General features: G+C 66.0%; 109 protein-coding genes (2 of these 109 only partly in view). 61 read left to right on the top strand and 48 right to left on the bottom strand.

Annotated features, from left to right (window positions below; translation table 11 throughout):
* The 18 genes from leuC to I8J34_RS06260 all read left to right on the top strand — a co-directional run.
* Positions 1-279, top strand: partial view of a 3-isopropylmalate dehydratase large subunit gene (leuC, locus tag I8J34_RS06345; RefSeq protein WP_214360545.1) — the 3' end only. The gene continues 1,134 nt to the left of window position 1, outside the view; 279 of the gene's 1,413 nt are visible here — the last part of the coding sequence; its start codon lies beyond the left edge, outside the window; it ends in the stop codon at positions 277-279.
* 10 nt (positions 280-289) lie between these two features.
* A complete protein-coding gene (locus I8J34_RS06340) occupies positions 290-421 on the top strand; it encodes an entericidin A/B family lipoprotein (RefSeq protein WP_214360544.1) in 132 nt (43 codons plus the stop codon).
* Positions 421-1,059 carry a 3-isopropylmalate dehydratase small subunit gene (gene leuD, locus I8J34_RS06335; protein ID WP_214360543.1) on the top strand — a complete coding sequence of 213 codons (639 nt, stop codon included), beginning with the start codon at positions 421-423 and terminating at the stop codon, positions 1,057-1,059. Before I8J34_RS06340 ends, leuD begins: the two co-directional genes overlap by 1 nt.
* 51 nt (positions 1,060-1,110) lie before the next feature.
* Positions 1,111-2,172 (top strand): 3-isopropylmalate dehydrogenase, encoded by a 1,062-nt coding sequence (gene leuB / locus I8J34_RS06330; RefSeq protein WP_214360542.1) that lies wholly within the window; start codon positions 1,111-1,113, stop codon positions 2,170-2,172.
* A 35-nt stretch (positions 2,173-2,207) separates the two neighbouring features.
* Complete coding sequence (gene asd, locus I8J34_RS06325) at positions 2,208-3,320, top strand: aspartate-semialdehyde dehydrogenase (RefSeq protein WP_214360645.1); 1,113 nt, start codon at positions 2,208-2,210, stop codon at positions 3,318-3,320.
* A gap of 224 nt (positions 3,321-3,544) precedes the next feature.
* A complete protein-coding gene (locus I8J34_RS06320) occupies positions 3,545-6,814 on the top strand; it encodes a FimV/HubP family polar landmark protein (protein WP_214360541.1) in 3,270 nt (1,089 codons plus the stop codon).
* A 23-nt stretch (positions 6,815-6,837) separates the two neighbouring features.
* Complete coding sequence (locus I8J34_RS06315; protein WP_214360540.1) at positions 6,838-7,440, top strand: CbiQ family ECF transporter T component; 603 nt, start codon at positions 6,838-6,840, stop codon at positions 7,438-7,440.
* Positions 7,440-8,270, top strand: a complete 831-nt coding sequence (truA, locus tag I8J34_RS06310; RefSeq protein WP_214360539.1) for a tRNA pseudouridine(38-40) synthase TruA — start codon at positions 7,440-7,442, stop codon at positions 8,268-8,270. Before I8J34_RS06315 ends, truA begins: the two co-directional genes overlap by 1 nt.
* Positions 8,237-8,860: a phosphoribosylanthranilate isomerase gene (locus tag I8J34_RS06305; protein WP_230411733.1), complete on the top strand. Its 624-nt coding sequence runs from the start codon at positions 8,237-8,239 to the stop codon at positions 8,858-8,860. The genes truA and I8J34_RS06305 overlap by 34 nt, the downstream gene beginning before the upstream one ends.
* Positions 8,847-10,058: a tryptophan synthase subunit beta gene (gene trpB / locus I8J34_RS06300; protein WP_214360537.1), complete on the top strand. Its 1,212-nt coding sequence runs from the start codon at positions 8,847-8,849 to the stop codon at positions 10,056-10,058. Before I8J34_RS06305 ends, trpB begins: the two co-directional genes overlap by 14 nt.
* A 39-nt stretch (positions 10,059-10,097) precedes the next feature.
* Positions 10,098-10,913: a tryptophan synthase subunit alpha gene (gene trpA, locus I8J34_RS06295; protein WP_214360536.1), complete on the top strand. Its 816-nt coding sequence runs from the start codon at positions 10,098-10,100 to the stop codon at positions 10,911-10,913.
* Positions 10,910-11,779, top strand: coding sequence for an acetyl-CoA carboxylase, carboxyltransferase subunit beta (gene accD / locus I8J34_RS06290; protein ID WP_214360535.1), 870 nt, complete (start codon positions 10,910-10,912; stop codon positions 11,777-11,779). The genes trpA and accD overlap by 4 nt, the downstream gene beginning before the upstream one ends.
* On the top strand, positions 11,772-13,052 hold the full coding sequence (gene folC / locus I8J34_RS06285) for a bifunctional tetrahydrofolate synthase/dihydrofolate synthase (RefSeq protein ID WP_214360534.1): 1,281 nt from the start codon (positions 11,772-11,774) through the stop codon (positions 13,050-13,052). The genes accD and folC overlap by 8 nt, the downstream gene beginning before the upstream one ends.
* Before the next feature lie 7 nt (positions 13,053-13,059).
* Positions 13,060-13,764, top strand: a complete 705-nt coding sequence (locus I8J34_RS06280) for an SPOR domain-containing protein (protein ID WP_214360533.1) — start codon at positions 13,060-13,062, stop codon at positions 13,762-13,764.
* Between the two features lie 18 nt (positions 13,765-13,782).
* The gene (locus I8J34_RS06275; RefSeq protein WP_214360532.1) at positions 13,783-14,274 is read left to right on the top strand and encodes a CvpA family protein; all 492 of its coding nucleotides are present in this window, start codon (positions 13,783-13,785) and stop codon (positions 14,272-14,274) included.
* 8 nt (positions 14,275-14,282) lie between these two features.
* Complete coding sequence (purF, locus tag I8J34_RS06270) at positions 14,283-15,821, top strand: amidophosphoribosyltransferase (protein ID WP_214360531.1); 1,539 nt, start codon at positions 14,283-14,285, stop codon at positions 15,819-15,821.
* 13 nt (positions 15,822-15,834) lie between these two features.
* Positions 15,835-17,016: an O-succinylhomoserine sulfhydrylase gene (locus tag I8J34_RS06265; protein ID WP_214360530.1), complete on the top strand. Its 1,182-nt coding sequence runs from the start codon at positions 15,835-15,837 to the stop codon at positions 17,014-17,016.
* Positions 17,017-17,270: 254 nt separating this feature from the next.
* Positions 17,271-21,104 carry an HzsA-related protein gene (locus tag I8J34_RS06260; protein WP_214360529.1) on the top strand — a complete coding sequence of 1,278 codons (3,834 nt, stop codon included), beginning with the start codon at positions 17,271-17,273 and terminating at the stop codon, positions 21,102-21,104.
* A gap of 125 nt (positions 21,105-21,229) precedes the next feature.
* Here I8J34_RS06260 and I8J34_RS06255 read toward each other — a convergent pair whose 3' ends face one another.
* The 5 genes from I8J34_RS06255 to I8J34_RS06235 are packed head-to-tail and all read right to left on the bottom strand — an operon-like array spanning position 21,230 to position 25,425.
* Positions 21,230-21,985 carry a UDP-2,3-diacylglucosamine diphosphatase gene (locus tag I8J34_RS06255; RefSeq protein WP_230411732.1) on the bottom strand — a complete coding sequence of 252 codons (756 nt, stop codon included), beginning with the start codon at positions 21,983-21,985 and terminating at the stop codon, positions 21,230-21,232.
* On the bottom strand, positions 21,982-22,476 hold the full coding sequence (locus tag I8J34_RS06250) for a peptidylprolyl isomerase (protein WP_214360528.1): 495 nt from the start codon (positions 22,474-22,476) through the stop codon (positions 21,982-21,984). The genes I8J34_RS06255 and I8J34_RS06250 overlap by 4 nt, the downstream gene beginning before the upstream one ends.
* A gap of 26 nt (positions 22,477-22,502) precedes the next feature.
* Entirely contained in the window at positions 22,503-23,066 is a 564-nt protein-coding gene (locus tag I8J34_RS06245; RefSeq protein ID WP_214360643.1) for a peptidylprolyl isomerase, read from the bottom strand.
* 56 nt (positions 23,067-23,122) lie between these two features.
* Positions 23,123-24,304 (bottom strand): L,D-transpeptidase family protein, encoded by a 1,182-nt coding sequence (locus I8J34_RS06240; protein ID WP_214360527.1) that lies wholly within the window; start codon positions 24,302-24,304, stop codon positions 23,123-23,125.
* Positions 24,301-25,425, bottom strand: a complete 1,125-nt coding sequence (locus I8J34_RS06235; RefSeq protein ID WP_214360526.1) for a nuclear transport factor 2 family protein — start codon at positions 25,423-25,425, stop codon at positions 24,301-24,303. Before I8J34_RS06235 ends, I8J34_RS06240 begins: the two co-directional genes overlap by 4 nt.
* A gap of 202 nt (positions 25,426-25,627) precedes the next feature.
* Between I8J34_RS06235 and cysS the strand changes: the two genes are divergently transcribed.
* Positions 25,628-27,007 (top strand): cysteine--tRNA ligase, encoded by a 1,380-nt coding sequence (cysS, locus tag I8J34_RS06230; protein ID WP_214360525.1) that lies wholly within the window; start codon positions 25,628-25,630, stop codon positions 27,005-27,007.
* 56 nt (positions 27,008-27,063) lie between these two features.
* On the top strand, positions 27,064-27,789 hold the full coding sequence (locus I8J34_RS06225) for a Crp/Fnr family transcriptional regulator (protein ID WP_214360524.1): 726 nt from the start codon (positions 27,064-27,066) through the stop codon (positions 27,787-27,789).
* A 296-nt stretch (positions 27,790-28,085) separates the two neighbouring features.
* Here the strand turns inward: I8J34_RS06225 and dnaJ are convergent, their stop codons facing one another.
* From dnaJ to grpE, 3 genes are all read right to left on the bottom strand, one after another.
* A complete protein-coding gene (dnaJ, locus tag I8J34_RS06220) occupies positions 28,086-29,201 on the bottom strand; it encodes a molecular chaperone DnaJ (protein WP_214360523.1) in 1,116 nt (371 codons plus the stop codon).
* 86 nt (positions 29,202-29,287) lie between these two features.
* Positions 29,288-31,216 (bottom strand): molecular chaperone DnaK, encoded by a 1,929-nt coding sequence (gene dnaK / locus I8J34_RS06215; protein WP_214360522.1) that lies wholly within the window; start codon positions 31,214-31,216, stop codon positions 29,288-29,290.
* Positions 31,217-31,303: 87 nt separating this feature from the next.
* Entirely contained in the window at positions 31,304-31,891 is a 588-nt protein-coding gene (gene grpE, locus I8J34_RS06210; RefSeq protein ID WP_214360521.1) for a nucleotide exchange factor GrpE, read from the bottom strand.
* 197 nt (positions 31,892-32,088) lie between these two features.
* Here grpE and I8J34_RS06205 point away from each other — a divergent pair, with 197 nt between their 5' ends.
* Entirely contained in the window at positions 32,089-33,450 is a 1,362-nt protein-coding gene (locus tag I8J34_RS06205; protein WP_214360520.1) for a protein kinase domain-containing protein, read from the top strand.
* Between the two features lie 12 nt (positions 33,451-33,462).
* On the opposite strand, the gene trxC is transcribed toward I8J34_RS06205, so the two are convergent.
* From trxC to I8J34_RS06185, 4 genes are all read right to left on the bottom strand, one after another.
* Positions 33,463-33,900: a thioredoxin TrxC gene (gene trxC / locus I8J34_RS06200; RefSeq protein ID WP_214360519.1), complete on the bottom strand. Its 438-nt coding sequence runs from the start codon at positions 33,898-33,900 to the stop codon at positions 33,463-33,465.
* Between the two features lie 240 nt (positions 33,901-34,140).
* The gene (locus I8J34_RS06195; RefSeq protein WP_214360518.1) at positions 34,141-37,404 is read right to left on the bottom strand and encodes an EAL domain-containing protein; all 3,264 of its coding nucleotides are present in this window, start codon (positions 37,402-37,404) and stop codon (positions 34,141-34,143) included.
* A gap of 3 nt (positions 37,405-37,407) precedes the next feature.
* Complete coding sequence (locus I8J34_RS06190) at positions 37,408-38,088, bottom strand: TOL_0243 family YfiR-like periplasmic protein (protein ID WP_214360517.1); 681 nt, start codon at positions 38,086-38,088, stop codon at positions 37,408-37,410.
* A gap of 7 nt (positions 38,089-38,095) precedes the next feature.
* Complete coding sequence (locus I8J34_RS06185; RefSeq protein WP_214360516.1) at positions 38,096-40,330, bottom strand: TonB-dependent siderophore receptor; 2,235 nt, start codon at positions 40,328-40,330, stop codon at positions 38,096-38,098.
* Positions 40,331-41,173: 843 nt separating this feature from the next.
* On the opposite strand from I8J34_RS06185, the gene I8J34_RS06180 reads away from it, so the two are divergent.
* Positions 41,174-41,704, top strand: a complete 531-nt coding sequence (locus tag I8J34_RS06180) for an AP2 domain-containing protein (protein WP_214360515.1) — start codon at positions 41,174-41,176, stop codon at positions 41,702-41,704.
* A gap of 21 nt (positions 41,705-41,725) precedes the next feature.
* Here I8J34_RS06180 and I8J34_RS06175 read toward each other — a convergent pair whose 3' ends face one another.
* From I8J34_RS06175 to hrcA, 3 genes are read right to left on the bottom strand one after another with little or no spacing between them, the layout of a single operon-like run.
* Positions 41,726-42,121: a phage holin family protein gene (locus tag I8J34_RS06175; RefSeq protein WP_214360514.1), complete on the bottom strand. Its 396-nt coding sequence runs from the start codon at positions 42,119-42,121 to the stop codon at positions 41,726-41,728.
* On the bottom strand, positions 42,118-43,233 hold the full coding sequence (gene hemH / locus I8J34_RS06170; protein WP_214360513.1) for a ferrochelatase: 1,116 nt from the start codon (positions 43,231-43,233) through the stop codon (positions 42,118-42,120). The genes I8J34_RS06175 and hemH overlap by 4 nt, the downstream gene beginning before the upstream one ends.
* Positions 43,234-43,255: 22 nt before the next feature.
* Positions 43,256-44,281 (bottom strand): heat-inducible transcriptional repressor HrcA, encoded by a 1,026-nt coding sequence (hrcA, locus tag I8J34_RS06165; protein ID WP_214360512.1) that lies wholly within the window; start codon positions 44,279-44,281, stop codon positions 43,256-43,258.
* Positions 44,282-44,408: 127 nt separating this feature from the next.
* Here hrcA and I8J34_RS06160 point away from each other — a divergent pair, with 127 nt between their 5' ends.
* Both I8J34_RS06160 and recN read left to right on the top strand, forming a co-directional pair.
* Complete coding sequence (locus tag I8J34_RS06160; protein WP_214360511.1) at positions 44,409-45,293, top strand: NAD kinase; 885 nt, start codon at positions 44,409-44,411, stop codon at positions 45,291-45,293.
* Positions 45,294-45,306: 13 nt separating this feature from the next.
* Positions 45,307-46,974, top strand: coding sequence for a DNA repair protein RecN (gene recN / locus I8J34_RS06155; protein ID WP_214360510.1), 1,668 nt, complete (start codon positions 45,307-45,309; stop codon positions 46,972-46,974).
* A 13-nt stretch (positions 46,975-46,987) separates the two neighbouring features.
* Here recN and I8J34_RS06150 read toward each other — a convergent pair whose 3' ends face one another.
* On the bottom strand, positions 46,988-47,551 hold the full coding sequence (locus I8J34_RS06150; protein ID WP_214360509.1) for a TMEM165/GDT1 family protein: 564 nt from the start codon (positions 47,549-47,551) through the stop codon (positions 46,988-46,990).
* Between the two features lie 9 nt (positions 47,552-47,560).
* A complete protein-coding gene (fur, locus tag I8J34_RS06145; protein ID WP_214360508.1) occupies positions 47,561-48,001 on the bottom strand; it encodes a ferric iron uptake transcriptional regulator in 441 nt (146 codons plus the stop codon).
* 118 nt (positions 48,002-48,119) lie between these two features.
* Here fur and I8J34_RS06140 point away from each other — a divergent pair, with 118 nt between their 5' ends.
* From I8J34_RS06140 to I8J34_RS06110, 7 genes are all read left to right on the top strand, one after another.
* Positions 48,120-48,572 (top strand): outer membrane protein assembly factor BamE, encoded by a 453-nt coding sequence (locus I8J34_RS06140; protein ID WP_214360507.1) that lies wholly within the window; start codon positions 48,120-48,122, stop codon positions 48,570-48,572.
* Positions 48,569-49,384 carry a 4-hydroxy-tetrahydrodipicolinate reductase gene (dapB, locus tag I8J34_RS06135; protein WP_255553120.1) on the top strand — a complete coding sequence of 272 codons (816 nt, stop codon included), beginning with the start codon at positions 48,569-48,571 and terminating at the stop codon, positions 49,382-49,384. The genes I8J34_RS06140 and dapB overlap by 4 nt, the downstream gene beginning before the upstream one ends.
* Positions 49,385-49,494: 110 nt before the next feature.
* Entirely contained in the window at positions 49,495-52,083 is a 2,589-nt protein-coding gene (locus I8J34_RS06130) for a response regulator (protein ID WP_214360506.1), read from the top strand.
* A gap of 218 nt (positions 52,084-52,301) precedes the next feature.
* The gene (gene carA / locus I8J34_RS06125; protein ID WP_214360505.1) at positions 52,302-53,444 is read left to right on the top strand and encodes a glutamine-hydrolyzing carbamoyl-phosphate synthase small subunit; all 1,143 of its coding nucleotides are present in this window, start codon (positions 52,302-52,304) and stop codon (positions 53,442-53,444) included.
* 76 nt (positions 53,445-53,520) lie between these two features.
* A complete protein-coding gene (gene carB / locus I8J34_RS06120) occupies positions 53,521-56,739 on the top strand; it encodes a carbamoyl-phosphate synthase large subunit (RefSeq protein ID WP_214360504.1) in 3,219 nt (1,072 codons plus the stop codon).
* Between the two features lie 4 nt (positions 56,740-56,743).
* A complete protein-coding gene (gene greA / locus I8J34_RS06115) occupies positions 56,744-57,220 on the top strand; it encodes a transcription elongation factor GreA (protein ID WP_214360503.1) in 477 nt (158 codons plus the stop codon).
* An 11-nt stretch (positions 57,221-57,231) separates the two neighbouring features.
* Positions 57,232-57,717: a DUF4149 domain-containing protein gene (locus I8J34_RS06110; RefSeq protein ID WP_214360502.1), complete on the top strand. Its 486-nt coding sequence runs from the start codon at positions 57,232-57,234 to the stop codon at positions 57,715-57,717.
* Here I8J34_RS06110 and yhbY read toward each other — a convergent pair.
* Positions 57,706-58,128 (bottom strand): ribosome assembly RNA-binding protein YhbY, encoded by a 423-nt coding sequence (gene yhbY / locus I8J34_RS06105; RefSeq protein ID WP_214360501.1) that lies wholly within the window; start codon positions 58,126-58,128, stop codon positions 57,706-57,708. The two genes, I8J34_RS06110 and yhbY, sit on opposite strands and share 12 nt — an antisense overlap.
* Before the next feature lie 41 nt (positions 58,129-58,169).
* Here yhbY and I8J34_RS06100 point away from each other — a divergent pair, with 41 nt between their 5' ends.
* The 3 genes from I8J34_RS06100 to I8J34_RS06090 all read left to right on the top strand — a co-directional run bounded on the left by I8J34_RS06100 (position 58,170) and on the right by I8J34_RS06090 (position 62,668).
* The gene (locus I8J34_RS06100; RefSeq protein WP_214360500.1) at positions 58,170-58,796 is read left to right on the top strand and encodes an RlmE family RNA methyltransferase; all 627 of its coding nucleotides are present in this window, start codon (positions 58,170-58,172) and stop codon (positions 58,794-58,796) included.
* A 109-nt stretch (positions 58,797-58,905) separates the two neighbouring features.
* Positions 58,906-60,798 (top strand): ATP-dependent zinc metalloprotease FtsH, encoded by a 1,893-nt coding sequence (gene ftsH / locus I8J34_RS06095; RefSeq protein ID WP_214360499.1) that lies wholly within the window; start codon positions 58,906-58,908, stop codon positions 60,796-60,798.
* A gap of 88 nt (positions 60,799-60,886) precedes the next feature.
* Positions 60,887-62,668: a M61 family metallopeptidase gene (locus I8J34_RS06090; RefSeq protein WP_214360498.1), complete on the top strand. Its 1,782-nt coding sequence runs from the start codon at positions 60,887-60,889 to the stop codon at positions 62,666-62,668.
* A 26-nt stretch (positions 62,669-62,694) separates the two neighbouring features.
* Here I8J34_RS06090 and I8J34_RS06085 read toward each other — a convergent pair whose 3' ends face one another.
* The 4 genes from I8J34_RS06085 to I8J34_RS06070 form a co-directional block, all read right to left on the bottom strand.
* Positions 62,695-63,876, bottom strand: a complete 1,182-nt coding sequence (locus I8J34_RS06085; RefSeq protein ID WP_214360497.1) for a vWA domain-containing protein — start codon at positions 63,874-63,876, stop codon at positions 62,695-62,697.
* A gap of 206 nt (positions 63,877-64,082) precedes the next feature.
* On the bottom strand, positions 64,083-66,044 hold the full coding sequence (locus tag I8J34_RS06080; protein ID WP_214360496.1) for a TIR domain-containing protein: 1,962 nt from the start codon (positions 66,042-66,044) through the stop codon (positions 64,083-64,085).
* 51 nt (positions 66,045-66,095) lie between these two features.
* On the bottom strand, positions 66,096-66,329 hold the full coding sequence (locus I8J34_RS06075; RefSeq protein WP_214360495.1) for a hypothetical protein: 234 nt from the start codon (positions 66,327-66,329) through the stop codon (positions 66,096-66,098).
* 30 nt (positions 66,330-66,359) lie between these two features.
* Complete coding sequence (locus I8J34_RS06070; RefSeq protein WP_214360494.1) at positions 66,360-67,202, bottom strand: AAA family ATPase; 843 nt, start codon at positions 67,200-67,202, stop codon at positions 66,360-66,362.
* Between the two features lie 177 nt (positions 67,203-67,379).
* Between I8J34_RS06070 and I8J34_RS06065 the strand changes: the two genes are divergently transcribed.
* From I8J34_RS06065 to I8J34_RS06055, 3 genes are all read left to right on the top strand, one after another.
* The gene (locus I8J34_RS06065) at positions 67,380-68,312 is read left to right on the top strand and encodes an SGNH/GDSL hydrolase family protein (RefSeq protein WP_214360493.1); all 933 of its coding nucleotides are present in this window, start codon (positions 67,380-67,382) and stop codon (positions 68,310-68,312) included.
* A gap of 186 nt (positions 68,313-68,498) precedes the next feature.
* A complete protein-coding gene (locus I8J34_RS06060; protein ID WP_230411730.1) occupies positions 68,499-68,798 on the top strand; it encodes a c-type cytochrome in 300 nt (99 codons plus the stop codon).
* Entirely contained in the window at positions 68,795-69,124 is a 330-nt protein-coding gene (locus I8J34_RS06055; protein WP_214360491.1) for a c-type cytochrome, read from the top strand. Before I8J34_RS06060 ends, I8J34_RS06055 begins: the two co-directional genes overlap by 4 nt.
* Before the next feature lie 24 nt (positions 69,125-69,148).
* Here the strand turns inward: I8J34_RS06055 and I8J34_RS06050 are convergent, their stop codons facing one another.
* The 12 genes from I8J34_RS06050 to I8J34_RS05995 all read right to left on the bottom strand — a co-directional run bounded on the left by I8J34_RS06050 (position 69,149) and on the right by I8J34_RS05995 (position 79,162).
* Complete coding sequence (locus I8J34_RS06050) at positions 69,149-69,580, bottom strand: DUF1841 family protein (protein WP_214360490.1); 432 nt, start codon at positions 69,578-69,580, stop codon at positions 69,149-69,151.
* Positions 69,573-70,235 carry an endonuclease III gene (nth, locus tag I8J34_RS06045; protein WP_214360641.1) on the bottom strand — a complete coding sequence of 221 codons (663 nt, stop codon included), beginning with the start codon at positions 70,233-70,235 and terminating at the stop codon, positions 69,573-69,575. Before nth ends, I8J34_RS06050 begins: the two co-directional genes overlap by 8 nt.
* Before the next feature lie 19 nt (positions 70,236-70,254).
* The gene (rsxE, locus tag I8J34_RS06040) at positions 70,255-70,944 is read right to left on the bottom strand and encodes an electron transport complex subunit RsxE (RefSeq protein ID WP_214360489.1); all 690 of its coding nucleotides are present in this window, start codon (positions 70,942-70,944) and stop codon (positions 70,255-70,257) included.
* Positions 70,941-71,627 (bottom strand): electron transport complex subunit RsxG, encoded by a 687-nt coding sequence (gene rsxG, locus I8J34_RS06035; RefSeq protein WP_214360488.1) that lies wholly within the window; start codon positions 71,625-71,627, stop codon positions 70,941-70,943. Before rsxG ends, rsxE begins: the two co-directional genes overlap by 4 nt.
* Before the next feature lie 4 nt (positions 71,628-71,631).
* Entirely contained in the window at positions 71,632-72,621 is a 990-nt protein-coding gene (locus I8J34_RS06030) for an RnfABCDGE type electron transport complex subunit D (RefSeq protein WP_214360487.1), read from the bottom strand.
* The gene (rsxC, locus tag I8J34_RS06025; protein WP_214360486.1) at positions 72,621-74,303 is read right to left on the bottom strand and encodes an electron transport complex subunit RsxC; all 1,683 of its coding nucleotides are present in this window, start codon (positions 74,301-74,303) and stop codon (positions 72,621-72,623) included. Before rsxC ends, I8J34_RS06030 begins: the two co-directional genes overlap by 1 nt.
* Positions 74,300-74,851, bottom strand: a complete 552-nt coding sequence (rsxB, locus tag I8J34_RS06020; protein WP_214360485.1) for an electron transport complex subunit RsxB — start codon at positions 74,849-74,851, stop codon at positions 74,300-74,302. Before rsxB ends, rsxC begins: the two co-directional genes overlap by 4 nt.
* Positions 74,852-74,891: 40 nt before the next feature.
* Positions 74,892-75,476, bottom strand: a complete 585-nt coding sequence (gene rsxA, locus I8J34_RS06015) for an electron transport complex subunit RsxA (RefSeq protein ID WP_214360484.1) — start codon at positions 75,474-75,476, stop codon at positions 74,892-74,894.
* Positions 75,477-75,569: 93 nt separating this feature from the next.
* Positions 75,570-76,583, bottom strand: coding sequence for a quinone-dependent dihydroorotate dehydrogenase (locus tag I8J34_RS06010; RefSeq protein WP_214360483.1), 1,014 nt, complete (start codon positions 76,581-76,583; stop codon positions 75,570-75,572).
* A gap of 42 nt (positions 76,584-76,625) precedes the next feature.
* Entirely contained in the window at positions 76,626-77,357 is a 732-nt protein-coding gene (locus I8J34_RS06005; RefSeq protein ID WP_214360482.1) for an arginyltransferase, read from the bottom strand.
* Positions 77,358-77,360: 3 nt separating this feature from the next.
* A complete protein-coding gene (gene aat / locus I8J34_RS06000) occupies positions 77,361-78,077 on the bottom strand; it encodes a leucyl/phenylalanyl-tRNA--protein transferase (RefSeq protein WP_214360481.1) in 717 nt (238 codons plus the stop codon).
* On the bottom strand, positions 78,074-79,162 hold the full coding sequence (locus I8J34_RS05995; RefSeq protein ID WP_214360640.1) for an ABC transporter ATP-binding protein: 1,089 nt from the start codon (positions 79,160-79,162) through the stop codon (positions 78,074-78,076). Before I8J34_RS05995 ends, aat begins: the two co-directional genes overlap by 4 nt.
* 100 nt (positions 79,163-79,262) lie before the next feature.
* On the opposite strand from I8J34_RS05995, the gene I8J34_RS05990 reads away from it, so the two are divergent.
* Positions 79,263-80,921, top strand: a complete 1,659-nt coding sequence (locus I8J34_RS05990; RefSeq protein ID WP_214360480.1) for an ABC transporter permease — start codon at positions 79,263-79,265, stop codon at positions 80,919-80,921.
* A gap of 67 nt (positions 80,922-80,988) precedes the next feature.
* On the opposite strand, the gene I8J34_RS05985 is transcribed toward I8J34_RS05990, so the two are convergent.
* The 7 genes from I8J34_RS05985 to ompR all read right to left on the bottom strand — a co-directional run bounded on the left by I8J34_RS05985 (position 80,989) and on the right by ompR (position 85,885).
* Positions 80,989-81,771: a peptidylprolyl isomerase gene (locus tag I8J34_RS05985; protein WP_214360479.1), complete on the bottom strand. Its 783-nt coding sequence runs from the start codon at positions 81,769-81,771 to the stop codon at positions 80,989-80,991.
* A gap of 24 nt (positions 81,772-81,795) precedes the next feature.
* Positions 81,796-82,065: a BolA family protein gene (locus I8J34_RS05980; protein ID WP_214360478.1), complete on the bottom strand. Its 270-nt coding sequence runs from the start codon at positions 82,063-82,065 to the stop codon at positions 81,796-81,798.
* Positions 82,062-82,361, bottom strand: a complete 300-nt coding sequence (locus I8J34_RS05975) for a YciI family protein (protein WP_214360639.1) — start codon at positions 82,359-82,361, stop codon at positions 82,062-82,064. Before I8J34_RS05975 ends, I8J34_RS05980 begins: the two co-directional genes overlap by 4 nt.
* Positions 82,361-82,969 (bottom strand): septation protein A, encoded by a 609-nt coding sequence (locus I8J34_RS05970; protein ID WP_214360477.1) that lies wholly within the window; start codon positions 82,967-82,969, stop codon positions 82,361-82,363. The genes I8J34_RS05975 and I8J34_RS05970 overlap by 1 nt, the downstream gene beginning before the upstream one ends.
* Positions 82,970-83,031: 62 nt before the next feature.
* Positions 83,032-83,748: an MBL fold metallo-hydrolase gene (locus tag I8J34_RS05965; protein ID WP_304513152.1), complete on the bottom strand. Its 717-nt coding sequence runs from the start codon at positions 83,746-83,748 to the stop codon at positions 83,032-83,034.
* A gap of 30 nt (positions 83,749-83,778) precedes the next feature.
* The gene (locus I8J34_RS05960; protein ID WP_214360476.1) at positions 83,779-85,137 is read right to left on the bottom strand and encodes an ATP-binding protein; all 1,359 of its coding nucleotides are present in this window, start codon (positions 85,135-85,137) and stop codon (positions 83,779-83,781) included.
* A 4-nt stretch (positions 85,138-85,141) separates the two neighbouring features.
* Complete coding sequence (gene ompR / locus I8J34_RS05955; protein ID WP_214360475.1) at positions 85,142-85,885, bottom strand: osmolarity response regulator transcription factor OmpR; 744 nt, start codon at positions 85,883-85,885, stop codon at positions 85,142-85,144.
* A 182-nt stretch (positions 85,886-86,067) separates the two neighbouring features.
* On the opposite strand from ompR, the gene I8J34_RS05950 reads away from it, so the two are divergent.
* The 7 genes from I8J34_RS05950 to I8J34_RS05920 all read left to right on the top strand — a co-directional run bounded on the left by I8J34_RS05950 (position 86,068) and on the right by I8J34_RS05920 (position 90,423).
* Positions 86,068-86,376, top strand: coding sequence for a hypothetical protein (locus tag I8J34_RS05950; RefSeq protein WP_214360474.1), 309 nt, complete (start codon positions 86,068-86,070; stop codon positions 86,374-86,376).
* A 92-nt stretch (positions 86,377-86,468) separates the two neighbouring features.
* Entirely contained in the window at positions 86,469-87,158 is a 690-nt protein-coding gene (gene tsaB / locus I8J34_RS05945; protein ID WP_214360473.1) for a tRNA (adenosine(37)-N6)-threonylcarbamoyltransferase complex dimerization subunit type 1 TsaB, read from the top strand.
* Positions 87,159-87,169: 11 nt separating this feature from the next.
* Positions 87,170-87,607: a ribosomal protein S18-alanine N-acetyltransferase gene (gene rimI / locus I8J34_RS05940; protein ID WP_313798501.1), complete on the top strand. Its 438-nt coding sequence runs from the start codon at positions 87,170-87,172 to the stop codon at positions 87,605-87,607.
* The gene (locus I8J34_RS05935; protein WP_230411729.1) at positions 87,604-88,443 is read left to right on the top strand and encodes a uracil-DNA glycosylase; all 840 of its coding nucleotides are present in this window, start codon (positions 87,604-87,606) and stop codon (positions 88,441-88,443) included. Before rimI ends, I8J34_RS05935 begins: the two co-directional genes overlap by 4 nt.
* On the top strand, positions 88,443-89,039 hold the full coding sequence (locus tag I8J34_RS05930) for a LemA family protein (RefSeq protein ID WP_214360472.1): 597 nt from the start codon (positions 88,443-88,445) through the stop codon (positions 89,037-89,039). The genes I8J34_RS05935 and I8J34_RS05930 overlap by 1 nt, the downstream gene beginning before the upstream one ends.
* The gene (locus I8J34_RS05925; protein WP_214360471.1) at positions 89,039-89,926 is read left to right on the top strand and encodes a TPM domain-containing protein; all 888 of its coding nucleotides are present in this window, start codon (positions 89,039-89,041) and stop codon (positions 89,924-89,926) included. The genes I8J34_RS05930 and I8J34_RS05925 overlap by 1 nt, the downstream gene beginning before the upstream one ends.
* The gene (locus I8J34_RS05920; RefSeq protein WP_214360470.1) at positions 89,926-90,423 is read left to right on the top strand and encodes a TPM domain-containing protein; all 498 of its coding nucleotides are present in this window, start codon (positions 89,926-89,928) and stop codon (positions 90,421-90,423) included. The genes I8J34_RS05925 and I8J34_RS05920 overlap by 1 nt, the downstream gene beginning before the upstream one ends.
* Before the next feature lie 38 nt (positions 90,424-90,461).
* Here the strand turns inward: I8J34_RS05920 and lplT are convergent, their stop codons facing one another.
* Entirely contained in the window at positions 90,462-91,775 is a 1,314-nt protein-coding gene (lplT, locus tag I8J34_RS05915) for a lysophospholipid transporter LplT (RefSeq protein WP_214360469.1), read from the bottom strand.
* A gap of 165 nt (positions 91,776-91,940) precedes the next feature.
* On the opposite strand from lplT, the gene I8J34_RS05910 reads away from it, so the two are divergent.
* The 3 genes from I8J34_RS05910 (at position 91,941) to I8J34_RS05900 (ending at position 95,184) form a co-directional block, all read left to right on the top strand.
* Positions 91,941-92,846 carry a LysR family transcriptional regulator gene (locus I8J34_RS05910; RefSeq protein WP_214360468.1) on the top strand — a complete coding sequence of 302 codons (906 nt, stop codon included), beginning with the start codon at positions 91,941-91,943 and terminating at the stop codon, positions 92,844-92,846.
* Between the two features lie 2 nt (positions 92,847-92,848).
* Positions 92,849-94,225, top strand: coding sequence for a DNA repair protein RadA (radA, locus tag I8J34_RS05905; protein ID WP_214360467.1), 1,377 nt, complete (start codon positions 92,849-92,851; stop codon positions 94,223-94,225).
* A gap of 677 nt (positions 94,226-94,902) precedes the next feature.
* Positions 94,903-95,184: a hypothetical protein gene (locus I8J34_RS05900; protein WP_214360466.1), complete on the top strand. Its 282-nt coding sequence runs from the start codon at positions 94,903-94,905 to the stop codon at positions 95,182-95,184.
* 55 nt (positions 95,185-95,239) lie between these two features.
* Here the strand turns inward: I8J34_RS05900 and I8J34_RS05895 are convergent, their stop codons facing one another.
* Positions 95,240-96,979: an autotransporter family protein gene (locus tag I8J34_RS05895; protein ID WP_214360465.1), complete on the bottom strand. Its 1,740-nt coding sequence runs from the start codon at positions 96,977-96,979 to the stop codon at positions 95,240-95,242.
* Between the two features lie 467 nt (positions 96,980-97,446).
* A complete protein-coding gene (locus I8J34_RS05890) occupies positions 97,447-98,223 on the bottom strand; it encodes a ferredoxin--NADP reductase (RefSeq protein ID WP_214360464.1) in 777 nt (258 codons plus the stop codon).
* Between the two features lie 101 nt (positions 98,224-98,324).
* On the opposite strand from I8J34_RS05890, the gene I8J34_RS05885 reads away from it, so the two are divergent.
* The 3 genes from I8J34_RS05885 (at position 98,325) to I8J34_RS05875 (ending at position 103,519) form a co-directional block, all read left to right on the top strand.
* Positions 98,325-99,251, top strand: coding sequence for a LysR family transcriptional regulator (locus I8J34_RS05885; RefSeq protein ID WP_214360463.1), 927 nt, complete (start codon positions 98,325-98,327; stop codon positions 99,249-99,251).
* Positions 99,252-99,373: 122 nt separating this feature from the next.
* Positions 99,374-102,400 carry a diguanylate cyclase gene (locus I8J34_RS05880; protein WP_214360462.1) on the top strand — a complete coding sequence of 1,009 codons (3,027 nt, stop codon included), beginning with the start codon at positions 99,374-99,376 and terminating at the stop codon, positions 102,398-102,400.
* A gap of 81 nt (positions 102,401-102,481) precedes the next feature.
* Positions 102,482-103,519: an alcohol dehydrogenase catalytic domain-containing protein gene (locus tag I8J34_RS05875; RefSeq protein WP_214360461.1), complete on the top strand. Its 1,038-nt coding sequence runs from the start codon at positions 102,482-102,484 to the stop codon at positions 103,517-103,519.
* Positions 103,520-103,525: 6 nt separating this feature from the next.
* Here I8J34_RS05875 and pip read toward each other — a convergent pair whose 3' ends face one another.
* Positions 103,526-104,482 (bottom strand): prolyl aminopeptidase, encoded by a 957-nt coding sequence (gene pip / locus I8J34_RS05870; protein ID WP_214360460.1) that lies wholly within the window; start codon positions 104,480-104,482, stop codon positions 103,526-103,528.
* Between the two features lie 288 nt (positions 104,483-104,770).
* On the opposite strand from pip, the gene I8J34_RS05865 reads away from it, so the two are divergent.
* Positions 104,771-104,971, top strand: coding sequence for a hypothetical protein (locus I8J34_RS05865; RefSeq protein WP_214360459.1), 201 nt, complete (start codon positions 104,771-104,773; stop codon positions 104,969-104,971).
* 768 nt (positions 104,972-105,739) lie between these two features.
* On the opposite strand, the gene I8J34_RS05860 is transcribed toward I8J34_RS05865, so the two are convergent.
* A complete protein-coding gene (locus I8J34_RS05860; RefSeq protein WP_214360458.1) occupies positions 105,740-106,180 on the bottom strand; it encodes a hypothetical protein in 441 nt (146 codons plus the stop codon).
* An 85-nt stretch (positions 106,181-106,265) separates the two neighbouring features.
* Positions 106,266-106,826, bottom strand: a complete 561-nt coding sequence (locus I8J34_RS05855) for a cation efflux transmembrane domain-containing protein (protein WP_230411738.1) — start codon at positions 106,824-106,826, stop codon at positions 106,266-106,268.
* A gap of 176 nt (positions 106,827-107,002) precedes the next feature.
* On the opposite strand from I8J34_RS05855, the gene cadR reads away from it, so the two are divergent.
* Positions 107,003-107,410: a Cd(II)/Pb(II)-responsive transcriptional regulator gene (cadR, locus tag I8J34_RS05850; RefSeq protein WP_214360456.1), complete on the top strand. Its 408-nt coding sequence runs from the start codon at positions 107,003-107,005 to the stop codon at positions 107,408-107,410.
* 45 nt (positions 107,411-107,455) lie between these two features.
* Here cadR and I8J34_RS05845 read toward each other — a convergent pair whose 3' ends face one another.
* Positions 107,456-107,893, bottom strand: a complete 438-nt coding sequence (locus I8J34_RS05845; RefSeq protein ID WP_214360455.1) for a helix-turn-helix domain-containing protein — start codon at positions 107,891-107,893, stop codon at positions 107,456-107,458.
* A gap of 82 nt (positions 107,894-107,975) precedes the next feature.
* Between I8J34_RS05845 and I8J34_RS05840 the strand changes: the two genes are divergently transcribed.
* From I8J34_RS05840 to I8J34_RS05805, 8 genes are all read left to right on the top strand, one after another.
* Complete coding sequence (locus I8J34_RS05840) at positions 107,976-108,470, top strand: DUF2938 domain-containing protein (protein WP_214360454.1); 495 nt, start codon at positions 107,976-107,978, stop codon at positions 108,468-108,470.
* Between the two features lie 37 nt (positions 108,471-108,507).
* On the top strand, positions 108,508-109,107 hold the full coding sequence (locus I8J34_RS05835; protein WP_214360453.1) for a flavodoxin family protein: 600 nt from the start codon (positions 108,508-108,510) through the stop codon (positions 109,105-109,107).
* On the top strand, positions 109,104-109,331 hold the full coding sequence (locus I8J34_RS05830; protein WP_214360452.1) for a DUF2798 domain-containing protein: 228 nt from the start codon (positions 109,104-109,106) through the stop codon (positions 109,329-109,331). The genes I8J34_RS05835 and I8J34_RS05830 overlap by 4 nt, the downstream gene beginning before the upstream one ends.
* Positions 109,332-110,186: 855 nt before the next feature.
* Positions 110,187-111,167 (top strand): 2OG-Fe(II) oxygenase, encoded by a 981-nt coding sequence (locus tag I8J34_RS05825; protein ID WP_214360451.1) that lies wholly within the window; start codon positions 110,187-110,189, stop codon positions 111,165-111,167.
* Between the two features lie 106 nt (positions 111,168-111,273).
* Positions 111,274-111,438, top strand: coding sequence for a hypothetical protein (locus tag I8J34_RS05820; RefSeq protein WP_214360450.1), 165 nt, complete (start codon positions 111,274-111,276; stop codon positions 111,436-111,438).
* Positions 111,439-111,501: 63 nt separating this feature from the next.
* Positions 111,502-111,666: a hypothetical protein gene (locus tag I8J34_RS05815; protein WP_214360449.1), complete on the top strand. Its 165-nt coding sequence runs from the start codon at positions 111,502-111,504 to the stop codon at positions 111,664-111,666.
* Between the two features lie 64 nt (positions 111,667-111,730).
* On the top strand, positions 111,731-111,958 hold the full coding sequence (locus I8J34_RS05810) for a hypothetical protein (RefSeq protein WP_214360448.1): 228 nt from the start codon (positions 111,731-111,733) through the stop codon (positions 111,956-111,958).
* A protein-coding gene (locus tag I8J34_RS05805) for a peptidase domain-containing ABC transporter (RefSeq protein WP_214360447.1) crosses the window boundary here: on the top strand, positions 111,955-112,399 show its 5' end (the start). 1,655 nt of this gene lie beyond the right edge of the window; only the first 445 of its 2,100 coding nucleotides appear in the window; its start codon is at positions 111,955-111,957; its stop codon lies off the right edge, out of view. The genes I8J34_RS05810 and I8J34_RS05805 overlap by 4 nt, the downstream gene beginning before the upstream one ends.

Raw genomic sequence — 112,399 nt, 5'->3', positions numbered from 1 at the left:
GTGGTGCCGGGCTCCGGGCTGGTCAAGCGGCAGGCCGAGGCCGAGGGGCTGGACAAAGTCTTCGTGGCCGCCGGTTTCGAGTGGCGCGAGCCGGGCTGCTCGATGTGTCTGGCGATGAACGCCGACCGTCTGGAGCCGGGCGAGCGCTGCGCGTCCACCTCGAACCGCAATTTCGAAGGTCGGCAGGGCGCCGGCGGGCGGACCCACCTGGTCAGTCCGGCACTGGCAGCTGCGGCGGCGATCGCCGGCCACTTTGCCGATGTGGCCGAGTTGAACTGAGGAGCGTGGAATGAAACGACTGATTGCCTTGATCGTGGCCGCTATGGCCGTGCTTACCTTGTCGGCTTGCAACACGGTGCGTGGCGTGGGCCAGGATATCGAAAAGGGTGGCGAAGCCATCCAGAAGGCGGCGAAAAAGTAATGCGTGCGTTTACAACACTCGATGGATTGGTTGCACCGCTCGACCGTGCGAACGTGGATACCGATGCGATCATCCCCAAGCAGTTCCTGAAGTCGATCCAGCGCAGCGGCTTCGGCCCAAACCTGTTCGACGAATGGCGCTATCTCGATCGTGGCGAGCCGGGCATGGACAATAGCCAGCGCCAGCTCAATCCCGATTTCGTGCTCAACCAGTCGCGCTATGCCGACGCGCAGATCCTGCTGACCCGCGACAACTTCGGCTGCGGCAGCTCGCGCGAGCATGCTCCCTGGGCGCTCGACGACTATGGCTTTCGTGCCCTGATCGGGCCGAGCTTTGCCGACATCTTCTTCAACAACTGTTTCAAGAACGGCGTGCTGCCGATCCGCCTGCCGGCCGAGGTGGTCGATCGTCTTTTTGCGGCCTGTGCAGCGACCGAGGGCTACCGCTTGAAGGTCGACCTGGCCGCCCAGCAGGTGGTGGAACCGGACGGCACTGCCCACGGCTTCGAAGTGGATGCCTTCCGCAAAGAATGCCTGCTCAACGGCTGGGACGAGATCGGCCTGACCCTGCGCCATGCCGACGAGATCCGCGCCTTCGAGGCGCACCGCAAGGCCGAGCATCCGTACTATTTTCGCTGATTGATCCCCCCTGGACGCGGGTGCGGCATGGCCAACCCGCCGGAGAGTTGAATGAAGATCTGTGTGTTGCCCGGTGACGGCATCGGACCCGAAATCATGGCCCAGGCCTTACGTGTGCTCGAGGCGCTGCGTAGCGACGGCCTGTCCTTCGAAATGGAAACCGCGCATCTGGGCGGTTGTGCCGTCGACGCCGCCGGCGTGCCGCTGCCGGAGGCCACGCTGGCCTTGGCCAAGGCCGCCGATGCCGTGCTGCTGGGCGCCGTCGGCGGTCCGCAGTGGGACACGTTGCCGCGTGAGAAGCGGCCCGAGCGCGGCCTGCTGGGCATCCGCAAGGAACTGAACCTGTTCGCCAACCTGCGCCCGGCCATTCTCTATCCCGAGCTGGCCAACGCCTCGTCGCTCAAGCCCGAGCTGGTCGCCGGGCTGGACATCATGATCGTGCGCGAGCTCACCGGCGACATCTACTTCGGCCAGCCGCGCGGCATCGAAGAGCGCAACGGCGAGCGCGTGGGCTACAACACCATGATCTACAGCGAATCCGAGATTCGCCGGATCGGCAAGGTGGCCTTCGAGATCGCCCAGAAGCGCGGCGGCAAGTTGTGCTCGGTGGACAAGATGAACGTGCTCGAATGCACCCAGCTGTGGCGCGACGTGATGATCGACATGGCGGCCGACTACCCCGACGTGACGCTCAGCCACATGCTGGTCGACAACGCCGCCATGCAGCTGGTGAAGAACCCGAAGCAGTTCGACGTGGTGGTGACCGGCAACATGTTCGGCGACATCCTGTCCGACGAGGCGGCCATGCTGACCGGGTCGATCGGTATGCTGCCGTCGGCCTCGCTCGACGCGAACAACAAGGGCATGTACGAGCCCTGCCACGGCTCGGCGCCGGATATCGCTGGCAAGGGGCTGGCCAACCCGCTGGCGACCATCCTGTCGGTCGCCATGATGCTGCGCTACACCTTCAGTCAGGAAGCCGCCGCGCAGCGCATCGAGTCGGCCGTCAAGTCGGTGCTGGCGCAGGGGTATCGCACGGGCGACATCTTCGAGGCTGGCACGCGCAAGGTCGGCACGGTTGAAATGGGCGACGCGGTGATCGCGGCGCTGTAACGCAAGCTTTTGGATATCAGGGAAACATCATGGCAATGAAGCGAGTGGGTCTGGTCGGTTGGCGGGGGATGGTGGGGTCGGTCCTCATGCAGCGGATGCGCGAAGAGAACGACTTCGCGCTGATCGAGCCGGTGTTCTTCAGCACCTCCAACGCCGGTGGCGCAGCGCCGAACGTGGGCAAGGACGCGCCCCCGCTGCAGGACGCCAACAGCATCGACGCGCTCAAGGCCATGGACGTGATCGTCACCTGCCAGGGCGGCGACTACACCAACGAGGTCTTCCCCAAGCTGCGCGCGGCCGGCTGGACGGGCTACTGGATCGATGCGGCCTCGGCACTGCGCATGCAGGACGACGCGATCATCGTGCTCGACCCGGTGAATATGGATGTCATCCGCAACGGGCTCTCCCGCGGCGTGAAGGACTATGTCGGCGGCAACTGCACGGTCAGCCTGATGCTGATGGCACTCGGCGGTCTGTTCCAGAACGATCTGATCGAATGGGCTACGTCCATGACCTATCAGGCCGCTTCCGGCGCCGGTGCGCAGAACATGCGCGAGCTGCTCAACCAGATGGGCGCGCTGCATGGTGTGGTCAAGAGCGAGTTGGCCGATCCGGCCTCCGCGATTCTCGACATCGACCGCAAGGTGGCGGGCGCGCTGCGCGATGGCGGGGTGCCGACCGAGCACTTCGGCGTGCCGCTGGCCGGCTCGCTGATTCCCTGGATCGACAAGGATCTGGGCAACGGCCAGAGCAAGGAAGAGTGGAAAGGTCAGGCCGAAACCAACAAGATTCTCGGCCGCAGCGGCAGCCCGATCGTCATCGACGGACTGTGCGTTCGCATGGGGGCCATGCGCTGCCATTCGCAAGCTTTGACAATCAAGCTAAAGAAAGACGTCCCGCTTGACGAAGTTAACGACATGCTTGCCAAGGCAAACGGGTCGGTCAAGGTCATTCCCAACGAGCGCGAGGTCTCGATGCGAGAGCTCACGCCCGCGGCTGTGACGGGAACACTGAGCGTTCCGGTGGGGCGACTGCGCAAGATGGGGATGGGCGGTGACTACCTGTCAGCATTTACCGTCGGCGACCAACTGCTGTGGGGGGCTGCCGAGCCCCTGCGGCGCATGTTGCGCATCCTGCTCGAGCAGTGATGAGGCCAGGCCCGGCGCCAAGGTGCCGGGCCGCGTCATGACCGGAAATCGGGAATATGACGCTTGTAAGACCGCGGTTGTCATTGGCAGGCAAGCCGAAGAAGGAAATTTTCCTTCCGTTTTAAGGTATTGCGGGTAATACTTAAAGTGGATACTTGCTTGATGCGCCCTATCCATAATGATATGTTCGCAATCCTGTATTGCTCCAGTGCGAGGATGCGGTTTTGAATACCTTCCAGAAGACCTCTCTCAGGGCCTCCGTCATTGCGGCCACGATCGCGGCGATGCCGTTCAGTGTCCAGGCCGCCGGCCTTGGCCGCATTTCCGTACTTAGTGCGCTCGGACAGCCCCTCAGGGCAGAGATCGAACTGAATGCGACGGCCGACGAAATCAAGTCGATGACCGCAGCCGTTGCGGCGCCCGAGGCGTTCAAAGCCGCCAAGCTGAGCTATGCACCCGCCCTGGTGGGTGTGCGCATGGCGGTCGAGCAGCGCGGCGGAAAGTCCTATGTCCGGCTCAGCAGCAGCAAACCGGTCAATGACCCGTTTGTCAGCCTGCTGGTGGAGCTGAACTGGCAGGCCGGGCGCCTGCTGCGCGAATACACCTTCCTGCTCGACCCCCCCGCCATTCCTGCGCCCCGGGCATCTTCCGATGTGGCGACCGCGCCGGTGGCCCAGGCACGCCCGGCCGCCGCAAGCCCCGCCCGCAGTGCCGGGCCGCGCAGCAGTGGCGGTGGTGACACGACTTACACCGTTCGCCGCGGAGACACGCTCGGCAAGATCGCCGGCGAACATCTGCCCGCGGGCGTCAGCATGGATCAGATGCTGGTGGCCTTCTACCGGTCGAATCCTGAAGCCTTTGTCGACAACAACGTGAACCGCCTGCGCTCCGGGGTCATTCTCAATGTCCCCGACGCTGCGCAGGCGAACGCCGTTGCGCCGAGCGAGGCGCGTCGCGAAGTGGTTGCCCATGCCGCCGATTTTGCCGAGTACCGGCGACGGGTAGCGGCCCGCGTAGCCGAGAGCGCGCCCGAGGCGGCCGCGTCGAGCCAAACCAGCAGCGGCAAGATCACCGCCAAGGTCGAAGAGCCGATGCTGCCTAGCGCGGCCAGCAAGGATCAGGTCAAAGTCTCCAAATCGGTTGACGCGAGCCAACCGGCGGCCGAGTCGGGCGGCGCCGAGATGGCCGCAGCTGGCGAGCGCCTGAAGTCGCTGGAAGAGGATCTGATCGCGCGCGACAAGGCCTTGCGCGAGGCCAACGAGCGACTGTCGGCCCTTGAGGCGAACATTGCCGAGCTGCAAAAGCTCATCGCCTTGAAGAACGAAAATCTGGCTGCCTTGCAGAAGCAAGCCAGTACGCCGCCGATGGCCGCCGTGCCATCGACCGTCGAGCCGACCGCCCCGGAAGGCGCGGCGACGCCGGCACCCGCGGTCGAAGACAAACCCGCAGCGCCGTCCGCCGATGCCGCACCTCAGGACGCGCTCGACAAGGAACTCAAAGCCCTGGTGGCGCCCGAGCCTGCTGCGGAAGCCCCGGCACCGGCCGCCGAGCCTGCACCGGTTGCGGCGGCGCCGGAGCCCCCGGCTCCGGCCCCCAAGCCGGCGCCTGCGCCCGCCGCGCCCCCGCCCGAGTCGCCGGGCTTTCTCGATGCCTTGCTGGAGAATCCGGCCACGCTGTACGGCGGGGGTGGCGTCCTGGCGCTGCTGCTCGGTTACGGCCTGTTCCGCAGTCGCAAGAACCGCAATGCCGGAGCGCCCGACGCAACCGCGACGGCGTCGGTGTTCCCGCCGGACCAGAACTCGGTGTTCGGTGAAACCGGTGGGCAAAGCGTGGATACCGGCAGCAGCAGCTTGATCCAGACCGATTTCAGCCAGTCCGGCCTGTCGGCGATCGATGCCGATGAAGGCGTGGATCCGGTGGCCGAGGCGGATGTGTACATGGCCTACGGCCGAGATGCCCAGGCCGAAGAGATTCTGCTCGACTCGCTCAAGGGCGATCCGAACCGGACCGCGGTGCACGTCAAGCTGCTGGAGATCTACAGCCAGCGCAAAAACATGAAGCAGTTCGAGACCACAGCCACCGAGCTGTATTCGGTGACCGGCGGCAATGGACCGGATTGGGCCAAGGCTGTGGAGATGGGACGCAAGCTGGATCCGGAAAATCCCTTGTTCCTGCGCGGTCCTCAGAGCGAAATCGATCTGCCGCTCGACGAAGAAATGACCGAAGGCGGGCTCGAGGTCGGGGCGCGTGCGCCAGAGCCGAAGGATGCGGCATTCTCCGCACCTGAAGTGGATGTCCCGGCCGAAGAAGTCGCGCCTGCCGCACCGAAGCTGGAAGCGGCTTCGGATGTCGATGCGGCGATCGATGGCGATCAGACCGCTGACATGTCGCTCGATTTCTCCAACTCGGTACCCAGTGCCGACGCCCCGTCGCCGTCGCAGTTGAAGGACACATGGGCGATTCCGGGCGAGCTGAACGAGTTCACGGATTCCGATCTCGACGCGGCCGCCGAAGCGCAGGGCGAAGTACCGGCGGCGACACCCGAAGCTGCGGCGCCGGAGCGTACCGACGCGCTTGATTCGAGCGATCTCGATTTCAACCTCGATCTGGATGAAGTGACCGACTCCGACGCATCGGATGCAGCCTCGATGGAAGCGACCGAGGTCGCGGGCCGTCCGATGACCGACGGGTTCACCAAGACCGATGCCGGTCTCGAGTTCAACCTGGAGCTGCCGGACGCGGATGAGGACACCTCGACTGATACCCCCCGCGATGAGGGTGTCGCCTCGCAAAGCGTCACCGATACCGACGTCGGACAGCGTAGCGGCATCGATTTCAACACGGGTGAGGAAGTGGCTGAGCCGGACGAGGCTGACAAACCCGATGAAGGGGCGGGTGTGTCGGTCGTGGATTTGGAAAAAACCAACTTTGACGGCAGCCTGCTCGATTTCGACTTCGATCTGGACGAGGGCAAACCCTCTGCCGGCGGCGAAGACGACCGGATGATGGCCACCTCGCTGGATCTGTCGGACATCAGTCTCGATCTGGAAGGTGCCGACGAAGAAACGGCACCGGCAGCCGAGACGGAGGCCTCTTCTGAAACGACGGAGGGCGTCGAGTTGCCGATGATCGATTCGGCGTCCGAGCCGGCCGAAGCGCCTGACGACACCTTGGACGACACGCCGCCAGTCTTCGATGAACCCGCGCCGACGGCTAGCGCGTCTCCGTCCGCCGACGCAGCGTCGGAGGAAGACGACATGATGGCGTCCCTGTCGAAGAGCGTGGTCACGTCGCTTACCGACAGCCGCAGCATGCCGGATCTACCGGATGACGACGAGTTGAGCCAGGAAGTCGACACCAAGCTGGAACTGGCTCGCGCCTACGAAGAGATGGGCGATGCCGAGGGTGCGCGTGAATTGCTCGACGAGGTGATTCGTGACGGCAACGAAGCACAGCAGGAGCAGGCCCGCGCGGTGTTCGCCCGGTTGGGATGACGACATGAAGTGCGATTGCTGACGTGATCTCGCTGCATCCTGCGGCGACGCTCTCCCTCTGGGCGGGCGTCGCCGTTTTCATTCAGACCCTGCCGCCGGTCGCGATGGGGTTGGCCGCGCTGCTGGTGTTTGCCGCTGCGCTGGTCATCGACCGCGTGCGAACGCTCAAACTGGTGCGTCGCATCCGTATCCTGCTGGCGGTGATCCTGCTGATGTTCGCGTTTGCCACACCGGGGACAGCCGTGTTGCCGCATTGGGTGGCGCTCAGTCCGACCTGGGATGGCGTGAGTCTCGGTGCGACGCATGCCGGCCGCTTGCTGGCGATGGTGTCGATGGTGTCGATCCTGTTGGCGAAGATGCCGATCCCGCAGCTTGTCCTGGCCTTGCATGTGCTCTCGGCCGTGCTGGCGCCGCTTGGCGTGTCGGCGGATCGGGTGGCCGTGCGCTTGAGCCTCGTGTTGGCGGAACTCGACGCGCCGCGTCTGGCATGGAAGACCTGGCTGGACACAGTTGAAGCACCGGCCGAGCCGCGGGTGCTGACGCTCGACGCGCGCGCGCTCCGCCAGCGCGACCATGTGGTCATCACGTCGGTCGTGCTGCTGGCCGCATTGGTGTGGTGGCTGTGATGCGGATCGTGTTGAACGTCGAATACGCCGGCGAGTCCTTCGAAGGTTGGCAGACCCAACCCCATGGCCGTACCGTCCAGGACTCGCTGGAGAACGCGCTGCGGTGCATTGCCGACACGCCGGTGCCGACGGTGTGTGCCGGGCGCACCGACACCGGGGTGCACGCGACCGCGCAAGTCGTTCATTTCGATGCGCCGGTCGAGCGGCCGATCAGCGCCTGGGTGCGCGGCGTCAATAGCCATCTGCCGGAAGCCGTGTCGGTGCGCTGGGCGCAGCCGGTGGCGGACGACTTTCATGCCCGCTTCAGTGCCACCGCGCGACACTACCGCTACATCCTGTTCAACGGCCCGGTGCGTCCCGCCTTGCTACATGCGCGCGCCGGCTGGTTTCATCGGCCGCTCGACGCTCAACGGATGGCCGAGGCGGCAACCGCCATCCTGGGTGAGCACGACTTCAGCGCCTTTCGCGCCGCGGGCTGCCAGGCCCATTCGCCGGTGCGGCGCATGCGTCATGCACGGGTGGCGCGCAGCGGCGACTTCGTGGTGTTCGATTTCTGTGCCGACGCCTTCCTGCACCACATGATCCGCAATCTGGTCGGCGCGCTGGTGTATATCGGCAAAGGCGCGCAGCCGGTGTCGTGGATGGCCGAATTGCTGGCCGGACGCGACCGCACACGCGCCGCGCCGACCTTCTCCGCGGCCGGGCTCTACCTGTGCGGCGTGGAGTACCCGGACCAATGGTCCTTGCCGGGGCAGGGGCGTATCATTTGCACTCCTCAACTCGCACTGCCCGTTTCGTGCCCCGAACCCGAGTCAAGATCTGCGGACTGACCCGCGCCCAGGATGTCGACGCCGCCGTCGCGGCGGGCGCCGACGCGCTCGGCTTCGTGTTCTATCCGGCCAGCCCGCGCTATGTGTCGATCGCCCAGGCGGCGGCGCTGATGGCGCGCGTGCCGCCCTTCATCACCATCGTCGGCCTGTTCGTCAATGCCGACCCAGCCTATGTGCGCGAGGCGCTGGACAGCCTGCCGATCCAGCTACTGCAGTTTCACGGCGACGAGACCGAAGCGGACTGCCTGCAGTACGGCCGCCCTTACATCCGCGCCGCACGGATGCGACCGGGGGTCGATCTGGTAGAATACGCGGCTTGTTTTCCGTCGGCGCGCGGCCTGTTGCTGGACGCCTTCGTCGAGGGCTATGGCGGCGGCGGTAAAGTGTTTGATTGGTCCTTGATTCCCCCGGCTTTCGATCGGCCGCTGATCCTGTCGGGCGGCTTGTCGGCCGACAATGTCGTCGACGCCGTGCGGCGCGTTCGCCCGTGGGCGGTGGATGTGTCCAGCGGCGTCGAGGCGGCCAAGGGCATCAAGGATGCCGGGGCGATCGCCCAATTCATTTCCGGAGTGAGAGATGCAGATGGCTGACACGCCGTATCAGATGCCGGACGCGCAAGGGCATTTTGGCCCCTATGGCGGCGTCTTCGTGGCCGAAACCCTGATCCCCGCGCTGGACAGCCTGCGTGAAGCCTACGCCGCCTGTCTGCAGGATCCCGCCTTTCTGGCCGAGTATCACTACGAATTGAAGCATTTCGTCGGCCGGCCGAGCCCGATCTATCATGCGCAGCGCTGGTCGAAGCTGCTCGGCGGGGCACAGATCTACCTCAAGCGTGAAGACCTCAACCACACCGGTGCCCACAAGGTGAACAACTGCATCGGGCAGGCGTTGCTGGCGCGCCATATGGGCAAGCCGCGCGTGATCGCCGAAACCGGCGCCGGGCAGCACGGGGTGGCCACGGCCACCGTGGCCGCGCGCTACGGGCTCGAATGTGTGGTGTACATGGGCTCCGAGGATATTCGCCGGCAGGCCGCCAACGTCTATCGCATGAAGCTGCTGGGCGCGACGGTGGTGCCGGTCGAGTCCGGCTCTCGCACCCTGAAAGACGCGCTCAACGAAGCCATGCGCGACTGGGTGACCAACATCCACAACACCTTCTACATCATCGGCACCGTGGCCGGACCGCACCCCTATCCGCAGATGGTGCGCGATTTCCAGGCGGTGATCGGTGAAGAGTGCCTGACCCAGATGCCCGAGATGGTGGGGCGCCAGCCCGATGCCGTGATCGCCTGCGTGGGCGGCGGCTCGAACGCCATGGGGATCTTCTATCCCTACATCCCGCACAGCGATGTGCGCCTGATCGGGGTCGAAGCGGCGGGCGAGGGCATCGATTCGGGGCACCATGCCGCCTCGCTGACGGCCGGCCGGCCCGGCGTGCTGCATGGCAACCGCACCTACCTGCTGCAGAACGAAGACGGCCAGATCATCGAGACGCATTCGATCTCGGCCGGCCTGGACTACCCGGGCGTCGGCCCCGAGCATGCCTGGCTCAAGGACTGCGGGCGGGCCGAGTATGTGGGCATCGCGGATGGCGAGGCTTTGCAGGCATTTCACGATCTGTGCCGCTTCGAAGGTATCATCCCGGCCCTCGAGTCTTCGCACGCCCTGGCCTATGCCGCCAAACTGGCCCCGACGCTGGGCAAGGACAAGATTCTGCTGGTGAATCTGTCCGGTCGTGGCGACAAGGACATGCATACGGTGGCGGAAAAATCCGGCATCCAGTTCTGATTTCCGGCCGGGCACCCGGTGCCCGGCATGTAGGTGCTTATGTCACGAATTCAATCCTGCTTTGACCAGTTGCGCGCTGCCGGCCGGCGCGGGCTGATTCCCTTCATCACCGCAGGCGATCCGTCGCCCGAACTGACGCTGCCGCTGATGCATGCGCTGGTCGGCGGCGGTGCCGACATCATCGAGCTGGGGGTGCCGTTCTCCGACCCCATGGCCGACGGCCCGACCATCCAGCGTGCCTCCGAGCGTGCCCTGGCGGCCGGCATGTCGCTGCGCAAGGTGCTGGCCACGGTCGCGGCCTTCCGTCAGACCGACACCGCCACCCCGGTGGTGCTGATGGGCTATGCCAACCCGATCGAAGCCATGGGGGTCGAGGTCTTCGTGACCGCCGCCTCCGAGGCGGGCGTCGATGGTGTGCTGGTGGTGGACTATCCGCCGCAGGAGTGCGTGGCCTTCGCCGAGTTGGCCAAGCGTGCCGGGATCGATCCGATCTTTCTGCTCGCGCCGACCTCGATCGAAGCGCGCATCGACGATGTCGCCAAGGCCGGCAGCGGTTATATCTACTACGTCTCCCTGAAAGGGGTGACCGGTTCGGCCAAGCTGGATCTCGACGAGGTGGCCCGCCGCATCCCGATGATCCGCGAGCGGGTCGGCATGCCAGTGGGTGTGGGCTTCGGCATCCGCGATGCGCAGACGGCCAAATCCGTCGGTGCCGTGGCCGACGCCGTGGTGATCGGCAGCCGCATCATCGAAGAAATTGAAAACGCCGGCCCGGATGCCGCGGTAGCGCGTGTCACGACCTTCATGCGCTCGATCCGCGAGGCGCTCGACAGTCTTGGAGAATCCCGCTCATGAGTTGGCTTCAGAAACTGCTGCCCCCGAAAATCAAGCGTGACGACAGTGCGGCGCGCAAATCGATTCCGGAAGGGCTGTGGAGCAAGTGCCCGGCCTGCGAGGCGGTGCTGTATCGCTCCGACCTCGAGAGCAACCACAGCGTCTGCCCCAAGTGCGCACACCATCAGCGCATTCGTGCACGCGAGCGCCTGAACCTGCTGCTCGATGCCGAAGGCCGCTTCGAGATCGGGGTGGAAGTCACGCCGCTCGACCCGCTCAAATTCAAGGATTCCAAGCGCTACCCCGACCGCCTCAAGGCGGCCAGCCGGGATACCGGCGAGCAGGACGCCATGGTCGTCATGCAGGGTGCGATTCTGAGCGTGCCGGTGGTGGTCGCCTGCTTCGAGTTCGATTTTCTCGGCGGTTCGATGGGCTCGGTGGTCGGCGAACGTTTCGTGCGCGGCGTCCAGGCCGCCATCGAGCAGCGCGTGCCCTTCATCTGCATCACCGCCACTGGCGGCGCACGCATGCAGGAAGGCCTGTTCTCGCTGATGCAGATGGCCAAGACCACGGCTGCCATCAACCAGCTGGCGGCGCGCAAGCTGCCCTTCATCTCCATCCTGACCGATCCCACCATGGGGGGCGTATCGGCCAGCTTCGCCTTCATGGGCGATGTGGTGATGGCCGAACCCAATGCGCTGATCGGCTTCGCCGGCCCGCGTGTCATCGAGCAGACCGTGCGCGAAAAGCTGCCCGAAGGCTTCCAGCGCGCCGAGTTCCTGCTCGAGAAGGGCGCCATCGACATGATCGTCGATCGTCGCCAGATGCGTCAGCGTCTGGCCGATCTGCTCACACTCCTTTCCCGCCAGCCAGCCGCACATGCCTGATTCCGATTTGCCCGGCGATCTCGCCGGATGGCTGGCCCTGATCGAGGCCCGGCACGGGCAGCGCATCGAACTCGGCCTGGCGCGTGTGGCATTGGTGCGCGACGCCATGGGGCTGTCGTCGGGCGCGCTCGTCATCACCGTGGCCGGGACCAACGGCAAGGGCTCGACCTGCGCGTTTCTCGAAGCGATCTGCCTGGCCGCTGGCTACCGTGTCGGCCTGTACACCTCACCGCACCTGGTGCGCTACAACGAACGGGTGCGCATCAACGGCCAGGAGGCAGACGATGCCACGCTCGCCGCTGCCTTCGCGCAGGTCGAGCGGGCGCGGGGTGACACCTACCTGACCTACTTCGAGCACGGCACGCTGGCCGCCTGGGCCTGTTTTGCCGAGGCCGCGCTGGACGTGATCATCCTCGAGGTCGGCCTCGGTGGCCGGCTCGACGCGACCAATGTCTTCGATGCCGATTGCGCCATCGTCACCAGCATCGCCATGGATCACATGGACTACCTCGGTGATACCCGTGAAGCGATCGGTCGCGAAAAGGCCGGTATCTTCCGTGGCGGTCGCCCGGCCATCTGTGCCGATCCGCTGCCGCCGGCCAGCATCGAAGCGGTGGCCAAGGAAGTTGGCGCCGTCCTGCAGATCAGCGGCCGCGATTTCGGCTTTTCGGGTGATCGCACCCAGTGGACCTTCTGGGGGCCGGGCGTGCGCCGCGGCGGACTGGCCTACCCGGCGCTGCGCGGCGCCAACCAGCTGCTCAACGCCAGCGCCGCGATGGCCGCCCTCGAAGCGGTCCGCGACCGCCTGCCGGTACCGATGCAGGCCGTGCGCGAAGGCATGATGCTGGTCGAGCTGCCCGGCCGCTTCCAGACGCTGCCGGGGCAGCCAGCGGTCGTGCTGGATGTGGCCCACAACGAGCAAGCGGTCGGCGTGCTGGCCGAGAACCTCGCCAACATGGGCTATTACCCGGAAACCTGGGCGGTGGTCGGCATGATGGGTGACAAGGCCATCGAAGCGTCGCTGGCGCGCATTCAGGACCGTGTCGATCACTGGCTGCCCGCCAGCCTGCCCGGGCCGCGGGGGCTGTCGGCCGATGCGCTGGCCGCGCGCATGTCCGCCGCCGGCATCGCGGTGGGCGAGCCGCGCTACGCATCGCCTGCCGACGCCTATCGGGCCGCCCGGGCTGCAGCCCAGGACGGTGATAGAATTCTGGTTTTTGGTTCCTTCCTGACGGTGGCCGATGCCCTGGCCGCCATCCGTGCAGAACGCTGAGCATGACATGGCGACCGACGACGCCCAGACCGATCTGAAAAAGCGCGCACGCCGCCGCCTGGTGGGCGCCGCCGCGCTGGCCCTGCTGGCCGTCATTGTGCTGCCGATGGTGATGGACCCGGCCCCCAAGACGGCCGACGAGGACATCCAGGTGCGCATCCCCAGCCAGGAGGGCGAGAATTTCGCCCAGCGCCGGATCGAAGCGACGGCACCACCGCCGGTAGCCGAACCCGTCACGCCCGAGCCGGCCAAGGCGGCCCTGACCACCGCCGATCCGCCCGCCACGGTGGAGCCGCCCGCACCGCCGGCCAAGGCGCCCGCCGCAGACACCCCGGCAAAGGCCGAACCCAAACCCGAACCCCGCACCGAGCCGGTGGCTGAGAAGCCCGCCGCAGCGCCGGCGCCGGCCAGCGAACGCGCCCGTGTCGAGGCCATTCTCGCCGGCAAGCTGCTCAAGCCCGGTGCCGAGGCAGCGTCGTCCGCGGCCGCTGGCGAGGCGTTCGTCGTCCAGTTGGGGGCCTACAGCAACGAAGACAGTGCCGCGACGCAGGCCGGGCAGGCGCGCAGCAAGGGTTTCAAGGTGTTCACCCAGAAGATCGGGAAGACGACCCGTGTCCGTGTCGGCCCCTACAGCAGTCGCGAGGCGGCCGAAAAGGCTGCGGCCCAGCTCGAGAAAGCGGGCTTCAAAGGCGTGGTGATGGCCCGTGGCTGAAGGCTTGCGGGCAGCGGAATGACAGTCTTCGACTATACGTTTCTGGGCCTGCTGTGCGTGATGGCCATCCTCGGCTTCTGGCGCGGCTTGATCAGCGAAGTGCTGGCGCTGGCCGGCTGGGTGCTGGCCTTCATCGCCGCGCGGATGTTCGCGGCCGAGGCGGCGGTGCTGTTTGCCGCCTGGCTCAGCGAACCGGCCTTTGCCTATCTGGCCGGTTTCGCCCTGATCTTTCTGACGATCCTGGTGCTGGTGGCAATCGTGCGCTACGCGCTGCGTGCGCTCATCCATGCCGTCGGGCTGGGGTTTGTCGATCGTGGATTCGGTGCGTTGTTCGGCACGGCCAAGGCCGTGGCGATCGCGTGCCTGCTGGTGGCTTTGGGGGGCGCGGCCGGTGTGTCGCGCGCTCCGTGGTGGGAGGCGGCGATGTTTTCGCCGCTGCTTGAGACAGCCGTGGTGGCGGCTAAACCCTGGATGCCCGATGTGGTGGCCGAACGGGTGAGTTTTCGATAGGTGATGGCATGTGCGGGATTCTAGGGATTGTCGCGACAACGGCAGTCAACCAGTTGCTTTACGATGGTCTTCAGGTCTTGCAGCATCGGGGGCAGGACGCGGCCGGGATTGCAACTGCCGAGGGCGGCCGCTTCCTGATGCACAAGGGCTCGGGCCTGGTGCGGGACGTGTTCCGCACGCGCAACATGCGCAACCTCCAGGGCAACTGGGGTATCGGCCATGTGCGTTACCCGACGGCCGGCTCGGCCTACAACCCGGCTGAGGCGCAGCCCTTTTATGTGAATTCGCCGTTCGGCCTGATGCTGGCGCACAACGGCAACCTCACCAATTCAGAAGAGCTCAAGCGCGAGATGTTTCTCGCCGACCTGCGCCACATCAACACCAATTCCGATTCGGAAGTGTTGCTCAATGTGCTGGCGCATGAACTGCAGGCCGCTGCCAACGGTTGCAAGCTGGACGAGAATGCGATTTTCAAGGCGGTGACCGCAGTGCATCGCCGCTGTCGCGGTGCCTATGCCGCGGTGGTGATGATCGCCGGCTACGGCCTGCTGGCGTTCCGTGATCCGTACGGCATCCGGCCGATGGTCATCGGTCGCAATGACGCGCCGGGCGGCACCGAGTGGATCGTCTCGTCGGAGAGTGTCGCAGTCGATGCATTGGGCTTCAAGCTGTTGCGCGATGTCGAGCCGGGCGAGGCGGTGGTGATCGACATGGAAGGCAACTTCCGCAGTCGCGCCTGTGCCGAGCAGACGCTGCACGCACCGTGCATGTTCGAGTATGTCTATCTGGCACGGCCGGATTCGCTGATCGACGGCGTGTCGGTGTACGAAGCGCGCTTGAAGATGGGCGAGTATCTGGCCAACAAGTTCCGCCGCACCATGCCGCATGTCGAGGTCGACGTGGTCATCCCGATTCCCGACTCCAGTCGGCCTGCAGCGCTGGAAATGGCCAACCAGCTCGGTGTTCCCTACCGCGAGGGTTTCGTCAAGAACCGCTACATCGGGCGCACCTTCATCATGCCCGGCCAGGCTGTGCGCCGTAAGTCGGTGCGGCAGAAGCTGAACACCATCCACCAGGAGTTCAAGGGCAAGCGCGTGCTGCTGGTGGACGACTCCATCGTGCGCGGCACGACCAGCCAGGAAATCGTCAACATGGCCCGCGATGCCGGCGCCACCAAGGTGTATTTCGCCTCCGCGGCACCGCCGGTGCGCTACGCCAACGTCTATGGTATCGATATGCCCACGCGCTCCGAGCTGATCGGTTCGGATCGTGACGAGGCCGAGATCTGCGCCGCCATCGGTGCCGACGGCCTGTTGTACCAGGATCTGGACGATCTGCGCGCATCGGTCCGTGCCATCAACCCGTCGATCCAGTATTTCGAAACCTCCTGTTTCGACGGAAAATACGTGACCGGCGATGTAACGGCCGATTATCTTTTCGGCATCGAGAACCGCCGCGGCACATCGCCGGTGACGGTCGAGGACACCGACAGCGGCCCGGCCGCCAACCAGCTCGATCTGAACCTGGCCTCGGACAATTCGGACTAGCAAGGACACTCGCGTGACAGATTCCGCCGAACGCGTATTCGACTTCGACACCCTGGCGGTACGCGCCGGGATTGAACGCAGCCAGTTCAACGAGCACAGCGAAGCGATGTACCTCACCTCGAGCTTCGTGTTCGAGAATGCGGCACAGGCCGCCGCGCGCTTTTCCGGAGAAGAGGCGGGCAATGTCTATGCCCGCTTCACCAACCCCACCGTGACCATGCTGCAGCAGCGTCTGGCCGCGCTCGAAGGGGGCGAGGCCTGCGTGGCGACGGCCTCCGGCATGGCGGCGGTCCTGTCCACCGTGATGGCGCTGCTCAAGTCGGGCGACCATGTGGTGGCCTCGCAGGGCTTGTTCGGCTCGACCCAGCAGTTGTTCGGCAACGTGTTCTCGCGCTTCGGCATCGAGACCACCTTCGTGCCGGCCAGCGACATCGCCGCCTACGATGCTGCGGCAAAGGCCAACACGCGCTTGTTCTTCGTCGAGACGCCGTCCAATCCGCTCACCGAGCTGGTCGATATCGCGGCCGTGGCCGAGGTGGCGCATCGCCATGGCGCCTTACTGACCGTGGACAACTGCTTCTGCACGCCGGCGCTGCAAAAGCCGCTGGCGCTCGGCGCGGATCTGGTGATCCATTCGGCCACCAAGTATCTCGACGGCCAGGGCCGGGTGCTGGGCGGTGCGGTGGTCGGCGGGGCGGCACTGGTCGAAGAGGTGTTCCGCTTCCTGCGCACCGCCGGCCCCTGCCTGTCGCCGTTCAATGCCTGGGTGATCCTCAAGGGGCTGGAAACCCTGCGTTTGCGCATGGATGCGCAAAGCGCCAATGCACTGGCGCTGGCGCAATGGCTCGAAGCCCAGCCGCAGGTCGCGCGGGTGTATTACCCGGGCCTGCCGTCACACCCGCAGCACGCGCTGGCCATGCGCCAGCAGGGCTCGGGTGGGGCCATCGTCAGTTTCGATGTGATCGGCGGGCGCGAAGCGGCCTGGCGGCTGATCGATGCGACCCGGCTGATCTCGATCACTGCCAATCTGGGCGACACCAAGAGCACCATCACCCATCCGGCCTCGACCACGCATGGCCGGATCTCGGCCGAGGCGCGCGCGGCCAGCGGGATTGGCGAAGGCCTGATCCGCCTGGCCGTGGGGCTGGAGTCGGTGGCCGACCTGCAGGCCGACCTGGCGGGCGTGACGCGCTGATCCGGCGCGCAAGAATGTAAGAGTCTGTAGCCGGGGCGGGCATTCGCCTTGCCCCGCAATGCCCCGCCCTGTCCGGGCGTTGCGCCGGACAGCGACGCGCAGCGCCCGTGCCGTCGGCGCAGGCCGCCGGTTCACATGCCGACCTGCATGGCGCAAGATTCCCCTGTCCGGTCCGACGCACGGCGCATGCCATTTGGGCAGCGCTTCGTGCTTGTCGCCGACCGGGCATCCGCGCTTACACGGAGGATCGATGCATGCGTTGGCCGCTGCTGGGTTTGGCCGCCATGCTGGCAGGCGAGGCGCTGCCGGCCGAGGACACCACCACCCCGTTGATCTGGGTCGAGTTCGATATCGACCGCACGCCCGCGCGCTTTCTCGGCGAGGTGTTCGACCATCCGGACGTGTGCATCTCGCTGCCCGAGGTCAATAACCGGCTTCACAACCAGATGCCCGCAGGCCGCGGACCCAATGGCATCAGCGGCCCTGGCCGCCTCATGCGTCGGGACGCCGCCGGTCAGGTCTCGGTCCTCTACGATTGCGCGGCCACGGGGCAAATCTGCATGCCGACCGATCCGCGCCTGTCCTTCGATGGCACGCTGGTTGCCTTCACCGTGTATCGCGGCAGTCAGTGGGAGGCCGCCTGCGGGTCGGGCAACCGGACGCTGGCGGGCGCCGCCGGCGCGAACGTGGCCATTCATGACCTGCGCACCGGCAAGACGACAGAGTGGCCGTACGTCCCGGGCCGGCATGATGTGACCCCGGTGTTCGTGAACCAGAACGGCCACCTGCGGGTGATGTTCTCGTCGGATCGCGACCGCGAGTACGAGCCGCTGCTGCCGCGCTCCTCGGTGCAGGGCTATGCCAATCTGCAGACTTTCTTTGCCGATGTCGACGGCAAGAACGTGGTCAAGACCGGCTATCACGACATGGCCAGTTTCTACGGCGGCACGCAGATCCGCGACGGCCGGCTGATCGCCTCTTGTGCGCAGTGGGGACACGATCTGCCCTACATCGGCTACGGCCCGGTCTACACCAACTATCCGGGCACCTTGCTCAACCAGTGGTGGGTGTGTGCCACCGATCCGTGGGGTGGCTCTCAGGAGTCCAGCTTCGGCGCCCACTATCGCGGCCGCGCGCTGCACTGGCTCAGCCAGTTGCAGGACGGCCGGCTGGCGGTGGGGGAGTACTACCGCGGCAACAACAACCAGGGCGCGGGCAAGATCTTCCTGTGGTCGCCCAAGCCGTTCACCGTCGAGGGCATTCCGGTGCGCGAGGCGAAAGGGCGCTTTGCCGGGCTGAATCCGCGCGACCTCACGGACGCGATCACCTGGGCCAACGCCAACGACGAAAAATCGCATTTCGACTTCGCCAATGCCCGCTATAAGGGCAAGGTGCGCGACCCCTTCGGACTGCCGGGCAACGCGCTGGGCTTTGTCTGGTGTCAGGGCATGTGCTCCCGGCAGTTCGGCCTCAAACCCGATGGCCTGGATCGCTTTGTCGAAGAGGGACCCGACCCCCGCCGGCCGGTGAGCATCGCCGACGCGGTCGGCGTCGAGATCGGCATCTACAAGTTGCCCGCCGACAAGATTCCGTCGGACGACTACCGGCGCGATCCGATCAAGCTGGTCGATCGACCCGGCGTCGCCGAGTTCGGCGCTATCTACGGTGGGCCCTACGTCGATGTGCATGGCCAAGCGCGGCCCGATGATGTGGCGCAGCCGCGTTCGGCGGACGGCAACTGCTATCTGCATATCGCGTCGCAGCGCTCCGACACCATGGCCTACCCGGTGCTGCACGGCAACTATCGCTGGGGGCACCAGGAACTGTCGCCGTTGCTGGGCAAGGAGTTGGTCGGCGTTCGCGACGAGGATGTGAAGTACATCCGCCTCACACGGGTGCTGCCGAACACCCACCGGGCGCGGAACTTCGCCGGCGCCGGGCGCGAACCGTGGACGGTGTGGGGCTATCGTGGCGAGATTCTCGGGGATGCGCCGGTGATGGCCGATGGGTCGGCGAAGATCCAGGTGCCGTGCGACGTGCCGTGGGTGCTCGCCGGGCTGAACGCCGATCACGAGGTGATCCGGCGGGACATGATGCCGCAGTCCTTGCGGCCCGGCACGGTGCTGACCTGCGGCGGCTGCCACAACCACAATGATGTCGACGCCGCGCCCGATTTTGCTGCCAGCCAGGCCGCAGCGAGCGCCCCCGTGCGCTTGGGGCAGCCTCGGCCTCAGCCCGAATTCAATGCCGACATCGTGCCGATTCTCAACCGGCGCTGCGCCGCCTGCCACAGCGGGGCGCAGCCGGCGGGGGGCATCGATTTCAATGACCATGACGCCTCGGACGGGATGAGCACCGCCAAAATGCTGGTCGAAGACTACCCGCAAACGACCAACCCGCGACCGGTGGCGGTGCATCAGCGCTCGGAAGGCTATTCGCCGAAAGCGGTCTTCATGCTCGATCGGCCGCATATCTCCTGGCTCATCAACGGCAACTACGCGGCCGGCTCGGCCTTCTACTGGTACTTCAAGGGGCGCCGGGCCGACTACCGGAGCAATGCCAGCACCGAGGCGGACATGGACTACAACGCGTCCCATCCCAAACTCGACGTCACCGCCGCCGAGCTGGCGACCGTGCGCGACTGGATCGACACCGGCGCCCTGGTGGATCCGCTGGTGCGCGCCGTGCCTTCCCGCGGGCCGTCGACCGGCCACGGTGGCGGGCAGGGCAGTGGCGGCGGTGGCGGGGGTGCGGATGAGGCGCGCCAACCGGCCGGCTTTCTCTCAGCGCCCTTGCAGCCGGCCAAGACCGGCGGCGGGCCGGCCGGGCGTTGGGCATGGTTTCCCGGCACCTGGCAGATCGCCGATGAACACTATTTCGATCCGCACGGCATCGATTTCCAGTGGGCCTACTCACGCACCGACCCGGTCCCCGCGCGCATGCGCCTGTTCGTCCATCTGCATGGCTCCTCGGCCGGCACCGGGGCGGGCATGGGCCATCCCTTTGCGCCGCCGCTCGCCCGCGTCGGCCAGATCGAAGTGCGCAATCAGGATGCCGAGGCGCATGAGGGCGCCTGGCGCGAGTCCTGGGCCTATGGAGAGGACGGCCAGCCATATCCGGGGCGGCGCCTGGCCGGGTCGATCGAGTATCTGGTGGATCGCTACCCCCAGATCGACACCGAAGGCCTGGGCCTCGTGCTCAAGGGCGGATCGATGGGCGGTGGCGGTGCGGTGATCCAGAGCATGATCCTGCCCAACCCGTGGCGGCCGCGCATCGCCTATGTGAGCGGTGCCGTCGGCTTGATCATGCCGCGCCGCATCGCACAGCGGAATCCGGGCCAGTACGGGCGCATTCCGCCCGACCGGGGGCCGTCGAAAGCCTTGTGGGACCGCATGGATTTCGCCCTCCAGGCCGCTACCGACCCGGTGGTTCGGGGCATCCACTACCGGCATGCCTTCTCGTCGAACGATGGCTTCAGCGCCGGCCCGGACGGCAACACCCAGCTCGAGTTCGTGAACCTGGTCGAGCAGCATCGCATCGGCGGGGCGTTTTCCTGGGTGCACAACGGGCACAGCGGCGGCGAGCCCGGCGTCAATCTGCCCTGGCTGTCGAACTTCGAGCATGCGGACCAGGACGTGACGCTGGACCGTGCCCACCCGGCCTTTACGCACTCCACCGGCAACTACCCGCAGACGGCGCAGGAGCGGGTCGATGAAGCGCGCTTTCCGCGCGGGCACTACAACCTGGGCTTGCTATGGCATCACGCACGGATCGTCGACACGCCAAGCGAGATCGCGCTGCCGATCCGCTACCAGCGTCATACGGGTATCGGCGGTGGCATCCCCGATCAGCCCGAACGCATCACCGTGAGCGTGACGCCGCGGCGACCGGCGCATTTCAAGCTGGTCGACGGCGAGCGGATTGCGTGGGACTGGGACAAGGGCGCGCTGACCGGCAGTGCCGTGGTCGATGGCGATACGGTGACTGCCGAGGGCATCCCGCTGGTGTCGGGGGCGCCCTACAAGGTGTTGCGCTTCTTCAAGCCGGGGGCGCCCAAGGAAACGCCGGGCCGCCCCAAGTTTCCTTGACCCCCTCGGGGGGCGGGCAGGGCGTAGCCCGGCCCTGGGGGCACTCAAAAGGAAACGCCGGGCCGCCCCAAGTTTCCTTGACCCCCTCGGGGGGTGGGCAGGGCGTAGCCCGGCCCTGGGGGCACTCAAACAGTCAGCAGCTCGCGCCGCAGCGTGCCGTCAGACCAGGCCAGATAGGGCGCCTCGCCATGCCAATCGGCGAGCACCCAGCGCTCGCACGGACGGCCGTCGACGGTGTGGGTGTGGGTGGCCGGTCGATGGGTGTGGCCGTGGATCATCAGGTCGCAATCGGCCGCGCGGAAGGCCGCTGCGACGGCGTCCGGATTGACGTCCATGATGTCGGCCGCCTTCTGGCGTTTTCCCGCTTCGCTATGGGCGCGGATGTTTTCGATGATGGCCCGCCGCTCTGCCAGCGGACGTGCCAGAAAGGCGCGCTGCCAGACCGGGTCGCGCACCTGCTGGCGGAAGGCCTGATAGGCGTGGTCGTCGGTGCACAGCGTGTCGCCATGGAGCAGGACGGCCGGCCGCTCGCCGAGGGTGATGGCGACGGGCTCGGTCAGGCGCGTCACGCCGGTGGTGGCCGTGAAGGCCTCGCCGATCAGGAAGTCCCGGTTGCCGGCCACGAAGCCGATGGCCGTGCCGTGCTGAGTCAGATCGGCCAGCAGCCGGGCGATATGCTGGTGATACGGATCGGCCAGGTCGTCGTCGCCGGCCCAGTATTCGAACAGATCACCGAGGATGTAGAGCTGTGCCGCCCGGCGCGCCGGGCCTGCGATGAAGGCTTCGAAGGCGCGCGTGGTGGCGCCTTCGGCGGCACACAGGTGCAGGTCGGCGATGAACAGCACCGAGCCTGCCACCTGCGGGCTTGCGGTCGCGGTCAAACGATTTCCGCGCGCTCGATGATCACGTCTTCTGCCGGCACATCCTGGTGGAAGCCGGACGAGCGCGTCTTGACGGCGCGAATGGCATCAACGGTGTCCATGCCCTCGGTGACCCGGCCGAACACACAGTAGCCCCAGCCTTGCGGCGAGGCCGAGCGGAAGTTCAGGAAATCGTTGTCGGCCACGTTGATGAAGAACTGCGCGCTGGCCGAGTGCGGATCCTGGGTACGGGCCATGGCGATGGTGCCCTTGTCGTTCTTCAGGCCGTTGTCGGCTTCGTTCTTGACCGGATCGTTGGTGGGCTTCTGCTTCATGCCCGGCTCGAAACCGCCGCCCTGGATCATGAAGCCGTCGATCACGCGATGGAAGATGGTGTTGTCGTAGTGGCCGGCCTCGACATAGGCGAGGAAGTTCTTGACCGTCTCGGGCGCCTTGTTGGCGTCGAGCTCGAGGGTGATGGTGCCGTGGTTGGTGTGCAGTTTCACTGCCATGGGCTGCTCCTTGTGTGTTCGATGGGTTACTTGCCGTCCGCGGGGAGTTCCCGCGCGGCGCGAATGATGATGTCCTCGGTGGGCACGTCACGGTGCCCGGCGGCGGCTCCGGTGGGCGTGCCGCCGATGGTTTTGACCACGTCCATGCCCTCGACCACCTTGCCGAAGACCGCGTAGCCCCAGCCGTCGAAGGAGGGGTAGTCGAGCTTGGTGTTGTCGACCAGGTTGATGAAGAACTGCGCGCTGGCCGAGTGCGGATCCTGGGTGCGGGCCATGGCGATGCTGCCGGTGAGGTTGCTCAGGCCGTTCTTGGCTTCGTTCTTGATCGGCGCGCGCGTGGACTTTTGCTTCATGCCCGGCTCGAAGCCGCCGCCCTGGATCATGAAGCCGGGAATTACGCGATGGAAGATCACGCCGTTGTAGAAGCCGTCGCGCACGTACTGGAGGAAGTTCTCGGTGGTCACCGGCGCGGCCTTGTCGTCGAGTTCGAGGACGATGGTGCCGCGGTTGGTGTCCAGGGCGACCTTCGGGCCGGCCTGGGCCACGCTCGTGGTCAATGCAATGCTCAGGGCGAGCAACAGGGCTTTCATCATGATCTGCCTTTGTCAGAGGGGCGGGTGGTGCGCCGGCGCAGTGGCCGGCAGGCTCAGGCGTTGCCTTCGTAGGCAATGCGCCACTGGCCGTTTTCCTTGATCCAGTACTGCTTCTTGCGGCGCTGGTCGTCGTGGTTGTTGCTCTCGTAGCGCTGGTCGAAGGTCACCTCCACCAGCTCGTCCTTGCCGGGGCTGCGCAGCATGCTGATGCGCCCGAGTTCGACCTTGATCCAGGTCTTGTTGCCGGCGACTCGGCGCTTGTGCGCCGCCCAGCGGCTCAGGTCGTCGTTGCCGCTCTTGAAGCTGCGCGCATAGTGCTTGAGGTAGCGCGAGACATCCCGGCTTTCCCAGTCCTGGCGCCAGGACTCGATGGCGCTGTTGAGTGCCTTGCGTTCGGCCTGCCAGTCGTCCATCGACAGCCATTCGATCTCATGGCTGATGATGACCGGCGTCAGGCCCACCTGGACGTAATTGGACAGCGTGTTGAAGTCCTGGTTGGCCAGCACCACGCAGCCTTCCGAGGCGCGCGGCGGTCGGGCATAGGTGTCGCGCGGCACGCCGTGCAGCCAGATGCCGTAGCCGGTACGGCCGACCCGCTTGTCCCACTCGTTGGGGTAGTTGATCGGGAAGGCACCGTCGCCGTAGAGATCGGGCAGCTTGCTGCGATCGATCTGCGAGATCACGTGATAGACGCCGACCGGCGTCTTGTTGTCGCCTTCGCGCAGCTTCTCGGCGCCGGCCTTGCCGTGGCTGGCATAGAAGTCGGCCACGAAGCGCGGCGTGCCGTTTTCGTTCTTGTACACATAGAGCCGCGCGCGGCGGGTGTCGACGACGACGGCGTATTTCTGCTCCGGGCCCATCTGCAGCAGATAGCGCGGCACATAGCTGGTTTGCGGCTTTTCGCGGTAGGCGCGCAGGCGGGCGAGGGCTTCGTCGCGCAGATCGTCGATCGCGCTGCTGCCGCCGTCGGCGTTGCCGAAGCTCTTGAGCGGGCGGCCGCGTGCCAGCAGCAGGTCGCCCTTGATCAGATGGGCCAGGCGAAAGTTCGGGTAGGTCTTGATGATCGCTTCGGTCTGCGCGAGCGCATCGTCGAGGCGCTTGGCTTCGATGGCCTGGAAGACATGCTGCAGGTCGGCATCCGGGCCGCTGTCGGAGAGCGTGGCGGCTCCCGCACTCAGCGCGAAGGAGGCCAGCGCGGCGGCGAGGCCCAGGCGAAAAAGGCGGAAGGTGTTCATCGGCGACCGATCAGTTCTTGCTGGATGCGCCATTGTCCGTCCTGCTGGACCAGGACAAGCGTCTTGTCGGTGGAGCCGCTGAAGCCGGAGGAGTCGTAGTGCTGGCGGAAGATCGCCCTGGCCTGCTTGCCATTGACGGTGATCGAGATGTTTTCGAGCTCGACCGTGATCTCGCCGGGTTTGTCACCCACGCGGGCCTGGCGCTCGTCCTCCCAGCGGGCGCGGGACTTTCCGCCCGGCACCTCGAAATCCTTGGCGTAGTGCGACAGATAGGCCTTGACGTCCTTGCGTGCCCAGGCACGCGCCCAGGCGTCGACCGCACCGCGCACGGCATCGCTGGCGCTGGGCGCGGCCGGCGTGGCGACCGGTGCTTTGGCCGGCGCCTGCGGCGCTGTAGCAGCGACGGGTGCGGGGGCTGGGGCAGCCTCCGGAGCGGGAGTCGGCGCCGGTGCTGGCGCCGGCTTGGCGGCCGGCTGCGCGGCAGGTGCCGGCGGGGTGGCCGGCAACGGGGTCTGGGGTTTGGCCACTGGCGCGGCGGGGAGGGCGGTCGGTGCGGCCGGTGCAACTGCCGCTGCCTGCGCCACGGCGGTCGGGGCGTCGCGCCGGACCGATACCGTCATCAGTTCGCGAATCAGCGCCAGCTTCGACTGGGCGCCGGTGTTGTTCGAGTCGAGTTGCAAGGCCTTGTCGTAGGCTTGGCTGGCCAGGCGGGCATAGACGTCGCCCAGATTCTCATGGGCGGTGGCATAGCTCGGATGCGTGCGAATAGCCATCTCCAGCGCTGCCTTGGCCTTGTCGAAGGCCTTTTGCTGGGCGTAGAGCACGGCCAGGTTGTTGTAGGGCTCGGGCAGTTCCGGGTAATCCTCGGTGAGCTTGCGGAACACGGCGATGGCCTCGTCGGTTCGATTCAGCTCGGTCAGGGCGACGGCCTTGAGGAAGCGGGTCTGCGGGTCGGTCGGATTCTTGCCCAGGTCGAGATCGGCAACCCGAATGGCTTCGGGAAAATCGCCCCGCGCCACCAGGGTCTGGATCTCCTGGACGGAAGCGAAGGCGCCTTGGCCGAAAACCAGCGCCAGTGCGGCGCATGCGGCGTGAAGGACGGAAGAATCGCGTGTTTTCATTGTGATATACTTCGGCACAAAATTTGCCGCCGTTAGAGCCTTGAAAATCAACGGGGCATTCTACCAATAAACCTCAGTCGAGTCTCATCCGGGGCGCTCTTCCGGTTGCCGACTTGCCGCCATGAGAGGCGGGTTCCCTTTGTGGGCCCGCCTTTTTTGCGGTTCTGGCGGAGGCGCTCCAACAACAGGTCCTGGCTTCATCATGTTGACGATTCACAACACCCTGACCCGAGAGAAAGAACCGTTCCGGCCGATCGAACCCGGCAAGGTGCGGATGTACGTCTGCGGCATGACGGTCTACGATTTCTGCCATCTCGGCCATGCGCGGGTGATGGTGGTGTTCGACATGGTGGCGCGCTGGCTGCGCGCCAGCGGCTATGACGTGACCTATGTGCGCAACATCACCGATATCGACGACAAGATCATTCGGCGCGCCGCCGAGAACGGCGAGTCGATCCGCACCTTGACCGACCGCTTCATCGCCGCCATGCATGAAGACGCGGCGATGCTCGGCGTGCTGCCGCCCGACCACGAACCGCGTGCCACCGAGCATGTGGACGGCATGCTGGGCATGATCGGCCAGCTCGAAGAGCATGGTCTGGCCTATGTGGCCGACAACACCGACGTGTGCTACGCGGTGCGCAAGTTTCCGTCCTACGGGCGGCTGTCCGGCAAAACGCTGGACGAGCTGCGCGCCGGCGAGCGTGTCGATGTGGCCGATGGCAAGCGCGACCCGCTGGATTTCGTGCTGTGGAAGCGGGCCAAGGAAGAGGATCCTGCCGATGCGCGCTGGGCGTCGCCCTGGGGCGAGGGGCGTCCGGGCTGGCATATCGAATGCTCGGCCATGGGCTCGGCGCTGCTCGGCAAGCAGTTCGACATCCACGGCGGCGGGCAGGATCTGCAGTTCCCGCACCACGAGAACGAAATCGCCCAGAGCGAGGGCGCGCACCAGTGCCGCTATGTGAATTACTGGATGCACAACGGCTTCGTGCGGGTGGACAACGAGAAGATGTCCAAGAGTCTGGGCAACTTCTTCACCATCCGCGAGGTGCTCAAGCAATACGACCCCGAGGTGGTGCGCTTCTTCATCCTGCGCGCCCACTATCGCAGCCCGCTCAACTACAGCGACGCCCACCTGGACGACGCCCGTGTTGCGCTGACCCGTCTGTACACCGCGCTCAAGCACGCGCCCGCGGCGACCGAGCCGGTGAACTGGACGGGCGAATTCGCCGCCCGTTTCCGCGCCGCGATGGATGACGACTTCAATACTGCCGAAGCGATGGCGGTGCTGTTCGAAATGGCGGCGGAGGTGAACCGCACGGCAAGCGCCGCCCTGGCGGCGCAGTTGCAGGCGCTGGGGGGCGTGCTCGGTCTGCTCGAGCGCTCGGCGATGGACTTTCTGCAAGGCGCCGACGCCGGCGACGGCCCCGACAATTCAGCGATCGAGGCGGCGATCGCCGAGCGCGTGGCGGCCAAGCAGGCCAAGGACTATGCCGCGGCGGATCGCATTCGTGCCGAGTTGCTGGCTGCCGGTATCGTGCTCGAAGATACCGCCGGCGGCACGATCTGGCGGCGGGCCTGAGCCATGTCCGACCCACGTCTGCCACCGTCCCAGCGCGCCATGGATGCGCCACGCTCATGACACGCCCCCATGCACTTTCGCCGTGGGCGGGTCACACGGACTGCGCCAAATGCCCGGTACGTGATTCGGGGGTTTTTTCCTCGCTGGCACCCGAGCAGATTGCGCTGGTCCAGGGCAGTTTCGACGACCTGCGGGTCGAGGCCAAGCGCGTGCTCTACCACCAGGGGGCGCGCAGCGACGCGCTGTATACCGTGCGCGAAGGGGCGATCAAGCTGGTGCGCCATGGCGCCGACGGCTCGGCCCGTATCGTGCGGATCGTCAAACCGGGCGATCTGGCCGGTCTGGAGGTGCTCAACGGCCGGGAATACGATTCGTCGGCGGTCGCCATCGGTCCGCTGCGGGTTTGCCGCCTGCCACTGGCGACCCTGGATCGGCTGCGGGCCTCGGATCCTGCGCTTGGGCAGCGCATGCTCGAGAAGGCCGGCGACGCACTGGCGGAAGCCCAGCTGTGGCTGGCGGAGCTTACTGCCGGCAGCGCACCGGCTCGGGTGCGGGTGGCGCGCCTGATGCTGCGCCTGCAGACCCGGGCCGGGAGTACCGAGGTATTCCGCTTGGCCTCGTCCGACATCGCGGCCATTCTCGGGATCACCGTGGAGACGGCTAGCCGGGTGATCGCTGCGTTCAAACGCGAGGGCGTGCTCACGCCGCCAGCGGCCGGCAGCCATGTCATGACGGCCGACACTGCCCGCCTTACGGCCGAAGCGGACGGTCGCGCGGGTTGAACCGTCCTGGCGCAGGAGAGCCGAAGTGGTCGGGCTGACGGCGACAGTCGTCTCGCCTGCGTCGCTGGCGCGCAGCTTGAACATGTAGCGATTGACCGGCGCGCGCAGCGAGTCGGTGCCGCTGATGGTGCCCACCAGCGGCACCATGCCAGCTTTGCCGAAAATCTTCATCGCCGTTGTGCCGGGGCTCGGGCCGATGTGGGCCCCTTTTCGCCGCCGCCGTTCAGCGCGATCGGCACCTACTTGGGGTTGCCGGGCGGCAGTCGGGGCGGCGCGAGCGGCCGCCCCGGGAAGGCTTACTGGAAGAAATCCTTGACCTTGTCCATCCAGGACTTGGCCTTGGGGTTCTGGCGGTCGGCGTTTTCGGCGCCGATGCGCTGGAACTCTTCGAGCAGTTCGCGCTGGCGATCGGTCAGTTTCACCGGCGTTTCGACCAGCACATGGCACATCAGGTCGCCCTGCATGTGCGAGCGCACATTGCGGATGCCCTTACCGCGCAGGCGGAAGACCTTGCCGGTCTGCGTTTCGGCGGGCACCTTGATGCGGGCCATGCCATCCAGCGTCGGGATCTCGATGTCGCCGCCGAGTGCCGCGGTGGCGAAGTCGATCGGCATCTCGCAATGCAGATCGTCGCCTTCGCGCTGAAACACCGCATGCGGCTTGATGTGGATCTCGACATAGAGGTCGCCGGACGGGCCGCCGTTGATGCCCGGCTCGCCATGGCCGCCGTGACGCAGGCGCATGCCTTCGTCGATGCCGGCGGGGATCTTCACTTCCAGTGTCTTCTGCTTCTTGACCCGGCCGGCACCATGGCAGGTGCTGCAGGGGTCGGGAATATAGGAGCCCGAGCCGTGGCATTTCGGGCAGGTCTGCTGGATCGAGAAGAAGCCTTGCTGGATGCGCACCTGGCCGGCGCCGCCGCAGGTGGGGCAGGGCTTGGCTTGGGTGCCGGGCTTGGCGCCGCTGCCGCCGCAGCTGTCGCAGCGCTCCTGGGTGGGGATGCGGATGGTCTTCTCGGCGCCGCGGGCGGCTTCTTCGAGGGTGATCTCGAGGTTGTAGCGCAGGTCGGCGCCGCGATAGACGTTGGAGCGCCCGCCGCGCCCGCCACCGAAGATGTCGCCGAAGATGTCGCCGAAGGCATCGCCGAAGCCCTCGAAGCCGTGGCCGCCGCCGGCCCCCATGCTCGGGTCGACGCCGGCATGGCCGTAGCGGTCGTAGGCGGCGCGCTTGTCCGGTTCGGACAGGACCTCGTAGGCCTCCTTCACTTCCTTGAAGTGCTCTTCGGCATCCTTGCTGTCCGGATTGCGGTCCGGGTGAAACTTCATCGCCAGCTTGCGATAAGCCTTTTTGAGATCGGCGTCGGAGACGTCGCGATTGACGCCGAGAATTTCGTAGTAGTCGCGCTTGGCCATGGTCGTGTATCAGCTCTGTCGTGGAAAGGCCGGACTGCGCTGCACAGCGTGCAGCACGGCCCGGCCGGATGTCGCGAGGGACCGGATTACTTCTTGTCGTCCTGCACTTCCGTGAACTCGGCATCGACCACGTCGTCGTCGGCCGCCTTGCTGCTCTGACCGCCTTCGGCGCCACCGGCTGCGCCGGCCTGGGCCTGGGCGTCGGCATACATCTTCTCGCCGAGCTTCTGGCTGACCTGGCCGAGGGCTTCGGTCTTGGCCACGATGGTGTCCTTGTCGTTGGACTTCATCGCTTCTTCGGCGTCGGTGATGGCCGCTTCGATCTTGCCTTTCTCGTCGGCATCGATCTTGTCGCCATGTTCGGCCAGCGCCTTCTTGATCGAGTGCACCAGCGTGTCGCAGGCGTTGCGGGCGTCGACCAGTTCGTGCGCCTTCTTGTCCTCCTCGGCATGCGCCTCGGCGTCGCGCACCATGCGCTCGACTTCCTCGTCAGAGAGACCCGAGTTGGCCTTGATGGTGATCTTGTTTTCCTTGCCGGTGGCCTTGTCCTTGGCCGACACGTGCAGGATGCCGTTGGCGTCGATGTCGAAGGTGACCTCGATCTGCGGCATACCGCGCGGCGCCGGCGGGATGTCGGACAGGTTGAACTGGCCCAGGCTCTTGTTGCCAACGGCCATTTCGCGCTCGCCTTGCAGCACGTGGATGGTCACTGCGTTCTGGTTGTCCTCGGCGGTCGAGAACACCTGGCTGGCCTTGGTCGGGATGGTGGTGTTCTTCTGGATCAGCTTGGTCATCACGCCGCCCATGGTCTCGATCCCCAGCGACAGCGGGCTGACGTCGAGCAGCAACACGTCCTTCACTTCACCTTGCAACACGCCGCCCTGGATCGAGGCGCCGATGGCCACGGCTTCGTCCGGGTTCACATCGCGGCGCGCTTCCTTGCCGAAGAACTCCTTGACCTTGGCCTGCACCATGGGCATGCGGGTTTGGCCGCCGACCAGGATCACATCGTCGATATCCGTCACCTTCAGGCCGGCGTCCTTGATTGCGACACGGCACGGCTCGATGGTGCGGGCGACCAACTCTTCGACCAGCGACTCGAACTTGGCGCGGGTGATCTTGACGGCCAGGTGCTTCGGGCCGGAGGCGTCGGCCGTGATATAGGGCAGGTTGACTTCGGTCTGGGTGCTGGAGGAGAGCTCGATCTTGGCTTTTTCGGCGGCTTCCTTCAGGCGCTGCAGGGCCAGCACGTCGTTCTTCAGATCGACGCCCTGTTCCTTTTTGAACTCGGTGACGATGTAGTCGATGATGCGCTGGTCGAAGTCTTCGCCGCCCAGGAAGGTGTCGCCGTTGGTGGCCAGCACTTCGAACTGGTGCTCGCCGTCGAGGTCGGCGATCTCGATGATCGAGATGTCGAAAGTGCCGCCGCCGAGGTCATACACGGCCACCTTGGAGTCGCCCGGCTTCTTGTCCATGCCGAAGGCCAGCGCGGCCGCGGTCGGCTCGTTGATGATGCGCTTGACTTCGAGGCCGGCGATCTTGCCGGCGTCCTTGGTGGCCTGGCGCTGGCTGTCGTTGAAGTAGGCCGGCACGGTAATGACCGCTTCGGTCACTTCTTCGCCGAGGTAGTCTTCGGCGGTCTTCTTCATCTTGCGCAGCACTTCGGCGGAGACCTGAGGCGGGGCGATCTTCTTGCCGCGCACTTCCACCCAGGCGTCGCCGTTGTCGGCCTTGGCGATGGTGTAGGGCATCATCGCGATGTCCTTCTGCACTTCTTTCTCTTCGAAGCGGCGGCCGATCAGGCGCTTGATGGCAAACAGCGTGTTCTTGGCGTTGGTGACGGCCTGGCGCTTGGCCGGCGCGCCGCACAGGATCTCGCCGTCTTCGGCGTAGGCGACGACGGACGGCGTGGTGCGCGCGCCTTCGGAGTTTTCAATGACCTTGGGCTTGCCGGCTTCCATGACGGAAACGCAGCTGTTGGTGGTGCCCAGGTCGATACCGATGATCTTTCCCATGATGGTTCCTTTAACGAGATTCTTGTCTGTCCGGGCCGGTCGTCCGGTCCGCTGCTGCAATCAGAAGTGGGGGCGAGGCCCCGGAATTCAACCCGCCTTGGGCGCCGATACGATCACCAGCGCTGGGCGGATGACGCGCTCGTGCAGGGCGTAGCCGCGCTGGAGCACGGTGATGACGCGATTGGGCTCGCCATCGTGCGGCTGGGCGCTGATGGCCTGGTGCAGGTTGGGGTCGAATTTTTCGCCCATCGGGTCGATCACCGTCAGGCCGGCACCGTCGAAGGCCGAGCTCAGTTGCTTGAGCGTCAGCTCGACGCCGTTGCGCAGGTTCTCGACCGTGCTGTTCTCAGCGGCGAGGGCGGCTTCGAGGCTGTCCTTGACCGGCAGCATGGCCTGGGCGAATTTTTCGGCCGCGAACTTGCTGGCCTTGGCGATATCTTCCTGCGCGCGGCGGCGCACGTTCTCGGTCTCGGCCTTGGCGCGCAGCCAGGCGTCGTGGTGCTCGCTGGCTTGCAGCTCGGCCTGGCGCAAGGATTCCTGCAGGCTGGGCATGACGTCGGCCTGGTTTTGGGCCTGCGCAGCGTCAGGCGCCGGCGCGGTGGATGCGGTTTCAGTGGTCTGGACGTCGATGGCCGGCGTTTGCTCGGGGGCGTCGGGCGTCGGTTTCTGTTGCATGGATCGATCCTGATGCGGGGTGAGTTGGCGAATGCTGGCCTAGCTGGGGGCGGGGCGGTGGATTTCAAGTCGTGCGGGGGAAATTTCTTCCGGCCGCCATACGGCGATTTGCATCAAGCGTGGCCGGCGGGGGCATAATGATGCGCATCAGATACGGTGCCCGATGATCGACGCACCGGGTGGGACGGAGGATTTCAATGAACGATATCCCGACACAGATCGGGAATTTCCGGATTGTCCGAGAGCTGGGGCGAGGCGCGACCGCGACGGTCTACCTGGCCGAAAGCCCCGACTATCCGGAACCGGTGGCCCTCAAATACATCCGCTTCGACGACAAGTCCAAGGACGAGGCGAAGTGGAATCGCCGGCTGATCAAGCTGCTCAAGGCGGAGCGGGCGGTGGCCAGTCGACTCAACCATCCGCACATCATCCGCATCTTCGAGGGCGTGGTCGGGACCAACGAAGCCTATGTGGTGATGGAGTATTTCCCGGGCGAGTCGCTCGAGCGCTTCTGCACCTTCGCCCATCTGCTGCCGGTGCACCGGGCCATCGGCATCGTCTTCAAGTGCTGCATGGCGCTCGACTACGCCTATCGCCAGGGGGTGGTGCACCGGGACATCAAGCCGGCCAACATCCTTGTGGACGAGAAAGACAACGTCAAGATCACCGATTTCGGCCTGGCCATGAACATCAACAAGAAGGTCGACACCGATTCGACCTTCATCATGGGCGTCGGCTCGCCGGCCTATATGTCGCCGGAGCAGATCAAGAGCTATCCGCTCAACCAGAAGACCGATCTCTACTCGCTTGGCGTGGTGCTGTTCCACATGCTCACCGGCCGCCTGCCGTTTCGCGCCAAGAACCCGGCCCAGCTGATCTACAAGATCATCAACGCCGATCCGCCCGCGGTCACCCAACTGCTGCCCGACCTGCCCGAGCTGATGGACCGGGTCATCCGCAAGGCGCTCGAAAAGGACCTTTACTCGCGCTACAAGAACGGCGCCGAGTTTGCCAAGGATCTGTCGGCGGTGCGCTACCAGCTGGTAGACGACAACCTGTTGCCGCCCGATACCAGCCAGTTTTCGACCCTGCGCAAACTGACCTTCTTCACCGAGTTCGACGACATCGATCTGTGGGAGGCGCTGCGCATATCCAGTTGGCGGACGGTCAAGGCCAACACCACGCTGATGCGCGAAGGTGACCAGGACCAGCGCTTCGGCCTGATCATCGAGGGCAAGATCGAATTGTCGGTGTCCGGCCGGCGCATCGTCGAGCTGGGCGACGACGAGGTGTTCGGCGAAACCGCCTACCTCGACGAGTTGGACCACAAGCACCTGTATACGGTGGTCACGCTGGCCGAGACCACTTACCTGGAGATCAACCCGGCGGCGCTGGCCTTGTCCACCGACGAGAGCCAGGATCTCTTCCGCCGCCGCCTGACCACCGCCATGACCAAGCGCCTGGCCATCCTGTCGGCCGAACTGGCCAAGAGCGCGCCGGTCGCCGCCCGCGGCACCGCCCTGGCGCCGGGTGCCGACCTGCAACTGGTGGACGACTGAAGCACCTGCTGCTCAGGTGTTTTCCCGCACCCATTTGGTAAGGCGCGGTGCGTCCATGGCGCCGCTGATCCGTGCCACCTCGCGCCCACCGCGAAAGGCGACCAGGGTCGGGATGCTGCGGATGTTATAGCGGGCGGCGAGCCCCTGTTCCTCTTCGGTACTGACCTTCAACAGACGCACGCCGGGCGCCAGCTCGCGCGCGGCGGCCTCGAAGGCCGGCGCCATGGCGCGGCACGGGCCGCACCAGGGGGCCCAGAAATCCACCACCAGCGGCAGGTCGTCATTGACCAGATGGCGGTCGAAGTCCGCGCCATTGGCGCTGATCGGCCGAGCCTCGATCACGGCCGCCTTGCAGCGGCCGCAGCGCGGGCCGTCCCCCAGGCGTTGCACGGGAATGCGGTTGACCGCGTGGCAGTGCGGGCAGACGACGCGGGAAGAGGTGTTCGACATTCGGAGCTCCCGGAAAATGTTGGCGGTGCCGCCGCCGTGGGGGCTGGGGTCCGCCCGGAGAAATCGCATGGTGGCCAGCTCGCCCGGGTCGGGCGCCGGCAGCAATCAGGTGAGGGCGCTGCGAGAGGATTGCAAGCGCCGGCTCGCAGCCTGGGGGGCCTTGTCGTCGGCGCGCCAAGTTCGGGGTTTGCCGTCAGCCGCTGAAAATGCCCCGCCTTGGCCGCGCTTCCGCGATCGGATTCAATCCAGGGGCAGCAAGGCTTCGAAGGCGGCCAGCTCGATCGGCTTGCTGAACAGGTAGCCCTGGTAGGTCGGGCAGCCGTACCGGGCGAGGAAGCTGCGCTGGGCTTCGGTTTCCACGCCTTCCGCGATGACCGACAGGCCCAGGCTCCTGGCGAGCGTGATGATGGTCTGGACCACGACGGCGTCGCTGGCACTGTCGGGCAGATTGCGGATGAAGGATTGGTCGATCTTGAGCTGGTCGAGCGGGAGTCGGGTCAGGTAGGAGAGCGATGAGTATCCGGTGCCGAAGTCGTCCATGGAGAAGCCCACGCCGAGTTCCTTGAGTGTGCGCATCTTGTCGATGGAGTCGTCGATGTCGTCGAGCACCAGGCTTTCGGTCAATTCGAGCTTGAGCTGGGTAGCCGGCGCACCGGCACGGGTCAAGGCCTGGTGCACAGACGCGACGAAATCCGGTTGGCGGAACTGCCGAACGCTCACGTTGACGGCCAGGAGCAGATGTCGCTTGCGCGGGTCGCGCGCCCAGTCGGCAAGTTGTTCGCAGGCGGATTCGAGCACCCACTGGCCAATGGGCACGATCAGGCCGGTGTCCTCGGCCAGGGGGATGAACTCGCCCGGCGGCACCATGCCGCCTTCTGGGTGGCGCCAGCGGAGCAGGGCCTCGGCACCGATGATGCCGTGTTGGCCATCGATCTGGGCTTGATAGTGGAGGACGAACTTCTTGCCGGTGATGCTGGCGCGCAGCGCCGCTTCGAGATTGGCGCGGGTGGCCAGGTTCGCTTGCATTTCGGGATCGAAGAAGCGCAGCGTGTTGCGGCCTGCCGTCTTGGCCTGGTACATGGCGATGTCGGCCTGCTTGAGCAATTCATCCACCGAATTGTCGGCGCCGGAGAATAGGGTCGCGCCGATGCTGGGCGTGCTGTGATGTACGCGCTCGGCAATGTGGTACGGATGGTTGAGCACCGACAGGATTTTTTCGGCGACGCTCTTTGCCTGGGTGGCCGCCTCCGACCAGTTGGCGTTCAGATCCTCCAGCATCACGACAAACTCGTCGCCGCCGAGGCGCGAGATGGTGTCGCCCTCGCGCACGCAGGTGCCCAGACGCCGAGCCACCTCGATCAGCAGCAGGTCGCCGACGTCATGGCCGCAGGTGTCGTTCAGGATCTTGAAGTTGTCCAGGTCGATGAACAGAAGGGCGCCCATTCGCCCGCTTCTGGCGTTGCCCGCCATCGCGTGGTGGAGCCGATCCTGGAGCAGGCGCCGGTTCGGCAGATCGGTGAGCAGGTCGTAGAACGCCAGGTGCTCGATCTTCCTTTCGGCGGTCTTGCGCTCGGTGATGTCGGTCATCGTGCCGACATAGTGGGTAATCTCTCCCTGGGGGTTCTTTACCGCGGTGATGTTCAGCCAGGCGGGGTAGGCTTCGCCGCATTTGCGGGAATTGAGGATTTCTCCCTGCCAGGCGCCCTCGCGCCGAATGCACGCCCACATGGTGTCGTAGCTGGCGCTGTCCTGGAGCGGCGCCTTCAAAATGCGTGGCGTGGCGCCCACGACCTCTTCGGGCGTGTAGCCCGTGATTTCGGTGAAGGCCGTATTGACGCGCAGAATCGTTTGATTCACGTCGGTGATGACGATGCCTTCCTGGGCCTCGAAGGCCGTGGCGGCGATTCTGATCTGCTCTTCGGCGCGGTCGTGTTCTTCGCGGGCGCGTAGCGTGACGATGCCGAAGGCCAGGTCATTGGCGAGCTCTTCGAGCAGGCGCTGTTCCTCCAGGGGAAAGGCGTCGGTCTCGCTGGCATAGATGCTCAGCACGCCGAAGGTGTGGCCGCCGCTGTCCTTCAATGGCAAGGCAATGCTCGAGCGGTGACCATGTCGCAGCGCGGTGTCGCGCCACGGTGACACGCGAGGGTCGCTGGCAAAGTCGTTGACGACGACGATCGCGCCCTGGCGAATCGCGGTGCCGCTCGGGCCGCGTCCGTATTCCGTATTGGCCCAGGTCAGTCCGGCCTGTTCCAGATAGACGGACTTCACGCCGGCATGGGCAATCGGTCGCAGGGTCTTGGCGTCGTCCTGCTCGGCATAGCCCACCCAGGCCATGCGATAGCCGGCGTCGTCGCAGACGATGCGGCAAACGGATTCGACCAGGGACTGCTCGTCGTCGGCGCGGATCAGGATCTGGTTGCATTCGCTGATGGCGCGCAGTTCGCGGTTCAGTTTTTGCAATGCGGCGGCGGCCTGCTTTTGCTCGGTGATGTCCTGATGCGTACCGACGCGCCGAATCTCTTTGCCGTCCTGGTCGCAGACGTCCACCCACCGGTTGCTGACCCAGCGGATTTCGCCGTCCGGGCGGACGATGCGGAATTCCACTTCGAAGTCTTCGCCATGGCCGGGCGAGGCCTCAAGCGCGGCCAGCAGGCCGGGGAGGTCCTCGGGGTGGATGCATTCGAGCACCAGCTCGGTGCTTGGCGTTTGCGGTGGCCGGCCGAGGATTCGGAAGAACTCGTCCGACCAGAACATTTCGCCGGTTTCAAGATCGTGCCACCAGTTGCCGACATGGGCGATGTGTTGGGCTTCGAGGAGCAGTTCCTGTTTTTCCTGGATTGCGTCCATCATGGCGTTGAAGCTCCTGCCCAGGCGCGCCACTTCGTCGTTGCCGCTGGCGGGGACCCGAAGGGTGTAGTCCGCGCGGGTCCGCACATGCTCCGCCGCCTCGGTGAGCGAGGCGATGGGGCGGGCGATCATTCGCCGCAGCAGAGCCAGTTGGCCAAGCGCGGCCGCCAGCACGATGAGCGCGCCCGCGCCGAATATCCATAAGGTCTGTTGCGTCTGCTCGTTGAGTTGATGCAGGCTCATCCGGATACGCAGGTGCGCGCCGCGCGGCAGACCTTGCAGGAGTTCTACCGTGGTGTCTTCGAGGTGGACGCCATCGGCCCGGTCCGGCGGGGCCCGGGGGGCGGCGTTCGAGGCATGGCGAAAGCTGGCCAGGGGTCTTCCGTCTTCCAGGAAGATGTCGGCTTCGAGGATTTGTGGATTGATCCGCAAGGTATCGAGGATTTCCTGCGCCCGGCGCGGGTCTTCAAAAGCGACCGCGGCGTCCGTGCCGACCGAGACCAGCTGCGCGTAGGGCTGCATGATCTGCATGGCGCGGTCTTCCAGCGTCAGGTGCTGGAACAAGGCCAAGCCCGCCCCCGCGACGGCAAAGGCCAGCAGCGCCGAGCTCCATAGAACGAGCGCGAGCTTTTTGTCGATATTCAGTCCGCGATCCACCGCCTATCTCACTTTGCGGACCACACCGTTCTCGACCACTCCTGTGGAGACTTCAAGCATTTTGGTCGGGATGGTCAACGAGGCCGCGCGGGCCTGATCGAGGTTGACGCTCATTTCGACATAGTCGGTGATCTGAAAGCGGATGATGCCCCCTTCCTGCAGAAAATCGGGGGCACTGCTCACGGTCAGAACCGGTTTGTCTTTCAGCGCCGCAAGCGTGGCGCGGCGGTTTGCGGTGGCTTCGTGGGCCACATAGACGATCTGGCAGCGTTGCAGGTCTTCCAGGCGCTTGGCGCGGAAGATCGCAAACGGGCGGCCTTGCTCGGTGCGTCCGGCAAGGGTGCTCTCCAGCGCATTGCCGAAGGGGTCGTTGCCCAGCACGCAGATCCGCCAGGGAGAACGCTCATCGGCGAAGGCGTTGTCGGGCCAGGTCACGTAGTGGGCGAAGTTGCGCAAAAAAGCGGCCTGGACAATGCGCGGATCGATCCGCGTGTTCGGCTGCCCGATGGCAAACACCGGCAGGCAGGCGAGCAGCAGCAGGCCGGCCAGCAAGTTCCGGCACCGCTGCCGTGTGCCGGGAGGGGATATGTCGGCTGGCATCGTGACCGGGCGCGGCGTGGGGGCCAGCGCGCGGCAAGGTGCCTGGCCGTTTGGCAAACCGAGGTCGTGGTCTCTGGTCTGCATGTCGTTCTCAGTACCTGGCCGAGAGGGTGAGGAGAAATTCGCGGGGCCGCGCGCGCGTGCTCTGCGAAGGCCGGTAGTACTCGTTGGTGAGGTTCTTGCCCATCAGGTCGATGCTCAGCGCTTGACCGCGCCATTGCCATTGGTAGCCGAGCTTCGCATTGACCAGCGTGTAGCTCTGCCGGGACGATTTGGGGCTGTCGGGCAGGAGCGTCTGGTTGTGGACGATATTGACGCCGCCAGCCACATAGAGGCCTCGCAGGTCGCCCTGCGTGAAGTCGTAGCGCGTCCAGATATTGGCCAGATGGGGCGCGCTCATTTGCAGCGGGGCATTGTGCAGGCGCTTGACATCCCTGTAGTTCCGCTGCCCGGCGGCATCGAGCGTGGTCGGATCCTGGGCGAGGATGGCCTCATCGTTGCCGCTGAACTCGGTGATCCGGGCATGCATGTAGCTGTAGGAGACATAGAGCTGCCAGTTGTCGGTGAGCGCAGCGGTGGTGTCGAACTCGATACCACGCGAGCGCTGCTCGCCGCTCTGGACGTTGTGGATCACCACCGAACCGATGTTATTGGTGGAGGCGAGATCGTTCACGATGTCCTGGTTGCGCACGTCGAAGAAGGTCAGGGTGCCGGAGAGGCGGCCGCCGAGCAGATCGGCTTTCACACCGATGTCGTAGCCTCTGCCCTTGGTCGGCTTTGCCGCGCTGGTGGAGCCGTCGGGATGGCGAAGAATCTGCGAGCCGGGAACGAAGGACTCGGCATAGGAGGCGAACAGCGAGAACTCGGGGGTGAGTTTGTAGAGCAGGCCGTATTGCGGCGTCACCATGTGCTCGGTGAATTCGGGTTCCGATTGCTGGGTCAGGTTGTTGGTGAGCTGGTTCCTGGTCGATGTCAGGCGCCAGCCCGCCAGCGCCAGCAGGCGGTCGTCAAAGAAACCGAAGGTGCTGCCAGCGTAGAGGGATTTGTCCGTGTAGGTGACGCTGAAGTCGGTCTTGTTCTCGGTCAGCGCCGAGCGCGGGATGTTGACGACCCGGTTCCAGGTGGACGGGTCGGTCAGATCCCACAGCGGCAGCGGCGAGGCCGTGGGATTGCTGCCCAGGGCCGGATTGTTGGGGGCTTGGGCAGCCCAGTTGTCGAAGCGGCGCTCGACATATTGGGCGCCCAGGAGCAGGCGCAGGCTGGTGGCGCCGAAGTCGTAGTTGCCGACGGCATGGGCGTCGAAGGTGTCGCCCTCGTTGGTATAGGTCTGCCCCCTGAGACGGCGCCCCTGGAGAAAGGTCGCGTTGTTCGCCATGCCCAAGTTGCCGGAGAACAGCGCGTCGATTTCGTAGCGTTGGTGGGCGTAGCCGGCGCGAAGGCTCCAGCGGTCGTTGATCTTGAAGTCGAGCCTTGCATTCAGGCTCTCGGTGTCGCTGGTGCGATAGTCGGCGAACGACATGCTGTTCCAATCGTCCGGCAGGCCCGGGACGTCGACACCCGACAGGTTGGGGTCGGACGGGCTTGGCACGATCCCGACCTGCGCGCCATAGCCGGGCTTCTGCATGACCTGCGGTGATTCGACCTTGTGGAAGTTCTCGTACTTGAGCGACAGACTGAAGCGGTCGTTGGGTTGCCACAGCAAGGACGGTGAGATGTTTCTGGAATGGGCGTCGTAAGGGTCCCAGTAATGAAGGTCTTGCTGGTAGGAGGTGGCCAGCCGGTAGAAGAGGGTCGGGGATAGCGGCCCGGTGATGTCGATACCCAGCTGGTGCTGGTCGTAGGAGCCGTAGCTGAGGTCGGCCGTGGCGGAAAAACGAGGTTCCGGATTCTTGGTGATGATATTGACGATGCCGCCGGGCGCGACCTGGCCATAGAGGAAGGAGGCCGGCCCCTTGACCACCTCCACGCGCGAGATATTGGTGAAATCGAAAATCGACGGCCCGTTCACCCCGTCGCGCAGAATCTGGATGTTCCCCGGCGTTGCGCTGACCGCAAAGCCGCGAATGGCGAGGTTGGCATTGCCCTCGTTGAAGTCGTTGCTGCGGTAGGTGACGCCCGGCGAATAGCGGGCGACGTCGAAGATGTTGACCGGCTTCTGGTCCTTGATGAAGGACTCGGTGAAGGCCTGGATGGCGAAGGGCAGATCCCGGATCGGGGCATTGAAGCGCGAGCCGGACACCGAGTTCGAGGCCCGGTAACCCTTGTCCAGATGCGTCGCGACATCGAAGGGCGAGACCCGCACCCTCACCAGCTCCGTGAGATCCATGTCGGCCACGCTGCTTATCGCGAGTGGCGACGACGTCTCTCCGGCCGGGGTATCGGCCATGGCAGCCGTCTGGAACAACAACAGACCGTGCGCCAAGCTCAAGGCCAGGGGCGCGCGCATACGGAATGGACACAAGCGCAGCTTCATCTACGGTTTCCCGCTTGTCAGGAATAAGCAATCACATCCTGGTGACCGAGGTGCCTCGTCGCTTCTTGGGGGTCTCTCCGTTGTTGGTCTTCTCAGTACAGCGTATTTGGGGGAAAAGGGGTGAGGAGGTATCGGCGCGCGTCGTGGCAGTTTCCCCACCAGGCGTCAGTCTAGCCTGAAGATTGCGTGTCTGTGCTGGTGGATTGTCGGGACGGGTTGCTTGAATCAGGCTCACGCCGCCGACGGGGTGACACTTGCCCATGGTCAGACACCCCGGTCTTGTTCTCCATAACGCGTCCCCGATCGTCTTCTCTCATACCCATGCGAATCATAGGGGTAATGCAATGTAGCATCCAAGCCGCCGCGTGTGTGGCGATACGGTTCGGCGATGCCACATCGACAGCCCGGCCGCGACGTGGTTTTGGGGGGTGAAGCACAGAATGAGCCGGTTTGATGGCACTGCCTCGCGACCAGATCCGACGAGCCAGCTCGCCACCTCGATGCGCTCCTGCCCTCGCCATGCCTGTCGGCCGTGTGGGGCAGTGACGGCGGGATGCCGCGCTTGTGGCGGATGTTGCGTTCGAAAGGCCGTTGGTCGGCCATCCATGCCGTTCTTCCGTCAACCGTAAAGTTTTTCGACGCGCGGCCGAAAGCGTCCCTATGCCCCCCAATCAAATCGGGCCGGAGGACGTTCGAGTGAGCCAAAGCAGCGTATATGGCATCAGCCGTGTCGACAACGAAGCGAGCCGCACCCATGGCTGGCTGGTGACGATCCAGCGTCGCGGGGTCATCTATCGCAAGCATTTCAGCGATGGGGTGTTCAGCGGCAAGCGCAAGGCGTTTTCGGCGGCCAAGGCCTACCGGGACGAGATCATCGCAGCGCATCCGCCGCTGTCGATGCAGGAATATTCGTCGATCCGCAAAAAGAACAACCGCTCCGGCGTAGTCGGCGTGTGCCGCTACTGCGCCTCGGAGACCCGCGATCTGCCCGAGGACAAGCAGCGCTGGTTCTGGGTGGCCTCGTGGCCGCTGCCGGACGGGCGGCGCAAGCGGGTGAAATTTTCGGTGAACAAGTACGGCGAAGACGGTGCCTTCCAGCGCGCACTCGATGCGCGCAACGCGGCGCTGACGAGTCTCGATGGCGATTTCGATCCGGGTGCGGTGCGCCGTCGCCCGGCGCGCAAGGCGGTGCCGCGCAACGGCGTCGACAAGTCGGCGCGGCTCTGATCCCGACGGGGCGGGGCGGGTTCAGCCCCGCTCGTCCGGCGGCCAGCGCTTGACGCTGATCCGCACGTTCGAGCGATCCGACAAGGCCATGTTCACCAGCCAGGTGAGCAGGCTGTAGACCAGCGCGCCCCAGAACGCAGTGGCAAAGTCCGGCACATGCAGGCCGGCGACCAACCCAGACACCAGCCAGAACAGCAGCCCGTTGATGACCAGGGTGAAGATGCCCAGCGTCAGCACCGTGATCGGCAGTGTGATCAGGATCAGCACCGGGCGGATCAGGGCATTGACCAGGCCGAGCAGCAAGGCGCTGATCAAGGCGGTGGTGTAGGACGTCACTTCCAGTCCGCTGACCAGTTCGGGCACCAGCATCAGCGCCAAGGCATTGAGCGCCCAGCGCGCGATCAGCATCACGTTCATGGCGTTTTCTCTCCGTGGCTGGCGCCGAGCGCCAGGGCACGGGTACGGCCGAGCTGCCGGTCGGCCACGCTGCGGCGCGGATCGGCGTCGGCCCAGTGGCCGGCATGGCGGATCACCAGTTGGGTGAGGGCGTGCATCCAGTCATCGCGGGTGTTGAGGCAGGGGATGTAGTGGAAGTGCTTGCCGCCATGCGTCAGGAAGGCTTCCTTGCACTCCATGGCGATTTCTTCGAGCGTCTCCAGGCAATCGGCGGCAAAGCCCGGGCACATCACGTCCACCGAGCGCACGCCTTGCTTGGGCAGCGCTTCGAGCGTCGGCTGGGTATAGGGCTTGAGCCACTCGGCCTTGCCGAAGCGCGACTGGAAGGTGAGCATCACCCGCTCGGGGGCCACCTCAAGCGCCTCGGCCAGGAGACGCGCCGTCTTGTGGCATTCGCAGTGGTAGGGGTCGCCCTTGTCGAGCGTGAAGCGCGGCACCCCGTGAAAACTCAGGATCAGCCGGTCGGCCTGGCCGTTTTTCGCCCAGTGCGCCTGCACGTTGGCGGCCAGGGCGGCGATGTAGCCCGGGTCGTCATGGTAGCTGCGGACGAAGCGCAGCTCGGGCAGGTTGCGCCAGGTGCGCAGTCGGTCGGCCACTTCGTCCATCACGCTGCCGGTGGTGCTGCCGGCGTATTGCGGATACATCGGTACCACCAGGATGCGGTCGCAGCCGGCCTCGCGCAGGGCGTCGAGCCGCTCGGGGATCGATGGCCGGCCGTAGCGCATGGCCCAGTCCACCCGCCAGTCGCGATGGCCGGCCTCGGTCAGGAAGCCGGCCAGCAGCTTGGCCTGGCGCTCGGTATGCACACGCAGCGGCGAGCCTTCGTCGGTCCAGATCGATGCGTATTTTTCGGCGGACTTGGCGGGGCGGGTGTTGAGGATGACGAGATTGAGGATCGGCCACCAGGCCAGGCGGGGAATCTCCACCACGCGCGGATCGGACAGGAACTGCTTGAGATAGGGGCGCACCGCAGCGGCGGTCGGCGCCTCCGGCGAGCCGAGGTTGACCAGCAGCACGCCGACGCGCGGCACGCTGCCATGAGAATGAGCCGGCTCGGGCCGGTATCGGGCCATGGAAATCTCTCCGGAAAAAGCGTCAGTTGTTCGACGACAGGGCGCTCGAGAGCAGGCGGGCGGTGATGTCGACGATGGGGATGACGCGCTCGTAGGCCATGCGCGTCGGGCCGATGACGCCGAGCGAGCCGACCACCTGGCCATCGACCTCGTAGGGCGCGGTGATGACGCTGCATTCGTCGAGCGGTGCCAGGCCGGACTCGCCGCCGATGAAGATCTGCACACCCTCGGCGCGATTGGAGACATCGAGCAGTTGCAGCAGCCCGGTCTTCTGGTCGAACAGCTTGAACAGCTCGCGTAGGCGCGCCATGTTGGAGGACAGGTCTTCGACGTCGAGCAGGTTGGTCTCGCCCGACAGAATGTACTGGGACGACTCCTCGACCGCCTTCGAGCCGACATCCACCGCGGCGGTCATCAGCTCCGACATGTCCGAATGCAGCTGCTGCAGCTCCGCCTTGAGGCGACCGCGGATGTCGTCGAAATCCAGCCCGGCATACTGCTGGTTGAGGTAGTTGGCGGCGGTGACCAGTTCGGACGGCGAATACTTGCGCTGGGTGATCAGGATGCGGTTCTGCACGTCGCCGCGCGTGGTGACGATGATCAGCAGGATCCGTGTCTCCGACAGCGAGACGAACTCGATCTGGCGAATGCGGATGGCCTCGCGCCGCGGCGCGACCACCACACCGGCAAAGTGGGTCAGCTGCGACAGCAGGTTGGAGGCGGCGCTGATCAGGCGCTGCGGCTGGTCGGGCTGCAGATGTTCCTTGAGCTCGAGTAGCTGGGCCTTGTGCATCGGCCGCACGGTGAGCAGGTTGTCGACAAACAGGCGATAGCCGCGCGAGGTGGGAATCCGCCCGGCCGAGGTGTGCGGGCTGGAAATGAAGCCGGCCTCTTCCAGGTCCGACATCACGTTGCGGATGGTGGCGGGCGACAGCTCCAGGCCCGATTGCTTCGACAGCGCACGCGACCCGATCGGCTGGCCGTCCGCGATATAGCGTTCGATCAGCGTCTTGAGCAGGATTCTTGAGCGTTCGTCGAGTTCAGCCATAGTGTCCGGGGTCCGCGTCGGCCATGGATTTTAAGTAAGTCTGCGCCGTGTGCCTAGCGCAGTGTGGCGCTTTCCGGGGTTGCGCGCCATCGAATCGCCGCGCCGCTTGTGGTTTAATCTTTGGCCTATGAACCACGCCTTCAAGTCGGTCGCACTGATCGGCAAATACCAAAGCCCCGATGTGGCCGCCGCCGTGCTGCAAATCGGCGGTTTTCTGCGCGAGCGCGAGTTGAATGTGTTGATCGAACAGGGCACGGCGAGTTCCACCCGGCTCGGTTCGGGCTTTGCCGTGGCCACCTACGACGAGATCGGCGCGGGCGCCGATCTGGCGGTCGTGCTCGGTGGCGACGGCACCATGCTCAACGCCGCCCGCCGGCTGGCCGAACATGGCGTGCCGCTGGTGGGGGTGAACGAAGGGCGGCTGGGCTTTCTGACCGACATCGCGCGCGAGCACATGGAGGTCGGGCTCGGTGCGATCCTCGACGGCAAGGGCGTCGAAGCGCCGCGCTTCATGCTCGACGTGGTGGTCAAGCGCGGCAGCCGCAGCGTGTTCCACACCATCGCGCTCAACGATGTGGTGGTCAACAAGGGCGACATCGGCCGCATGATCGAGTTCGACGTGCGTATCGACGATGAATTCGTCTACACCCAACGCTCCGACGGCATGATCGTGTCCACGCCGACCGGCTCGACGGCCTATGCCTTGTCGGCGAATGGCCCGATTCTGCACCCCGACATGGTCGGCATCGCCTTGGTGCCGCTGTGCCCGCACACCCTGACCGCGCGGCCGATCACCTTGCCTGACAGTTGCACCATCGACATCGTGCTGCAGGCACCGCATGACGCACGGGTGCACTTCGACGGCCAGGAGCGCTTCGACGCACGCGCCGGCGACTGCATCCGCATCACCCGCTCGCCGCATCACATCCGCCTGATCCATCCGCCCGGCTACAGTTATTTCGCCATGCTGCGCGAGAAGCTCCACTGGAGCGCCTCGCCGCGCCATCTCTGACCACGGTCCCCTCATGCTGCGTCGTCTTCATATCCGCGATTTCGTCATTGTCGATGAGCTGGAACTCCATTTCGCCGACGGTTTCGGCGCGCTCACCGGCGAGACCGGCGCCGGCAAATCCATCCTGCTCGACGCGCTCGGCCTGGTGATGGGCGACCGCGCCGAAAGCGGCGTGGTGCGTACCGGCCAGGCGCGTGCCGAGATGAGCGCCGAGTTCGACCTGCCGGCGGCCGAAGATCTGGCCGCCTGGCTCGACGAGCAGGCCATCGAGGTCGACGACGATGCGCTCTTGCTGCGCCGCGTGGTGGACCAGAACGGCCGCTCGCGCGCCTGGATCAACGGCGTCAGCGTCACGCTGACCCAGCTGCGCGAGGTTGGCGCCTGGCTGGCCGACATCCATGGCCAGCACGCACACCATGCGCTGCTGCGCGCCGACGCCCAGCGTAGCCTGCTCGACACCTACGCGGGTCTTGAGGACTTGGCCAGAGAGGTCGCGGGCGCCTGGCAAACCTGGCAGAAGGCGCGGCAGGCCTGCCAGCGGGCCGAGGCCGATGCGGCCGGGGTGGCGCAGGAGCGCGAGCTGCTCGAATGGCAGGTGAAGGAACTCGAAGCGCTCGATTTCGAGGCGGAGGCCTGGCGCGAACTGGAACTGGAGCACAGCCGTCTGGGGCATGCGACCGGCTTGCTGGAAGGCGTCTGCGCCGCCGTCGATGCGCTGGATGAGGGCGAGCTGCCGCTGGTCGGCGAGCTGGAGCGCCTAGCCGCGCGTCTGGCCGAGCTGGCGGCCATCGACCCCGAGCTGCAATCACTGCACGATCTGCTCAACGGCGCAGCCATCCAGGCCGACGAGGCGGTGCACGGACTGCGCCGCTACCGTGACCGGGTCGAGGTGGACCCGGACCGTCTGGCTGAGGTCGAGGCGCGTATCGCCGCCGTCACCGACATGGCGCGCAAGCACCGGGTGTTGCCCGATGCGTTGGCCGAGGTGCTGGCCGAGCGTCGCGCCCGGCTCGATGCCCTGCTGTCGGACGCCGATCCGCCCGCGCTTCAGGCCAAGGCCGAGGCGGCGAAGCAGGCCTACGCGGTGGCGGCCGAACGCCTCAGCGCGGCCCGGGCGCCGGTGGCCAAGACCTTGTCGGCACAGGTCAGCGCCGCCATGCAGACGCTGGCGATGGCCGGCGGCCAGTTCGAGATCGCGCTGTTGCCCGAATCGGACGGCAGCGCGCACGGCAACGAAACGGTGGAATTCCAAGTGGCCGCCAACCCCAGTCAGCCGCTGCGGCCGCTGGCCAAGGTGGCCTCGGGCGGGGAGTTGTCGCGCATCGGGCTGGCGATCCAGGTGATCACCAGCCGGGCGGCGGCGGTGCCGACGCTGATCTTCGACGAGGTCGACGTCGGCATCGGTGGCCGCGTGGCCGAGATCGTCGGTCGCATGCTGCGCGAGTTGGGCCAGCAGCGTCAGGTGATGTGCGTGACGCATTTGCCGCAAGTGGCCGCGCAGGCCAACTGGCAATGGTCGATCGCCAAGGCTCAGCGCGATGGCGAGACGGTGAGCACCGTCACCGTCCTCGACGACGCGGCGCGGATCGACGAGATCGCCCGCATGCTCGGCGGCGTGAATATCACCGAAACGACCCGTCAGCATGCCTCGGAAATCCTCGGCCTGACACCCGCCGGCTAAGTCCGCTCCGGGATCAGCCCAGTGCCGTGATCGCCGCGGTGATCAGAAATCCGGCGGCTGCCACGCGGCGCATGATGTGGCCGGGCAGGCGCTCGGCCAAGCGTTCGCCGACCATCACGGCCGGCACGTTGGCGATCATCATGCCCAAGGTGGTGCCGATCACCACCCAGGTCAGGGCGTCGAAGCGGGCGCCCAAGGCGACGGTCGCAAACTGCGTCTTGTCGCCGATCTCGGCCAGGAAGAAGGCCACCAGCGCGATCAGGAAAATGCGCCACGCCGTGTGAGCCGGCGGAGTGGCGGTGTCCTCATCCAGCGTGTCGGGGCGCAGTGCCCACAGCCCGAAAGCGAGAAAACTCGCGGCCAGCGTCCACTTGAGCCAATGCCCCGGCAACCACTGCGCGATCCAGGCGCCGGCCGCCGCGGCGAGGGCGTGGTTGAGGAGGGTTGCGATGAAGATCCCCCACACGATGGCGACGCGATGCTTGAGTCGCGCGGCCAGCATGAAGGACAGCAGTTGGGTTTTGTCGCCGATTTCGGCGACGGCGACCAGGGCGGTCGCCGTCAGCAAGGTTTCCAAGGCGGGGGCTTACTTGTCGTCGCTGCTGCGGTTGGGGCAGTCCTTGCGATGGCACTCGACGTACAGATACAGCGCATGCTCCTTGACCGAGAAGCCACGCTCCTTGGCCACCGCGTTCTGGCGTTTTTCGATCTCGGGGTCGAAGAACTCCTCGACCGCACCGCATTCGACACACACCAGGTGGTCGTGGTGGGCACCTTCGTTGAGTTCGAAGACGGCTTTGCCGGACTCGAAGTGGTGGCGCTCCAGCAGGCCGGCCTGTTCGAACTGAGTGAGGACGCGATAGACCGTGGCCAGGCCGATGTCCATGTCGTCGTTCATCAGCAGGCGATACACATCCTCGGCCGTCAGGTGGCGCTGATCGGTGTGTTGAAAGAGGTCGAGGATCTTGAGCCGCGGAAGGGTCGCTTTGAGACCCATGCTCTTGAGGCTTTGCGAATTTGATGGCATGTCGGTGTCGGCCCGCCCAATGTAGGGGAACACGGAAAGTTGAGCGAGACAGTATGATATATTTTTTGCCTTTTCCTGAGAATTCTGGCGTTCCTCCACGCCGTCCCTTGAGCAGACCATGCAACCCAAAACCAAACTGATAACCGCAATGGCGGCAGCGCTGTTGATCTCCGGCTGCGGCGTAACCGACTATGTGCGTCCCTATCGCATCGATGTGCGCCAGGGAAACTACGTGACTCAGGACATGGTGTCGCATCTGAAGAAGGGCATGACGCGCGATCAGGTCCGCTTTGCGCTGGGCACGCCCTTGCTGTCGGACGTCTTCCACGCCGATCGTTGGGATTACGTCTATCGCTTCGAGCCTGGTCATGGCGAGCCGGAGCAACGCGTGCTGACGGTGTTCTTCGAGGACGACCGCCTGGCGCGCGTCGAGGGTGACGTGGTGGCCGGCGATCCGGCGGCCATGGCGGCCAAGGAAGAGCAACGCATCCGCACGCTGTCGCTGAGCGGCCCCGACGCCGCGGAAAACGCCGACAAGACATCCACCGACACCAAGGACGCAGCGAAGTGAGCACCAACACACCACGCCGGATCGCCGTTGCCGGCGGCAGCGGCCGCATGGGCCGCATGTTGATCGAAGCCACGTTGGCGGCGGACGACCTGGCGCTCGCGTCGGTTTTCGACCGCGCCGGCAGCCCGTTCATTGGCCGCGATGCCGGCGAGCTGGTGGCCCAGCCCTGCGGCGTGACCATCACGGACGACATGTCGGCGGCGATCGCGGCAGCCGATTGCGTCATCGATTTCACCTTGCCCGAGGGCTCGCTGGCGCATCTGGCCGAAGCGCGCCGTCAAGGCAAGGCGATGGTGATCGGCACCACCGGTTTCAATGCCGAACAAAAGCGCGAGATCCTGCAGGCGGCCGAGAGCATTCCGGTGGTGTTCGCGCCGAACATGGCGGTCGGCGTCAATGCGGTGTTCAAGTTGCTCGAAGTGGCGGCGCGAATTCTCGATCAAGGCTACGACATCGAGGTCATCGAAGCCCATCACCGGCTCAAGATCGATGCGCCGTCGGGGACGGCGCTGCGCATGGGCGAGATCGTCGCGCATGAACTCGGGCGCGATCTCGAGCAGTGCGCCATCTACGGCCGCGAAGGCGTGACCGGCAAGCGCAAGGACGAGACCATCGGCTTTTCGACCATCCGCGGCGGCGATGTGGTGGGCGATCACACCGTGCTGTTCGCCGGCATCGGCGAGCGCATCGAGATCACCCACAAATCGGGTAGCCGCATGCCGTACGCGCTGGGCGCGCTGCGCGGCGCGCGCTTCCTGGCCAAGCATCGCCGGGGGTTGTTCGACATGCAGGACGTGCTCGGCCTGCGCTGAGTGTCCCGGTGCCGGGGCGGGCGCCTCAAGAGCGCGCGCTTCGGGCCGATAGCGATCATGATGGTCCGCATTCCGAGCGGGCCGCCCTGTGATCTGGGAAGTTCGCCCGCGTGACCACTCCTGCTTTCCTGGCGCTGCTTCAAAAACACCTCGCCCTTCAGCCGGGCGAATCGCTTTCGGTCGGTCTGGCGCGTCAGGGGTATGGTCCGGCGCAGATCGAGGCCTTGAGCGCGTTTTCGGCCGCCTGCGAGGCTGAATGCGGGCGGGCCGCCGGCCGGCTGACCCAGGCCGAAGCGCGTCTTGCGCTGGTCTTGCGCAATACCGACATGGGTCTGTGGGAGTATGACCTGCAGGCGGGCCGTGTCGAGGTGGACGCCAATTGGCAGACGATGCTCGGCGTTGCCGACGATGGGCTCGACGGCGGTTTTGAGCGTTTGCGCGAGCGGATCCACCCCGACGATGTGGCCGCTTTTCGCGATGTGACGGTGGCCCACCTTCGGGGGCAATCGCGCTTTTTCGATTTCACCTTTCGTGCGCGCGACAGATCGGGCGACTGGCGTTGGGTGCAGGCGCGCGGCCGGGCTTTCGAGCGCGGGGCCGACGGGCGCTGGCTGCGCATGCTCGGCACTTATCGCGATGTGACGCAGGAGCGGGCTGACCAACTGGCTCTGCGCGAGGCGCGGGACGCGGCCGAGGGCGCGAACCGTGCCAAGAGCGAGTTCCTGGCCAACATGAGCCATGAAATCCGCACGCCGATGAACGGCATCATCGGCATGACCGAACTGGCGCTCGATACACCGCTCGACAGCGAGCAGCGCGAATATCTCAACAACGTCAAGGCCTCGGGCGAGGCCTTGCTGACCATCCTCAACGACATCCTCGATTTCTCGAAGATCGAGGCCGGCAAGATGGGGCTCGAGGCGATCGATTTTTCGATGCGCTCGGTGGTGTCGGATACGGTCAAGACGCTGGCGCTCCGGGCGCACCAGCAAGGCCTGGAGCTGCTCTACGAGATCGATCCCGAGGTGCCGGCGGTGCTCAAGGGGGATCCGGGGCGGATCCGCCAGATACTCCTCAACCTGGTCGGCAACGCCCTCAAGTTCACCTCCCGCGGTCAGGTCATGGTCCATGTGTCGCGCCAGGACGGCGGCGAGGCGGGCAGCCTGGTGGCGGTATCGGTGAAGGATTCCGGCATCGGCATCGCGGCCGACAAACTGTCGGCGATCTTCGAGGCCTTTTCGCAGGCCGACAGCTCCACGACCCGTAAATTCGGTGGCACCGGCCTGGGGCTGGCCATCTGCCAGCGTCTGGTGGCCCTGATGGGCGGCGAGTTGCAGGCATCGAGCGAAGTGGGCGTGGGCAGTGACTTCCGCTTTACCTTGCGCCTGCCGGAAGTCGCGGCTGCGACTCAGCCCGACGGCCGTCAGATGTGCGGCCGCCGCATCCTGGTCGCGGACCGCAGCCAGGCCGTCCGCGATTTGCTGGTGCGGGTCGTCGGCCGTTGGGGCATGAGCTGCGTCACGGTCGGCGATGGTGAGGCCATGATGGCCGAGCTGAAGAAGGCGGGCGACGGCGACGCGCCTTTCGATTTCGTCATGGTCGACGTCGGCATGCCCGAGCCCGGCGGTTTCGCGCTGGCCCGGCAGCTCAGGGGCGAGACGCAGTGGCTGGACCGCATCGTGATGATGCTGACCACGCACAACCAGCGCCAGGATCTGGCCCGCTGCAAGGATCTGGGCCTGTCGTCGCGGCTGATCAAACCCTTCTCGGCCGACGAGGTCTGCGAGGTGCTGATGGCCGCAGTGGCGGGCCAAAGTACGGACGACGATGCGCTGTTCGAATTCGACCCGGAACTCACGCTGACCCAGCTCAGCCAAGGGCGCGACGACAGTCGCGACATCCTGCTGGTGGAAGACAACCCGGTCAATCAGGCCGTGGCGATCAAGATGCTCGAGAAGGCTGGGCATCGGATCGCGGTGGCGGGCAACGGGCAGGAGGCGATCGAGATGCTCGAGAATCGGCGCTTCGATCTGGTGCTGATGGATGTGCAGATGCCGGTCATGGGCGGCATCGAAGCCACCCAGGCGATCCGTGCGCGTGAGGCGCGGCGCAGCTGGGCCATGGCGGGGCAATGGAAGGCGATGCCGATCATCGCCATGACGGCCCATGCGATGGCGGGCGACCGCCAGCGCTGCCTCGACGCCGGTATGGACGACTATGTCACCAAGCCGATCAAGCCGGCCGACCTGTTTGCCGCCATTGCCCGCGCAGGCGGCGACGACGCATCGGCGGCGGCCGATCCGGACTGGTCGCTGCTCGAGATGGCGACGCGCAGCGGCGGCACCAGCGTGCTGGATCTGGATCAGACGCGGCAGCTGCTCGACGGCGACGAAGAGGCACTCGAGAAGCTGGTCGACCTCTTCTTTGCCGATTTCGCCGGCAGCTTGCAGAAGCTCAAGTCGTCGGCTGGTTCGGGCGATCTGGCTGCACTGGCGGCGATTGCCCACACGGTCAAGGGGTCGGTCGGGGTGTTCAATGCCATGGCGGCACTCGACGCCGCCGCCGCGGTCGAGCATGCCGCCCGCGAAGGAAAGCTGGAGGCCGCCCGGCTCGCCTTGCCGACATTGCTCGATGCACTGAACAAGCTTGGCAATGCCTTGCGCCAGTCGGTAATGGCGCGTGGCGGCCACGGCGGCTGAGCCTGCGAGACGGGCGTTTCATCGATTGAAACCGGGCCGGATTGTGGTGCGCTGGCGTCGCTGCGTTGCCGGGCGGGCCGAATTTCGCTAGAATTCGGCGAATTTTCTTGTTGATTGCTGAGCGGGATGGGTCGGGTCAGGCTCGTCCCGTTTTTCACGTGTGGAGCAGCGCGCGGTCGCGCTGAGATCCCATCAACGGTTGAACCAGGAGTTTCGTCGTGACTCAATTTCCGCGCGCCATCCTCGTCCTTGCCGACGGGACGGTTTTTAGCGGCAAAGGTATCGGTGCGGCCGGCCGGACGGTAGGCGAGGTCGTCTTCAATACCGCCATGTCGGGCTATCAGGAAATCCTCACCGACCCGAGCTATTCACGGCAGATCGTGACGCTGACCTATCCGCATATCGGCAACACCGGGGTGAATCCCGAGGACGTCGAGTCCGGCCGGGTGCATGCTGCGGGTCTGGTCATTCGCGACCTGCCGCTGCGTGCCTCCAACTGGCGCATGGGCAAGACGCTCGATGCCTATCTGCGCGACGAAGGGGTGGTGGCGATTGCCGATATCGACACGCGTCGGCTGACGCGCGTGCTGCGCGAAAAGGGCGCCCAGGCCGGCTGTATCGTCACCGCGGGCGAAGACGGTGTGATCGATACCGAAGCCGCACTGGCCGCTGCCCGTGCCTTCCCGGGGCTGGCCGGCATGGATCTGGCCAAGGAAGTGACGGCCACCGAGACGCAGGAATGGACCGAGACCGAGTGGGATCTGGTGTCGGGCTATGGCGCGGTCGAAGCGCCCAAGTACCACGTGGTGGCCTACGACTACGGCGTCAAGCGCAACATTCTGCGCATGCTGGCCGCACGCGGTTGCCGCCTGACCGTCGTGCCGGCGCAGACCCCGGCCGACGTGGTGCTGGGCATGGCGCCGGACGGCGTCTTCCTGTCCAACGGTCCCGGCGACCCCGAGCCGTGCGACTACGCGATCAGCGCGATCAAGACCATCGTCGATAGCGGCGTGCCGACCTTCGGCATCTGCCTCGGCCATCAGTTGCTGGCGCTGGCCTCCGGCGGGCGTACGGCGAAGATGAAATTCGGCCACCATGGCGCCAACCACCCGGTCAAGGACCTGGATTCCGGCCAGGTGATGATCACCAGCCAGAACCACGGCTTCGCGGTGGATGTCGACAGCCTGCCGGCCAATCTGCGCGCCACGCATGTGTCGCTGTTCGACGGCAGCCTGCAGGGCATCGCCCGCACCGACGCGCCGGCCTTCAGCTTCCAGGGGCACCCCGAAGCCAGCCCCGGCCCGCACGATGTGGCTTACCTGTTCGACCGCTTCATCCAGATGATGCAAGCGCGTCAGTGATGTGACCGGGCCCGGCGACCCCGGGCCCGACCGCCAGACCGACACATCACCTTCACCGAGTTATCGAGGCAAGCACATGCCCAAGCGTACCGACCTACAAAGCATCCTGATCATTGGCGCGGGTCCGATCATCATCGGCCAGGCCTGCGAATTCGACTATTCCGGCGCACAAGCCTGCAAGGCGCTGCGCGAGGAAGGCTATCGCGTCATCCTGGTGAACTCCAACCCGGCCACGATCATGACCGATCCGGGCACGGCAGACGTCACCTACATCGAGCCGATCACCTGGCAGGTGGTCGAGCGCATCATCGAAAAAGAGCGCCCCGATGCCATCCTGCCGACCATGGGCGGGCAAACCGCGCTCAACTGCGCGCTCGACCTGGCCAAGCATGGCGTGCTCGAAAAGTACGATGTCGAGCTGATCGGCGCCTCGCGCGAGGCCATCGACAAGGCCGAGGACCGCGAGAAGTTCAAGCAGGCGATGACCAAGATCGGCCTCGGCTCGGCGCGCTCGGGCATTGCCCACTCGCTCGAAGAGGCCTTCCAGGTGCAGGCGTGGATCGGCTTCCCGGTCATCATCCGCCCGTCCTTCACGCTCGGCGGCAGCGGCGGCGGCATCGCCTACAACACCGAGGAATTCGTCGACATCTGCAAGGGCGGCCTCGAAGCCAGCCCGACCAACGAGCTGCTCATCGAAGAGTCGCTGATCGGCTGGAAGGAATACGAGATGGAAGTGGTCCGCGACAAGGCGGACAACTGCATCATCGTGTGCTCGATCGAAAACCTCGACCCGATGGGGGTGCACACCGGCGACTCGATCACCGTCGCGCCGTCGCAGACGCTCACCGACAAGGAATACCAGATCCTGCGCAACGCCTCGATCGCCGTGCTGCGCGAGATCGGCGTCGACACCGGCGGCTCGAACGTGCAGTTCGCCATCAACCCCGACGACGGCCGCATGATCGTCATCGAGATGAACCCGCGCGTGTCGCGTTCGTCGGCGCTGGCCTCCAAGGCCACCGGCTTCCCGATCGCCAAGGTGGCGGCCAAGCTGGCCGTCGGCTATACGCTCGATGAGCTGAAGAACGACATCACCGGCGGCGCGACCCCGGCGTCCTTCGAGCCGTCGATCGACTACGTGGTCACCAAGATTCCGCGCTTCGCCTTCGAGAAGTTCCCGACCGCCAACGGCCGTCTGACGACGCAGATGAAGTCGGTCGGCGAGGTGATGGCGATCGGCCGCAGCTTCCAGGAGTCCTTCCAGAAGGCCCTGCGCGGTCTGGAAGTCGGTGTGTATGGCCTGGACGAGATCGAGGCCGATCCGGACGAGCTCGAACGCGAACTGGCCGATCCGGGTGCCCAGCGCATCTGGTATGTGGGCCAGGCCTTCCGTGAGGGCATGACCCTCGACGACGTGTTCAAGCTGACCAAGATCGATCCTTGGTTCCTGGCCCAGATCGAAGACATCGTGGCGACCGAGAAGTCGCTCTCCGGTCGCTCGCTCAAGCGTCTCGACGCCGAGCAGATGCGCGCGCTCAAGCGCAAGGGCTTCTCCGACCGCCGCCTGTCCAAGCTGCTGGCCACCGACGAAACCGCGGTGCGCCTGCATCGTCACGCCCTCGGCGTGCGCCCGGTGTACAAGCGGGTCGATACCTGCGCCGCCGAGTTCGCCACCTCGACCGCCTACATGTACTCGACCTACGAGGAAGAGTGCGAGGCCGCGCCGACCGGCAGGCGCAAGATCATGGTGCTCGGCGGCGGACCGAACCGCATCGGCCAGGGCATCGAGTTCGACTACTGCTGCGTGCATGCCGCGCTGGCGCTGCGCGAAGACGGGTACGAGACCATCATGGTCAACTGCAACCCGGAAACCGTGTCCACCGACTACGACACCTCCGACCGCCTGTACTTCGAGCCGATCACGCTCGAGGACGTGCTCGAGATCGTGCACATCGAGCAGCCCGAAGGCGTCATCGTCCAGTTCGGCGGCCAGACCCCGCTCAAGCGTGCCCGCGCGCTGGAGGCCAACGGCGTGCCCATCATCGGCACCAGCCCGGACATGATCGACGCGGCCGAAGACCGCGAGCGCTTCCAGCAACTGCTCAACGACCTCGGCCTCAAGCAGCCGCCCAACCGCACGGCACGCACGCCGGAAGCGGCGGTGCGCCTGGCCGCCGAGATCGGCTACCCGCTGGTGGTGCGGCCCAGCTATGTGCTGGGTGGGCGCGCGATGGAAATCGTGCACGAGCAGAAGGATCTGGAGCGCTACATGCGCGAGGCGGTCAAGGTCTCGAACGAGTCGCCGGTGCTGCTCGACCGCTTCCTAAACGATGCCACCGAGGTGGATGTCGATGCCTTGTCCGACGGCGAGCATGTCATCATCGGCGGCATCATGGAGCACATCGAACAGGCCGGCGTGCACTCGGGCGACTCGGCCTGCTCGCTGCCGCCGTATTCGCTGTCCGCCGCGCTGCAGGACGAACTGCGTCGCCAGACCACGGCCATGGCCAAGGCGCTCAAGGTGTGCGGCCTGATGAACGTGCAGTTCGCCATCCAGGGCGAGGGCGACGATGCCATCGTCTATGTGCTGGAAGTGAACCCGCGTGCCTCGCGCACCGTGCCCTTCGTCTCGAAGGCCTGCTCGCTGCAACTGGCCAAGATCGCCGCGCGCTGCATGGCCGGTCGCACGCTGGCCGACCAGGGCATCGCCGGCGAGATCGTGCCGCCGTACTTCTCGGTCAAGGAAGCGGTGTTCCCGTTCAACAAGTTCCCCGGTGTGGACACCATTCTCGGCCCCGAGATGAAGTCGACCGGTGAGGTGATGGGCGTGGGCCGCACCTTCGCCGAAGCCTTCGTCAAGTCGCAGATCGCCGCCGGCGTGAAGCTGCCGCAGGGTGGCACGGCCTTCATCAGCGTCAAGCAGACCGATCGCCCGGCCGCCGTCGATGTGGCGCGTCAGCTGCACGAACTGGGCTTCGGCCTGGTGGCGACGCGGGGGACGGCCAGCGCGATCGAGGCCGCCGGCATTCCGGTGGCCGCCGTCAACAAGGTCAACGAAGGGCGTCCGCACATTGTGGACATGATCAAGAACAACGAGATTTCGCTGGTGATCAACACCGTGGAAGAGCGTCGTCAGGCCGTGGCCGATTCGCGCTCGATCCGTACCAGTGCGCTGGCGGCCAAAGTGACCATCTACACCACCGCGGAAGGCGCACGTGCTGCCTGCATGGGCCTGCGCCACCTGGATCAACTGGAGGTGTACGCCGTGCAGGCGCTGCACGCCGAACTGAATTAAGACTATGAACAAGATTCCTTTGACCGTGACCGGGGCCGAGCTGCTCCGGCAAGAGCTGCATCATCTGAAAACCGTCGAACGGCCGAACGTCATCGCGGCGATCGCCGAAGCGCGTTCGCATGGCGATTTGTCGGAGAACGCCGAATACGACGCCGCCAAGGAGCGGCAGGGCTTCATCGAGGGGCGTATCAAGGAAGTCGAGGGCAAGCTGTCGATGGCACAGATCATCGATCCGACTCTGCTCGACGCCGACGGTCGCTGCGTGTTCGGCGCCACCATCGAGCTGGAAGATCTGGCGTCCGAGAGCTCCGTGACTTACCAGATCGTCGGCGACGACGAAGCCGACATCAAGGCGGGCAAGATCTCCGTCAGCTCGCCGATCGCGCGTGCCCTGATCGGCAAGTACGCCGGTGACGTGGCCGAGGTTCAGGCCCCGGGCGGCGTGCGCGAGTACGAAATCATCGACGTCCGCTATATCTGAGCGATCCCGCCGTGACCACCACGATCGCCCGCCTGCAACGCCTGATCCTGACGCTGTGGGTCGGTGCGATGTGGGCAGTCGGCTATCTGGTGGTGCCGGTGTTGTTCAGTGCGCTGAACAACCCGGTGCTGGCCGGTTCGCTGGCGGGTGAACTCTTCGCCAACGTGGCCTGGCTGGGTCTGGTGTGCGGTGCCGCGCTGTTGGTGTTGCAGCATGCCCGCGGGCATGCGCTGCCCCTGCCGCGGGTGACGGTGATCTGCATCCTGGCGATGCTGGTGCTGACGGCGGTCGGGCAGTTCGTGATCGACCCGATCATCGCCGGCATCAAGGCCGAGGCCGGGCCGGCGGGTGCCATGGCCAGCGCGCTGAAAGACCGCTTTGCCATGTGGCACGGCATTGCCAGCGTGCTGTATCTGTGTCAGAGCCTGCTGGGGGCGTTCGCCGTGTGGCGTGCCGCCGTGCCCGGGGCGGACACGCCGGCGCGGTCAGCCGCGTGAGGTGCGGCGGGCCGTGCCACGGGCAGCCGGCTTGGCTCGGCTGTTCGTGGTCGTGCGGCTGTAAGGCGCGCGCGCCTTGGGTTTGTCGGCGGCCGGGCGAGCGGGTTTCGGTTTGACCTCGGCGACCGGTTTGTCTTCTACCGGGGCTTCGCGCCACAAGACGAGGATGTTGCCGATATGCTGCACGCTGGCGGCGCCGGTCTGTTCGCAAATGTCGGCCATGAGTTGGCTGCGGGCGTCGCGATCTTCACCGTACACGCGGACCTTGATCAGCTCATGGGCCTTCAGATTTTGGTCGATCTCGGCCAGCACCGACGGGCTCAGCCCGTTGCCGGCCACGCTGACCACCGGATTGAGGTGGTGGGCGCGGGCACGAAGCTCGCGTCGCTGGGCGGGCGTCAGGTCAGTCATGTGGTTGATCCGGTTGGGGAAAAGGGCGCAATTCTACTCCTATGAAGCGTAGCAAGACCAGCAAGGCGTGGATGCGCGAGCATCTCAACGACACCTATGTCCAGCAGGCGCGGGCATCGGGCTATCGCGCCCGTGCCGCCTACAAACTGCTCGAGATCGACGAGAAGGACAAGCTGATCCGCCCCGGCATGGTGGTGGTCGATCTGGGGGCCGCACCCGGCTCCTGGAGCCAGGTGGCCGCGCAGAAGGTCGGTGACGGTGGGCGAGTGATCGCGCTCGACCTGCTGGAGGTGCTCGGGATTCCGCGGGTGACGGTGATCCAGGGCGACTTCCAGGACTCGGCCGTGCTGCACGAACTGGAGGCCGCGCTCGACGGGCGGCCGGTCGACCTTGTGTTATCGGATATGGCCCCCAATATATCCGGCATCGGTGCCGCCGATCAGGCGCGCTCGATCGGTTTGTGCGAGCTGGCGCTCGATTTTTCGATTCAACATCTGAAACCGGGCGGCAACTTCCTGGTCAAGGTGTTTCAGGGCGCGGGATTCGACGCGTATCGCCGTGCCATGCAGGCCGTGTTTCGATCGGTGGTCGTGCGCAAGCCTGCAGCGTCCCGGGACCGCAGTACCGAGGTGTATCTGCTGGGCCTCGGGGTCAAGCCGGCCGCATAGCGTGGGCGTATGGTGCTGATAAGTTTGCTTTGCTTTGCCTGCGGGAACGTTCACCCCTAGAATGGGTCTGCATCACTAGTGCCCCTGCCGGGCGTTCAAGGAAGTCGCGTTGAATAATCTCTTCAAGAATCTGGCGATCTGGATGGTGATCGGCGTCGTGCTGATGACGGTCTTCAATCAGTTCAACAAACAGCAGCTTTCGCAGAATACGATGGAGTATTCGCAGTTCATGCAGGAAGCGAAAGCCGGCAAGATCACCAAGGTGCTGATCGACGGGCGTGTCGTGCGCGCGACCACCCAGGAAGGGCGCAACATCGTCGTCTATACGCCGGGTACGCAAGACCTGTGGATGGTCTCCGACCTGATGCGCTACGGCGTCAATGTCACGGCCGGCAAGCCGGAAGAGGAGCAGTCCTTCCTCACCAGCATCTTCGTGTCGTGGTTCCCGATGCTCTTGCTCATCGGCGTGTGGATCTTCTTCATGCGCCAGATGCAGGGCGGCGGACGCGGCGGCGCGTTCTCCTTCGGCAAGTCCAAGGCACGGATGCTCGATGAGAGCGCCAATACGGTGAATTTCGCCGACGTGGCCGGCTGCGACGAAGCCAAGGAAGAAGTGTCGGAGCTGGTCGACTTCCTGCGCGACCCCTCCAAATTCCAGAAGCTCGGTGGCCGCATTCCGCGCGGTGTGCTGATGGTCGGCTCGCCGGGTACCGGTAAGACGCTGCTCGCCAAGGCGATTGCCGGCGAGGCCAAGGTGCCGTTCTTCAGCATTTCGGGTTCCGACTTCGTCGAGATGTTCGTCGGTGTCGGCGCGGCCCGCGTGCGCGATATGTTCGAGCAGGCCAAGAAGCAGGCGCCGTGCATCATCTTCATCGACGAGATCGATGCCGTCGGCCGCCAGCGTGGCGCCGGTCTAGGCGGCGGTAACGACGAACGCGAGCAGACCCTCAACCAGCTGCTGGTCGAGATGGACGGCTTCGAAGGGTCGGCCGGCGTGATCGTCATCGCCGCCACCAACCGCCCCGACGTGCTCGACCCGGCGCTCCTGCGTCCGGGCCGCTTCGACCGCCAGGTGGTGGTGCCGCTGCCCGATATCCGTGGCCGGGAGCAGATCCTGCGGGTGCACATGCGCAAGGTGCCGATCGCGCCCGATGTCGAGCCGATGGTGCTGGCGCGCGGTACGCCCGGCTTTGCCGGTGCCGACCTGGCCAACCTGGTCAACGAGGCGGCGCTGTTCGCCGCCCGTGCCAGCAAGCGCCTGGTGGACATGGAAGACTTCGAGCGCGCCAAGGACAAGATCATGATGGGTGCCGAGCGCCGCTCGGTGGTCATGCCGGAGGAAGAGCGCCGCAACACCGCCTACCACGAGTCCGGCCATGCCGTGGTGGCCAAGCTGCTCGACAAGACCGATCCGGTGCACAAGGTCACTATCATCCCGCGCGGTCGCGCGCTGGGCGTGACCATGCAGCTGCCGGCCGAAGACCGCTACAGCCAGGACCGCGAGCGCCTGCTGCAGACCATCGCCGTGTTGTTCGGTGGGCGCATCGCCGAAGAGATCTTCATGAAGCAGATGACCACCGGCGCCTCCAACGACTTCCAGCGTGCCACCGACATGGCCCGCCGGATGGTCACGCAGTGGGGCATGTCCGATGTGCTCGGCCCGATGGTGTATGGCGAAGAGGATGGCGAAATCTTCCTCGGTCGCCAGGTGACGACCCACAAGAACGTGTCCGAATCGACGATGCAGAAGGTCGACGCCGAAATTCGTCGCATTCTCGACCAGCAGTACGCCCTGGCGCGCAACCTGATCGAGAACAACACCGACAAGGTCGAAGCGATGACCAAGGCGCTGCTCGAGTGGGAGACCCTCGACGCCGACCAGCTCAACGACATCATGGATGGCCGCAGCCCGCGGCCGCCCAAGCCGACGACCATGCCGCCGGTCCGTCCGGGCGACGATTCGCCCGGCGCGGCGCCGAACGCCCCGGCGCCGGCGGCCTGACGCCGCTTCGCGATATCGATGGCCGGCTTTTGCCGGCCATTTTTTCATTGCCTGCCGGCCTCGCGCCGGCGCTCATTGGAATGGATGCATGACCGCCGCCCCGATCCGCTATGTGATTTCGTCCGCCGACCTCGCCGGCCACCTGTTTTCGGTGAGCTGCGAAATTCCTTCGCCCGCACCGGACGGGCAGCGCCTGTCCTTGCCAGCCTGGATCCCGGGCAGCTACATGGTGCGTGACTTCGCCAAGAACATCGTCACGATCTCGGCGATGGCCGAGGGCAAGCCGGTGACGCTCGACAAGCAGGACAAGCACACCTGGCAGGCCGGCCGGGTGCCGGCTGGTGCTGCATTGACGGTGACCTACACCGTCTATGCCTGGGACCTATCGGTACGCACCGCCCACCTGGACCAGACCCACGGCTTCTTCAACGGCACCAGCGTGTTTCTTGCCGTCGAGGGACAAACCGACCGGCAGTGCCTGGTGGACATTCAGCCGCCACCGGTCAACGCCATCGGCAATTGGCGGGTGGCGACGGCGATGCGCGAGGCGGCGGGCATCGACGGGGCGGCGCACCGGCATGGCTTTGGCTGGTATTCGGCAGAGAACTACGACGAGCTGATCGACCATCCGGTCGAGATGGGCGATTTCGCGCTCGCCAGCTTCACCGCCGGCGGTGTGCCCCATGAAGTGGTGCTCACCGGGCGCCAGGATTGCGATGTCGCCCGGCTGTGCGACGACCTGACGCGGATCTGCCAGTGGCAGATCGACCTGTTCGGCGCGCCGCCGCCGATGTCGCGCTACCTGTTTTTGACCATGGTGGTGGGCGATGGCTACGGCGGCCTGGAGCATCGCGCGTCGACCGCCTTGCTGACGCGCCGCGACGATCTGCCTTTCCATGGCATGGAGGGGCAGACCGAGGGCTACCGGCGCTTCCTCGGCCTGTGCAGCCATGAGTATTTCCACAGCTGGAACGTCAAGCGCATCCGGCCGGCGGCGTTCATTCCCTACGATCTGTCGCAGGAAACCTACACGCCGCTGCTGTGGCTGTTCGAAGGCTTCACCTCCTACTACGACGATCTGGCCCTGGTGCGCAGTGGCGTGATCTCGCCGGAAGACTATCTGGGCCTGCTGGGCAAGACCATCACCCAGGTGCACAAGGGTAGCGGGCGGCGCAAGCAGAGCGTGGCCGAATCGTCCTTCGATGCGTGGACCAAGTACTACCGCCAGGACGAGAACGCCGCCAATGCCATCGTCAGCTACTACAGCAAGGGCTCGCTGATCGCGCTGGCGCTGGACCTGCAGCTGCGCATCGGCAGCGATGGCAAGTGCAGCCTCGACGACCTGATGCGTGCCCTGTGGCAAGCCCATGGCCAGACCGATGTCGGCGTCACCGAGGCGGACGTATTCGACCTGGTGGCGCGTCTGGGCGGCGCTGCCGTAGCACGCTGGTTGCGCAAGGCGGTGAGAGGCACCGACGACCTGCCACTGGCGCGCTGGCTCAAGAAGTTCGGCGTGCTGGCCGTGCGCGATGCGCCCAAGGCGCCGTCGCTCGGCGCACGCTTGTCCGGCTCAAGCGGGGCGGCCAGTCTGGCGGTCGTGCATGAAGGGTCGGCCGCGCACCGCGCCGGGCTGTCGGCCGGCGACACATTGATCGCGCTGGACGGGCTAAAGGTCAGCGCAGACACGCTGGAGCCCATGCTCGCCCGGCGGGTTGCGGGCGATGCGGTCCGCCTTCATGTGTTCCGTCGTGACGAGCTGATGTGTTTCGACGCGGTGCTCGACGAAGGCGATAGCCCGACGCGGCTCGAAGCGGTGGCGCGTCCCGATGAGCTCGCCCGCCGCTTGCGCAGGGGCTGGCTGGGCACTTAGGGGCTGGGACATTGATCCGACGGTCGCTAACGCTTCTTCGACAGGGCGCTGATGGCCCGGCCGAGGCCGTCGAGGGTGAGCGGATACATGCGCTCCTGGCCGATGATGTCGCGGATGATGCGGATCGACTGGCGGTACTCCCATAGCCGCTCAGGCTCCGGATTGAGCCAGGCGGCCGAGGGGTAGGTGTCGAGCAGCCGGCGCAGCCAGTCGGCGCCGGGTTCGTCGTTCATGTACTCGATGGCGCCGCCGGGTTGCAGGATCTCGTAGGGACTCATGGTGGCGTCGCCGACGAAGATCAGCTTGTAGTCCGGCCCGTAGGTGTGGATCACGTCCAGGGTCGGCGTGCGCTCCGAATGGCGGCGATAGGCGTCGCGCCACACATGGTCGTACACGCAGTTGTGGAAGTAGAAATACTCCAGGTGCTTGAATTCGGTGCGGCTGGCCGAGAACAGCTCTTCGCAGACCTTGATGTGGTCGTCCATCGAGCCGCCGATGTCGAAGAACATCAATACCTTGACCGCGTTGTGACGCTCCGGGCGCATGTGCAGATCGAGCCAGCCGGCATTGCGTGCGGTGGCAGAGATGGTGCCGTCCAGGTCCAGCTCTTCGACCGCCCCCTCGCGGGCGAAGCGCCGCAGCCGGCGCAGCGCCACCTTGATGTTGCGGGTGCCGATCTCGACGCTGTCGTCCAGGTTGCGGAACTCGCGCTTCTCCCACACCTTGACCGCCGTGCGATTGCCCGCCGATTCTCCGCCGACCCGGATGCCCTCGGGGTGATAGCCGGCGTTGCCGAAAGGCGAGCTGCCGCCGGTGCCGACCCATTTGCTGCCGCCCTGGTGGCGGCCTTTTTGCTCCTCGAGCCGTTTCCTGAATTCCTCCATCAGGCTGTCCCAGCCGAGCTTTTCGAGCGCGGCCTTTTCCTCCGCGCTCAAGTGACGGGTGCTCAGCGCCTTGAGCCAGTCTTCGGGCAGATCCACGTCCAGCCCCGGGATCTCGGTGATGCCCTTGAAATAGCTGCCGAAGGCCTGGTCGAAACGGTCGTAATGGCTCTCGTCCTTGATCAGGCAGGTGCGCGAGAAGGCGTAGAAATCGTCGATGGAATGCCCGCACACGCGCAGCCGGAGCCCGTCGAGCAAGGTCAGGAATTCCTTGGTCGAGACCGGCAGCTTGTGTTTGCGAAGATGGAGGAAAAACGGGATCAGCACGACGGGCGTCCGAAAGCAGGGGTTTTCATGATGCCGCCCGCCCGGGCCGCTGTCGAGCGCTCGGAGCGTGTGAATCTATCGACCGCGTGTGCCGAGTGCAGCGCAATTCAATCGCGCTCTTCTCGCCCATCTGGCTGATATGTCGCGTCGTTCGCTCGTGCAATAGCCAAATGCGGCCTTGCTCGCGACGGCCCCTTCACTCGTTCTCAGCGCGCACGGATCTCCACCAGTTCGAAGACATCCTTTTCGATCTCGGCATTGCTCGGCGCCTTGGTGGTGCGCACCATCTTCACATAGCGCTTGGCCTCGGGCGCGTACCAGATATCGAAGTGAACGGTGGTCGGCTCGACATCGCGCAGGGCCGGCCCGCCGGTGGGCCGGCGGGTACTCCACACCTCGAGCCGCACCGTGTCGAAGCTGCCGGCCGGTACCCGGATGCGCTCACGGCCGTCGACCTCGGCCACCGTGCTCCAGTCGCGCCACTGGCCTTCCAGCGGCGGGGTGTCGATGTCACGCCAGCTGCGCGATCCTTCGGGCAGGTCGAAAGCGCCCAGCCACGGGCTGAACTCCCAGCCGATGTCGCCCCAATTGACCATCGTCGCCCGAGGGCCCGGCGATCGGCGCTGAACCGGTGTGCCGGTCTTGGGGGCGAGCACGGTCAGGGTTTCGTAGACAACCGAGCCGTCGACCCGGTCGGTGGTGAATTGCAGCGTGCGGGCCGGGCTGGTCGGCCATTTGCCGCGGCTGCGGTAGATCCAGGTGTCGCCCGGGCGCGGGTGGGCGGACGGGGCCGGTGCGGGTAGCGGCGTGGCCCGTACGCTGCGCTGGACGCTGCCGCCCGGGCCGCTGGCATTGAGGGTCAGGGTGGCCGCGTCGGCCAGCGGCACCTTGATGCAGTTGCGCGCGTCGTCGGGCAGCTCGCCCGGGCGGGGCGTCAGCGTGAGTCGGGTGCTGTTCTGAACCCGGTAGCAGACGGTGACGCCTCCGGTGTCGGGGCGTGCCTCGAGGCTGAGGATGCGCGGCGGCTCGGGGGCGGGCGGTGGCGTGGGCGCGGGTTCGGGGGTCGGCCGGGCGGCTACGGGGGGTGTCGGCGGCGGCGCGGGTGTGACTGCGGGCGCTGGCGGGGCGTCGGCCTGCGCCGTCAAGGGCCATGTGATTGCCTCGCCGCCGGCCGGTGTGACGCTCAGGCGGCCGGTATAGCGCCCCGGTTTGACGGGCGCGAAGGCGAGGGTGTAGCTGCAGCCGGCGCCAGGGCGCAGGCTGTTGCCGCAGGTGTCGACAAGGATCTTGAAGACGCCGTCCGGGTCCTCCAGTGTTGAGGCGATGTCCGCGGCCGCATCGCCGGTGTTGCGCAGGCGGACTTCCTGGTGGCTGCGCTGGCCCGCTTCGGTGGGTGCGAAGCCGGCGTCGGTCTGATCGGCAACCAGATGCGCCGCGGCTGGCGGGGCGGCGGCCGGTGCCGAGGGGCTGGGCGATGCGTCGCCGGGTGCCGGCGGTGGTGGGGGCGTCTGCGAGGCGGGCGGCCACCAGCTCCACACGCCGACGAGGGCGGCTACCACGAGCAGCGCCGCCAGGGCGCCCCACCAGGGCCGGCGGCTGGCCACGTGCGGCGTGGCCGGCGCTGTGCTCGCTGGGGGGGCGGGTGGGGTGGTGGGCGCGGGTGCGGGTGTTGTGGCCGGCGGCGGGGCGGCGTCAGCGGCGTCGGTGCTGGCGAGGATCTTCTCCAGCGTGTGGATCAGATCCTTGGAGGTCGCTTCCCATTGCTTGTGATTGAGTTCGACGGCCTGACGTCGGACCAAGGGGTGCAGGTCGTCGGGCAGGTCCTCCTGCGTCGGCATGGTCGCGCGGTCGAGCAGGACGGGCACGACACGAATGTCGCGCGCCAGGGCGGCGCGGGTTTCGAGGCGGATGAAGTCATGCGGGTCGTCGAGCCGTCGCCGGCCGCGCGCGTCGGTGGCGGTGAGCCATTCGTCGCCGATCAGGACGATCAGGACACGGCAGGAGGCGACGGCGCTTTCGATGGCATTGACGAAATCGGTGCCCGGCTCGATGCCTTCGACATCCATGAACACCCGGTCCGGGCCGAAGTGGCCCGCCAGCCGATCATAGAGGCGGCCGGCATAGCCGGCCGAATCGTCCCGCCGATAGCTGATGAAGATGCCATCCACCCCTGCGCTCCTCATGCCTTCGTGATGAAAGCATAGCAGGGGCGGCGCCGATCAGGCGTCGTTGCTGTCCTGGCGGGCGCGCTGGCGCGCCATGAAGGCGCGATGCAGGCCGACGATGCAGGCGAGGAAGCCGACCAAGGTGACGAGGCCGAGCGTCAGGCCGGCGCTGCCCGGGATGATCAGCGGCGGCGGGACGGGCTGTCTGGACGCGATGTAGATGCCAAAGCCGAAGACCATGAGGATCGGCATCACGGCGGTGCCGATGGCGAAGAGCAGGACTTTCATGCGGTGTCTCGACGTTTTACGGAAAACGGGTCAGCGGTTGCGCTTGGCCATGAAGGCGAGGCGTTCGTACAGATGCACGTCCTGCTCGTTCTTCAGCAGGGCGCCGTGCAAGGGGGGTAGCACGGCCTGGTCGCCGCGGGCATGGAGCGCCTCGGGCGGCAGGTCTTCGGCCACCAGCAGTTTGAGCCAGTCGATCAATTCCGAGGTGGAGGGCTTCTTTTTGAGGCCGGGAATGCTGCGCAGGCCGAAGAACACTTCCAGGGCCTCTTTCAGCAGCGCCGGTTTGAGGGCGGGGAAGTGCACGTCGACGATGCGCTGCATGGTGTCGGCGTCGGGAAACTGGATGTAGTGGAAGAAGCAGCGGCGCAGGAAGGCGTCGGGCAGTTCCTTTTCGTTGTTGGAGGTGATGACGACGATCGGCCGTTGGCGCGCGGTGATGGTCTGGCGCGTTTCATAGACATGGAATTCCATGCGGTCGAGTTCGCGCAGCAGGTCGTTGGGGAATTCGATGTCGGCCTTGTCGATCTCGTCGATCAGCACCACGCAGGGCGTGTCCAGCTCGAAGGCTTGCCACAGCACGCCCTTGACGATGTAGTTGGCGATGTCCTTGACTTTGTCGTCGCCCAGCTGCGAATCGCGCAGGCGTGAGACGGCGTCGTATTCGTAGAGCCCGTGCTGGGCCTTGGTGGTGGACTTGATGTGCCACTGCAGCAAGGGCAGGCCCAGCGCGGCGGCCATTTCCTCGGCCAGCATGGTCTTGCCGGTGCCCGGCTCACCCTTGATGAGCAAGGGGCGTTGCAGGGTGATCGCGGCGTTTACCGCCAGTTTCAGGTCGTCTGTGGCGACATAGCTGTCGCTGCCGTCGAATCGCATGGGAGAGCCTGTCGGGTGCGGTTGGTCGGACCGTCGATTATATGCGCCGCACCAGGGCTTGTCAGAATCGAACGAGTGTTTGATTTCTCGCCCGGCGACGGCTAAGTTGCGCATGTACCGGTGTTGCAGGGGGCGCCGTACGTCCATAACAAAACCATGGCAAGGAGACGTTTCATCATGAAGAGAATGCGTCAAGCAAGTGCTGCACTAATGCTGTCGGTCGTGTGCGGCATGGCGAACGCCGGCTGGTCGTCGCTGGTGGTCATCGGCGACAGTCTGTCCGACAACGGCAACGTATCGGCCCTCACCGGCGGAGCGGTCCCGCCCGCGCCCTATGTCGGCGGCCGCTTCAGCAACGGTCCGGTGGCCGCCGAATACATGGCCGGCGCACTCGGCATCGGGCTGACCGACTTCGCCTTCGGCGGCGCCAAGACCGGCACCGACCTGGCCGGCAACGACAGCTACCTGTGGAGCCTCGGCCTCAACGGGACCGGCATGGGGGCACAGCTGGGCATGTTTGCGGCGAGCCTCGGCGGCGCGGCCGCCGATGCCAGTGCGTTGTACATGGTGTGGGGCGGGCCCAACGATTTCTTCGAGCCGACCATGACGCCCGCCATGTCGGCGGCGAACATCGGTTCGGTGATCAGTGGTCTCTACGGTCTGGGCGCGCGCAGCTTCTTCGTGCCCAACATGCCGGATCTGGGCCGCACGCCCGAGTTTCTCGGCACGCCGTTGGCGGCCACCATGAGCGGCGTGTCGCAGGCCTTCAACGCGCTGCTGGATGCCGAGATCATGAGCCTGGGCCTGAGCCTGCCGGACGCCAGTTTCATCCAGTTCGACACCTCGAACTTCCTCGCCCAGGTGCTGGACCGTCCGGGGGATTTCGGTTTCAACAATGTCACGAACGCCTGTCTCGACAGCATGGCCTGCGTGACGACACCGGCGCTTCAGACGACGACCTTGTTCTGGGACGGGGTGCATCCGACCACCGTGGCCCACGAGATCCTCGGACTGGCGTTCGTCCGTGCGATTCCCGAGCCTTCGACCGCGTGGTTGCTGCTGGGGGTCTTGGGAATGATGGGGGCGGCACGCGCGCGTCATAGGCGCTGATGCCGGGATACTGCGCCGTCGACGACGGCGCAGTATCGGAAACGACTGATTTTGCGCGCCATTTGGTGCAATGCAGCGAAACGAGAATGGTTTGCATGCATCGGAAAGCTGCCCTTAGAATCAACGCGTCGTTGCCCCAACCCCCAACCCAACAGAGGAGTCTCCATGCAGGGACGACGTATTTTCATGGCGGCCGCCCTGGCCGTCGCCTGTGTGCCCGCTTGGGCACTCGAAGGTAATGCCGATGCCGCAAAAAGCAAAATATCCATGTGCATCGGCTGTCATGGCATCCCCGGCTACCGGACGGCATTTCCCGTGGTCTATCACGTGCCCAAGCTTGGCGGACAACACCCGGCCTACATCGTCCAGGCCTTGATGGCCTATAAATCGGGTGACCGCAGTCACCCGTCGATGCAGGCCATCGCCGCCAGTCTGAGCGAGCAGGACATGGCCGATCTGGCCGCCTACTACGGAGGGGAAAAATGACGATCCGTCGATCGGTGTGGTTGGCGGGGCTTGCCGCCGTGGTTTTGCCGATGTCCTCGGCGATGGCGGGAGATGTTGCCGCCGGCAAGGAAAAGTCGGCCGTATGCGCGGCCTGTCATGGCCAGACCGGGGAGAGCGTGGCGCCGGATTTCCCGAAGCTCGCCGGCCAGCATGAGGACTATCTGCTGCGTGCCTTGAAGGACTACAAGGCCGGGCATCGCAAGAATCCGATCATGACGGCCCAGGTCGAGAACCTGAGTCCGGCCGACATGGCGGATCTGGCGGCCTATTACGCCGCCCAGGAGGGGCTGTACGTCAAGCGTTGAGGCGGGCGCCGGTCTTCGGGGATATCACTCGAGGCCGGCGCGTTTGCGCACGGCCTGCACATAGGCCGCGCCGTCCGGCGGCTGACGGTCGCGCTGGGCTTTCCACATCACCTCGCCGAGGCATTCGAGCACGTCGTGCAAAGCGTCGTGCCGGTTTCCCCTGCGCAGCTGCAACTGGGCGAAGGCGGGTTTGAGGCCCGGCGGCTGGTTGATCGACAGCTGCTCTTCGATCGCCAGATGCAGCGACAGATGCAGGAAAGGGTTGACCTGCCCGTCCTCGGGCGCGAAGTCGTGGTCGACCGCATCCGTATCCTCCAGCAGTGGCTGGTATTCGGGGTGCTGCTGGACGATATCCACCACCATGCTTTCGAGCGGCGTCAGGACGCTGCCTTCGCGCTGCTTGCGCCAGGCCTCGATGAAGAAGCGACGGGCCTGGTCTCGGGTCGGGTCAAACATGGTCGGGCGCTCCGGGCTCAGGGCGATCGGTCTTGTCGGGGAAATTGCACAGATCGCGCACCAGGCAGCGGCCGCAGGCCGGCCGGCGCGCGGTGCACACATAGCGACCGTGCAGAATCAGCCAGTGATGGGCGTCGAGCAGATAGGGTTTGGGCACGCGCCGCAGCAGCGCTGCCTCGACCGCGTCGACATTCTTGCCGGCGGCCAGGCCGGTGCGGTTGGCGAGGCGGAAGATGTGGGTGTCGACCGCCATGGTCGGCTGGCGGAAAACGGTGTTGAGCACCACGTTGGCAGTCTTGCGGCCGACGCCGGGCAGGGCGGTGAGCGCATCGCGATCAGCGGGCACCTCGCCGCCGTGGCGCTCGAGCAGCAGGTAGGAGAGCGCCACCACGTTCTTGGCCTTGTTGCGGAACAGGCCGATGGTCTTGATGTGTTCGGTCACGCCGACCTCGCCGAGCGTGACCATGGCCTCGGGCGTGGGCGCGGCGGCGAACAGCTTGCGGGTGGCGATGTTTACGCCCTTGTCGGTGGCCTGCGCCGACAGAACGACCGCCACCAGCAGCTGATAGGGCGAAGCGTATTCGAGTTCGGTCTGCGGGTGCGGATTGGCCGCCTGGAATCGCGTGAACATCTCGGCGATGGCGGCCTTGCTCATCGGGCGTGGCATGCCGGGGTCAGTGCTCCGCCACGGCGTCGCCCGGGACCACTGGTGCCGGCGTTGCGCGCTTGCGGGCGGCGGCACGGCTGTTGATCCAGTTGTAGGCGGCGATCAGGCAGCCGAGCGCGAAAAAGGCGCCCGGCGGCAGGATGGCGATCAGGAAGCCGGGGTAGCCCTCGCCGAGTACCTTGATGGCCGACGCGCCTTCGACGATCAGGTCGATGCCGCCGAACACGGTGCCGGCGCCGATCAGCTCGCGCAGGGTGCCCAGCACCGCCAGCACCAGCAGCAGGCCGACGCCCTGGGCGATGCCGTCGAAGGTCGACACCAACGGATCGTTCTTGGCGGCGAAGGCCTCGATGCGTGCCAGCACGATGCAGTTGGTGACGATCAGCGGAATGAAGATGCCCAGCACCAGATACAACTCATGCAGGTAGGCATTGAAGAGCAGGTCGACCACCGTCACCAGCGAGGCGATCACCAGGATGAACACCGGGATGCGGATCTCGTAGGGAATGAAGTTACGCAGGATCGCCACCGACAGGTTGGCCAGCGCCATCACCAGGATGGTGGCCAGTCCGAGGCTGACGGCGTTGACCATGGTGGTGCTCACCGCCAGGATCGGGCACAGGCCCAGCAACTGGACCAGGCCGGGGTTCTGCTTCCACAGGCCGTTGACCCAGGTGTCTCGATGGAAGGCGCTCATTGTGCGGATCCTCCGGTGGTGGCGAGGCGCTCGCCGGTCTTGGCATCGAACAGACGCGCCTGATTGGCCTCGGCATAGGCCAGCGCGCGCGCGGTTGCGCCGATCACCGCACGGGCGCTGATGGTGGCGCCGGCGCGGGCGTCGAAATCACCGCCGTCCTTGCGCACCTTCCAGGTGGCGGTGCTGCCCGCCTGGGTGCTGCGGCCGACGAACTGGTCGATCCACGGGCTGGCCTTGTTCGGATCCTTGCGCGGATCGATGTAGTCGCCCAGGCCCGGGGTTTCCTTGTACTGGGTGGCGCGCACGCCGGTCAGCCGACCGTCGGCACCGACCGCCACCACCAGATCGATGGCGCCGCCGTAGCCGTCGGGCGCGCGGGCCTCGACGATCAGCGCCACCGGTTCGCCGTTCTTGCGCGCACGATAGACCAGACTGCCTTCGTCCACGCCGAGCGCGTCCGGCGCCAGCACCGTGATCGTGTCCTCCAGCAAGGCGTTGTCGTAGCGCCCGGGCGCCAGCACCTCGGCGATCAGCTTGCGCTTGACCTCGGCGACGGCGGCGTCGATGTCCGGCTTGGTGTAGCGGTAGGTCAGCGCCATGGCCGCGGTGAACAGCACGGCGAACAGAGTCAGGATCGACGCGGTGCGGATCGAGGTGCGGACGGCGGTGTATTCGGTGCTCACGCGCTCACTCTCCCTTGTGGCCGAAAACGCGTGGCTGGGTCTTCATGTCGATCAGCGGCACGCACAGGTTCATCAGCAGCACGGCGAAGGCGATGCCGTCGGGGTAGGCGCCGAAGTTGCGGATCAGGTAGGTGATGAGCGCGACGCCGGCGGCAAAGAGGAGCTTGCCGCGCGGCGTGGTGGCGCCGGAGACCGGATCGGTGACGATGAAGAAGGCCGCCAGCAGGCTGCCGCCGCTGGCCAGGTGGAAGAGTGGCGAGGCGTAGTGCGCCGGGTTGGCCATCCAGAATAGCCCGGCGATCACGGCCAGGGCGGCGAGGAAGGCGGTGGGCAGATGCCAGGTGATGACGCGGCGCTGGATCAGGAACAGGCCGCCGGCCAGGTAGCCCAGGCCGATCCATTCCCAGCCGCGACCGCCGGCCAGCCCGAAGCTGTCGCGGGCCAGGATGTCGCCCACCGGCGAGCCGGTGTGCAGCCCGGTGCGCAGTGCGTCGAGCGGGGTGGCGCCGGTCATGGCGTCGATCGAGCCGCCGCCGATCAGTTGCAGATGGGTGCCCAGGTCCATCCAACCGGCCGCCGGCCACTGCGACATGGCCGAGGGGTAGGCGACGATCATCAGGCAATAGGCGGCCATGGCCGGGTTGAAGGGGTTCTGCCCGAGCCCGCCATAGAGGTGCTTGACCGCGACGATGGACAGCACCGTGGCGAGGATGAGGATCCACGCCGGCAGAATGGTGGGAAAGGTCAGCGCAATCAGCCAGGCGGTGACCACCGCCGACAGATCCGACACATACAGGCCGACCGGCTTCTTGCGCAGCTTGAGGATCGCCGCCTCGGCGGCGACGGCGGCGAGCGTGGCGAGGGCGATGTTGACCACGATGCCGGGGCCGAACTGCCACACGTAGAGACCGATGGCCGGCAGCAGCGCGACCAGCACGGTGAACATCACCTGCTGCACGCTGGTGGGTTGGCGGACGAAGGGAGAGGTCAGCATCAATGCGATTCCGGCGCGTCGGTGGCGGCGTTCTGCTCGGCCTTGGCCGCGCGGCGCGCGTCGGCCTCGGCCACCTGGGCAGCCTGTTCGGGCGTCAGGTTGTCGGTGTTCTTGGGCAGCACCTCGGCCTTTTGCGCGCGGGCGCGCTCGAGCGCCGCGGCGATCAGGGCGCGTTTGGCGTCATCGGCCGAGGCGGCCTCGGTGGCGGCCTCGGTGGCGGCCGGCGCCTCAGCCGCCTGAGCGGCCAGCTTGGCCTTGGTGGCGGCGGCCTTGGCGGCGAGCTTCTCGGCCTTTTCGCGTTTTTCGCGGGCCTGGCGCTCGTTGCGGAATTCGAAGCGCTCGCGCGCCGCGTCGGCTGCACTCTTTTCGCGCTCGCGGGCCCAGATTTCGCCCTTGGCGAAGCGGAAGTAATCGACCAGGCGGATCTGCGAGGGGCACACGTAGGAGCAGCAGCCGCATTCGATGCAGTCGAACAGGTGGTATTCCTGCGCCTTGCCGAAGTTCTTGGCGCGCGAGAACCAGTAGAGTTCGAAGGGTTGCAGCTCGGCCGGGCAGGCGCGTGCACAGGCGCCGCAGCGGATGCAGTTCATCTCCGGCGGCGGCGGCGGGAAGAGGGCCGGCGAGGCGGCAATCAGGCAGTTGGTGGCCTTGGTGGCCGGCACGTCGAGGCGCGGCAATTCGAAGCCCATCATCGGGCCGCCCATCAGGACGCGATCGGTGTCCGCCTTGGGTTTGCCCAGCGCCAGCAGGTCCTCGACCGGGGTGCCGATCAGTACCTCGAAGTTGCCCGGTTTTTCGACATTGCCGGTGACCGTCATGACCCGCGACACCAGCGCTTCGCCATGGGCGATGGCGCGATGGACGGCGTAGGCGGTGCCGACGTTGAAGCACTGCACGCCGAAATCGCCGCCGAGCTTGCCGTGCGGGATCTCGATACCGGTGAGCACGCGGATCAACTGCTTTTCGCCGCCGGCCGGATACAACGACGGCACGGGAATCACGGTGATGTCGCCAGCCAGGCCATGGATGGCGGCGCGCAGGGCCTCGATGGCCTGCGGCTTGTTGTCTTCGACGCCGAAGACGATCTCGCGCGCACCGGTCAGGCGCTTGAGAATCAGCGCGCCGGCGACGATGCCGTCGGCCCGCTCGCGCATCAGGCGGTCGTCGCAGGTGATCCACGGTTCGCACTCGGCGCCGTTGAGGATCAGGGTCTCGATGCCGGCACCGGCGCGGGCCTTGATGTGGCTGGGGAAGGTGGCACCACCCAGGCCGACGATGCCGTGATCGCGCAGCCAGTCGAGCGCCTCGGTCGGGCCGGTGCTGTCCAGGTCGAGGGGCCGGCGCTCGACCCAGCGGTCTTCGCCGTCGGGTTCGATCACCACGCAGGGCGTCTCCAGACCCGAGGGGTGGGCCATGGCATGCGGCGCCACGTCGACCACCGTGCCCGAGGTGGGTGCATGCACCGCGGTGCTGAGCGGCCCGTCGGGCAGACCGATGCGCTCGCCCTTGAGCACTTTCTGGCCCGGCTCGACGATGCAGCGGGCGGTGGCGCGCGGGCTCTGGAGCAGCGGGACCACCAGCCGGGCGGGCATCGGCGCCGCCTGGATCGGTGCGCCGGCGGAGGCGTTTTTATGGGTGTCGGGCTTGATGCCGCCCTTGAAGCGGAACAGACCGGCGATCATGCGGCATCCTTGATCTGGATGACCGGGTATTTCCACTTCCAGGTCTTCACGGTTTCCTTCAGCGGTTCCATGGTGATGCAATCGACCGGGCAGGGTGCCACGCACAGTTCGCAGCCGGTGCATTCGGATTCGACCACCGTGTGCATCTGCTTGGCGGCGCCGACGATGGCGTCGACCGGGCAGGCCTGGATGCACAGGGTGCAGCCGATGCAGATCTGCTCGTCGATGACCGCCACCGACTTGGGTTTTTCGACGCCGTGTTCTTCATCGAGCGGTTTGAACTCGCGCCCGAGCAGATCGGCCAGATGGCGGATGCCTTCCTCGCCGCCCGGCGGGCACTGGTTGATGTCGGCCTCACCGTTGGCAATCGCCTCGGCGTAGGGCCGGCAACCGGGGTAGCCGCACTGGCCGCATTGGGTTTGCGGCAGGATGGCGTCGATGTTGTCGACCAGCGGGTCGCCTTCGACCTTGAAGAAGATGGCGGCAAAGCCCAGCGCCGCGCCCAGCACGAGCGCGATACCGGTCATGACGAGGAGGGCGGTCAGCATGGCAGGGCGTCTGTGCGCACGGACGGGGTGGAAAGATCGGTCACTGGAAGCGGTCCAGGCCGGCAAAGCCCATGAAGGCCAGGCTCATCAGGCCGGCGGTGATCATGGCGATGGCGGTGCCTTTGAAAGGGGCGGGTACGTCGGCGCCGTCGAGCCGTTCGCGGATGCCGGCGAACAGCACCAGGGCCAGTGTGAAGCCGACTGAACTGCCGAAGCCGAAGAGCAGCGACTCGAACAGATCGTGGCGTAGGCCGACGTTGAGCAGCGGCACGCCGAGCACCGCGCAGTTGGTGGTGATCAGCGGCAGGTAGATGCCCAGCACCTGGTGCAGCAGCGGGCTGGTCTTGTGGATCACCAGCTCGGTGAGCTGGACGATGGCGGCGATGACGACGATGAAGGACAGCGTGCGCAGGTAGGCCAGATCGTTGGGGACCAGCAGGTAGTGGTCGATCAGGTAGCTGGTGCCGCTGCCCAGGGTGAGCACGAAGGTGGTGGCCGCACCCATGCCGATGGCGGTCTCGAGTTTCTTGGAGACCCCCATGAACGGGCACAGGCCGAGGATGCGCACCAGCACCACGTTGTTGACCAGGACTGCACCGAGAATCACGAATAGATAGCTGCTCATGCCAAGCCGCTCTTGTTGAACCGTGGGATTATCCCCTGTGGGGTGATGCCGCTCAACCCCGCGACGGTTATAGGTATATGTCTTCCGTTCCGGTCAATAGTGCCGATCGGTGGCGGCGACACAGTCGCGGATCAGGCGCGGGCCGTGGTAGATCAGGCCGCTGTAGATCTGCACCAGGCGGGCGCCGGCCTCGATCTTCTCGCGCGCACCGGCGCCGTCGAGGATGCCGCCGACACCGATGATCGGCACCTCGCCGCCGAGCCGGCCGGCCAGGGCGCGGATCACGCGGGTGCTCGCCTCGCGCACCGGTCCGCCCGACAGGCCGCCGGTCTCGTCGCCATGGCGCAGGCCCTGCACCGCCTCGCGGGCGATGGTGGTGTTGGTGGCGATGATCGCCTCGAAACGGTGGCGACGCACGGCGTCGGCGATCTGGGCGATCTGGTCGTCGTCGAGGTCCGGGGCGATCTTGAGCGCCAGCGGCACCTGCTTGCCATGCCGGTCGGCGAGGCGTTCCTGCGCCGCCTTAAGCGGGCCGAGCAGGGCGTCGAGCTCCGAGGCGCCTTGCAGTGCGCGCAGGTTCTTGGTGTTGGGCGAGGAAATGTTCACCGTCACGTAGCTGGCCAGCGCATAGACCTTGTCGAGACAGGCGAGGTAGTCATCGACGGCCCGTTCGATCGGCGTGTCGAAATTCTTGCCGATGTTGATGCCCAGCACGCCGCGGTACTTCGCCGCCTTGACGTTGGCCACCAGCGCATCGACACCATGGTTGTTGAAGCCCATGCGGTTGATGATGCCCTCGACCTCCGGGAGCCGGAACAGGCGCGGCTTGGGATTGCCCGGCTGCGGGCGCGGCGTGACCGTGCCGATCTCGAGAAAGCCGAAACCGATGCGCGCCAGGCCGTCGATGGCCTCGCCGTTCTTGTCCAGCCCGGCTGCGAGGCCGACGCGATTGGGGAAGGTGATGCCCATCACCTCGGTGGGCATGGCCGGCAGCGGGGTGGCGGGCGGCAGCAGTTGGCCGCCGAGGCGCAGTGCGGTCATGCCGAGGCCGTGCGCACGCTCGGCATCCATGGCGAAGAAGACGGATCGGATCAGGTCGTAGAGCATCGGCGGATTTTACTCTACCGCTGCTCCGATTGGTGCGCTGCGTCAGGCGAGAATGCTGTCGTCCAGCGTCTGCCAATGCCCGCCGACGCGTCCCTCCAGCGGTTTGAAGTGTGCCTTGTAGGCCATCTTGCGGCTGTCGCGGATCCAGTAGCCCAGGTAGAGGTAGGGCAGATCGAGCGCGCGGCACACTTCGATCTGCCACAGCACCCCCCAGGTGCCGTAGCTGGCGCCGGGCACGTCGGGGTCGTAGTAGGTGTAGACGCTCGACAGGCCGTCGGTGAGACGGTCGATGATGCACACCATGCGCAGCTGGCCGGCCTCGCGGAACTCGACGAGGCGGGTGTCGATATGGCTTTGCAGCAGGAAATGGGCGTACTGCTCGCGGCTGTCCTGGTCCATGCCGCCGCCGGCATGGCGGCGCTCCTGATAGCGCTGGTAGAGCGCGTAGTGCTCGTCATCGAAGCCGAGCGGACGTTCGCTGACGGTCAGCGCCGAATGCCGCGCTGCGGCACGGCGCTGGGTGCGGTTGGCGCAAAAGCGCTCGACCGGAATGCGCACCGGCACGCAGGCCTGGCAGTGGTCGCAATAGGGGCGATAGGTGAATACCCCGCTGCGGCGAAAGCCGTTGCGCACCAACTCGGAGTAGATCGGGGTGTCGATCACATGGTTGGGCGTGGCAACCTGCGAGCGGGCACGCTCTTCGGGCAGGTAGGAGCAGTCGTAGGGCCCGGTCACGTAGAACTGGATCAGCGCGTAGGGGTAGTCCTTCTGCATGGCTTACTCCGAAGTTCGGGCCCACGGATGGGCAATCTCCACGGTATGCGGCCAGCGCTGTGCCGCCGGTGCCGGGCTGATCAGGCGTGCCAGCGCGCGGCTGAAGGCCGCGCGGGGGATCTCGCTGCCGCCCATGGCGGTCAGGTGGGCGGTGGTCATCTGGCAGTCGATCAGGCCGAAACCCTGTTGTTCGAGGAAGTATGCCAGATGCGCCAGCGCGACCTTCGACGCGTCGCTTACCTGCGAAAACATGGACTCGCCGAAAAAGGCCCGGTCCAGCGCCACACCGTAGAGACCGCCGACCAGCTGGCCGTCTTTCCAGCTTTCGACACTGTGCGCGTAACCCAGTTCATGCAGGCGATGATAGGCCGCCTGCATCTGCGGCGAAATCCAGGTGCCGCCGGCGTCGTCACGCGGCGCGGCACAGCCGGCCATGACCTGATCGAAGGCGGTGTCGATACGCACCTCGAAGCGGCCGCTGCGCAGCGTCTTGGCCAATGAGCGGGTGATGCGGATGCGGCTGGGCAGCAGCACCATGCGCGGGTCGGGGCTCCACCACAGGATCGGTTCGCCCTCGCTGAACCAGGGAAAGATGCCGCGCCGGTAGGCCGCCACCAGCCACTTCGGGGTCAGCGCGCCGCCGGCGGCGAGCAGACCGTTGGGCTCGATCAGCGCCCGCTCGAGCGGCGGGAAGTCAGGTTCGGCCAGCCACGGGATCATGCGTTGGCAGGCGCCGGCGGCGGGACCGGATCGTAGAAGGTGACGACATGGTCCACGTCGAGGCGGATGCCGATGCGCTCGCCGATCGCATGGTTGTGGTGGCTGGGCACCAGGGACAGCAGCTTGACGCCGTTGTCGAGCTTGAGGGTGTAGAGGATGTCCGCGCCGCGAAAGGCTTTCATCAGCACGGTGGCGGTGTCGGGGCTGGCGTCGTCATGGACGATGTCGTCGGGGCGCAGCAGCACATCGACGGTGGCGCCGACCGGGCACACGCCCATCGGCCCGCAATCGATGGGCGTATCGCTGCGCAAGGTGCCGAGCGGAATCTGCACCCGGCTGTCGCCGACCACCCGGCCGGGCACCAGCACGCCCTGGCCGACGAAGTCGGCCACGAAGCGGTTGGCCGGGCGGTGATAGAGGTCGTAGGGCGTGGCGCGCTGCTGGATGCGCCCGCCGTGCATCAGGGCCACGACATCGGCCACGGCGAAGGCTTCGTTCTGGTCGTGAGTGACCAGGATGGCCGTGGTGCCGGTGTCCTTGAGAATGCGCCGTACTTCCAGCGAGAGGCGTTCGCGCAACTCCACGTCGAGATTGGAGAAGGGCTCGTCCATCAGCAACAGGCTGGGCTGCGGCGCCAGCGCGCGGGCGAGTGCGACACGTTGCTGCTGGCCGCCGGAGAGTTCGTGCGGGTAGCGCTGTGCCTGTTGGCTCAGGCCGACCAGGTCGAGCAGGGCGTCCACCCGTTGGCGCTGCGCCTCCGCGCTCTGTTTGCCCAGACCGAAGGCGATGTTCTCGCGCACGTCGAGATGGGGAAACAGCGCGTAGTCCTGAAACACCATGCCGATGCGGCGGCGCTCGGGCGGCAGATGGATGCTGGTGCTGCTGACGCATTGATCGCCGATCCGGATCTGACCGCCACGCACCCGTTCGAAGCCGGCGATGGCGCGCAGCACGGTGGTTTTGCCGCAACCGGAGGGGCCCAGCAGGCAGCCGATCTCCCCTTCGGCGAGGGTGAAGTCCATGCGGTCGACCACCGGCTGGGCGCCGTAGGCGAGGGTGAGTTGCTGGACATCGAGGAGCGTCATGGCAGAAAGTTGGGCGCGATGGTCGGGGACAGGAATGCGATCCATTATAATTTCGTTCCTGCCCGTGGCGCGTCGCTCCGGGCCTTTTTTCGGGAACGGGATGCTTCGCCGTCTGAGTGTGCTTGGCCAATATCGCGGGCTGACCCTCGCCGCCCTGTGCGTGGCGGCGCTGGCGGCGGTCCCCATCCTTACGGTCTTTGGCAGTCTGGCCGATTTCAGCACCCGCGACACCTGGGCGCATCTGTCGTCCACGGTGCTGCCCGAGTACATGCTCAACACCGTCGTCCTGTGCCTGGGTGTCGGCGTCGGGGTGTCGAGCATCGGCGTGACCACGGCCTGGCTGACGGTGATGCACGACTTCCCCGGCCGGCGTTTCTTCGAATGGGCGCTGATCCTGCCGCTGGCGGTGCCGGCCTATGTGATGGCCTATGTGTACACCGACTTTCTCCAGTTCGTCGGTCCGCTGCAAAGCCAGCTGCGCGACTGGTTCGGCTGGCAATACGGCGACTACTGGTTTCCCGACGTGCGCACCGTCGGCGGCGCGGTCGGCATGTTCGCCTTCGTGTTCTACCCCTATGTCTACATGCTGGCGCGCACCGCCTTCCTGGAGCGGGCGACCGGCGCCATGGAAGCCGGCCGTTCGCTCGGGCTGGGGCCGTGGGCCTGCTTCTTCCGCGTGTCGCTGCCGATGGCCCGGCCGGCCATCGTGGCCGGCACGGCGTTGGCCTTGATGGAGACGCTGGCCGACTTCGGCACGGTGTCCTACTTCGGCGTGCAGACCTTCACCACCGGCATCTACCGCGCCTGGTTCTCGCTGGGCGATCGCACCGCGGCGGCGCAGTTGTCGGCCGCCTTGCTGTCGGTGGTGGTGCTGGTGCTGGTGCTCGAGCATGTCAGCCGCGGCCGGGCGCGCTTTACCGATACCTCGCGCCAGCAGCGGCCCGGCGCCGGGCGACGCCTGTCGCCGCTGGCCGGCGCCATCGCCTGCGTGGCTTGCCTGCTGCCGCTGCTGTTCGGATTTCTGTTGCCGGGCGGCTTGTTGCTGGAAATGGCGCTGACCGAGGGCGACGCTCACTTCGGGCCACGCTTTTTTGCGCTGGCGGGCAACAGCTTCACGCTCGCCACGGTAGCCGCCGTGCTGGGGGTGCTGCTGGCGATGTTGCTGGCCTACGCCAACCGCCTGTCGCGCGGTCCGCTCACGCAGGGCCTCAACCGGGTGGTCGGTCTCGGCTACGCGGTGCCCGGCACGGTGATCGCGGTCGGCGTGTTGATTCCGGTGACGCAGCTGGACAACTGGCTGGCCGATCTATTCAAGACGCATTTCGGCCTGAGTGTCGGTTTGCTGTTGACCGGCGGCATGGCCGCGCTGGTGTATGCCTACCTCACCCGGTTCCTGAGCGTGGCGCTGCATGCGGTCGATACCGGTCTGGGCAAGATCACGCCGTCGATGGACGAGGCGGCCCGCAGTCTCGGTGCCGGCGCCTGGGCGAGCCTGCGCCGGGTGCATATGCCGATGCTCAAGGGCAGCCTGCTGACGGCGGGCTTGATGGTCTTCGTCGATGTCATGAAGGAGTTGCCGGCGACGCTGGTGATGCGCCCCTTCAACCTCGATACGCTGGCCACGCAGGCCTACAACCTGGCCTCCGACGAGCGTTTGGCGGAAGCCTCGACCGCGGCGTTGACCATCGTTGCGGTGGGACTGGTGCCGGTGATCGTGCTGTCCGGCCAGATCGCGCGGCAACGACGCCAGCGCAAGTAAGGCGCCGCGGCGGGGCAACAAAAAAGGGAGCGACGATCGCTCCCTTTTTCTTGACTAGGCTCGGCGTTTACTTGACGTCGGCCGCGGTGCGCAGTTGCAGGATGTGCTGCTCGAGGCTCTGCGCTTGCAGGCGCTGCTTGAGCTGCGGGGCCACCTGGTCGAACTCAGGGGCGGACATCTTGCGGGTGTCGTCCAGCTTGATGATGTGGTAGCCGAAGTTGGTCTTGACCGGCGCGGGGGTCATCTTGCCCTTTTCGAGCTTGACCATGGCGTCCGAGAACGGCTGCACGAAGGTGCCGGGGTTGTTCCAGCCCAGATCGCCGCCCTTGTCCTTGGAGCCCGGATCTTTCGAGTGGGCCTTGGCCAGCGCGTCGAACTTTTCGCCCTTGTTGATCTTGGCGATCAGTGCGCGGGCTTCGGCTTCGTCTTCGACCAGGATGTGACGCACATGGTATTCGGTGTCGCCCAGGCGGCCCTTGATCTCGTCATAGGCCTTGCGCACGTCGGCATCGGTCACCGGGTGCTTGGCGACGAAACCCTGCAGGTAGGCACGGATGACGACGGCCTTGCGTGCCAGCTCGATCTGGGTGGCGACTTCGGGGGTTTTGTCCAGGCCTTCTTTCTGGGCGGTCTGGTACAGGATCTCACGGCGCACCAGCTCTTCGCGCACGGCGCCGCGCAGCTGCTCGTTGTCCGGCGTGCCCTTGGCGGTCTGCTCGGAGATCAGCGCGTCGGCGTGGTCTTGCGGAATCGCGGTGCCGTTGACGGTAGCGACCGGGCCGGCCGCAAAGGCGAGTTGGCTGGCGCCGGCGATCAGCACGACGAGCAGTTTCTTGGAAAACAGATTCATGCAGGAATTTCCTTGTTGGCGGGGTCAGAGTTCTTCGGGGGCGCTGGCGCGGATGGCCAGGGCGTGAATGGCGCGCGGCATGAGATCGCCGAGTGCCGCGTAGATCATGCGGTGGCGGGCCACCGTATTTTTACCGGCAAAGGCGGCGGACACGATGTCGACACGATAGTGGCCGCCGCCGTCGCGGGCGCCGGCATGGCCGGCGTGCAAGGCGGATTCGTCGTCGATATGCAGGGATACCGGTGCCAGGGCTTCGGTGAGGCGGGTTTCGATGCGGTTCAGGGTGTCGCTCACGGCAGGACCTTCTTGAAGGGCTTGACCGTGGTGCGCGCAAACACGCCCTGCGTCACATAGGGGTCGGCCGCCATCCAGGCTTCGGCCTCGGCCAGCGAGGCGAATTCGGCAACGATCAGGCTGCCCGAAAAGCCGGCCGGGCCGGGGTCGGGCGAGTCGATGGCGGGGCAGGGGCCGGCCAGCAGCAGGCGGCCTTCGTCCTTGAGGGCGTTGAGACGGTCCAGGTGCGTGGCACGCACGGCCATGCGCGTGTCCAGCGTGCCGGGGGCGTCTTCGCCAATCAGGGCGTAGAACATCATTGGGGTTCCTCTTCCACATAGCGCGACAGGTACATGCCCTGCGCGATGACAAACAGCAGCATCAGGCCCATGCCGCCGAACAGCTTGAAATTGACCCAGGTCTCTTCCGAGAAACTGAACGCCACATAGAGGTTCAGCACGCCCATCAGGGCAAAGAACCCGGCCCAGGCGCCATTCAGGCGGCTCCAGATGCGGTCCGGCAAGCGGATCTGGGCTTCGAGCACGGCCCGGATCAGGTTTTTGTGAAACACCGCGGCCGACACCAGCAGCGACAGGCCGAACAGCCAATATACCGCGGTCGGCTTCCACTTGATGAACACCGGATCGTGGAACACCAGCGTAGCGCCGCCGAGCAGCGTGACCAGGCACAGCGTGACCCACAGCATGGTGTCGACCTTGCGATGGCGCATCCACACCCAGCCGATCTGCGCAAAGGTCGCCAGGATGGTGACGGCGGTGGCCAAGAGAATGGGCGCCTGCTTGAGGCCGATGTCCGAGGCGAGCAGTGCGCTGGCCAGATCCGCCGCAGCCGCTTCGTTCATGCCGGCGATCTTGTAAGCGGCAAAGAAGAGGATGACGGGGAGAAGGTCGAAAAGAACTTTCATGGGCGACGATTATATCGATTTCGGTCAGGCGCGCTCGGGCGCCGATGGGCCGGTGCTGGTGGTCAGACGCCCTGGAGGTCGATCAGTTCCGGCGACCGGCCGCAGGCCTCGTTGGCCGGCAGGGCGGTGTCGATCTGCCGGGGTGGCGGCAGCTTGAGCGCGGCCATGGTCTCGACAAAGGCCTCGCGCGTGGTGTTGGCCACACGCGGATTGGTCTCGCGCTCCTGGGCGATGCACGAGACCCGCTGGCCCTTGTAGTCGTGCGCCGGATACACCAGCGTTTCGCCCGGCAGGGAAAACAGGCGCTGGGTGATGCTGTCGTAGAGGGTGGCCGCGTCGCCGCCCTGGAAGTCGGTGCGGCCGCAACCGCCGATCAGCAGTGCGTCGCCGGTGAACACGCGATCGCGCCAGCGATAGGTGACGCAGCCGGGCGTGTGGCCCGGGGTGGAAATGACGCGGATCAGCTCTTCGCCGAAGGCGATCACGGTGTCGTCGGTGGCGCGCAGGTCGGCACACTCGGCGCCGCCGGCGGCGCTGGTCACGGTGCGCGCACCGGTGTGTTCCTTGAGTGCTGCTGCGCCGGTGATGTGGTCGGCGTGCACATGGGTTTCGAGCACCCAGCGCAACTGCAGGCCTTGCTCCTGCAGGAGCGACAGGTAGCCGCCGACATGACCCAGCACGGTGTCGATCAGCACGGCGTCGGCCGTCAGCGCGTCGGCCAGCAGGTAGGTGTAGGTGCAGCTGTCTTCGTCGAACAGCTGGCGAAACACGATGCTCATGGTGGGCCCTCGACTCTGCGAATCCCGATTCTAGCCCGAACTCATGACAGGCGCGTGGATGCCCGGCAGAGTGAGGGTGACGATCAGCCCGCCCTCCGGATGATTGGCCAGGTCGAAGCGGCCGTCGTGCGCACGGGCGAATCGATCGACGATGGCCAGGCCGAGGCCGGCGCCTTGCGGATTGCTGCGCGCCTCGTCGAGCCGGACGAAGGGGCGCTTGAGGCGTTCGAAGGCGCTTTCGGGCACGCCCGGCCCCTGGTCGCGCAGCGAGATCTGCCAGTTGTCGCCCTGCGGGACGGTGCAAATGGAGATGACCTGGTCCTTGCCGCCGTAGCGTTCGGCGTTGTCGATGAGGTTGCGCAGGGCGCGCCGCAGGGGCACCGGACGGACACGGATGGCGGCCGCATCGTCCAGTTGCAGCGCGAACTTGAGGCCGCGCAGCGCATACGGTTCGGTGATGTCGGAGATCAACTGGGCGAGGTGCACCACCTCGGGTGGTTGCGGTTCGCTGCGGCCGTAGTCGACGAACTGGCCGATGACGCGGTCCATCTCTTCGATGTCGCTGACCATCGCGCGCACGTCGTCGCTGGGCGCGCCGCTCATCTCGACCCCGAGACGCAGGCGGGCGAGGGGTGTGCGCAGATCATGCGAGACGCCGGCGAGAATGATCGCCCGGTCGCTCTCCAGCCGCGCCAGGTCGCCCGACATCTGGTTGAAGGCGTCGGCCACTTCGGCGATCTCGCCCGGCCCGCCGGCCGGCAGCGGCGGTGGGTACTGGCCTTGGCCGACGATGCGCGCGGCCTGGGCGATCTTGCGCAGGGGCCGGCCGATACGGAAAACGATCAGGTAGGCGCCCAGCAAGGCAATGGCCATGATCACGCTGCCCCACCCCAGCCACTCGAGTGCGCGCGGGCGCTGGATACGCTCGCGCGGCAGCATCACCCAGTACTCTTCGCTGTCGAGCGGATCGAGGCGAAAGCTCAGCCAGAAACCTTCGAGCCCCTCCCAACTGCCGGCGAAGCGGGTCTGCGGGCCGAGCTGACGGCGGATGTCGTTGGTCAGCAAGCGGATCGGGCGGGTGTTCGGCAGCGGCGTGAGTTCGTCGTCTGCCTCGGCCGGATAGACACGGATGCCCTCCAGCGCGGTGAGGTCGATCAGCATCTCCAAGCGGCGGTCCGAGTCGGCGTTGACCAGGGCGGTGCGCGTCAGGTTGACGATGCTGACCACCATTTGCGCCAGATCCCGGGCGCGGGGCGCTTGCTCGAAATGGCGCACGATCTGCGACCAAGCGGCAAAGGCGAGTAGCAACATCAGCGCCAGCAGCGCGAAGGTCTGCCACAGCAGCGAGCGTGGCAGCAGATAGGGCAGGCCCGACGCCCGGCGCGTCATGGAATCAGGCAGCCGACTTGCTGCCGTCCGGCACGAACACGTAGCCGAAACCCCACACGGTCTGGATGTAGCGCGGTTTGCCCGGATCGTCCTCGACCAGCTTGCGCAGACGGGAGATCTGGACGTCGATGGCGCGATCGAACACGCCGTATTCGCGGCCACGGGCTAGCTCCATCAGCTTGTCGCGCGACAGCGGCTGGCGCGGATGCTGCACCAGCACCTTGAGCAGCGAGAATTCGCCGGTGGTCAGCGAGATGTCTTCGCCGTCGCGGCTCAGCGTGCGGGTAGCCAGGTCGACCGTCACGGCGCCGAAGCTCACGCTTTCGTCGTCCAGAGCCGGGGCGCCGGGCAGTTGCTGCGGCTGGCGGCGCATCACGGCCTGGATGCGGGCCACCAGCTCGCGCGGGTTGAAGGGTTTGGGCAGGTAGTCGTCGGCGCCCATTTCCAGGCCGAGGATGCGATCGACATCGTCGCCCTTGGCGGTGAGCATGATGATCGGCGTGGTGTCTTCGGCCGAGCGCAGCCGGCGGCAGATCGACAGGCCGTCTTCGCCGGGCAGCATCAGGTCGAGCACGATCAGGTCGAAGTGCTCGCGATGCATTGCGCGGTCGAGGGCGGCGCTGTCGGTGACTGCCTTGACGGCGTAGCCTTGTTCGGAGAGGTAGCGGGACAGCAGGTCGCGCAGGCGGGCGTCGTCGTCGACCACCAGGACGCGATAGCGCTGTTTCGAGGCGTTGAGTGTTGTCATGGCGTGCATCGTAGCGACACCCGCGATCCGAAACCAGCGCTGCGGTGGTGCTCGGCGGGCATCAAGCGTAACCGTTGGTAAGATCCTCTATTGTGCGCAATATTGCCTTACATGTCGCTTGGTCGATGGATAAAATCGCGCTATCTAGACACCATGATCTCTTGTGCGTCGGTCTTGCCGCCATGTCTACACATCCGATTCTGCGCCTGTCCTGTTCCACCGCCTTGCTGATTGCCTCGATGGCACTGAGCGGCCCGGTGGCGGCCGAGCGCATGGCGACGGACACGCTGACCGATTCTGCAGCCCTGGTGGACCAGGATCGTGCGTGGCGGGCGGACATCCGTGCGTCGGTCAGCCAGTTCGCGCATATCTCGGCCGATGACGATCGTCGCCAGCGCCGCCCCCTGAGCGATACCGAACGCATGGAAATGCGGCGCGATATCGACGAGGCGATCCGCAAGGCCTACGGCAACCGCCAGCGCAACCGGTAGTGAGTGCCCGCCGGCATTGACCGGCGTGGATTGCGCATTCTGACGATACGGGGACTGTCGCCGTCCGGCGGCGCAGGTACAATCCCGTCTCGATGAAACTCCTCGGCATTGAATCTTCCTGCGAACGCGTCAGCGTCGCCGTGCTGGTCGACGACCAGATCCGTCAGCAATGGGTCGAGGGCGGCGCGACGCCGTCCGACCGGCTGATCCCGGTGGTGCTCGACCTGCTCGCCGAGCATGGCCTCGCCATGCATGCGCTCGACGCCATCGCGCTGGGCATCGGCCCGGGTGCCTTTACCGGCCTGCGTCTCGGTTGCAGCGTGGCACAAGGGTTCGCGCTGGCCGCCGACCTCGGCATCGTGCCGGTCGGCAGCCTGGACGTGATCGCCGCCGCCCACTCGGCGCCACAGGTGCTGGTGGCGACCGACGCGCGCATGGGCGAAACCTATGTGGCCGGCTACGTCCACGGCGAGCACGGATACACGGCCGTCTTCGGACCCGTGTGCCAGCCGCCCGAGGCGGTCCGCCTGCCAGGGGCGGGCGAGTGGCTGGGCGTCGGCAGCGCGTTCGACAACTATCCCGATCGATTGCTCGCTGAAGAGTTGCGGCTGGTTCGCGGCCCGGCACAGGTGGTGCCCGAGGCCGGCCAGCTGGTGCGTCTGGCCGCCCGGTCGCTGCGCCACGCGCCGGCGCTGAGCCCGGAGCAGGTGGCGCTGCACTATGTGCGCGACAAGGTGGCACAGACCGTAGCCGAGCGTCTGGCGCAGGGCGGCAAAGCGTGAGTTTTGATGCCGTGACATTTCGTCCGATGCGCGAGCAGGATCTCGATTGGGTGCTGCACCATGAACCCCAGCTCTATCCCTTTCCCTGGACCCGAGGCAATTTTGAAGATTCGCTGGCGTCCGGTTACAGCTGCTGGATCATGGCCGAGGCCGATGCGCCGGTGGCCTACGCGGTGGTGATGCAGGTGTTCGACGAGGCGCACCTGCTCAATTTCAGTGTCGTGCTGGCGGCGCAGGGGCGCGGCCTTGGCGCGCGCTTGCTGCAGTTTTTGCGCGACACCTTGCGTGGCCGTGGCGTGACCCAGTTCTTTCTTGAAGTGCGGCCATCCAATCTGGCGGCGAGGGCGGTCTATGAAAAAGCCGGCTTTGCCAGCATCGGTCGTCGCAAGGGCTACTACCCGGCCGAAGACGGTCGCGAAGACGCCTTGGTGATGCGGGTCGCCCCATGACGCGCCGCTATTCCATCCTGCGCGAAATGGGCCTCGGGCCGATCTGGCGCCTGCGCGATGCGGCCGATGCGGCCGACAGCGCCGTGGCCGGCAGCGCCGAGCACGTCGCCGCCGCGTCGGCAGAGCCGACGCCCCCCGCTGCGCCCGACATCCCGTCGCCCGTCACTGCGGAACCTCCGGTCGACCGGCGCGACAAGATACCCGCCAGCCCGGCTCCGGAGGCAGAGCCCGAGACGCCAGCCGTTCGGGTCGCCGATGCGGCAGATCTGGATTGGGACACCTTGACCCGGAAGATCCTCGCCTGCCGCGAGTGCGCCTTGTGCGAGCAGCGCACCCAGGCCGTGCCCGGCGTCGGCGACCGCGAGGCCGACTGGCTGTTCGTCGGTGAAGGCCCGGGGGCGGAAGAGGACGCACGCGGCGAGCCCTTCGTCGGCAAGGCCGGCAAGCTGCTCGACGCCATGCTCGCGGCCATCGATCTGGCGCGCGGCGACAATGTGTACATCGCCAACGCGGTCAAGTGCCGCCCGCCGATGAACCGCACCCCCGAGCCCGCCGAGCTAGCCGCCTGTTTCCCCTATCTGGCGCGACAGATCGCGCTGATCCGCCCGCGCCTGATCGTCGCGCTGGGCCGGCCGGCGGCGCAGGCGCTGTTGAATACCGACATCCGCATTGCCTCGGCGCGCGGCCGCTGTTTTGATTACCAGGGCATTCCGGTGATCGTCACCTATCACCCCGCCTATCTGCTTCGCAACCCGCTCGACAAGGCCAAGGCGTGGGAAGACCTGTGCTTTGCGCGTCGGCAGATGCGAGAGCGCCTCGACAAGGACAACGCCTGATGAAGTTTTTCCGCCTGCTCGCCATCGCCCTGACCGTCCTCATGCTCACGGGCTGCGGCTACAACCAGATCCAGATCAACGACGAGAAGGTCAATTCGGCCTGGGCCGAGGTGCTCAACCAGTACAAGCGCCGGGCCGATCTGATTCCCAACTTGGTCAACGTGGTCCAGGGCTATGCCGATCACGAAAAAGAAGTCCTCACCCAGGTCACCGAGGCGCGTGCCGGCGTAGCGGGCATGAAGCTCAGCCCCGAGATGCTCAACGATCCGGCCGCCATGGCGCAGTTCGGCCAGGCCCAGGCCAGTCTGTCGAGCGCGCTGTCGCGGCTCTTGGTGGTGGTCGAGCGCTACCCCGAACTCAAGGCCGATGCCAACTTCCGCGATCTGCAGGCCCAGCTCGAAGGCACCGAAAACCGCGTCACGGTCGCGCGCAACCGCTTCATCGAGGCGGTGCAGACCTACAACATTTCGGTGCGGACCTTCCCCAACAACCTGACCGCCATGGTGATGGGCTACGCGCCCAAGGCCAGCTTCACGGTCGAAGACCCGGCCGCAATCAGCACGCCGCCCACGGTGAATTTCGGCAAAGCCAAGTAATGCGCAAGCATTCGCTGCTGCGGCTGCCCGGCCTGCTGTTCGTCGCGCTGTGCTTGTTCGCCGCTGCGGCATGGGCGCAAGCGCTGCAGCCGGTGCCGGCGCTTGCCGCCCGGGTGACGGACCAGACCGGTACCTTGTCGGCGGCCGAGCGCAGCGCCCTGGAGAGCCGACTGGGCGCGCTCGAAACCCGCAAGGGCAGTCAGCTGGCCGTGCTCATCGTGCCGACGACGCGGCCCGAAGCCATTGAGCAATTCAGTATTCGCGTGGTCGATGCTTGGCAACTGGGTCGTGAAGGCGTCGACGACGGTGTGCTGCTGCTGGTGGCCAAGTCGGATCGCGAGATGCGCATCGAAGTCGGGCGCGGGCTCGAAGGGGCGATTCCCGACGCCATCGCCAAGCGCATCATCGCCGAGCAGATCACCCCGCATTTTCGGGACGGGCGCTTCGCCGACGGGCTCAACGCCGGGGTCGATGCGATCATCGCGCGCATCGACGGCGAACCCTTGCCCGAGCCAGTGCGTCGCGCACCGCCGGCCTCTGTCGATTCGGTGTCTGATCTGCTGTTTCAGACCGTATTCATCGCCTTTTTCGCCGCCCCCTTCCTGCGCGCCATCTTCGGCCGGCTGCTCGCCTCGGGTGTTGGCGCCGCGGCCGGCGGGCTGTGGTGGTTCCTGAGCACGAGCGCGCTGACCATGGCTGGGGTCGGGGCGGTGGTCGCTGCCTTGGCGGTCTTGCTGGTTGGCAGTGGACGCGGCGGCGGGCCGTGGACCACCGGCAGCGGCCATGGCGGCGGCTTCGGCAGCCGCGGCGGCGGCTGGTCATCCGGTGGCGGTTTCAGTGGCGGCGGCGGCGGTTTCAGCGGTGGCGGCGCCTCGGGGCGGTGGTGATGGACTTCAAACGTATCCTGCGTCATCTGCTGATCCCCGCCTGGCGGGTGAAGCAGCGCTTTCCCGAGGCGATGCTGACCGGCATCGAAGCGGCGATCCGTACCTCGGAAACCGCGCACCGCGGCGAAATCGGTCTAGCGATCGAGGGCGGGCTTGGTCTGGGCGAGCTGTGGCGCGGCGTGACACCGCGTCAGCGCGCGCTCGACGCTTTTGCCTCGCTGCGGATCTGGGACACCGAAGAGAACACCGGTGTGCTGCTGTATATCCAGTACGCCGACCGCGCGGTGGAAATCGTCGCCGACCGGGGCATCGCCCGGCATGTGTCCGACGCGCGTTGGCAAGCCATCTGCCGTGCGCTGGAGGCGCGCTTTCGCGCCGGCGACTATGCGGGCGGCTGCGCGGCGGCCGTCGCCGATATCGGCGCTCTGATTGCCACGCACTATCCGAAAACCGACGGCAACCCGGACGAGTTGTCGAACCGGCCGGTGATTCTGTAGCCGTTGTGCGGCGGGTGCCGCGACCCGTGGGCCGCCGCTCAGTGGTGCGTATCTTCCAGCAGCGCGACGTTGTCGAACTCGCGCTGGTTGGCCTGGTGGACCTTCTGCACCAGCAACATGGCACCGGCCACGAACAGGCCGAACAGCACGATCACCACATTCACCGACACGCCCAGCCAGATCAGACCGGCGTAGAGCGCGATCATGATCAGAATCGACAGGTTTTCGTTGAAGTTCTGCACCGCGATCGAGTGGCCTGCACCCATCAGGATGTGGCCGCGGTGCTGCAGCAGCGCGTTCATCGGCACCACGAAGAAACCCGCCATGGCGCCGACGCAGATCAGCAGCAGCATCACCGCACAGGTGCGCAACTCGATCGGGATGTGCAGGCCGAACACCTGGAACGAGGCCAACTCGTACAGCGGCACATAGGGCACGACGATCATCAGCAGCATGCTCAGCCCCATGGCGATGCCGAGCGGAATCACGCGCGTTGAGCCGCGCAGGGTGATCTTGCGCGCCGCCAGCACGGCGCCGATGGAAATGCCGATGGCGACGACGCCCTGCAGTAGCGAGGCTTTGGACAAGGCGATGCCGAGCGAGTCGTCGGCCCACTTGAGCACGATGAACTGCAAGGTGGCGCCAGCGCCCCAGAACAGGGTGGTGACCGCCAGCGAGATCTGGCCGAGCTTGTCGCGCCAGAGCAGTTTCAGGCAGTGGTTGAAGTCGTGCAGCAGATAGAGCGGGTTGCTCTTGAGCACCTTGTGGTCGACACCGGTGTCGGGCACGAACAGGTTGAACACCGCGGCGATCACGTAGATCAGCCCGATCACCAGCAAGGCCATCTCGAAGGGCGTGTCGATCAGCGGCAGATTGAGCGACAGCAGTGCCTCGGAGACGCCCGGGTAGATCAGCGCGCCGCCGATGCCGGTGCCGAGGATGATGGCGCCGATGGTCAGCCCTTCGATCCAGCCGTTGGCCACCACCAGTAGGCGGTGCGGCAGGTACTCGGTGAGGATGCCGTACTTGGCCGGCGAATAGGCCGCCGCGCCCAGGCCGACGATGGCGTAGGCGAACAGCGGATGCACGCCGAACACCATCACCGAACAGCCGACGATCTTGATCGTGTTGCTGATCAGCATCACCCGCCACTTGGCCATCGAGTCGGCGTAGGCGCCGACGAAGGCGGCCAGCGCCACGTAGGAGACGGTGAAGAACAACTTGAGCAGCGGCTCGTAGGAGGCGGGCGCCTGCATGTCGCGCAAGAGCGCGATCGAGGCGATGAGCAGCGCATTGTCGGCCAGGGCCGAAAAGAACTGCGCCGCCATGATGATGTAGAAACCAAGAGGCATCGTCGCTACGTGGCCGGGCACAGTGTTGAAGAAGGGCGGTTTATACCATGAAGGCGCGACTTGGGTAGCGGGGTAGGATCAAGTTCGGTGCGATGAATGCGTGCGAGCGCGTCGGTCCAAACTGTGAAAAAATGCGTTTGGAAAATAAATTCGATTTATATCGCCATGGCCGACCGTCGTCTTCAAGTCTTCAATGCCGTCGTGAAACACGGCTCCTTCACCCGGGCCGCCGAACGCCTGTTCATGACGCAGCCGGCGGTGACCTTCCAGATCAAGCAACTCGAAGAGCACTTCAACACCCGCCTGCTCGAACGCGGCCACGGCTACGCCACGCTGACGCCTGCCGGCGAGATCGTGCACAACTACGCCGAGCGGATCCTCGCCCTCAACGAGGAAATGGAGGCGCGTGTCGCCGAACTCACCGACGAGCTGACCGGTACCCTGAACATCGGCACCAGCACCACCATCGCGGCCTACTGGCTGCCGAAGATCCTCGAAGGCTTCAAGCGCCTGTACCCGTTGGTGATCCCGCGGGTTAGCGTCGGCAACTCCAGCCTGGTGGCCGGGCGCGTGGCCAATCGCGACCTCGATCTGGGCATGATCGAAATCGTCACCGACGACCCGTCGCTCGAGCGCCGGGGCGCGGCGCAGGACGAGTTGATGGTGATCTGCAGCCCGCGCCACAAGCTGGCCCGGGCCGAGGTGCTCAGCGCCACCGATCTGCTGCCGTATCCGTTCATCACCCGCGAGCCGGGCAATGCCATTCGCGAACTGGCCGATCAATACTTCGCCGCCGCCGGCATCGGCATGGAAGAGGTGAGCATCGCCGCCGAGCTCGGCTCGCTGGCGGCCGTCAAGCAGCTGGCGGCCGAAGGCTTCGGCTTCGGCATAGCCTCGCACGCGGCCATTCAGCGCGATATCGGCGAAGGGCGCTTGGCCGCGGTGCCGCTGTCGCCCAAGCTCTACACCCCGCTCGAAGTCATCTTCCCGAAAGACCGCTTCCGCTCTCGCCTGATCACCACCTTTGCCGAATTCGCCGCCGAGCAGCTCGCCGCCGGCGCGCAACGCTAAGCATGGCCACCAAAGCCAAACAACGCAGCAGCTTCGTCTGCAACGCATGCGGCGGCCACACGCCGCGTTGGCAGGGGCAGTGTCCGCATTGCCAGCAGTGGAACACCATCGTCGAAACGGTGGCCGAACCGGCCAGCGGGCCGAACCGCTTCGCCGCACTGGCCGGCACTACCAGCGGCCTGCGTGCGCTCTCCGACATCGAGCCGCGCGAAGAGCCGCGCATCCCCACCGGCATCGGCGAGTTCGACCGCGTGCTCGGCGGAGGGCTGGTGGCCGGTGGCGTGGTGCTGATCGGCGGCGACCCCGGTATCGGCAAATCGACCCTGTTGTTGCAGGCGTTGGCCGTGCTCGCGCCGCATCACAAGGTGGTTTACGTGAGCGGCGAAGAGTCCGCCGACCAGGTGGCCCTGCGCGCCCAGCGGCTGCAACTGCCCACCGAAGGTCTGCAACTGCTGCCCGAGATCGGCCTGGAGGCCATCCTCGGCACGCTCGGTGCCGCCCGGCCGCGTATCGCCGTCATCGACTCGATCCAGACCCTGTATTCGGACGCCTACAGCTCCGCGCCCGGCTCGGTCACCCAGGTGCGCGAATGCGCCGCCCAGCTCACCCGCTTCGCCAAGCAAAGCGGCACCAGCCTCATTCTGGTGGGCCATGTGACCAAGGACGGCAGCCTCGCCGGTCCGCGCGTACTCGAACACATGGTCGACACCGTGCTCTATTTCGAAGGCGACACCCACTCCAGCTTCCGCCTGGTGCGCGCCTTCAAGAACCGTTTTGGCGCGGTGAACGAACTCGGCGTCTTCGCCATGACCGACCGCGGCTTGCGCCCGGTCTCCAACCCCTCGGCCATCTTCCTGTCGCAGCACAGCCAGCCCGTCCCCGGCGCCTGCGTGCTGGTCACCCAGGAGGGCACGCGCCCGCTGCTGGTCGAAGTGCAAGCCTTGGTCGACAATAGCCACGCCCCCAGCCCGCGCCGCCTCAGCGTCGGCCTGGAACAGAACCGCCTCGCCATGCTGCTCGCCGTCGCCCACCGCCACGCCGGCATCCAATGCGCCGACCAGGACGTGTTCGTCAACGCCGTCGGCGGCGTCAAGATCAGCGAGCCCGCCGCCGACCTCGCCGTGCTACTGGCCATCGTCTCCTCGCTCAAGAACAAACCGCTTCCCGCGCAACTCGCCGTCTTCGGCGAAGTCGGCCTCGCCGGCGAAATCCGCCCCGCACCGCGCGGCCAGGAACGCCTCAAGGAAGCCGCCAAGCTCGGTTTCACTCACGCCATCGTGCCCAAGGCCAATGCGCCGAAGGGCGGGGTGAAGGGGATCGAGGTGATAGCGGTGGATCGGGTGGAGGAGGCGATTTCTCGGGTGTCGGGATTGGGGTGATGGGTGGGGTGCCTGCCGGGTTGCAGACAACGAAGCCCAACGACAGGGGGCAAAGGACGGTGTCGGGGTTGGACGATTGATCTAGCAGCCGTTCCCGGGCGCCGCTTCGCGGCATCCGGGCGACGAACTGCAGCAGAGCACTAGTCGATTCGGCAACGATTCAAACGGAAGAGGTGGAATGGGCGATCACGCAGAACCAAGCTGTACGTGCCCTGCGTGCCACGCATCGCTCGACGCTCGAAAGGCTGTTCGCGCCAACCGGGGTTTTCCATATTCCTGCCCGGGATGTGGAAAGCCGTTGCATCCAAGAGTGCTTATCTGGTCGTTTGGTGTGCTCGCTGAGATCGTCTGTGGCTTTGCGAGCGGGAGCGTGATTGGCGTTTCCCTGCTCATGCTTGTGGGACCAACGCCATGGGTTTTCGCCACGTACTGCGGTGTCGCATTGGGCGTTTTCGTGGTGATTCACGGGCGTTTGGTGCACCAGTTGAGACCGACGATGGTGGTTGGCCATTCCGCGTCGAAGGTTGCGTGGTACATCGGTACAACCATCTTGATCGCGTTATTCCTCTGGCACGATTTTGGATAGAGACGTTCTCAGTCTGCGTCGCGGTTGGTCCTGTTGCAGTACGCGCAGCCCGGATGCCCGCCTGCAAGGCCGGAATCCGGGGGGCAACGGGTTGAATGAGACACCGCTTCTGGATTTCGTTGCGCTCTATCCGGCTCCACGTCCGGCGCGACCACTTCTCCACATACGCCCGCTCAATCACGTCGTCCCTGGTCTCGCCGATGCGCGGGGAGATCTCGACGCCGAGGGTGTCGAGCCTCTTGCAGCAGCCGTCGAGCATGGCGGGGCCGCAGGTCATGGCGCGGTCGAGGGCCGGGTCGATGATCGGCAGGCCGGTGTCGGCGAAGAGCTTGCCCGAGGGGATCATTTCGCCACGCTGCCGGCGATTGAATAGGCGGCATGAACAATCCGCGTCCACTTATCCGACCGGGGGCGCGAGGTCGGATTCGTCAGAACGCCCAGCGCACTTTGAGGCTGGCGGTCTGCTCGAGGTAGTCGTCGCGATAGACGGCGTCATAGCCGGCACTGATCTCCATTCCGGTCTTGGTCACGCCGACCAATCCGAGGCCGAGGAACAGGCGCCAGGGGCTGGGATCGATCCCTTGGGTGATGAATGAGGCGCCAGGGGCACCCGCGAAGGTGGCGCTCGCGCGGGCGCGTTCGGCCAGCACGTCGTATCCAAGTCCCAACGTGGCGTCGAGCGCGATCGTATCGCTCAACTGGCGAACCAACTTGTTGTTGGCGGAGAGAATCAACGCGTCGGTCGTTCGGCTGCCCACATCCAGATTGAACAGGCCTGCCCCTGTTTCGGCGTAGCCCTCGTCGCGGATCCAGAGATATTCGGCGCCGATCGATGGTGTGATATGGGTCTGTTCGTCCACCCGGTAGGTGCGCGAGAGGGTCATGCTCGCCATCGCGGTCGTGCTGTCGTAGTCGGCGCTGGCCGTGTCCCCGGAGAACAGCAGCCGGCGTTTTCCATCGTTGCGGTTTCGACCGATGCCGGCCAGAAAGTCGATGTCGGTTCGGGCGTCGAGCCGGTGCTTGCCGAAGCCGACGAGTTGAAAGACATCGATCTGGGCGTTGTTCGGTGCGATGGTCGAGTGACCGGTCAAATCCGCTTGAGCATAGACGAAGGCAGCTCCCAGGCGCGTGTCGCGAGAGACGTCCACATCGCCACCCACGGCGATGCCGGCGGTGTCGGCGTCGAGTCCGGCGACGGCATCCCGACCATCCTGTGCTGCGCGGCTTCCGAAAGGCTTCAGCCAGAACCCGCGGTCGGCCGCGGCGGCATTGCCAAAAGAGAGGCCTGCCGTCGACACGAGATGCGACCGGATGAGTCGGTTGAAGTCGGAGGCCGCGTCGTTGGAACGGACATCGGTCGTCGTGGTGAGACGCGAGCGGATGAGCCGGGAGATGCTCGACATGATGTCAATGGCCATTTGCTGCGATCCGCCCGTGAACAAGGGCAGGGTCTGGCTTGCGGCATTGGACAGCGCCACGTCGTCGTTCAGGCCGGCAGCGGCGAACGCCGTCAAGAGCCTGGGGCTGCGGTCGATGACGTGTGCTGCCTCGTAGGCCGGTGTATTCGACCGGGCGACGGTTGCATCGAAAACCGCGGGTGGAGGACCAATGATGACCGGCGCGCCAAACAGGTAGAAATCGACTGGCGGGGTGATGCTATCGACGTACAGAAAGGTCGTCACCACGACGTAGTACGTCGTCGAGGCCGTCAGGTCTTGTGTCATTTTCGGGCACAAGGTGGGGTCTCCGTCGCAGCTTCCCATCACGACGCCGCCGGCCCCTGCGCCGTCGCTGTCGTCGTTCACATCCACGGCGTTGACCGACGGGGCCGTTGGATCGAAATTGCCGGCGTAGAGAATCAGGACGGCGTCGAATGGCGCGGACGAGAAGCCGAAGGTATAGCTGCCCGACACCGAAGGGGTGAATTGCTGCGAGGCGTAGTCGAAGGTGTAGCCCGTGCCGGTAAGGTGCGAGAGGTCGGCGATCCCGATACTGCCTGTTTGGAAGGTGCCGGTTGAAACCCCTGGCGTGCCGGCGTCGAGGCTCGATGTCGTCAGCGTGCCTGCGCCGAAGGTGCTACCCGCAAGCAGCGTGCCGATGCAGACGGCGGTCATGAGGCGTCTGTATCGGTCGTGTCCGGCCTGATCGACGCGGTTGTGGCGAGACATGCGAGTACCTCCCGGAGCTCACTGTCGTGCAAGACCCTTTTGTCATTGGGTCTTGACGGCATCTCTCGCCGGGACTTGAGCGACATCTCCTTGAAGCGCGCACAGCCGGGGGTCTCTGGCACCGGATACACCTGCCGATGACCCCGCGCCTTTGTGCCCGCGTGAGGCGACGCCGACATCCGGTTGCCGATCGACGTTCGTACTCGCATGAAAACTGAACCGACGGGCTTGCTTCTCCACGAGGGTCCGTTCGATCACAGAGTCGCCCGGCCCGGGGGATTTCGATGCCGAGAGTGTCGAGCATCTAGCAGCGCGTGGCCCGGAAGCTGGCCGGCAAGGCCGGAACCGGGGGGCGGTGGTTGAACGAGGCGTCGCTCCCGGATTCCGCTGCGCTGCATCCGGGTTACGAATCGTCGGCGCGCGGCCGCGATGTTCGGAGTCAACCGGACACCGCGGCTGCGTCGTATTTACTTCTCCACAAAGGCCCGTTCAATCACATAGTCCCCGGTCTCGCCGATGCGCGGGGAGATCTCGAAGCCGAGGGTGTCGAGCATCTTGCAGCAGTCGTCGAGCATGGCGGGGCTGCCGCAGATCATGGCGCGGTCGACGGCCGGGTCGATGACCGGCAGGCCGGTGTCGGCGAAGAGCTTGCCGGAGGGGATCACTTCGGTGATGCGGCCGGTGTTGCGGAAGGGTTCGCGGGTGACGGTGGGGTAGTACACCAGTTGCTCGCGCACCACGTCGCCGAGGAACTCATGCGCCGGCAGGGTCTTTTCGATGAACTCGCTGTAGGCCAGCTCGGAGGTCCAGCGCACGCCGTGCAGCAGCACGACCTTTTCGAAGCGCTCGTAGGTTTCCGGGTCCTGGATCACGCTCATGAACGGGGCCAGGCCAGTGCCGGTGGACAGCAAATACAGGTTGCGGCCGGGGCGCAGGTCGCGCAGTACCAGGGTGCCGGTGGGCTTGCGGCTGACCACGATGGGATCGCCCGGCTGCAGGTGTTGCAGGCGCGAGGTGAGGGGGCCGTCGGGCACCTTGATGCTGAAGAACTCGAGGTGCTCTTCGTAGTTGGGGCTGGCGATGCTGTAGGCGCGGATCAGCGGGCGCGATTCGGTCTCGAGGCCGATCATGACGAATTGGCCGTTCTCGAAACGCAGGCCGCGGTCGCGGGTGGTGCGGAAGCTGAACAGGTTCTCGTTCCAGTGATGGACGCTGAGGACGCGTTCGGTGGCCAGGTTGCTCATGGTTCGACTCCGGTCGGACAAAAGGGCTTGGTGTGACTCTACGGTGGCATGTATGTTCGATAAAGCGAATAATTTGGATAAATGTGTTCGATTGAGTCGATATGAAAATCACCCTCCGTCAGTTGCAGGTCTTTCTCGAAGTGGCGCGTGCCGACAGCGTGTCGCGCGCGGCCGAACGGCTGTCGATGTCGCAGTCGGCGGTCAGTTCGGCGCTGGGCGAGCTGGAGCGTCAGTTCGATACCTTGTTGTTCGACCGGGTGGGCCGGGTGCTGCGCCTCAATACGCTGGGCGAGCAGTTGCTGCCCCAGGTGGCCGATCTGCTCGACCGCAGCCAGGCCATCGAAGACGTATTGGCCGGGCGGGCCGGCTACGGCCGCCTGCGCATCGGCGCCACGCTGACCATCGGCAACTATCTGGCGACGCTGTTGGTGGCGCGTTTCCTGCAGAACCATCCAGACAGCCGGGTGGACCTGAAGGTGCACAACACTGCGTCGATCACCGAACGTCTAGCGGATTTCGAACTGGATCTGGGTTTGATCGAAGGCACCTGCAGCCATCCGGACCTGGAGGTGGAAACCTGGGTGGGCGACGAGTTGGTGGTGTTTTGCGCCCCGACCCATCCACTGGCCGGCCGAAATGCCTTGTCGTTGAAAGACTTGCACGATGTGGACTGGATCGTGCGCGAGCCGGGCAGTGGCACCCGGGCCACCTTCGACCAGGCGTTCCGCCGCGCGCCCAGCCCGCCCCGGGTGCGTCTGGCGCTGGAACACACGGAGGCGATCAAGCGGGCGGTGGAGTTCGGGCTCGGCGTGGGATGCCTGTCGCGCCTGGCGCTGCGCGACGCGTTCCGGCGCGGCAGCCTGGTGCCGTTGACGGTGCCGAGCCTGGACCTGCAGCGCAGCTTTCACTTCGTGTGGCATCGGCAGAAATACCAGAGTGCGGGGATGCGCGAATTCCTGAGTTTGTGCCGGGGGCTGACGCAGGGCGTGCGGCGCAGTGACGAGATCGATATTCCCTTCGTGCCCTAGGGGCTGTGACATTTATCCGACAGATCGCCCCTAGCACGATGGCGCGGTGTGGCGTGTGCCCTGCAAGGGCGCGTGTCTTTGACGCTAGAATCGACACGGGAGCGCGCTGCCGGGGAGGGTCAGTGATCGAGTCTCAGTGGGTCAGACAGCCTGTATTGGCGATGGTCTATGCGCTGACCGGCGCATTGGCGAGCCTGTTTCCGGGGCCGGTGGCCGGCGAGCTGACGATCGCCCTGCCGGCGGCCGTGGCGCTGCTCGGGGCGCTGGCTTGCGGCACCTGGGCCTTGGTGGGCATCACGGCCGGTGCGCTGTGCTTCGGCCTGGTTGCCGATCCCTTGCTGATGAGCGGCGAGGGCGCCCTGGCGTTCCGCCCGGCACTGGTGATGGCGGGCGCGGCCAATCTGCAAGCATTTACCGGCGCGTTTCTGATCCGGCGTTTCGTACCTGGCTGGTGGCAGCTGACGCAGGTGCGCGACATCTTCCGGCTGTTGCTCTTCGGCGCCGCGATAGCGGCCGTGCCATGGGCGGCGATCCGCCTTGGGGTGCATCTGGTGATCGACGCGAGGCCGCCGGCGACGCCCTTCGAGGTGTTTGCGGCTGCCTGGTTGTCCCAGGTGGTGGCGGTCGCCGGTCTCTTCACGCTCTTGATGCCCTTGCTGCGATGGCGCGATCCGTTGTGGCGTGCGCGCTGGACGACGCTGGTGTTGCCCGCTGGCGCCATGCTGCTGGCGGTGCTTGCATTGAGCCGGCTTGCAGTCGATGTCGAAACCCAGCGTCGCTCGGCCTACTTCACGGCGCTGGGCTCGGCCGTCAGCCACCGTTTCCAGGACCGGATCGACGCGGCCATGGCTGCGATGGCGGTGGCGGACCGCTTCCTGGAAGCCTCGCCTTCAAGTCGGCGCGGGTTCCATCATCAACTCGGATCGCTGATGCCAGGGATCCCTGGGCTCGCGGCGATCCTGTGGGTGCCCCGGATGGCCGCGGATCAGCGCGAGGCCTTCGAGCAACTGGCCCGTGATGATGGTCTGGTGGGGTTCGAACTGGTCGAGTTCGATGCGCAGGAGCGGCTGGTGCCGGCGCAGGCGCGCGAGCAGTACTTCCCCGTGTTCTTCGCAGTATCCGGCCAGGCGATGCCGTTCCGCCTGGGCACGGACATGGCGTCTCAAACGGTCTGGAAAGCCGCCATCAACCGGGCCGTGACGCGCAATGCGGTGGCGGTCAGTTCGGTCTATCGTATCCCGGACGAGAGCGAGGCGGACGCAGCCGTGCTGCTGGTATCACCCGTCCAGCCGCTCGCCGGCAGCGGCGACGGGCCGCGCGGCCTGGCCGTGGGCGTATTGCAGTTGGCGCCCCTGATGGCCTCGGTGCGGGCGGAGTTCGATCAGTCCGGCCTGTTCCTGTCGCTGGTGGATACGACCGCCACGGTCGGGCAGACGCTCTACCGGACGGCAGGCGCGCCAGACGCGCCGGGCATGACGCGGGTCGAAACGATCCCGGTCGGCGACCGCCTGTGGCAACTTCATCTGGTGTCCGACGAGCGCTTCGCCGTGGCCGACGGGGTGCCGCTGTTGTGGATCGCGATGGTCGGCAGTGGCGTGCTCTTCGTGTTGATGCAGGGGTTCTTGTTGACTGCCAGCGGTCAGCGGGTCGAGGTGGCACGCCAGATCGCCGAAGGAACGGCGCGGCTGACCGAGGAGGTGGAGGAGCGCCGGCGTGTCGAGGCCACGTTGCGGCAGAGCGAGGCGCGCATGGGCGGCGTGTTTCGCGCGGTGCTCGATGGCATCGTGATCATCGATGAAGCCGGCATCATCGATTCGGTCAATCCTGCCGCCGCCGGCATCTTCGGCTGGACGGCGGAAGAGCTGGTCGGGCGCAATGTCAGCATGTTGATGCCCGAGCCGTTTGGTCGTCAGCACGACATCTTCCTGAGCGACTACCCGCTGACCGGCCACAAGCGCACGATCGGCTTTCACCGAACCGTCGAGGGCTTGCGCAAGCACGGCAGCCGTTTTCCGGTGGAGCTGACGCTGTCGGAGCTGGTGCTGGCCGATCGCACCTTGTTCGTCGGCGTGGTGCGGGACGTTTCCGATCGGGTGGCGGCCGCCGAACAGGCTCGGCTGTTCAACGAACAATTGCAGGACATGGTCGGCGCACTGGAGCGCCGGGACACCGAGCTGACCGAGTTGAACCGGACCAACGAGCAGCTGATGGCCTGCAACGACCGGGCCGAGGCCGCCGAGGTGCTGAGTCTGGCGATGGCCCGGATGTTCCCCGGCACCTCGGGGCGGATTGCCGCCCATGTGCCGGGGCAGCGCGATGGTCACCTCCTGACCTGGGTGCGCTGGGGCGACAATGCCGGCCTTCGGGAGTGGTTCAGTCCGGAAGACTGCTGGGCCGTTCGCCAGGGGCGCAGCTACGAGGTGGTGGCCACCGAGGCGCTGGTGCGCTGCAACCACATGACCCCGGCGGCGGGCGCCTACATCTGCCTGCCCTTGCAGGTCCAGGGGCAGGTGCAGGCGGTGCTGACGCTGGCCTATGGTGCCTCGGCCGAGTTGCAGCGCAACAGCCAGCGGCGAATGATCCATGCGGTGGCCGAGAGCATCAACCTGGCGCTGTCGAACCTGAACCTGCGCGAGACCCTGCGCGACCAGGTGGTGCGCGACCCGCTCACCCAGCTCTACAACCGGCGCTACATGGAAATGACCCTGGCGAGCGAGGTGAAGCGCGCCCAGCGCAACGGCAGCCAGCTCGGCTGCGCGGTGATCGATCTTGACCACTTCAAGGAGATCAACGATGCCTACGGTCACGACGTGGGCGACGAGGTGCTGCGCCGTATCGCCGATTCGCTGGGCGGCTGGTTCCGCAGCAGCGACACCGTGTGCCGCTTTGGCGGCGAGGAGTTTGTCGTGATCCTGCCCGAGCAGACGGCCGACGCCATTGTCGAGCGCCTGGAGGACTTGCAGACGCATTTCGCCGATGAAGTGTTCCACGCGGGCAACCGCCGCTTCGGGCGCTGCACCTTTTCGGCCGGGATCGCGGTGATGTCAGGCGAAGAGATCGACGCGGCGGTGTTGCTCAAGCAAGCCGACAACGCGCTGTATGCGGCCAAGGCCGCCGGCCGGAATCGGGTGGTGCTGGCCGGCGACTGAGCGGCGAGCCATGTCGGCCGTGGCGTGGATCGACTGACAGTGCGCAGCGCCTAGAATGAAACAAACGCAGGAGGGCGCAGCATGAAAGCGATGCGCTTGCACCGGCTCGCGCCGATCTCGGCCGATAGCGACGGCCCGTTGGTGCTGGACGAGGTTCCCGTGCCCGAGCCGGCGCCTGACGAGGTGCTGATCCGGGTCACGACTTGCGGTGTCTGCCATACCGAACTGGACGAAATCGAGGGGCGTACGCCGCCACCGACACTGCCCATGACGCTCGGCCATCAGGTGGTGGGCACGGTGGCCCGGCTGCCGACGGAGGGCGCGCGCTTCAAGGTCGGGCAGCGCGTGGGGGTGGCGTGGATCGCCTCAAGTTGCGGGCAATGCGACTACTGCCGCGAGGGGCGGCCTAACCTGTGTCCGGACTTCAAGGCCACGGGGCGCGACTGCGCCGGGGGTTACGCCGAGTACATGACGGCCCGGCCAGCCTTCGTCTACCCTATCCCCGACGCGCTGTCTGACGAATCCGCCGCGCCCCTGCTGTGCGCCGGAGCCATCGGCTATCGCTCGCTCAAGCTGTGCGAGCTGAGCGACGGACAGCGGCTGGGGCTCACGGGGTTTGGTGCCTCAGGCCATCTGGTGCTCAAGATGGTGCGCTTCCTCTACCCGTCCGCCGAGGTGGCGGTGTTCGCCCGCAGCGCGACCGAGCGCGCGCATGCGCTGGCGCTGGGCGCGGCCTGGGCGGGAGCGCCGGGCGAGGCGCCGCCGCATTTGCTGCATGCCATCATCGACACTACCCCGGTGTGGAAGCCGGTGCTCGATGCGCTGCGGGTGCTGCGCCCGGGCGGGCGGCTGGTGATCAACGCGATTCGCAAGGAGGGGCAGGACATCGATCAGTGGCTGGGGCTGTCCTACCCCGAGCAGCTGTGGATGGAGAAGGAGATCAAGAGCGTGGCCAACATCACCCCGGACGACGTGCGCGAGTTCTTACAGATCGCCGCCGAGGCGGGCATTGCCCCCGAGGTGCAGGTGTATGCCCTGGCCGACGCCAACCGTGCCTTGAAGGAGTTGCGCGCCGGGCAGATCAAGGGGGCGAAGGTGTTGCGCATCGCTCCCCGCTGATGTTCATCACGCCTTGCCGGCGTAGGCGTCCGTCGCGCGGATCAGGCGGTCGAGGATGCCGGGTTCGTTGTAGGCATGGCCGGCGCCTTCGACGAGGTGGAAGTCCGCCGGGGGCCAGGCCTTGTGCAAGGCCCAGGCGTATTTGAGCGGGCAGGGCATGTCGTAGCGGCCATGCACGATGGTGCCGGCGATGCCGTGGAGCGTGTGCGCATCGCGCAGCAGCTGGCCGTCGTCGAGCCAGGCGCGGTGGGTGAAGTAGTGATTTTCGATGCGCGCGAAGGCCAGCGCGAAGCGGTCCTCGCCAAAGCCGGCGGCAAAGTCCGCGTCCGGCAGCAGCTTGATGGTGCTGCCCTCCCAGGTACTCCAGGCCCGCGCCGCCTCGATCTGCGCCGCTGGATCGCTGCCGGTCAACCGCTTGCGGTAGGCCGCCATCAGATCGCGGCGCTCGGCCTCGGGAATCGGCGCAAGGAAGTTCTCCCATTTGTCCGGATACATCTCCGAGACGCCGAACTGGTAGTACCAGTCCAGCTCCGCCTGGGTCACGGTATACACGCCGCGCAACACCAGTTCGCTGACATGCTCCGGGTGGGTTTCGGCATAGGCCAGCGCCAGCGTCGAGCCCCACGAACCACCGAACACCAGCCATTTGTCCACGCCCGCCAGCTCGCGCAGCCGCTCGATGTCCGCCACCAGATGCCAGGTGGTGTTCGCCTCCAGCCCGGCATGCGGTGTCGATTGCCCGCAACCGCGCTGGTCGAACAGCAGCACGTCGTACCGCGCCGGGTCGAACAGGCGTCGATGGTCGGCCGAGATGCCACCGCCGGGCCCGCCATGCAGGAACACCGCCGGCTTGGCACCGGGCGTGCCGACGCGCTCGTAGTAGATGCGGTGGCCGTCGCCAACGTCGAGATGGCCGGTGGCATAGGGGTCGATGGCGGGGTAGAGGGTGCGCAGTGCGGTCATGGCTGAACGGTGGAAAAGATGTGAGGGCAGGATATCCGAGCATCGGCGTTTTATCACCCGCGCCGTCGGGGCTGTGTGTGGTGCCTGCGCTGCCGAAGCCGGGGCGGTCTCGATGTGCCGCTCCCGCCATCGATGGCACCCGCTCCAGCGGCCCGGCTTGATGCGCATCAAGCCGATCAAAAATTGACCGGACAGCGCCCCGTGCCCGAACTAGCATGAGATGGAGACTGCCCGCATCGTCGGGATTCCGTCATGGCGTGCGCGGGCGCAACCGGCAAGGAGAGCGTCATGAGCTTTATCGATTCGCCGATCGGCCGCTGCGAGGCGGTACGGGAAATGGTGCTGCTGGACGAAACGCAAGGGGAGTGCGCGCGGGAGCACGAGTGCCCGCCCGGAAGGGATTGTCCGCTTGAGGGCTGTTTTGCACAGCTCAGCGGTGTGTCCGACGCCCACGCCGACGAGGTGGTCGGGAAGAAGGTCGGCAAGTAAGTCCCTGCAGGCTTGCGATGTGTGGCGGGCTGCACGTAGCCGGGTCGAGGGCCGCAGGTCCGACGCCGGGGCATCGTGCTCGATCGGCAACGCTGAACCCGGGGTCGCTGCGCTCGCCCGGGCTACGGGGAGGCTTCGTGCGGCTCCGCGGTGTGTCCGACGCCTAAGCCGACGAGGTGGCCGGGAAGAAGGTCGGCAAGTAAGTCCTCCGCAGGCTTGCGATGCGCGGTGGGCTGCGCGTAGCCCGGCCGAGGGCCGCAGGCCCGACGCCGGGGCATCGTGCCCGATTGGCACCGCTGAACCCGGGGTCGCTGCGCTCGCCCGGGCTACGGCGTGGCTTCGTGCAGCTCAGCGGTGTGTCCGACGCCCACGCCGACGAGGTGGCCGGGAAAAGGGTCGGCAAGTAAGTCCCCCGCAGGCTTGCGTTGCGTGGTGGGCTGCGCGTAGCCCGGCCGAGGGCCGCAGGTCCGACGCCGGGGCATCGTGCCCGGTTGGCACCGCTGAACCCGGGGTCGCTGCGCTCGCCCGGGCTACGGCGCGGCTTCGTGCAGCTCAGCGGTGTGGCCGACGCCCACGCCGACGAGGTGGCCGGGAAGAAGGTCGGCAAGTAAGTCCTCCGCAGGCTTGCGTTGCGTGGTGGGCTGCGCGTAGCCCGGCCGAGGGCCGCAGGTCCGACGCCGGGGCATCGTGCCCGATCGGCAACGCTGAACCTGGGGTCGCTGCGCTCGCCCGGGCTACGGCGCTACGGATGCGCTTCGCGTGTCCGCCCTACGGGTTGGGCGGTACATCGATACCGTGTGCGCCGAGCCAGTGGCGGTCGATTTCCCATGTCACGGTCTTGATCCCGTCCTGTCGCGCCACGATGTCGCGCGCCTCGAACTGCAGGCCGGCGAGTTCTTTTTGCGCTGCGATGAAGGCTGGATCGTTGGTGTCGAGCACGTTGATGTCGGGGTAGAGCACCTTGATGACGCGGGTCACCGACACATCGCGGCTACGCGGCGTGCCCATGATCGCCTTGCCGTTCTCGACGCGCAGTACGCGGAAGGGGTAGGGGTAGGCCTTGAGTTCGGCGCTGCCTTCGGCGGCAATGGCGGCGTTGAGGGCGCGGGTCTGCCCGTCGGGGCGCTGGATGAACCAGTCGAGGGCGTAGGCCAGCACCAGGGCAATGACGATCCATTGCCAGGCGCGGAGTTTGGGCAGGTGTTTCATGAGAAGCCTCGGTGCTTGCGTGCCAGTCGGGATTCTAGGACCGATGCGGGTTCGTCCATTGATCTGGCGCAAGCGTGACGCGGGGTCAGCCCGCCGTGCCCGGGGCGGTGGCGGTTTCCAGTGCGATCTCCCGGCGCGCCTGGCGGATCACGCTGACGGCCGCCGCCAGCGCCAGGCTCGACACGACGGCAGCGACCAGCAAATCGGGCCAAGCCGTGCCGGTGCCGAACACGCCGAACGCGGCCAGGATGATCGCGATGTTCACGATTGCGTCGTTGCGGCTGCACAACCACACCGACCGCATGTTGGCATCGCCGTCGCGAAAGGCGTAGAGCATGGCCGCCACCGACACGTTGGCCGCCAGCGCCACCAACCCGATCGCCCCCATGGTGAAGGCCTCGGGCAGCACCCCGGTCTTTGCCGCCCACGCCGTCTTGGCCAGCACGAAGAGCCCGTAGGCGCCCATCGAGAGGCCCTTCACCAGCGCCGCCCGCGCCCGCCATAGCAGGCCCATCGACAGCACCGCGAGCGACAGCCCGTAGTTGGCCGCATCGCCGGCAAAATCCACCGCGTCGGCCAGCAGCGAGACCGACCCCGCCTGCATCCCGCCCACGATCTCCACCACAAACATCAGCGCATTGACCATCAGCGCCACCCACAGCGCCCGCCGATAACGCGGGCCCACCTGTGGCGCGCTTGCACTGCAGCCACCGTTGCAACATGCCGACATCGCACCCACTCCTTCGAATCAATGGCACCATTTGAAACCCTGGAGTCGCTCCAGGGTCAACCGCGGCATCTGGATGAGACTGGGAGCGCAGGATGCGAATCGGCGAACTGGCCCGCGCCTGCGGCGTGGATGTGGAAACCGTCCGCTACTACGAAAAGCAAGGGCTGCTGCCGGCCGCCCACCGCACACCCAATGGCTATCGGCTATTCGGCCCCCAGCATGCGGAGCGCCTCGCCTTCATCCGCCACTGCCGCGCGCTCGACATGCCGCTGGCCGAGATCCGCCATCTCATCGAGGTCGCCGACCACCCCGACGCCGATTGCGGCGACGTGAACGCCCTCATCGACACTCAGCTGGACAAGGTGCGCGAGCGCATCAAGGCCATGCAGGCGCTGGAGCATCAGTTGGTGGCGTTGCGCAGCCGATGCGACTCGCAGCGGGCGGTGGAGGCATGCGGGATTCTGAATGAGTTGATGGCGGTGAGTCGTACGGTGCGGTGAGTGGCGCGCCCGCCGAGGGCCGGGTGTTGCCTCGCTCACGCCAGCCTACGATCGGCTGCGCCGGGGCGCCTTGCGTGCGGGCGTGTCGTGTGCGGCGAACATGCCAAGTGCGGCGGCCTTGAGCAGTTTCTGAAAGCTGGGGCAGGCGGCATGGCTGGGGGCGGGGCAGGCGGCGGCATGGCGAAGTCCGTTGCTGACGGCGCGCAGGCGCTTGACGAGCGCGTCGACATCGTCGGCCTTGGCGGACAGTAGTTGCCGATCGATGTTGGGTTCGCCATCGGGCGAGAGCATGGTGCGGACTTCGTCGAGCGACAGCCCGGCCGCCTGGCCGAGGGCGATGAGCGCGAGCTGATCGACCACGCCGGGTGCAAAGCGGCGGCGCAGGCCATCGCGCCCGACGGAATGGATCAACCCCTTCTTTTCGTAATAGCGCAGTGTCGAGGCGGGCACCCCGGTGCGTTTGGCGACTTCGGCAATATCCATCGGCGACCCCTTGACTTGAAGTTGACTTCAACTTTTAGAGTGATCTCCACAAGCCTGTCAGTCAACGATCAAGGAGGTCCTCATGACACTGCTTCAAGCCATTTTCAAGGTGTTTCTCATCGGCGTCGGCGCGACCGCGATCATGGATCTGTGGCTCGCACTGCTGCGCCGCTTCGGCGTTCAGGGGCTGAATTTTGCCCTGCTCGGCCGTTGGGTTGGGCATCTGGCCCGCGGCACGCTGGTGCATCCGGCCATTGCCAAGGCGGCGGCCATTCGAGATGAGCGCGTACTGGGCTGGGGGGCGCACTACGCGGTGGGCGTGGCTTTTGCGGCGCTGCTGGTGGCGGTGTTCGGCGTGGCGTGGCTGGAGCGCCCGACCGTGCTGCCGGCGGTCCTGCTCGGGGTGGCCACGGTGGTCGCGCCGCTCTTTGTGATGCAGCCGGCCATGGGGGCGGGGTTTGCCGCGTCGAAAACGCCCACGCCACTGAAGAACTGCGTGCGCAGCGTGGTGAATCACGCGGTGTTTGGTCTGGGCTTGTACCTGTCTGCCCTGGTGCTCGTGGCGTTGGCGCCTTGAGCTGCCCGCCTGTCTGAATCGAATCGGAGTTTGAAAAATGAATACGCTTGCCATTGTCTATCACAGTGCTCACGGCCATACCGAGCACATCGCCCGCCACATTGCCGACGGGGCCCGCACGCTGGCCGACACCCAAGTCGATCTGCTCAAGGCGGAGGCGCTGACTGCGGCGCCGGATGCGTTGCTGGGCTACGACGGGCTCATTCTCGGCTCGCCGACCTACCTGGGTGGGGTGTCGGGCCCGTTCAAATCGTTCATGGATGCCACCGGCCGCCTGTGGCGGACGCAGCAGTTGCGGGGCAAGCTGGCCGCCGGGTTCACGGTGTCGTCGCTGCCGGCGGGCGACAAACAGTCGACGTTGATGGCGATGTTCGTGTTTTGCATGCAGCACGGCATGTTGTGGGCGGGCAACCCAGTGTTGCCCGAGCAACACGACGGGGTGCCCGACGACGAGGCGGCAAACCGGCTGGGATCGTGGTCGGGGTTGATGGCGCAGGCCGGGCATGGGGCCGCGGCCGATGCCTTCGTGCCTGGCGACATCAAATCGGCCCGGCTGTTCGGCGGGCATTTTGCGCACGCGCTGAAGCGCTTGGGCAGTGCGGCCACGGTCGGCCTGGCACAGGAGGCGTGCGCATGATTCCCAAAAAATACGGAGCGGCCCTGTTCAGCTTGATCCTGTCGGGGCTGATGTCGTTCATGGTCTCGGGCATTGCGACATTTCGCGCCGCGGGCTTTGCACCAGACTTCATCGGCCTGTGGGTGGGGGCCTGGCTCACGGCCTGGTTGTTTGCCTTTCCGGCGGTGATGCTGGTCTCGCCGCTGGCGCGGCGGATGGTCGGGGCGCTGGTGGCCAAGGGGTGACGCCTGGCAAGGGCAAAAAAACGCCCCCGGCGTCGGGGGCGTTTGACATGCTGCGTTGCGGGCCGATTGTCTGCAGTATCAACGCCTGACAAAAACGCCCGTTCGAGGTGTTTGCTGTTGAATCATATGTCTCCTGCAACGTATTTTTCGATTTAACTATTAAATAGTTAATCTGTTCATTCCATTGTTTCCTTGAGAGTCCCTCGTAGCTAGCATCAGTCTCGCTCACTAGGCACCACGAGACACAAAAAAGCCGGCGTCGCTTCTTGACGGAAACGACGGACGGAAAACAAGCGATCAAATCGCGAATTTTCGAGGAGACACGGGATGCGCACCACATTAGATGATGTTGTCGCTTGCACCGCAACGGCGATATCGGAAGGCCCGATCAGCCGATATGGGGAAATCCGCTTGCCCGATTCGCCATGGCCGTCAGGCAGTCAAGCGATGCCGATCATGTCGGCCAGGCCCATCCATGACCAGCCGGAGTCTGGTGGCATCAAACAATTGCCGTCTGGCGAATCGGCGATGCCTGGCCAGCCGGGATCCGATTCGTCGATGTCCCGCCCACCACACCCAATCGAATATCGCAATCGTGTCGTACGCCCGCGGGAGTCCCGCTTGCTGGCCACCGATGGTGACGGCGGACGAGTATCCGGTCATTAGGGGCGGCGTGCGGCGCAAGGCGAAGGGACAGGCTGTAGCCGTCTGATCCCCGCTGGCCACTCGGGCTCATCTGGTTTCAACCTAAACGTAATCCTCGCGTCTCGCCGACCTTTTCGGGGCGTCGCTGGCGCGCGGCTAAAAATAGGCGGCTTGTTTGCAAGACGCAGAAGTGCGCGCAGGAGAATTCCCATGGAGTGCACCTTGAACGAAGAGACGACAGCCGTCGCTGGACTGGCCTCCAATGACGAGATGTCCGCCCATAACGAGGCAGTCGAGGCATGGCTGCTTGCAGCGGTCTCTCGCGGCGACCTGAGCGTGGAAGCGATGGCGCAAGCGATGCAGGCTGACGGCTATGGGGAGCACGAAGCGCAGCTGCTGGCGGCGTTGGGCGTGCTGCGTCACGAAGACACACCGCTGCACAGTGTGCTCGAGCACTCGCGGATGCAGGGCGCAGTGTTGGATGTGATCCAGCACTTTCGCTATGCCCGACTTGATGCCCTGGATGCGCACCGTTCCCCGGTCGACGCACCGGTGGCGCCGAGCAAGGTGCGCGGTGTGCGTGCACGTCTGACTTGCACGTCGCCCGACCTGGCGCTGTTCGACGATGTCCTGAGCGCACATGAATGCAGTGACCTGATCGAGTTCGCGAAGGAGCATCTTAGCGCCAACCGTGTCATGAGTGAGCAAGGTGAAGTGATCGACGCCGACGTACGAACGAGCAGCGGTTGCTTCGTCGAAGCCGGATCCGTGCCCTGGATCGACGCGATCGAAGCGCGCATCTCAACGCTCGTGCAGTGGCCGCAGGAATGCATGGAGGAGCTGGCCATCGTTCGCTACTCGGGCGGCGAGCGCTTCCTGTCGCATTTCGACTACTTCAACGCCCCTGAACTGTTGCGTCATCGCGAAGAGCTCGATGCGGCGGGCCAGCGCATCGGCACCATCGTTCTGTACCTGAATGACGTGACCGAAGGCGGGGCCACGCGCTTTGACGTCGCTGGCCTCGAACTACTGCCGAGTCGGGGAAGCGCGCTGTACTTCACCTACCGCCTGCCCGATGGCCGGATGGACGAGGCCTCGTTGCATAGCGGCACCCCGGTGCTCGAAGGGGAGAAGTGGATCGCGACGCTGTGGTTGCGCGAACGCCCATGCCGAGGGCTCTCGGCGGGCTGAGGAGTGACAGCGCCACCCGGTGTCGTTCCCGGCCGGGTGGCGTGAAAGTGAGACCGGGAACGCTACGGAAACGTGAACACTACGGAAACGTTTGAGGAGACTTCATATGCATCAAGAAAAGAAGAAGCCCAAGGCGGTTGTTGGCCAGCACATGCTGAAGCTGTTGAACGAGAAGGAGCAGCGTGCCGTTGCAGGCGGGCCGCGTGGGCCGGTGCGCTCGCCCGGCAACGGTTGCGGCAACACCGGAAACGGCGGTAACCGCTGCCGCTGAAAGTAGGCGATTGGCGCGGGCGCAGGCCCGCGCCGACCTAGGCAACGTTTGAGGAGATTTCACATGCATCAAGAAAAGAAAAAACCCAAGGTGGTGGTTGGCCAGCACATGCTGAAGCTGTTGAACGAGAAGGAGCAGCGCGCCGTCGCAGGCGGGCCGCGTGGGCCGGTGCGCTCGCCCGGCAACGGTTGTGGCAACACCGGAAACGGCGGTAACCGCTGTCGCTGAAAGCAGGCGATTGGCGCGGGCGCAGGCCCGCGCCGACTGCTAGGGCATCGGTCGTCACACAACCATGAAAGACAGCCTGTTCAGACCTGAAGCGGTCGAGCACCGGCGCGATGCTGGATTCGGCGTGGTCGTGCGGCGACACCGCTGGCGCGTCGCTGTGGCGCTGCTGCTTTGCAGCGCCGCAGCATTTGCGCTGGCGTGGTGGCTCACGCACTGGGAGGTGGCGCCCGGTCGCAGCGTGCTCGCCTGGATGCTGGAGCGCGTCGCGCCCTCGGCGGTATCGGCACGATGAGCAAGCTGCCGGTGTTTCTGCAGATGGAGGCCAATGAATGCGGCCTCGCATCGCTCGCAATGATTGCGGCTTATCACGGCCACGTTGACTCGCTGGCGCAGGTCCGTCGTGACCTGCCCGTCTCGCGCAAGGGTGCCACCGTTCGCGGCCTGCTCGCGATGGCCGACGTGCTCGGTCTTAGTGCGCGTGCGGTCAAGCTCGATGTCGATGAACTGCCGCACCTGCAGTTGCCTTGCATCCTGCATTGGGACATGGAGCATTTCGTGGTTCTGCGCGCGGCGGGGCGGCGCAGCGTGGTGATCCACGACCCGGCGGTCGGCGTGCGGCGCGTCTCGATGCGGGAGTTCGGCCGCCGCTTCACCGGCGTGGCGCTGGAGTGTGAACCCCATGCTGCCTTCGAGCAGCGGCCGGCGCCCCGCGCCCAGGGCCTGCGCGACTGGT

This window comes from Denitromonas iodatirespirans, from assembly GCF_018524365.1.
GTDB classification, from domain to species: Bacteria; Pseudomonadota; Gammaproteobacteria; order Burkholderiales; family Rhodocyclaceae; genus Nitrogeniibacter; species Nitrogeniibacter iodatirespirans.
This window is presented reverse-complemented; position numbering and strand designations above follow the sequence as displayed.

Excerpts from the sequence above, each read along its gene's own strand:
- I8J34_RS05970 (WP_214360477.1), bottom strand. The coding sequence starts at position 82,969 with ATGAAAGTTCTTTTCGACCTTCTCCCCGTCATCCTCTTCTTTGCCGCT.
- grpE (WP_214360521.1), bottom strand. The coding sequence starts at position 31,891 with ATGCAACAGAAACCGACGCCCGACGCCCCCGAGCAAACGCCGGCCATC.
- ompR (WP_214360475.1), bottom strand. The coding sequence starts at position 85,885 with ATGACAACACTCAACGCCTCGAAACAGCGCTATCGCGTCCTGGTGGTC.
- accD (WP_214360535.1), top strand. The coding sequence starts at position 10,910 with ATGAGTTGGCTTCAGAAACTGCTGCCCCCGAAAATCAAGCGTGACGAC.
- I8J34_RS06075 (WP_214360495.1), bottom strand. The coding sequence starts at position 66,329 with ATGAAAGTCCTGCTCTTCGCCATCGGCACCGCCGTGATGCCGATCCTC.
- I8J34_RS05885 (WP_214360463.1), top strand. The coding sequence starts at position 98,325 with ATGAAAATCACCCTCCGTCAGTTGCAGGTCTTTCTCGAAGTGGCGCGT.
- I8J34_RS06245 (WP_214360643.1), bottom strand. The coding sequence starts at position 23,066 with ATGAAAGCCCTGTTGCTCGCCCTGAGCATTGCATTGACCACGAGCGTG.
- I8J34_RS05840 (WP_214360454.1), top strand. The coding sequence starts at position 107,976 with ATGACACTGCTTCAAGCCATTTTCAAGGTGTTTCTCATCGGCGTCGGC.
- I8J34_RS06090 (WP_214360498.1), top strand. The coding sequence starts at position 60,887 with ATGACCGCCGCCCCGATCCGCTATGTGATTTCGTCCGCCGACCTCGCC.
- I8J34_RS05820 (WP_214360450.1), top strand. The coding sequence starts at position 111,274 with ATGCATCAAGAAAAGAAGAAGCCCAAGGCGGTTGTTGGCCAGCACATG.
- rsxC (WP_214360486.1), bottom strand. The coding sequence starts at position 74,303 with ATGATCGCCGGTCTGTTCCGCTTCAAGGGCGGCATCAAGCCCGACACC.
- leuD (WP_214360543.1), top strand. The coding sequence starts at position 421 with ATGCGTGCGTTTACAACACTCGATGGATTGGTTGCACCGCTCGACCGT.
- leuB (WP_214360542.1), top strand. The coding sequence starts at position 1,111 with ATGAAGATCTGTGTGTTGCCCGGTGACGGCATCGGACCCGAAATCATG.
- truA (WP_214360539.1), top strand. The coding sequence starts at position 7,440 with ATGCGGATCGTGTTGAACGTCGAATACGCCGGCGAGTCCTTCGAAGGT.
- I8J34_RS06225 (WP_214360524.1), top strand. The coding sequence starts at position 27,064 with ATGACACGCCCCCATGCACTTTCGCCGTGGGCGGGTCACACGGACTGC.
- I8J34_RS05895 (WP_214360465.1), bottom strand. The coding sequence starts at position 96,979 with ATGTCTCGCCACAACCGCGTCGATCAGGCCGGACACGACCGATACAGA.
- hemH (WP_214360513.1), bottom strand. The coding sequence starts at position 43,233 with ATGGCCCGATACCGGCCCGAGCCGGCTCATTCTCATGGCAGCGTGCCG.
- I8J34_RS06060 (WP_230411730.1), top strand. The coding sequence starts at position 68,499 with ATGGCGGCCGCCCTGGCCGTCGCCTGTGTGCCCGCTTGGGCACTCGAA.
- I8J34_RS06175 (WP_214360514.1), bottom strand. The coding sequence starts at position 42,121 with ATGAACGTGATGCTGATCGCGCGCTGGGCGCTCAATGCCTTGGCGCTG.
- I8J34_RS05830 (WP_214360452.1), top strand. The coding sequence starts at position 109,104 with ATGATTCCCAAAAAATACGGAGCGGCCCTGTTCAGCTTGATCCTGTCG.
- pip (WP_214360460.1), bottom strand. The coding sequence starts at position 104,482 with ATGACCGCACTGCGCACCCTCTACCCCGCCATCGACCCCTATGCCACC.
- I8J34_RS06065 (WP_214360493.1), top strand. The coding sequence starts at position 67,380 with ATGAAGAGAATGCGTCAAGCAAGTGCTGCACTAATGCTGTCGGTCGTG.
- I8J34_RS05975 (WP_214360639.1), bottom strand. The coding sequence starts at position 82,361 with ATGTTCTACGCCCTGATTGGCGAAGACGCCCCCGGCACGCTGGACACG.
- radA (WP_214360467.1), top strand. The coding sequence starts at position 92,849 with ATGGCCACCAAAGCCAAACAACGCAGCAGCTTCGTCTGCAACGCATGC.
- I8J34_RS05815 (WP_214360449.1), top strand. The coding sequence starts at position 111,502 with ATGCATCAAGAAAAGAAAAAACCCAAGGTGGTGGTTGGCCAGCACATG.
- I8J34_RS05985 (WP_214360479.1), bottom strand. The coding sequence starts at position 81,771 with ATGAATCTGTTTTCCAAGAAACTGCTCGTCGTGCTGATCGCCGGCGCC.
- dnaJ (WP_214360523.1), bottom strand. The coding sequence starts at position 29,201 with ATGGCCAAGCGCGACTACTACGAAATTCTCGGCGTCAATCGCGACGTC.
- tsaB (WP_214360473.1), top strand. The coding sequence starts at position 86,469 with ATGAAACTCCTCGGCATTGAATCTTCCTGCGAACGCGTCAGCGTCGCC.
- cysS (WP_214360525.1), top strand. The coding sequence starts at position 25,628 with ATGTTGACGATTCACAACACCCTGACCCGAGAGAAAGAACCGTTCCGG.
- I8J34_RS05965 (WP_304513152.1), bottom strand. The coding sequence starts at position 83,748 with ATGAGCATCGTGTTTCGCCAGCTGTTCGACGAAGACAGCTGCACCTAC.
- trpB (WP_214360537.1), top strand. The coding sequence starts at position 8,847 with ATGCAGATGGCTGACACGCCGTATCAGATGCCGGACGCGCAAGGGCAT.
- I8J34_RS06205 (WP_214360520.1), top strand. The coding sequence starts at position 32,089 with ATGAACGATATCCCGACACAGATCGGGAATTTCCGGATTGTCCGAGAG.
- I8J34_RS05825 (WP_214360451.1), top strand. The coding sequence starts at position 110,187 with ATGGAGTGCACCTTGAACGAAGAGACGACAGCCGTCGCTGGACTGGCC.
- I8J34_RS06010 (WP_214360483.1), bottom strand. The coding sequence starts at position 76,583 with ATGCTCTACGACCTGATCCGATCCGTCTTCTTCGCCATGGATGCCGAG.
- I8J34_RS06190 (WP_214360517.1), bottom strand. The coding sequence starts at position 38,088 with ATGCAGACCAGAGACCACGACCTCGGTTTGCCAAACGGCCAGGCACCT.
- purF (WP_214360531.1), top strand. The coding sequence starts at position 14,283 with ATGTGCGGGATTCTAGGGATTGTCGCGACAACGGCAGTCAACCAGTTG.
- greA (WP_214360503.1), top strand. The coding sequence starts at position 56,744 with ATGAACAAGATTCCTTTGACCGTGACCGGGGCCGAGCTGCTCCGGCAA.
- cadR (WP_214360456.1), top strand. The coding sequence starts at position 107,003 with ATGCGAATCGGCGAACTGGCCCGCGCCTGCGGCGTGGATGTGGAAACC.
- folC (WP_214360534.1), top strand. The coding sequence starts at position 11,772 with ATGCCTGATTCCGATTTGCCCGGCGATCTCGCCGGATGGCTGGCCCTG.
- I8J34_RS05910 (WP_214360468.1), top strand. The coding sequence starts at position 91,941 with ATGGCCGACCGTCGTCTTCAAGTCTTCAATGCCGTCGTGAAACACGGC.
- I8J34_RS05810 (WP_214360448.1), top strand. The coding sequence starts at position 111,731 with ATGAAAGACAGCCTGTTCAGACCTGAAGCGGTCGAGCACCGGCGCGAT.
- nth (WP_214360641.1), bottom strand. The coding sequence starts at position 70,235 with ATGAGCAAGGCCGCCATCGCCGAGATGTTCACGCGATTCCAGGCGGCC.
- rsxA (WP_214360484.1), bottom strand. The coding sequence starts at position 75,476 with ATGAGCAGCTATCTATTCGTGATTCTCGGTGCAGTCCTGGTCAACAAC.
- I8J34_RS06160 (WP_214360511.1), top strand. The coding sequence starts at position 44,409 with ATGAACCACGCCTTCAAGTCGGTCGCACTGATCGGCAAATACCAAAGC.
- asd (WP_214360645.1), top strand. The coding sequence starts at position 2,208 with ATGAAGCGAGTGGGTCTGGTCGGTTGGCGGGGGATGGTGGGGTCGGTC.
- trpA (WP_214360536.1), top strand. The coding sequence starts at position 10,098 with ATGTCACGAATTCAATCCTGCTTTGACCAGTTGCGCGCTGCCGGCCGG.
- I8J34_RS05920 (WP_214360470.1), top strand. The coding sequence starts at position 89,926 with ATGGACTTCAAACGTATCCTGCGTCATCTGCTGATCCCCGCCTGGCGG.
- recN (WP_214360510.1), top strand. The coding sequence starts at position 45,307 with ATGCTGCGTCGTCTTCATATCCGCGATTTCGTCATTGTCGATGAGCTG.
- I8J34_RS05950 (WP_214360474.1), top strand. The coding sequence starts at position 86,068 with ATGTCTACACATCCGATTCTGCGCCTGTCCTGTTCCACCGCCTTGCTG.
- I8J34_RS06055 (WP_214360491.1), top strand. The coding sequence starts at position 68,795 with ATGACGATCCGTCGATCGGTGTGGTTGGCGGGGCTTGCCGCCGTGGTT.
- I8J34_RS06250 (WP_214360528.1), bottom strand. The coding sequence starts at position 22,476 with ATGGCAGTGAAACTGCACACCAACCACGGCACCATCACCCTCGAGCTC.
- carB (WP_214360504.1), top strand. The coding sequence starts at position 53,521 with ATGCCCAAGCGTACCGACCTACAAAGCATCCTGATCATTGGCGCGGGT.
- trxC (WP_214360519.1), bottom strand. The coding sequence starts at position 33,900 with ATGTCGAACACCTCTTCCCGCGTCGTCTGCCCGCACTGCCACGCGGTC.
- lplT (WP_214360469.1), bottom strand. The coding sequence starts at position 91,775 with ATGCCTCTTGGTTTCTACATCATCATGGCGGCGCAGTTCTTTTCGGCC.
- hrcA (WP_214360512.1), bottom strand. The coding sequence starts at position 44,281 with ATGGCTGAACTCGACGAACGCTCAAGAATCCTGCTCAAGACGCTGATC.
- I8J34_RS06235 (WP_214360526.1), bottom strand. The coding sequence starts at position 25,425 with ATGAAAACACGCGATTCTTCCGTCCTTCACGCCGCATGCGCCGCACTG.
- yhbY (WP_214360501.1), bottom strand. The coding sequence starts at position 58,128 with ATGACTGACCTGACGCCCGCCCAGCGACGCGAGCTTCGTGCCCGCGCC.
- I8J34_RS06185 (WP_214360516.1), bottom strand. The coding sequence starts at position 40,330 with ATGGATCTCACGGAGCTGGTGAGGGTGCGGGTCTCGCCCTTCGATGTC.
- I8J34_RS05855 (WP_230411738.1), bottom strand. The coding sequence starts at position 106,826 with ATGGTCAATGCGCTGATGTTTGTGGTGGAGATCGTGGGCGGGATGCAG.
- I8J34_RS06070 (WP_214360494.1), bottom strand. The coding sequence starts at position 67,202 with ATGCGATTCGACGGCAGCGACAGCTATGTCGCCACAGACGACCTGAAA.
- I8J34_RS06050 (WP_214360490.1), bottom strand. The coding sequence starts at position 69,580 with ATGTTTGACCCGACCCGAGACCAGGCCCGTCGCTTCTTCATCGAGGCC.
- I8J34_RS06275 (WP_214360532.1), top strand. The coding sequence starts at position 13,783 with ATGACAGTCTTCGACTATACGTTTCTGGGCCTGCTGTGCGTGATGGCC.
- I8J34_RS06340 (WP_214360544.1), top strand. The coding sequence starts at position 290 with ATGAAACGACTGATTGCCTTGATCGTGGCCGCTATGGCCGTGCTTACC.
- I8J34_RS05935 (WP_230411729.1), top strand. The coding sequence starts at position 87,604 with ATGACGCGCCGCTATTCCATCCTGCGCGAAATGGGCCTCGGGCCGATC.
- aat (WP_214360481.1), bottom strand. The coding sequence starts at position 78,077 with ATGATCCCGTGGCTGGCCGAACCTGACTTCCCGCCGCTCGAGCGGGCG.
- I8J34_RS06005 (WP_214360482.1), bottom strand. The coding sequence starts at position 77,357 with ATGCAGAAGGACTACCCCTACGCGCTGATCCAGTTCTACGTGACCGGG.
- I8J34_RS05875 (WP_214360461.1), top strand. The coding sequence starts at position 102,482 with ATGAAAGCGATGCGCTTGCACCGGCTCGCGCCGATCTCGGCCGATAGC.
- fur (WP_214360508.1), bottom strand. The coding sequence starts at position 48,001 with ATGCCATCAAATTCGCAAAGCCTCAAGAGCATGGGTCTCAAAGCGACC.
- I8J34_RS05865 (WP_214360459.1), top strand. The coding sequence starts at position 104,771 with ATGAGCTTTATCGATTCGCCGATCGGCCGCTGCGAGGCGGTACGGGAA.
- I8J34_RS05890 (WP_214360464.1), bottom strand. The coding sequence starts at position 98,223 with ATGAGCAACCTGGCCACCGAACGCGTCCTCAGCGTCCATCACTGGAAC.
- I8J34_RS05990 (WP_214360480.1), top strand. The coding sequence starts at position 79,263 with ATGCTTCGCCGTCTGAGTGTGCTTGGCCAATATCGCGGGCTGACCCTC.
- I8J34_RS06240 (WP_214360527.1), bottom strand. The coding sequence starts at position 24,304 with ATGAACACCTTCCGCCTTTTTCGCCTGGGCCTCGCCGCCGCGCTGGCC.
- I8J34_RS06280 (WP_214360533.1), top strand. The coding sequence starts at position 13,060 with ATGGCGACCGACGACGCCCAGACCGATCTGAAAAAGCGCGCACGCCGC.
- I8J34_RS05835 (WP_214360453.1), top strand. The coding sequence starts at position 108,508 with ATGAATACGCTTGCCATTGTCTATCACAGTGCTCACGGCCATACCGAG.
- I8J34_RS06100 (WP_214360500.1), top strand. The coding sequence starts at position 58,170 with ATGAAGCGTAGCAAGACCAGCAAGGCGTGGATGCGCGAGCATCTCAAC.
- I8J34_RS05860 (WP_214360458.1), bottom strand. The coding sequence starts at position 106,180 with ATGAAACACCTGCCCAAACTCCGCGCCTGGCAATGGATCGTCATTGCC.
- I8J34_RS05960 (WP_214360476.1), bottom strand. The coding sequence starts at position 85,137 with ATGACGCGCCGGGCGTCGGGCCTGCCCTATCTGCTGCCACGCTCGCTG.
- I8J34_RS06140 (WP_214360507.1), top strand. The coding sequence starts at position 48,120 with ATGCAACCCAAAACCAAACTGATAACCGCAATGGCGGCAGCGCTGTTG.
- rsxE (WP_214360489.1), bottom strand. The coding sequence starts at position 70,944 with ATGAGCGCCTTCCATCGAGACACCTGGGTCAACGGCCTGTGGAAGCAG.
- dnaK (WP_214360522.1), bottom strand. The coding sequence starts at position 31,216 with ATGGGAAAGATCATCGGTATCGACCTGGGCACCACCAACAGCTGCGTT.
- I8J34_RS06030 (WP_214360487.1), bottom strand. The coding sequence starts at position 72,621 with ATGCTGACCTCTCCCTTCGTCCGCCAACCCACCAGCGTGCAGCAGGTG.
- I8J34_RS05845 (WP_214360455.1), bottom strand. The coding sequence starts at position 107,893 with ATGGATATTGCCGAAGTCGCCAAACGCACCGGGGTGCCCGCCTCGACA.
- rsxB (WP_214360485.1), bottom strand. The coding sequence starts at position 74,851 with ATGCTGACCGCCCTCCTCGTCATGACCGGTATCGCGCTCGTGCTGGGC.
- I8J34_RS05995 (WP_214360640.1), bottom strand. The coding sequence starts at position 79,162 with ATGACGCTCCTCGATGTCCAGCAACTCACCCTCGCCTACGGCGCCCAG.
- I8J34_RS05925 (WP_214360471.1), top strand. The coding sequence starts at position 89,039 with ATGCGCAAGCATTCGCTGCTGCGGCTGCCCGGCCTGCTGTTCGTCGCG.
- I8J34_RS05930 (WP_214360472.1), top strand. The coding sequence starts at position 88,443 with ATGAAGTTTTTCCGCCTGCTCGCCATCGCCCTGACCGTCCTCATGCTC.
- I8J34_RS06260 (WP_214360529.1), top strand. The coding sequence starts at position 17,271 with ATGCGTTGGCCGCTGCTGGGTTTGGCCGCCATGCTGGCAGGCGAGGCG.